Origin of the sequence: Kitasatospora sp. NBC_01300 (genome assembly GCF_041435235.1) — a bacterium.
Classification (GTDB): domain Bacteria; phylum Actinomycetota; class Actinomycetes; order Streptomycetales; family Streptomycetaceae; genus Kitasatospora.
Genome location: NZ_CP108408.1, coordinates 2587501 through 2702843, shown reverse-complemented (window position 1 = coordinate 2702843; position 115343 = coordinate 2587501). Strand labels below are relative to the sequence as shown.

At 72.6% G+C, this 115343-nt stretch carries 99 protein-coding genes, 5 tRNA genes and 1 pseudogene (2 of these 105 only partly in view); 81 read left to right on the top strand and 24 right to left on the bottom strand.

Annotated features, from left to right (window positions below; all coding sequences use genetic code 11):
* Nucleotides 1-1128 carry the 3' end of a S8 family serine peptidase gene (locus tag OG556_RS11990; RefSeq protein ID WP_371517059.1) on the top strand. The gene continues 2208 nt to the left of window position 1, outside the view, so only the last 1128 of its 3336 coding nucleotides appear in the window; its start codon lies beyond the left edge, outside the window; the stop codon is at nucleotides 1126-1128.
* Between the two features lie 104 nt (nucleotides 1129-1232).
* Here the strand turns inward: OG556_RS11990 and OG556_RS11985 are convergent, their stop codons facing one another.
* Nucleotides 1233-3725: a YfhO family protein gene (locus OG556_RS11985; RefSeq protein WP_371517058.1), complete on the bottom strand. Its 2493-nt coding sequence runs from the start codon at nucleotides 3723-3725 to the stop codon at nucleotides 1233-1235.
* A 161-nt stretch (nucleotides 3726-3886) separates the two neighbouring features.
* Between OG556_RS11985 and OG556_RS11980 the strand changes: the two genes are divergently transcribed.
* The 4 genes from OG556_RS11980 to cimA all read left to right on the top strand — a co-directional run bounded on the left by OG556_RS11980 (nucleotide 3887) and on the right by cimA (nucleotide 8889).
* Nucleotides 3887-4450: a Uma2 family endonuclease gene (locus OG556_RS11980; protein ID WP_371517057.1), complete on the top strand. Its 564-nt coding sequence runs from the start codon at nucleotides 3887-3889 to the stop codon at nucleotides 4448-4450.
* A gap of 59 nt (nucleotides 4451-4509) precedes the next feature.
* Nucleotides 4510-5547 (top strand): 3-isopropylmalate dehydrogenase, encoded by a 1038-nt coding sequence (locus OG556_RS11975; protein WP_371517056.1) that lies wholly within the window; start codon nucleotides 4510-4512, stop codon nucleotides 5545-5547.
* A 246-nt stretch (nucleotides 5548-5793) separates the two neighbouring features.
* Entirely contained in the window at nucleotides 5794-6906 is a 1113-nt protein-coding gene (locus tag OG556_RS11970) for a branched-chain amino acid aminotransferase (RefSeq protein WP_371517055.1), read from the top strand.
* 378 nt (nucleotides 6907-7284) lie between these two features.
* Nucleotides 7285-8889 (top strand): citramalate synthase, encoded by a 1605-nt coding sequence (gene cimA / locus OG556_RS11965; protein WP_371517054.1) that lies wholly within the window; start codon nucleotides 7285-7287, stop codon nucleotides 8887-8889.
* A gap of 91 nt (nucleotides 8890-8980) precedes the next feature.
* Here cimA and OG556_RS11960 read toward each other — a convergent pair whose 3' ends face one another.
* The 8 genes from OG556_RS11960 to OG556_RS11925 form a co-directional block, all read right to left on the bottom strand.
* Complete coding sequence (locus tag OG556_RS11960; RefSeq protein ID WP_371517053.1) at nucleotides 8981-9565, bottom strand: ATP/GTP-binding protein; 585 nt, start codon at nucleotides 9563-9565, stop codon at nucleotides 8981-8983.
* The gene (locus OG556_RS11955; RefSeq protein WP_371517052.1) at nucleotides 9546-10229 is read right to left on the bottom strand and encodes a DUF742 domain-containing protein; all 684 of its coding nucleotides are present in this window, start codon (nucleotides 10227-10229) and stop codon (nucleotides 9546-9548) included. Before OG556_RS11955 ends, OG556_RS11960 begins: the two co-directional genes overlap by 20 nt.
* A gap of 161 nt (nucleotides 10230-10390) precedes the next feature.
* Complete coding sequence (locus OG556_RS11950) at nucleotides 10391-10804, bottom strand: roadblock/LC7 domain-containing protein (protein WP_030057391.1); 414 nt, start codon at nucleotides 10802-10804, stop codon at nucleotides 10391-10393.
* A gap of 10 nt (nucleotides 10805-10814) precedes the next feature.
* Entirely contained in the window at nucleotides 10815-14153 is a 3339-nt protein-coding gene (locus OG556_RS11945) for a nitrate- and nitrite sensing domain-containing protein (RefSeq protein ID WP_371517051.1), read from the bottom strand.
* Nucleotides 14154-14546: 393 nt separating this feature from the next.
* Nucleotides 14547-15131 carry an ATP/GTP-binding protein gene (locus tag OG556_RS11940; RefSeq protein ID WP_371517050.1) on the bottom strand — a complete coding sequence of 195 codons (585 nt, stop codon included), beginning with the start codon at nucleotides 15129-15131 and terminating at the stop codon, nucleotides 14547-14549.
* Nucleotides 15112-15537 (bottom strand): DUF742 domain-containing protein, encoded by a 426-nt coding sequence (locus tag OG556_RS11935; protein WP_063347718.1) that lies wholly within the window; start codon nucleotides 15535-15537, stop codon nucleotides 15112-15114. The genes OG556_RS11940 and OG556_RS11935 overlap by 20 nt, the downstream gene beginning before the upstream one ends.
* 165 nt (nucleotides 15538-15702) lie before the next feature.
* Entirely contained in the window at nucleotides 15703-16116 is a 414-nt protein-coding gene (locus OG556_RS11930) for a roadblock/LC7 domain-containing protein (RefSeq protein WP_097236138.1), read from the bottom strand.
* Nucleotides 16117-16126: 10 nt separating this feature from the next.
* Nucleotides 16127-19960 carry a nitrate- and nitrite sensing domain-containing protein gene (locus OG556_RS11925; protein ID WP_371517049.1) on the bottom strand — a complete coding sequence of 1278 codons (3834 nt, stop codon included), beginning with the start codon at nucleotides 19958-19960 and terminating at the stop codon, nucleotides 16127-16129.
* 590 nt (nucleotides 19961-20550) lie between these two features.
* On the opposite strand from OG556_RS11925, the gene OG556_RS11920 reads away from it, so the two are divergent.
* The 8 genes from OG556_RS11920 to OG556_RS11885 all read left to right on the top strand — a co-directional run bounded on the left by OG556_RS11920 (nucleotide 20551) and on the right by OG556_RS11885 (nucleotide 24128).
* Nucleotides 20551-20823, top strand: a complete 273-nt coding sequence (locus OG556_RS11920; RefSeq protein ID WP_371517048.1) for a hypothetical protein — start codon at nucleotides 20551-20553, stop codon at nucleotides 20821-20823.
* A 245-nt stretch (nucleotides 20824-21068) separates the two neighbouring features.
* Nucleotides 21069-21869, top strand: a complete 801-nt coding sequence (locus OG556_RS11915) for a fumarylacetoacetate hydrolase family protein (protein WP_063347716.1) — start codon at nucleotides 21069-21071, stop codon at nucleotides 21867-21869.
* A complete protein-coding gene (gltX, locus tag OG556_RS11910) occupies nucleotides 21862-23385 on the top strand; it encodes a glutamate--tRNA ligase (RefSeq protein WP_371517047.1) in 1524 nt (507 codons plus the stop codon). The genes OG556_RS11915 and gltX overlap by 8 nt, the downstream gene beginning before the upstream one ends.
* Before the next feature lie 238 nt (nucleotides 23386-23623).
* Nucleotides 23624-23695: transfer RNA gene (locus OG556_RS11905), tRNA-Gln, on the top strand.
* A gap of 37 nt (nucleotides 23696-23732) precedes the next feature.
* Nucleotides 23733-23805, top strand: a tRNA-Glu gene (locus OG556_RS11900).
* A gap of 27 nt (nucleotides 23806-23832) precedes the next feature.
* Nucleotides 23833-23905 (top strand) — tRNA-Glu (locus OG556_RS11895).
* A gap of 26 nt (nucleotides 23906-23931) precedes the next feature.
* Nucleotides 23932-24004: transfer RNA gene (locus tag OG556_RS11890), tRNA-Glu, on the top strand.
* Between the two features lie 49 nt (nucleotides 24005-24053).
* Nucleotides 24054-24128, top strand: a tRNA-Gln gene (locus OG556_RS11885).
* 104 nt (nucleotides 24129-24232) lie between these two features.
* On the opposite strand, the gene OG556_RS11880 is transcribed toward OG556_RS11885, so the two are convergent.
* Nucleotides 24233-24946, bottom strand: a complete 714-nt coding sequence (locus tag OG556_RS11880) for an IclR family transcriptional regulator (protein WP_063347714.1) — start codon at nucleotides 24944-24946, stop codon at nucleotides 24233-24235.
* Between the two features lie 232 nt (nucleotides 24947-25178).
* On the opposite strand from OG556_RS11880, the gene leuC reads away from it, so the two are divergent.
* The 4 genes from leuC (at nucleotide 25179) to OG556_RS11860 (ending at nucleotide 28593) form a co-directional block, all read left to right on the top strand.
* The gene (leuC, locus tag OG556_RS11875) at nucleotides 25179-26615 is read left to right on the top strand and encodes a 3-isopropylmalate dehydratase large subunit (RefSeq protein WP_371517046.1); all 1437 of its coding nucleotides are present in this window, start codon (nucleotides 25179-25181) and stop codon (nucleotides 26613-26615) included.
* Between the two features lie 5 nt (nucleotides 26616-26620).
* Nucleotides 26621-27217, top strand: coding sequence for a 3-isopropylmalate dehydratase small subunit (gene leuD, locus OG556_RS11870; RefSeq protein ID WP_363585716.1), 597 nt, complete (start codon nucleotides 26621-26623; stop codon nucleotides 27215-27217).
* A 181-nt stretch (nucleotides 27218-27398) separates the two neighbouring features.
* Nucleotides 27399-27746: a hypothetical protein gene (locus OG556_RS11865; RefSeq protein WP_371517045.1), complete on the top strand. Its 348-nt coding sequence runs from the start codon at nucleotides 27399-27401 to the stop codon at nucleotides 27744-27746.
* Between the two features lie 133 nt (nucleotides 27747-27879).
* Nucleotides 27880-28593 (top strand): HU family DNA-binding protein, encoded by a 714-nt coding sequence (locus tag OG556_RS11860; protein WP_350882962.1) that lies wholly within the window; start codon nucleotides 27880-27882, stop codon nucleotides 28591-28593.
* A gap of 208 nt (nucleotides 28594-28801) precedes the next feature.
* Here the strand turns inward: OG556_RS11860 and OG556_RS11855 are convergent, their stop codons facing one another.
* The gene (locus tag OG556_RS11855) at nucleotides 28802-29023 is read right to left on the bottom strand and encodes a hypothetical protein (RefSeq protein ID WP_371517044.1); all 222 of its coding nucleotides are present in this window, start codon (nucleotides 29021-29023) and stop codon (nucleotides 28802-28804) included.
* A gap of 56 nt (nucleotides 29024-29079) precedes the next feature.
* Complete coding sequence (cofC, locus tag OG556_RS11850) at nucleotides 29080-29763, bottom strand: 2-phospho-L-lactate guanylyltransferase (protein WP_371517043.1); 684 nt, start codon at nucleotides 29761-29763, stop codon at nucleotides 29080-29082.
* Between the two features lie 232 nt (nucleotides 29764-29995).
* On the opposite strand from cofC, the gene OG556_RS11845 reads away from it, so the two are divergent.
* The 3 genes from OG556_RS11845 to OG556_RS11835 all read left to right on the top strand — a co-directional run bounded on the left by OG556_RS11845 (nucleotide 29996) and on the right by OG556_RS11835 (nucleotide 33089).
* Complete coding sequence (locus tag OG556_RS11845; RefSeq protein WP_350882958.1) at nucleotides 29996-30820, top strand: lysophospholipid acyltransferase family protein; 825 nt, start codon at nucleotides 29996-29998, stop codon at nucleotides 30818-30820.
* A 14-nt stretch (nucleotides 30821-30834) separates the two neighbouring features.
* Nucleotides 30835-31818, top strand: a complete 984-nt coding sequence (locus OG556_RS11840; protein ID WP_371522666.1) for an NAD(P)H-dependent glycerol-3-phosphate dehydrogenase — start codon at nucleotides 30835-30837, stop codon at nucleotides 31816-31818.
* 125 nt (nucleotides 31819-31943) lie between these two features.
* On the top strand, nucleotides 31944-33089 hold the full coding sequence (locus tag OG556_RS11835) for a D-alanine--D-alanine ligase family protein (protein ID WP_371517042.1): 1146 nt from the start codon (nucleotides 31944-31946) through the stop codon (nucleotides 33087-33089).
* 67 nt (nucleotides 33090-33156) lie between these two features.
* Here the strand turns inward: OG556_RS11835 and OG556_RS11830 are convergent, their stop codons facing one another.
* Together OG556_RS11830 and OG556_RS11825 are read right to left on the bottom strand one after the other, a co-directional pair.
* Nucleotides 33157-33675: a DUF3515 domain-containing protein gene (locus OG556_RS11830; RefSeq protein ID WP_371517041.1), complete on the bottom strand. Its 519-nt coding sequence runs from the start codon at nucleotides 33673-33675 to the stop codon at nucleotides 33157-33159.
* A gap of 20 nt (nucleotides 33676-33695) precedes the next feature.
* Nucleotides 33696-33929: an Lrp/AsnC ligand binding domain-containing protein gene (locus tag OG556_RS11825; protein ID WP_363375953.1), complete on the bottom strand. Its 234-nt coding sequence runs from the start codon at nucleotides 33927-33929 to the stop codon at nucleotides 33696-33698.
* 205 nt (nucleotides 33930-34134) lie between these two features.
* On the opposite strand from OG556_RS11825, the gene OG556_RS11820 reads away from it, so the two are divergent.
* The 3 genes from OG556_RS11820 (at nucleotide 34135) to thiD (ending at nucleotide 37191) form a co-directional block, all read left to right on the top strand.
* Complete coding sequence (locus tag OG556_RS11820) at nucleotides 34135-35100, top strand: thiamine-phosphate kinase (protein WP_371517040.1); 966 nt, start codon at nucleotides 34135-34137, stop codon at nucleotides 35098-35100.
* A gap of 196 nt (nucleotides 35101-35296) precedes the next feature.
* Nucleotides 35297-36322, top strand: a complete 1026-nt coding sequence (locus OG556_RS11815; protein ID WP_063347703.1) for a 6-phosphofructokinase — start codon at nucleotides 35297-35299, stop codon at nucleotides 36320-36322.
* A 23-nt stretch (nucleotides 36323-36345) separates the two neighbouring features.
* Complete coding sequence (gene thiD / locus OG556_RS11810) at nucleotides 36346-37191, top strand: bifunctional hydroxymethylpyrimidine kinase/phosphomethylpyrimidine kinase (RefSeq protein WP_371517039.1); 846 nt, start codon at nucleotides 36346-36348, stop codon at nucleotides 37189-37191.
* A gap of 177 nt (nucleotides 37192-37368) precedes the next feature.
* On the opposite strand, the gene rpmB is transcribed toward thiD, so the two are convergent.
* Nucleotides 37369-37554: a 50S ribosomal protein L28 gene (rpmB, locus tag OG556_RS11805; protein WP_014138233.1), complete on the bottom strand. Its 186-nt coding sequence runs from the start codon at nucleotides 37552-37554 to the stop codon at nucleotides 37369-37371.
* 299 nt (nucleotides 37555-37853) lie between these two features.
* Between rpmB and OG556_RS11800 the strand changes: the two genes are divergently transcribed.
* The 10 genes from OG556_RS11800 (at nucleotide 37854) to mutM (ending at nucleotide 47820) form a co-directional block, all read left to right on the top strand.
* Nucleotides 37854-39485 (top strand): DAK2 domain-containing protein, encoded by a 1632-nt coding sequence (locus OG556_RS11800; protein ID WP_371517038.1) that lies wholly within the window; start codon nucleotides 37854-37856, stop codon nucleotides 39483-39485.
* Between the two features lie 51 nt (nucleotides 39486-39536).
* Entirely contained in the window at nucleotides 39537-41753 is a 2217-nt protein-coding gene (gene recG, locus OG556_RS11795; RefSeq protein WP_371517037.1) for an ATP-dependent DNA helicase RecG, read from the top strand.
* Between the two features lie 125 nt (nucleotides 41754-41878).
* Nucleotides 41879-42412, top strand: coding sequence for a hypothetical protein (locus OG556_RS11790; protein ID WP_371517036.1), 534 nt, complete (start codon nucleotides 41879-41881; stop codon nucleotides 42410-42412).
* Between the two features lie 132 nt (nucleotides 42413-42544).
* Entirely contained in the window at nucleotides 42545-43129 is a 585-nt protein-coding gene (rsmD, locus tag OG556_RS11785) for a 16S rRNA (guanine(966)-N(2))-methyltransferase RsmD (protein WP_371517035.1), read from the top strand.
* Nucleotides 43130-43178: 49 nt separating this feature from the next.
* Nucleotides 43179-43670, top strand: coding sequence for a pantetheine-phosphate adenylyltransferase (gene coaD, locus OG556_RS11780; protein ID WP_371517034.1), 492 nt, complete (start codon nucleotides 43179-43181; stop codon nucleotides 43668-43670).
* A 206-nt stretch (nucleotides 43671-43876) separates the two neighbouring features.
* Nucleotides 43877-45085 (top strand): cell division initiation protein, encoded by a 1209-nt coding sequence (locus OG556_RS11775; RefSeq protein WP_371517033.1) that lies wholly within the window; start codon nucleotides 43877-43879, stop codon nucleotides 45083-45085.
* Nucleotides 45086-45257: 172 nt separating this feature from the next.
* Entirely contained in the window at nucleotides 45258-45902 is a 645-nt protein-coding gene (locus OG556_RS11770) for a DUF177 domain-containing protein (protein ID WP_063347695.1), read from the top strand.
* 2 nt (nucleotides 45903-45904) lie between these two features.
* Nucleotides 45905-46078, top strand: a complete 174-nt coding sequence (gene rpmF, locus OG556_RS11765) for a 50S ribosomal protein L32 (RefSeq protein ID WP_030056747.1) — start codon at nucleotides 45905-45907, stop codon at nucleotides 46076-46078.
* Nucleotides 46079-46098: 20 nt separating this feature from the next.
* On the top strand, nucleotides 46099-46890 hold the full coding sequence (rnc, locus tag OG556_RS11760; protein WP_350882931.1) for a ribonuclease III: 792 nt from the start codon (nucleotides 46099-46101) through the stop codon (nucleotides 46888-46890).
* A gap of 51 nt (nucleotides 46891-46941) precedes the next feature.
* Nucleotides 46942-47820, top strand: coding sequence for a bifunctional DNA-formamidopyrimidine glycosylase/DNA-(apurinic or apyrimidinic site) lyase (gene mutM / locus OG556_RS11755; RefSeq protein WP_371517032.1), 879 nt, complete (start codon nucleotides 46942-46944; stop codon nucleotides 47818-47820).
* Between the two features lie 31 nt (nucleotides 47821-47851).
* On the opposite strand, the gene OG556_RS11750 is transcribed toward mutM, so the two are convergent.
* Nucleotides 47852-48772, bottom strand: coding sequence for a hypothetical protein (locus OG556_RS11750; RefSeq protein ID WP_371517031.1), 921 nt, complete (start codon nucleotides 48770-48772; stop codon nucleotides 47852-47854).
* A gap of 293 nt (nucleotides 48773-49065) precedes the next feature.
* Between OG556_RS11750 and OG556_RS11745 the strand changes: the two genes are divergently transcribed.
* The 5 genes from OG556_RS11745 (at nucleotide 49066) to ftsY (ending at nucleotide 56813) form a co-directional block, all read left to right on the top strand.
* Nucleotides 49066-50424 (top strand): hypothetical protein, encoded by a 1359-nt coding sequence (locus tag OG556_RS11745; protein WP_371517030.1) that lies wholly within the window; start codon nucleotides 49066-49068, stop codon nucleotides 50422-50424.
* A 122-nt stretch (nucleotides 50425-50546) separates the two neighbouring features.
* Entirely contained in the window at nucleotides 50547-50846 is a 300-nt protein-coding gene (locus OG556_RS11740; protein WP_063347690.1) for an acylphosphatase, read from the top strand.
* A 402-nt stretch (nucleotides 50847-51248) separates the two neighbouring features.
* Nucleotides 51249-51452, top strand: a complete 204-nt coding sequence (locus tag OG556_RS11735; protein WP_063347689.1) for a hypothetical protein — start codon at nucleotides 51249-51251, stop codon at nucleotides 51450-51452.
* Nucleotides 51453-51642: 190 nt separating this feature from the next.
* Complete coding sequence (smc, locus tag OG556_RS11730; protein ID WP_371517029.1) at nucleotides 51643-55323, top strand: chromosome segregation protein SMC; 3681 nt, start codon at nucleotides 51643-51645, stop codon at nucleotides 55321-55323.
* A gap of 239 nt (nucleotides 55324-55562) precedes the next feature.
* Nucleotides 55563-56813, top strand: coding sequence for a signal recognition particle-docking protein FtsY (gene ftsY / locus OG556_RS11725; protein WP_371517028.1), 1251 nt, complete (start codon nucleotides 55563-55565; stop codon nucleotides 56811-56813).
* 160 nt (nucleotides 56814-56973) lie between these two features.
* Here the strand turns inward: ftsY and OG556_RS11720 are convergent, their stop codons facing one another.
* Nucleotides 56974-57651: a bifunctional DNA primase/polymerase gene (locus OG556_RS11720; protein ID WP_371517027.1), complete on the bottom strand. Its 678-nt coding sequence runs from the start codon at nucleotides 57649-57651 to the stop codon at nucleotides 56974-56976.
* Between the two features lie 604 nt (nucleotides 57652-58255).
* On the opposite strand from OG556_RS11720, the gene OG556_RS11715 reads away from it, so the two are divergent.
* The 7 genes from OG556_RS11715 to ftsH all read left to right on the top strand — a co-directional run bounded on the left by OG556_RS11715 (nucleotide 58256) and on the right by ftsH (nucleotide 68892).
* Nucleotides 58256-59710, top strand: coding sequence for a hypothetical protein (locus tag OG556_RS11715; RefSeq protein WP_350882914.1), 1455 nt, complete (start codon nucleotides 58256-58258; stop codon nucleotides 59708-59710).
* 309 nt (nucleotides 59711-60019) lie between these two features.
* Nucleotides 60020-61441, top strand: coding sequence for an ammonium transporter (locus tag OG556_RS11710; protein ID WP_371517026.1), 1422 nt, complete (start codon nucleotides 60020-60022; stop codon nucleotides 61439-61441).
* Nucleotides 61438-61776, top strand: a complete 339-nt coding sequence (locus tag OG556_RS11705) for a P-II family nitrogen regulator (protein WP_063347683.1) — start codon at nucleotides 61438-61440, stop codon at nucleotides 61774-61776. The genes OG556_RS11710 and OG556_RS11705 overlap by 4 nt, the downstream gene beginning before the upstream one ends.
* A 219-nt stretch (nucleotides 61777-61995) precedes the next feature.
* On the top strand, nucleotides 61996-64419 hold the full coding sequence (locus OG556_RS11700) for a [protein-PII] uridylyltransferase (RefSeq protein ID WP_371517025.1): 2424 nt from the start codon (nucleotides 61996-61998) through the stop codon (nucleotides 64417-64419).
* A 166-nt stretch (nucleotides 64420-64585) separates the two neighbouring features.
* Nucleotides 64586-66151, top strand: a complete 1566-nt coding sequence (ffh, locus tag OG556_RS11695) for a signal recognition particle protein (RefSeq protein WP_350882982.1) — start codon at nucleotides 64586-64588, stop codon at nucleotides 66149-66151.
* A gap of 59 nt (nucleotides 66152-66210) precedes the next feature.
* Nucleotides 66211-66753, top strand: a complete 543-nt coding sequence (locus tag OG556_RS11690; protein ID WP_363375916.1) for a GNAT family protein — start codon at nucleotides 66211-66213, stop codon at nucleotides 66751-66753.
* Between the two features lie 195 nt (nucleotides 66754-66948).
* A complete protein-coding gene (ftsH, locus tag OG556_RS11685; protein ID WP_371517024.1) occupies nucleotides 66949-68892 on the top strand; it encodes an ATP-dependent zinc metalloprotease FtsH in 1944 nt (647 codons plus the stop codon).
* A 187-nt stretch (nucleotides 68893-69079) separates the two neighbouring features.
* On the opposite strand, the gene OG556_RS11680 is transcribed toward ftsH, so the two are convergent.
* Nucleotides 69080-69904, bottom strand: coding sequence for a class I SAM-dependent methyltransferase (locus OG556_RS11680; protein ID WP_371517023.1), 825 nt, complete (start codon nucleotides 69902-69904; stop codon nucleotides 69080-69082).
* A 274-nt stretch (nucleotides 69905-70178) separates the two neighbouring features.
* On the opposite strand from OG556_RS11680, the gene proS reads away from it, so the two are divergent.
* The 18 genes and pseudogenes from proS (at nucleotide 70179) to OG556_RS11590 (ending at nucleotide 86958) form a co-directional block, all read left to right on the top strand.
* Complete coding sequence (gene proS / locus OG556_RS11675) at nucleotides 70179-71591, top strand: proline--tRNA ligase (protein WP_371517022.1); 1413 nt, start codon at nucleotides 70179-70181, stop codon at nucleotides 71589-71591.
* A 398-nt stretch (nucleotides 71592-71989) separates the two neighbouring features.
* On the top strand, nucleotides 71990-72568 hold the full coding sequence (locus tag OG556_RS11670; RefSeq protein ID WP_063347677.1) for a hypothetical protein: 579 nt from the start codon (nucleotides 71990-71992) through the stop codon (nucleotides 72566-72568).
* Between the two features lie 507 nt (nucleotides 72569-73075).
* Nucleotides 73076-73504 carry a 30S ribosomal protein S16 gene (rpsP, locus tag OG556_RS11665; RefSeq protein WP_063347676.1) on the top strand — a complete coding sequence of 143 codons (429 nt, stop codon included), beginning with the start codon at nucleotides 73076-73078 and terminating at the stop codon, nucleotides 73502-73504.
* 2 nt (nucleotides 73505-73506) lie between these two features.
* Entirely contained in the window at nucleotides 73507-73746 is a 240-nt protein-coding gene (locus OG556_RS11660; protein WP_030056773.1) for an RNA-binding protein, read from the top strand.
* 130 nt (nucleotides 73747-73876) lie between these two features.
* Nucleotides 73877-74500, top strand: coding sequence for a ribosome maturation factor RimM (gene rimM / locus OG556_RS11655; protein ID WP_371517021.1), 624 nt, complete (start codon nucleotides 73877-73879; stop codon nucleotides 74498-74500).
* 35 nt (nucleotides 74501-74535) lie between these two features.
* Nucleotides 74536-75354: a tRNA (guanosine(37)-N1)-methyltransferase TrmD gene (gene trmD, locus OG556_RS11650; protein WP_063351119.1), complete on the top strand. Its 819-nt coding sequence runs from the start codon at nucleotides 74536-74538 to the stop codon at nucleotides 75352-75354.
* Between the two features lie 154 nt (nucleotides 75355-75508).
* Nucleotides 75509-75859, top strand: coding sequence for a 50S ribosomal protein L19 (gene rplS / locus OG556_RS11645; protein WP_063347674.1), 351 nt, complete (start codon nucleotides 75509-75511; stop codon nucleotides 75857-75859).
* A 380-nt stretch (nucleotides 75860-76239) separates the two neighbouring features.
* Nucleotides 76240-76893 carry a signal peptidase I gene (lepB, locus tag OG556_RS11640; protein WP_371517020.1) on the top strand — a complete coding sequence of 218 codons (654 nt, stop codon included), beginning with the start codon at nucleotides 76240-76242 and terminating at the stop codon, nucleotides 76891-76893.
* Between the two features lie 133 nt (nucleotides 76894-77026).
* The gene (gene lepB, locus OG556_RS11635) at nucleotides 77027-77884 is read left to right on the top strand and encodes a signal peptidase I (protein ID WP_371517019.1); all 858 of its coding nucleotides are present in this window, start codon (nucleotides 77027-77029) and stop codon (nucleotides 77882-77884) included.
* Nucleotides 77885-78124: 240 nt separating this feature from the next.
* Nucleotides 78125-79141 carry a signal peptidase I gene (gene lepB / locus OG556_RS11630; RefSeq protein WP_371517017.1) on the top strand — a complete coding sequence of 339 codons (1017 nt, stop codon included), beginning with the start codon at nucleotides 78125-78127 and terminating at the stop codon, nucleotides 79139-79141.
* A gap of 145 nt (nucleotides 79142-79286) precedes the next feature.
* Nucleotides 79287-80042 (top strand): signal peptidase I, encoded by a 756-nt coding sequence (gene lepB, locus OG556_RS11625; RefSeq protein ID WP_371517016.1) that lies wholly within the window; start codon nucleotides 79287-79289, stop codon nucleotides 80040-80042.
* Nucleotides 80043-80154: 112 nt separating this feature from the next.
* Nucleotides 80155-80628: an NUDIX hydrolase gene (locus tag OG556_RS11620; RefSeq protein ID WP_371517015.1), complete on the top strand. Its 474-nt coding sequence runs from the start codon at nucleotides 80155-80157 to the stop codon at nucleotides 80626-80628.
* Nucleotides 80629-80683: 55 nt separating this feature from the next.
* On the top strand, nucleotides 80684-81010 hold the full coding sequence (locus OG556_RS11615) for a DUF2469 domain-containing protein (RefSeq protein WP_030056781.1): 327 nt from the start codon (nucleotides 80684-80686) through the stop codon (nucleotides 81008-81010).
* A 252-nt stretch (nucleotides 81011-81262) separates the two neighbouring features.
* Nucleotides 81263-81757 carry a YraN family protein gene (locus OG556_RS11610; RefSeq protein ID WP_371522663.1) on the top strand — a complete coding sequence of 165 codons (495 nt, stop codon included), beginning with the start codon at nucleotides 81263-81265 and terminating at the stop codon, nucleotides 81755-81757.
* 1 nt (nucleotide 81758) lies between these two features.
* Nucleotides 81759-83351 (top strand): annotated as a pseudogene (locus OG556_RS11605) (YifB family Mg chelatase-like AAA ATPase); the annotation flags it as partial.
* 299 nt (nucleotides 83352-83650) lie between these two features.
* Complete coding sequence (gene dprA, locus OG556_RS11600; RefSeq protein WP_371517014.1) at nucleotides 83651-84817, top strand: DNA-processing protein DprA; 1167 nt, start codon at nucleotides 83651-83653, stop codon at nucleotides 84815-84817.
* Nucleotides 84818-85156: 339 nt separating this feature from the next.
* Nucleotides 85157-86101 carry an RNA polymerase sigma factor WhiG gene (gene whiG / locus OG556_RS11595; protein ID WP_371522662.1) on the top strand — a complete coding sequence of 315 codons (945 nt, stop codon included), beginning with the start codon at nucleotides 85157-85159 and terminating at the stop codon, nucleotides 86099-86101.
* Between the two features lie 272 nt (nucleotides 86102-86373).
* Entirely contained in the window at nucleotides 86374-86958 is a 585-nt protein-coding gene (locus tag OG556_RS11590) for a TetR/AcrR family transcriptional regulator (RefSeq protein ID WP_371522660.1), read from the top strand.
* Nucleotides 86959-87006: 48 nt separating this feature from the next.
* On the opposite strand, the gene OG556_RS11585 is transcribed toward OG556_RS11590, so the two are convergent.
* On the bottom strand, nucleotides 87007-87354 hold the full coding sequence (locus tag OG556_RS11585) for a peptidoglycan DD-metalloendopeptidase family protein (RefSeq protein WP_371517013.1): 348 nt from the start codon (nucleotides 87352-87354) through the stop codon (nucleotides 87007-87009).
* Between the two features lie 958 nt (nucleotides 87355-88312).
* Between OG556_RS11585 and rpsB the strand changes: the two genes are divergently transcribed.
* The 6 genes from rpsB (at nucleotide 88313) to rlmN (ending at nucleotide 94571) form a co-directional block, all read left to right on the top strand.
* On the top strand, nucleotides 88313-89215 hold the full coding sequence (gene rpsB, locus OG556_RS11580; protein ID WP_371517012.1) for a 30S ribosomal protein S2: 903 nt from the start codon (nucleotides 88313-88315) through the stop codon (nucleotides 89213-89215).
* Between the two features lie 129 nt (nucleotides 89216-89344).
* Complete coding sequence (tsf, locus tag OG556_RS11575; protein WP_371517011.1) at nucleotides 89345-90184, top strand: translation elongation factor Ts; 840 nt, start codon at nucleotides 89345-89347, stop codon at nucleotides 90182-90184.
* A 261-nt stretch (nucleotides 90185-90445) separates the two neighbouring features.
* On the top strand, nucleotides 90446-91210 hold the full coding sequence (gene pyrH / locus OG556_RS11570) for a UMP kinase (RefSeq protein WP_030056790.1): 765 nt from the start codon (nucleotides 90446-90448) through the stop codon (nucleotides 91208-91210).
* Between the two features lie 98 nt (nucleotides 91211-91308).
* The gene (gene frr, locus OG556_RS11565) at nucleotides 91309-91866 is read left to right on the top strand and encodes a ribosome recycling factor (RefSeq protein ID WP_063347665.1); all 558 of its coding nucleotides are present in this window, start codon (nucleotides 91309-91311) and stop codon (nucleotides 91864-91866) included.
* Entirely contained in the window at nucleotides 91866-93338 is a 1473-nt protein-coding gene (locus tag OG556_RS11560) for a phosphatidate cytidylyltransferase (RefSeq protein ID WP_371517010.1), read from the top strand. The genes frr and OG556_RS11560 overlap by 1 nt, the downstream gene beginning before the upstream one ends.
* A 132-nt stretch (nucleotides 93339-93470) precedes the next feature.
* Nucleotides 93471-94571, top strand: a complete 1101-nt coding sequence (gene rlmN, locus OG556_RS11555; protein ID WP_371517009.1) for a 23S rRNA (adenine(2503)-C(2))-methyltransferase RlmN — start codon at nucleotides 93471-93473, stop codon at nucleotides 94569-94571.
* Nucleotides 94572-94598: 27 nt separating this feature from the next.
* Here the strand turns inward: rlmN and OG556_RS11550 are convergent, their stop codons facing one another.
* The 4 genes from OG556_RS11550 to OG556_RS11535 form a co-directional block, all read right to left on the bottom strand.
* Nucleotides 94599-95750, bottom strand: a complete 1152-nt coding sequence (locus OG556_RS11550; protein WP_371517008.1) for a hypothetical protein — start codon at nucleotides 95748-95750, stop codon at nucleotides 94599-94601.
* Between the two features lie 27 nt (nucleotides 95751-95777).
* Nucleotides 95778-96533: an ATP-binding cassette domain-containing protein gene (locus OG556_RS11545; protein ID WP_363631467.1), complete on the bottom strand. Its 756-nt coding sequence runs from the start codon at nucleotides 96531-96533 to the stop codon at nucleotides 95778-95780.
* Nucleotides 96534-96745: 212 nt separating this feature from the next.
* Entirely contained in the window at nucleotides 96746-98140 is a 1395-nt protein-coding gene (locus OG556_RS11540) for an aspartate aminotransferase family protein (protein WP_350882875.1), read from the bottom strand.
* Nucleotides 98137-98610 (bottom strand): Lrp/AsnC family transcriptional regulator, encoded by a 474-nt coding sequence (locus OG556_RS11535; RefSeq protein WP_030243538.1) that lies wholly within the window; start codon nucleotides 98608-98610, stop codon nucleotides 98137-98139. Before OG556_RS11535 ends, OG556_RS11540 begins: the two co-directional genes overlap by 4 nt.
* A 301-nt stretch (nucleotides 98611-98911) precedes the next feature.
* Here OG556_RS11535 and OG556_RS11530 point away from each other — a divergent pair, with 301 nt between their 5' ends.
* The 3 genes from OG556_RS11530 to OG556_RS11520 all read left to right on the top strand — a co-directional run bounded on the left by OG556_RS11530 (nucleotide 98912) and on the right by OG556_RS11520 (nucleotide 103205).
* Complete coding sequence (locus tag OG556_RS11530) at nucleotides 98912-100357, top strand: gamma-aminobutyraldehyde dehydrogenase (RefSeq protein WP_371517007.1); 1446 nt, start codon at nucleotides 98912-98914, stop codon at nucleotides 100355-100357.
* A gap of 221 nt (nucleotides 100358-100578) precedes the next feature.
* Nucleotides 100579-101937, top strand: a complete 1359-nt coding sequence (locus OG556_RS11525) for an aspartate aminotransferase family protein (RefSeq protein ID WP_371517006.1) — start codon at nucleotides 100579-100581, stop codon at nucleotides 101935-101937.
* A gap of 68 nt (nucleotides 101938-102005) precedes the next feature.
* Nucleotides 102006-103205, top strand: a complete 1200-nt coding sequence (locus tag OG556_RS11520; RefSeq protein ID WP_063347658.1) for a spermidine/putrescine ABC transporter substrate-binding protein — start codon at nucleotides 102006-102008, stop codon at nucleotides 103203-103205.
* Between the two features lie 18 nt (nucleotides 103206-103223).
* Here OG556_RS11520 and OG556_RS11515 read toward each other — a convergent pair whose 3' ends face one another.
* On the bottom strand, nucleotides 103224-104879 hold the full coding sequence (locus tag OG556_RS11515; RefSeq protein ID WP_371517005.1) for a PucR family transcriptional regulator: 1656 nt from the start codon (nucleotides 104877-104879) through the stop codon (nucleotides 103224-103226).
* 356 nt (nucleotides 104880-105235) lie between these two features.
* Between OG556_RS11515 and OG556_RS11510 the strand changes: the two genes are divergently transcribed.
* The 9 genes from OG556_RS11510 to OG556_RS11470 form a co-directional block, all read left to right on the top strand.
* Entirely contained in the window at nucleotides 105236-106747 is a 1512-nt protein-coding gene (locus OG556_RS11510) for a gamma-aminobutyraldehyde dehydrogenase (protein ID WP_371517004.1), read from the top strand.
* A gap of 67 nt (nucleotides 106748-106814) precedes the next feature.
* Complete coding sequence (locus tag OG556_RS11505; RefSeq protein ID WP_371517003.1) at nucleotides 106815-108065, top strand: PotD/PotF family extracellular solute-binding protein; 1251 nt, start codon at nucleotides 106815-106817, stop codon at nucleotides 108063-108065.
* Nucleotides 108066-108111: 46 nt separating this feature from the next.
* Complete coding sequence (locus tag OG556_RS11500) at nucleotides 108112-109254, top strand: ABC transporter ATP-binding protein (RefSeq protein ID WP_371517002.1); 1143 nt, start codon at nucleotides 108112-108114, stop codon at nucleotides 109252-109254.
* Nucleotides 109251-110180, top strand: coding sequence for an ABC transporter permease (locus OG556_RS11495; protein WP_350882859.1), 930 nt, complete (start codon nucleotides 109251-109253; stop codon nucleotides 110178-110180). Before OG556_RS11500 ends, OG556_RS11495 begins: the two co-directional genes overlap by 4 nt.
* Nucleotides 110180-110983, top strand: coding sequence for an ABC transporter permease (locus tag OG556_RS11490; protein WP_371517000.1), 804 nt, complete (start codon nucleotides 110180-110182; stop codon nucleotides 110981-110983). Before OG556_RS11495 ends, OG556_RS11490 begins: the two co-directional genes overlap by 1 nt.
* Nucleotides 110984-111046: 63 nt before the next feature.
* Nucleotides 111047-112441 (top strand): NAD(P)/FAD-dependent oxidoreductase, encoded by a 1395-nt coding sequence (locus tag OG556_RS11485; RefSeq protein ID WP_371516999.1) that lies wholly within the window; start codon nucleotides 111047-111049, stop codon nucleotides 112439-112441.
* A 170-nt stretch (nucleotides 112442-112611) separates the two neighbouring features.
* Entirely contained in the window at nucleotides 112612-113043 is a 432-nt protein-coding gene (locus tag OG556_RS11480) for a hypothetical protein (protein WP_371516998.1), read from the top strand.
* A gap of 70 nt (nucleotides 113044-113113) precedes the next feature.
* The gene (locus tag OG556_RS11475; RefSeq protein ID WP_371516997.1) at nucleotides 113114-113914 is read left to right on the top strand and encodes a nucleotidyl transferase AbiEii/AbiGii toxin family protein; all 801 of its coding nucleotides are present in this window, start codon (nucleotides 113114-113116) and stop codon (nucleotides 113912-113914) included.
* Nucleotides 113915-114191: 277 nt separating this feature from the next.
* Nucleotides 114192-115343 carry the 5' portion of a CoA-acylating methylmalonate-semialdehyde dehydrogenase gene (locus OG556_RS11470; protein ID WP_371516996.1) on the top strand. It continues 372 nt past the right edge of the window, so only the first 1152 of its 1524 coding nucleotides appear in the window; it begins with the start codon at nucleotides 114192-114194; its stop codon lies beyond the right edge, outside the window.

Sequence of the window (115343 nt, the reverse complement as noted above, 5' to 3'; positions counted from 1 at the left end):
ACCTTCGAGGTGACGCCGGGCCAGGTCGACGTCCCGGCCGGCGGCACCGCGCGGGTGCACGTCACCCTCGCCGTCCCCGGGGAGCTGGGCCGGGCCCCCGACCCCACCATCGACACCGTGCAGGACGGCAAGGCCCGCAGCTACCGCGCCGAACTCTCCGGCCGCGTCCTGCTCACCCCCGTCACCGACCCGGACCTGCCCCAACTGCGCGTCCCCGTCCTCGCCGCCCCGCGCCCGGCCACCGACCTCACCGCCACCGCCGCCGCCCGCACCACCCGGGACGGCACCGTCCTGATGCTCGGCGGCAGCGCCGCCCCCGGCAACCGGCCCGGACTCGTCACCGCCCTCACCCTCGGCGGCGAAGGCACCCGCTGGGCCGACTGCCCGCCGGACAGCGAAGCCGCCGTCGGGCCCGGGGCCGGCATCCGGCCCGACGACGGCACCGAGCCGACCGACCCCCCGCAGGACGTCTGCGTCCAGCAGCCCGGCGACCGGGCCGCCAACCTGCGGGTCGTCGGTGCCGCCACCAGCTCCGACCTGCTCTACGTGGGCGCCCAGCTCTGGGCCCCGGCCGCCACCCCGGTCGGGCTCTACGGCGTCCGGGTCTCCCTGGACACCGACGGCGACGGCACCACCGACGTCATCCTCGAAGCCGACCGGCTGCGCGGCAGCGACGTCCTCGTCTCCCGCGCCCTCGACGCCCGAACCGGCGCCGAACTCGACGTCCAGCCGCTCAACGGCCACTGGGGCGACACCGACACCGCCCTGCTGGACGGCGACGCCCTCGTCCTCCCCGTCCGACTGAGCGCTCTCCCGGGCGTCCGGGAAGGCCACAGCACCGTCCACTACGGCGTCTGGACCAGCACCGTCGCCCCCGGCACACCCGACCCGGCCGAGTCCTACTCCGCCATCGGCCTGCGCGGCACCCGCCCCGTCCTGGCCCTCGACGTCCTGCACCCCGCCGTCGACATCCGGGCCGGCCTCGGCGGCCCCGCGGCCCTCGCCACCCCGGTCCGGCCCGGGACCGTCCTCGACATCCACCGCACGCCCGGCGACACCTCCCGCCTGCTCCTGCTCCACCACCTCAACCCCGCCGCCCGCCGGAGCCAGGTGATCACCCTTCCCTGACCGCACCTGCCCGAGGGGCGGCCCGCCGACCTGGCGGGCCGCCCCTCGCGCGTTGCGGCCCGCCTCGCCGCGGTGCCGACGGCCGTTGGCCGTGCCCGGCCGCCTCAGCCCCGGTTAGTGGTCTGAGCGGCCTGGGCGGCGAGCCGGCGGGTGCGGCGGGGGGCGCGGGCCGGGCGGCGGGAGAAGCGGGTGAAGACGGCGACCAGGGCGAGGGCGGCGGCGGTGGCGGAGCTGACGGTGAGGCCCTCGGTGAGACCGGGCGGCCGGAAGGAGCAGGCGATGCGGTCGGCGCCGGCGCCGAGCGGTACGCCGATCATGCCCAGGACGGGCGTCGGCGGGACGTACCGGCCGCCGCCGGCCGCGCAGGTCCAGCCCTCGGCGGCCGGGACGGACAGCAGCGCGGTGCCGGTGGAGCCGGCCGGGAGGGTCGCGGCGAGGCTGTGCCCGCCGGCCGCCACGCCGGTCGCGCCGGTGGCGGTGAGACGGGCGACGGCGTCGTCCAGGGCGCCGGGCCGCAGGCAGCCGATCGGGCGGGCCGGGATCTGGCCGACCGTGTCGGAGCGCAGGGTCACCCGGACCGTCCCGTCGGCCGGGACCGGCCCCAGCCGGTGGATCGCGACGGCGGTGGTGGGCTGTTCGCCGTCGCTGCGGTAGGTGGTGCCGAGACCGCTGACCGTGCCCCGGTACCAGACGCCGTGGAAGTAGGCCGTGCCGCCGGGGGTGCAGGCCGCGGTGAGGACGGTGCCCTCGGCGCCGCCGGGCAGCGACCAGCCGCTGGTGCCGTGCAGGGTGGGCGCCGGGCCGCCGGCCGGGACGGGCAGCGGGGCCTCGTACACCCGGCTGCCGAGCAGCGACTCCTGCCGGGACCAGACCGAGGAGGTGTCCGGCCGGGCGCCGGGCGGCAGCACGGTGACCAGCGGCGGTGCGGCGGCCCGTCCGGGGGTGAAGCCGTCCGGGGGCGGCCCGTCGTCGAGGTGGGCGCGGACGGCGAACAGGGCCTGCCCGACCGGATCGGTGACGCTGGCGGTCTGCCGCCCGCCCGCCGTCCAGCCCGCGCCGAGGTCGTGCAGCAGCAGGGCGGCGACGGTCGGCAGGTAGCCGCTGAAGTAGCCGCCGCCCTGGCCGTCGAGCAGCAGCGGATCGTTGGTGGTGAAGGCGTGCGGACCGGGGTCGCTGCGGCCCCGGGGCCACGCGGCGCCGTCGCGCACCGCCGCGTACCCGGCCCGGACGGCGGTGGCGGAGGCGGTGCCGGCCGGGGCGGCGGCGAGCGCCGCGTACCCGGACCAGACGGCGTTGCCGAGCACCGTGCCGGCCAGCACCCAGGTCGCCAGGGCGGTGGCCCGGCGGTCGGTGTGCCGGCGGTCGAGGGTCCAGAGCGCGGCGAGCAGGACGACCCCGCCGACGGCCAGCAGTGCCCAGGTGGAGGCGCGGACCGAGTGCCGGCCCGCCGCCAGTGCGGCGATCACGGCGACCACGGCGGCGCCGCCCAGCAGGGTGAGCCGGTCCGGCCGGTGCGCCAGCGACACCCAGCCGGCCAGCACCAGCAGGCCGCTGAGCACGAACGCGACCCGGTACGGCCCGCCGGCCGGGATCGCCAGACCGTGCCAGACCAGCACGGTCGGGGTCCAGACGAAGCTGAGCACCACCAGCACCAGCGCCCCGCACCAGACCGCCCGCTCCCGGACCCGCACCCGCCGGTTGAACGGCAGCCCGCACACCAGCAGCAGCCCCAGCAGGCCGATCGCGACGTCCGGCAGCGGCCGCCCGCCGTGGGTGGCGGGCAGCAGCTGCGCGAGGTGCCCGCCGAGCCCGGACGGGCCGAGCGGCTGCACCGGGGACTCCGGCTGGGCGCCGTGCGCGGCCCGGACGGCGACGAACAGCACGGGCGAGGCGAGCAGGACGCCGGTGGTGGCCATCGTGAAGGCCCGCCCGGTGACCCGGACCCGGTGGCGCAACGGCCGGGGGGCGGCGAACAGGCGGACGGCCAGCAGCAGCCCGGCCATCAGGGTGGCCAGCGCGGCGGTGTACAGGTTGCCGGTCCAGGCGAGGGTGACGCACAGCGAGCCGGCCACCCAGCGCCGCTCGCGCAGGCACCAGTCGGCGGCCAGGCCGAGCAGCGGCAGCGAGACCAGGCCCCAGAGCCACATCGGCGCCGCCCCGCCGACGTCGAGCACCCAGGCGCAGAGCCCGTACCCGACGGCGGCGAGCGCCCGCAGCCAGTGCGGGCCGGCGTGCAGCCGGCCGAGCAGGTGGGCCATCAGGGCGGTGCCGAGGCCGATGGTGGCGAGGGTGACCAGGAGGAGCGCGAGCCGGCCCTGGTCGCGGGGGAGGAGGGCGGTCGCCCAGGAGAACGGGTTCATCAGGTAGGCGAAGAAGTCGGCGAGGAACGGGACGCCGTAGCCGCTGTTCCAGTTGAACAGGAGGTCCCCGGCCGCCCGCCCGTGCAGCAGGTCCCACAGGTGGGCGTGGTACGGCAGGGCGGCCCCGCCCGCCCCCGTCGGCCACGCCCCGCGCAGCCCCACCGCGAGCGCGTACCCGCCCACCGCCAGCCCGGCCGCGCTCCCGCAGACCAGCACCTCCCGCCGCCGCACGCCCATTGCTGCTCGACCCCGTTTCCGCGAGGAACTGCCGGACCCCGCCACCCTAAGCGCGCCCCCCGCGCGGACCCGGCCCCCAGCGCTCCCTCGAAGGGGTGGCGTCCGAGGAGGCTTTGCCGAGTAGCCTGAGAGGGCCGCCAGGATGCCGTATGGGAGGAACCATGAGCATCGCGCCGTACCCCGACTGGATTCGGCCTCCTGCTGGTGGCTACACCGCAGAGGACCTCGACCGGCTGCCTGATCTCCCGCCGCACACAGAGCTGATCGACGGGGGCCTGATCTTCGTGAGTCCGCAGACGAAGTTCCACGTGCGGGCGAAGCGCCTGCTGGAACGAGGGCTGGAGAGCGCGGTTCCCGAGGGCTGGGAGGTGTGGCCGGAGATGACGGTCACGTTGGACCGGCGAAACCGCCCGGAGCCCGACCTGCTCGTGGTGGACGAGGAGTCGGACACCGGCTACCTCCAGACGGGGTTCTCCGCCGAGCACGTGTTGCTCGCGATCGAGGTCGTCTCGGAGGAATCCCGCGAGCGTGACCGCGAGGTCAAGCCGCGAAAGTACGCGGCCGCCGGCATCCGTCACTTCTGGCGCGTCGAGTGCGATGAGGGGCGCCCGGTGGTGCACGTCTACGAGCTGGACCCGGCGACCAGGTCGTACGGACTGGCCGGGATCCACCACAAGCAGTTGAAGGTCGATCGGCCGTTCCCCGTCGGGATCGACCTGACCTGACCCGTCCGGATGGTGGACGCCTGGTGTCAGCCCCTGGGACACCGGAGTAGGGTCCGAGCATGTCTCGCACGATTCGTCTCGCAGTTGTCCCGGGTGACGGCATCGGCCAGGAAGTGGTGGCCGAAGGTCTCAAGGTCCTGGGTGCCGTGCTTCCCGCCGACGTGAAGCTGGAGACCACCGAGTACGACCTCGGCGCCCGGCGCTACCACCGGACCGGGGAGACCCTGCCGGACAGCGTGCTGGCCGAGCTGAAGTCGCACGACGCGATCCTCCTGGGCGCCATCGGCGACCCGAGCGTGCCGTCGGGCGTGCTGGAGCGGGGGCTGCTGCTGAAGCTGCGGTTCGCCTTCGACCACCACATCAACCTGCGTCCGGGCCGCCTGTTCCCCGGGGTGAAGTCCCCGCTGGCCGGTGAGCCGGCCATCGACTTCGTGGTGGTCCGCGAGGGCACCGAGGGCCCGTACGTCGGCAACGGCGGCTCGCTGCGCACCGGGACGCCGCAGGAGGTGGCCACCGAGGTCAGCCTGAACACCGCGTTCGGCATCGAGCGCGTGGTGCGCGACGCCTACCGCCGGGCCCAGGCGCGTCCGCGCAAGAAACTGACGCTGGTGCACAAGAACAACGTGCTGGTGCACGCCGGGCACCTGTGGTCGCGGATCTTCGCGGAGGTCGGCCGGGAGTTCCCGGAGGTCACCACCGACTACCTGCACGTCGACGCGGCGACGATCTTCTTCGTCACCCAGCCGGAGCGTTTCGACGTCATCGTCACCGACAACCTGTTCGGCGACATCCTGACCGACCTGGCCGCCGCCGTCACCGGCGGGATCGGCCTGGCCGCGAGCGGCAACATCAACCCGGGCGGCGAGTTCCCGTCGATGTTCGAGCCGGTGCACGGTTCGGCGCCGGACATCGCGGGCCAGGGCAAGGCCGACCCGACGGCCACCGTGCTGTCGGTCGCCATGCTGCTGGAGCACCTGGGCTTCGCCGCCGAGGCCGCCCGGGTGGAGGCCGCCGTCGCGGCGGACCTGGCCGAGCGCACCGGCACCCGCAGCACCTCCGAGGTCGGCGACGCGCTGGTCACCCGAGTAGCCGGCTGACGGGCCGGATCCGCTTGACGGACTCCGGCCCACGGGCCGGGGCCGACAACGGTCGCGGCCCGGCGGGCCGCACCACATAACCGCAGCTTGCAGCTCCCCAAGGAGCGGGCAGCTGTTCGGCACGGCCCTCTGGATGCGAGTATCGACAGTGGGTCGTGCCGTTGTGCGTTCGTTCCGGTGCTGGTTGGCCGGGGCGGGCACCCGGCGGTGGCGGCCCGGACCTACCCCACGGTGAAGGAAACAGCCATGAGCACGCCCACCCAGGCGCCCATCACGTTCGACCTCAAGCCTTCCGCCCACCCGCTGCCCACCGCGGAGCGCGAGGCCCGGCTGATCAACCCCGGCTTCGGCCGGGTCTTCACCGACCACATGGTCACCATCCGCTGGACCGAGGGCGTGGGCTGGCACGACGCCCAGCTGGCGCCGTACGCGCCGCTGGAGGTCGACCCGGCGAACATGACCCTGCACTACGGCCAGTCGATCTTCGAGGGCCTCAAGGCCTACCGCCAGGCCGACGGCTCCATCGCGACCTTCCGCCCGGAGGCCAACGCGGCCCGCTTCCAGGCCTCGGCCCGCCGCCTGGCGATGCCGGAGCTGCCGGTGGAGACCTTCGTCGAGGCCGTCGAGCTGCTGGTCCAGCAGGACCAGGCGTGGGTGCCGGACGAGCCCGAGCAGAGCCTGTACCTGCGTCCGTTCATGTTCGCCACCGAGGTCGGTCTGGGTGTCCGCCCGGCGAACTCCTACCTGTTCATGATCATCGCCTCGCCGGCCGGCGCCTACTTCCCGGGCGGCGTCAAGCCGGTCTCGGTGTGGCTGTCCAAGGAGTACGTCCGGGCCGCGCCCGGCGGCACCGGCGCCGCCAAGTGCGCCGGCAACTACGCCGCTTCGCTGATCGCCCAGGCCCAGGCCGCCGAGAAGGGCTGCGACCAGGTCGTCTGGCTCGACGCCGCCGAGCACCGGTGGATCGAGGAGATGGGCGGCATGAACCTGTACTTCGTCTTCGGCGAGGGCAAGGACGCGAAGATCGTCACCCCCGAGCTGTCCGGCGCCCTGCTGCCCGGCATCACCCGCGACTCGCTGCTCCAGCTCGCCACCGACCTCGGCTACGCCGTCGAGGAGCGGAAGATCTCCACCGACGAGTGGCAGCAGGGCAACGCGGACGGCACCCTCACCGAGGTGTTCGCCTGCGGCACCGCCGCCGTCATCACCCCGGTCGGCTCGGTCAAGTCGGCCGCCGCCGACTGGACGGTCGGCACCGGCGAGCCCGGCCCGACCACCATGGAGCTGCGCCGGGCCCTGCTGGCCATCCAGGGCGGCCAGACCCCCGACACCCACGGCTGGCTGCACAAGATCGTCTGAGGCGGCACCCGCTCCGGCCTGCTCCGTTTCGCATCGCGAGACGGGCGGGCCGGATGCCGGGACGTGTGCCAGACTGCGAACGTGTCCTCGCTGTCGCTGATTATTAACAGCAGGCGCGCCGGTCCGCAGTGACCGCTCCCGCAGGACCCGATGCGGAGCGACCACCAGCGTCCAGACCCGCGCGCAGACCTCTCGCACCCGCGAGGGGTTTTTTCGTTTTTCGGGCACCGCCCCGATCAACACAGCCTCCGGACCGGCCGGGAGCCCCCACAAGGGGCTCGGGGACACCGGAGCCGCGCGCGGGATGCTGGACAGTGGAGCCGGGACTCACAATCCGGCAGAGCAGTACGAACCTCCCCGAACGGAGAACCAGGGGTCATGACCGAGGTCAGCCGTACCGACGACAGTTTCCACGTGTTCGACACCACCCTGCGCGACGGCGCGCAGCGGGAGGGCATCAACCTGACGGTGGCGGACAAGCTGGCCATCGCGCGGTACCTGGACGAGTTCGGGGTGGGCTTCATCGAGGGCGGTTGGCCGGGGGCCAACCCGCGCGACACCGAGTTCTTCGCCCGGGCCGCCGCCGAACTGGACCTCCGGCACGCCCGGCTGGTCGCCTTCGGCGCCACCCGCCGGGCCGGCGGCAAGGCCGCGGAGGACCCGCAGCTGGCCGCGCTGGTCGCCTCGGGCGCCCCGGTCGTCACCCTCGTCGCCAAGGCGCACGACCGGCACGTGGAGCTGGCGCTGCGCACCACCCTGGACGAGAACCTGGAGATGGTCCGGGACAGCGTCGAGTTCCTGCGCGCGCAGGGGCGGCGGGTGTTCATCGACTGCGAGCACTTCTTCGACGGCTACCGGGCGAACCGCGAGTACGCGCTGGCCGTGGTCCGCACCGCGCACCAGGCGGGCGCGGACGTGGTGGTGCTGTGCGACACCAACGGCGGGATGCTGCCGGCCGGCGTGCGGGAGACCGTCGCCGACGTCCTCGCCGTCACCGGCGCCCGGCTGGGCATCCACGCCCAGGACGACACCGGCTGCGCGGTGGCCAACACGCTGGCCGCGGTGGACGCCGGCGCCACCCACGTCCAGTGCACCGCCAACGGCTACGGCGAGCGGGTCGGCAACGCCAACCTGTTCCCGGTGGTCGGCGCGCTGGAGATCAAGTACGACCGGCGGGTGCTCCCCGAGGGTCGGCTCGCCGAGATGACCAGGCTGTCGCACGCGATCGCCGAGGTGGTCAACCTGACCCCCTCCACCCACCAGCCGTACGTCGGCTACTCGGCCTTCGCGCACAAGGCGGGCCTGCACGCCTCCGCGATCAAAGTCGACCCGGACCTGTACCAGCACATCGACCCGGAGCGGGTCGGCAACACCATGCGGATGCTGGTCTCCGACATGGCGGGCCGTGCCTCGGTCGAGCTCAAGGGCAAGGAGCTCGGCTACGACCTGTCCACCGACCGGGACCTGGCCGGCCGGGTGGTGGCCAAGGTGAAGGAGCAGGAGAACCTCGGCTACACCTACGAGTCCGCCGACGCCTCCTTCGAGCTGCTGCTGCGCGACGAGGTGCGCGGCGGCCGGGAGCGCTTCTACACCCTGGAGTCCTGGCGGACCATCAGCGAGCAGGGCCCGAACGGCTTCACCGGCAACGAGGCGACGGTGAAGCTGTGGGCGAAGGGGGAGCGCCGGATCGCCACCGGCGAGGGCAACGGCCCGGTGAACGCGCTGGACCAGGCGCTGCGCACCGCGCTGGAGGGGATCTATCCGCCGCTGGCCCGGTTCGAGTTGGTGGACTACAAGGTCCGCATCCTGGAGGGCCAGCACGGCACCGGCTCCAAGACCCGGGTGCTGATCGAGTCCACCGACGGCACGTCCACCTGGTCGACCGTCGGGGTGGCCGACAACGTGGTGGCCGCCTCCTGGCTGGCGCTGGAGGACGCCTACACCTACGGGCTGATCCGGGCCGGCCTGGAGCCCACCGAGTAGCCCGCCGAGCAACTCACCGGGCAGCCCGCCGCGGCCGCGGCCCGCGGACCTCCGAACGAAGGTCCGTGGGCCGCGGCCGCAGCCGTGTCCGTCATCGGAGTCGGGCGAGGAGGGCGTGCTCGACGAGGGTGATGAGGGCGCTCTTGGCGCTGTCGCGGCGGCGCGCGTCGAGCGTGATGACGGGGGTCTCGGCGCTGAGCTGGAGCGCTTCGCGGACCTCGTCGGCGGTGTGGGGCTGGTGTCCGTCGAAGCCGTTGAGGGCGACGACGAAGGGCAGTCCGCTGTTCTCGAAGTAGTCGAGGGCGGGGAAGCAGTCGGCGAGGCGGCGGGTGTCGACGAGGACGACGGCGCCGATGGCGCCGCGGACGAGGTCGTCCCACATGAACCAGAAGCGGTCCTGTCCGGGGGTGCCGAAGAGGTAGAGGATGAGGTCTTCGTCGAGGGTGATGCGGCCGAAGTCCATGGCGACGGTGGTGGTGGTCTTGCCGGAGACGTGGCTGAGGTCGTCGATGCCGGCGGAGGCCGAGGTCATGACGGCTTCGGTGCGCAGGGGGTTGATCTCGGAGACGGCGCCGACGAGCGTGGTCTTGCCGACGCCGAAGCCGCCCGCGACGACGATCTTCGCGGAGGTGGTGGCGCGGGTGGGGGCGGCCGCGTTAGAGCTTGCGAAGTCCACTGAGGACCCTTTCGAGCAGCGTGACGTCGGGCTGGTTTCCGGATTCGCCGCCGGAAGCGGGCTGGTGGATGGCGACGAGGCCGGCCTCGGCCAGGTCGGCCACGAGGATGCGGGCCACTCCCAGGGGAAGGGAGAGCAGCGCCGACACCTCCGCGACGGATTTGACCTCCCTGCACAGGGTGCAGATCCGCTGGTGCTCGGGAAGCAGGGTGGCCAGGCGCTGCGGGTCGACGTCGGCGGAGACGAGGGCCTCCAGCGCGAGCTCGTAGCGCGGCCGGGTGCGTCCACCGGTCATCGCGAACGGCCGGATCAGCGGGCCGGAGTCGGGCTCGTCCTCGAACTCCTCGACGTGCCCGGGCTCGTGGGCCGGCCGGTGGTCGGGGGCGGGCGCCGGGTAGCCGGGCGGCGGCGTGTCGAAGGCGGGCTGCGGCTGTCGGTACCGGCCGGACCGGCCCTGCTGGTCGTACTGCTCCTGCTGCGGCTGCCCGTACGGGTGCTGGGGCTGCCCGTACTGGTGCTGGCCGTACTGCTGTCCGTGCTGCTGGCCGTGCTGAGGCTGGCCGTACTGCTGACCGTGGCCGACGCCGGGTGCTCCGAAGGCGTCATGGCCTGTGCCAGGGTACGGAACGCCGTACTGGCCGCTGCGGTCGTCGGGCGGTGTCACGGTTCCTCTCCTCACAGGGTGCGGCGGTGCGGTGCGAGCTTCGGCGCAGGTCCGGAGCCGGTGGTGCGAAGGCCGTACAACGTCCGAACCCGAGCCCGCCGAAGCGGGCCCGGGAAGGACGCGGAGGTACTTCGAATACCTGGACGGTATCCGACGGACCGTCAGTGCAGGAGACTGCCCTGGAGTTCCGCGCGGAGTGCGGGGGTGAGGACGGCGCCGGCGCGGTCGACGAGGAGGGCCATCTCGTAGCCGACGAGGCCGATGTCGGAGTCGGGGGAGGCGAGTACGGCGAGGGCGGAGCCGTCGCTGACGGCCATGAGGAAGAGGAAGCCTCGTTCCATCTCGACGACGGTCTGGTTGACCTCGCCTCCTTCGAAGATCCGGCTGGCGCCGGAGGTGAGGGAGGTGAGGCCGGAGGCGACGGCTGCGAGCTGGTCGGCGCGGTCGCGGGGGAAGCCCTCGGACATGCACAGCAGGAGGCCGTCGGCGGAGACCACCACGGTGTGGGACACCCCGGGGGTGTTGTCCACGAAATTGGTGATCAGCCAGTTCAGGTTCTGTGCGGCCTGGCTCATCTGAGTCAACTCAACGCTCCTGGTGGTTCGAGCCGCCGAAGAGATCGGTGCTTCGGTTCTGTCCGTTGCCGGACGGGTCTACCTGATCGGGGTCGATCCGGAAGCTTCCGGTGTTGCCGGCACTGCGGCCCTGCTCCACGCCGCGGCGCAGGTTGGTGAGCCGGCCGCGGACCTCCTCGGGGCTGCGGGAGACCTGCGGCCCTTCCTGCGGAGTGGGCTTGGCGTTCCCGGCCACCAGGTTCTGCTTGGGCACGCGCCGCGGCAGGCCTGCCCCGGTGGTGCCGCCGGAGGCGGGCTCGCGGGTCTGCTCGGCCTGCTGCCAGGCGCCGTCGTTGGGCGACTGCCAGGGCGAGTTGGTCGGGCCGGTCGGGCCGTAGCCGCCCAGCGCCGACACGTCGTGGCCGCGCGGCTCGTCGACCGCCGAGGTGTCCTTGGCGCCGGCGAACCAGTTCGGGGTCTCGCCGCCGGAGCCGCCGTCCGCCGGAGCGGTCGGGGCGCCGAAGCCGCCGCCCGCCAGCTGCTGGCCGGGGCGGCGCTGCGGCAGCCCGGACGGCAGGGTGGGGGTGGGCTCGGCGGCGGGCAGCGCGGGCGGCTCCGGGGTGTACGGGTGGCCGGCCGGGGCCTCCTCGGCCTGCTGGCCGTACTGGTCGGCGTAGCCGTCCTGGTAGCCCTGGTAGCCGTCGCCCTGGTAGTCCTGGCGGCCGTACTGGTCGTCGGCGTAGCCGGACTGGTCGTAGCCCTGCTGCGGGTACTGGCCGTACTGGTCCTGGCCGTACTCGTCCTGCTGGTAGCCGTACTGGTCGTCGGCGTAGCCGGGCTGCTGCTCGTAGCCCTGGGGGGCGTACTGGTCGTAGCCCTGCTGGTACTCCTCCTCGACCTCGGCGTCCAGCACCGGCGGCTCGCCGTCGTGCGGGCCGCTCTCCAGGGCCGCGCGGCGGACCTGGTCGAGGCGCTGCGAGCGCTGGACGGCCTCCAGGGCCGGGCTGAAGCCGCTGGATCCGGCGTTGCCGGTGCCGGTGAGGTGGTCGTCGAAGCCCAGCTCGGCGGCGCTGCGCGGCTGGCCGTTGGGCGCCCACTGGGAGGTCGGCTCCTGCTCGGCGAAGATCCGGGAGACGGTGAACTGCTCCTCGGGCTCCGGCGCGGCGCCCGACCGGGTGATGAACGGCGGGATCATGACCAGCGAGGTGGTGCCCGCGGACTCGCCGGAGGGGCGGAGCTGGACGCGGACGTCGTGCCGCTGGGACAGCCGGCCGACCACGAACAGGCCCATGCGGCGGGAGATGGTGGCGTCGACGGTGGGCGGCTCGGCCAGCTTCTCGTTGATCTCGGCGAAGTCGTCGGCGGTGAGGCCGATGCCCTTGTCGTGGATCTCGACCAGCACCCGGCCGTCCGGCAGGCGGGTCGCGTTGACCAGGACCCGGGTCTGCGGGCTGGAGAACGAGGTGGCGTTCTCCAGCAGCTCGGCGAGCAGGTGGACGAGGTCGGTCACGGCGGCGCCGACGACCTCGACCTCCGGGATGCCGGACAGCTCGACGCGCTCGTACTGCTCCACCTCGGAGGAGGCGGCGCGGAGCACGTCGACCAGCGGGACCGGGGTGTTCCAGCGGCGGCCGGCCTCCTCGCCCGCGAGGACGAGCAGGTTCTCACCGTTGCGGCGCATACGGGTCGCGAGGTGGTCCAGCTTGAAGAGGTTCTCCAGCTGGTCCGGGTCGGCCTCGTTGTTCTCCAGGTCGGTGATCAGCGCCAGCTGGCGCTGGATCAGGCCCTGGCTGCGACGCGACAGGTTGGTGAAGATCGCGTTGACGTTCCCTCGCAGCAGGGCCTGCTCGGCGGCGAGCGCCACGGCCTGCTGGTGGACCTGGTCGAACGCCCGGGCGACCTCGCCGATCTCGTCCTTGCCGTGCAACGGGATCGGGGTGACGGAGGTGTCGACCCGGTCGGGGTCGGTCTTGGAGAGCTTCTCGACCAGGTCCGGCAGGCGGTGGTCGGCGATCTCCAGGGCGGCGCTGCGCAGGGTGCGCATGCCGAGGATCATCGAGCGGGCGACGTAGCCGGTGAGCAGACCGGCCAGGATGAGCGCCGCGACGACGATGATCGTGTTGAGGATGGCGTCGTAGAGCGCGTTGTCCTTGAGGCCGCGGGAGTCCGTGAGGACGTCGTCCAGCAGCTGGACCTCGGTGTCACGCAGGGCCTGGATGTGGGTGTTGGCGGCCTGGTTCCAGTTCTCCGGGGTGAGACCGGAGTCCTTGGCCTCCTTGTAGGCCTGGTCGGCGGCGGCCTTGCCCTTGCTCTGGCCCTCGGCGGCGGCCTGGCTGTAGGCGGCGCCGAGGGAGAGCAGGGTCTGCATGGAGGGCGCGGTGCCGTTCGGCATCTTGTAGGCCGAGCGCTCCTGCGCGGCGGCCTGGGCGACCTGCGCGTTGGCGTACTTGCGGGCGTCCTCGGGGGCGCTGCCGGTGTTGAACTCGGTCAGCGAGACCTGCTCCAGCCGCTCCGCCACCAGGATCTGCTGGATCACGTCGGCGTTCTCGAACCGGGTGGTGGCGTTCTGGGAGATGCCGACCAGCAGGTGCAGCATGAGCGCGCGCTGGGTCGAGGCGGAGGCCTTGGCGAGGGACATCGCGTAGATCGCGCGGCCCTTGCTGGCGGCGTTGCTGGAGCCGATGCCGACCGAGTTGTCGTAGGACAGCAGCGGGGCGAACATCACCGAGTAGGCGTTGACGGTGGCGCCGGCGAACAGCTCGGCGCCGTACGCGCTGGACCGCAGGTGCGGCAGGTCGACCACCAGGGCCTGGAAGGCCTCGTGGCGGCGCGGCAGTTCGCCGGACTTGTCGGAGGCCGCGTAGGCCGCCTCGTACGCCTTCAGCGCGGCGTCCGTGCTGGCGCGGATCTTGGCGACCTTGCCGTCCGGGTCCTGCTTGGTGAGCAGGGGTATCAGCGTGGTGTCGCGCTCGATCTCCAGCGCTTCGGCGAGCTCGGTGGCCGCCTTGGCGAGTTCGGCGGTCTTCTCGGCGCGGGAGGCCTTGATGTAGCCGTCGACCGAGGTGTTCACGCGGAGGCCGCCGAAGACGAGACTGATGATCACGGGGATCAGCAGGATCGCGATCAGACGGGTCGGCACGCGCCAGTTGCGCGGGCGGAGGAAGTCGTACCGCTTGGAGGCGTCGCCGTCCGGACCGCCGCTGCGGGGTTCCGTGGACGCGGCCGGGGGCTGCGGGGCCGGGGAGGCCTGCGAGCGCTCCTCGGTGGGGGTGAAAGCGGAGAATCCGGCCGGGTCCGCTGCGGTACCGTTCGGCTCGCTCCGGCGGGGCTCGGAGCGCCGCTGCGGGGCGGGTTGCTGCTTACGCCTCACTCGACAACTACCTCTCGGCCGACTGTCGGCCATGGATCAATCCAGCGCTACCCCCGGGCCCTGGCCCGTCACCGGTGGGCCGGCGCGAGGGTTTCAGGGGTAGCTGGAATTTCAGCACGTGCAGGGATGGGGGACAAACAGCCGCAGGATGGCCCCCGCGTCGGTGCAATAGGGACATTCACCGACATGACGGAGCAAAACCGTGGTCTTCTGGCGCTGAGTGACGCTAGTTCACCACGCAGAGTCACTGTTGATCACAAAATGCCTACCGAACTGTTATCCGCTGCTTATACAGCGGGTCTTGCGCGATGCCCCTGGAGGACATCGGCCGGTAGCGGCTCCGCCCCGGGGGCCGTCACGCCGACGGCCCCCGGAGCCCGGAAGTCCGGCCCGTCATCGGAGTCGGGCGAGGAGGGCGTGCTCGACGAGGGTGATGAGGGCGCTCTTGGCGCTGTCGCGGCGGCGCGCGTCGAGCGTGACGACCGGGGTCTCGGCGCTGAGCTGGAGCGCTTCGCGGACCTCGTCGGCGGTGTGGGGCTGGTGTCCGTCGAAGCCGTTGAGGGCGACGACGAAGGGCAGTCCGCTGTTCTCGAAGTAGTCGAGGGCGGGGAAGCAGTCGGCGAGGCGGCGGGTGTCGACGAGGACGACGGCGCCGATGGCGCCGCGGACGAGGTCGTCCCACATGAACCAGAAGCGGTCCTGTCCGGGGGTGCCGAAGAGGTAGAGGATGAGGTCTTCGTCGAGGGTGATGCGGCCGAAGTCCATGGCGACGGTGGTGGTCGTCTTGCCGGAGACGTGGCTGAGGTCGTCGATGCCGGCGGAGGCCGAGGTCATGACGGCTTCGGTGCGCAGGGGGTTGATCTCGGAGACGGCGCCGACGAGCGTGGTCTTGCCGACGCCGAAGCCGCCCGCGACGACGATCTTCGCGGAGGTGGTGGCGCGGGAGGGCGCGGCCGCGTTAGAGCTTGCGAAGTCCACTGAGGACCCTTTCGAGCAGCGTGACATCGGGCGTTCCGCCCGACTCGCCCGCGGCGGCGGGCTGGTGGATGGCGACGAGGCCGGCCTCGGCCAGGTCTGCGACGAGGATGCGGGCCACACCGAGCGGGACACCGGCCAGTGCGGAGATCTCCGCGATGGACTTGACCTCACGGCAGAGGTTCACGATCCGGGCGTGCTCGGGCAGCAGGCCGCCGGTCCGCTCGGCGTTGCCGGTGGTCGAGATCAGGGCCTCGATGGCGAGCTGGTACCGGGGCCGGGTGCGGCCACCGGTCATCGCGTACGGGCGGACCAGCGGCTGCTGCTCGTAGCCGTCGGACTGCTGCCCGCCGTAGCCGCTGCCGTACCCGTTGCCGTACGAGCCGGCGGGTGTCGAGGGCGGGGTCATGGGTCCTCCTTGTGCTGCAGCCTTGGGCAGCCGGTTCCAGCTGGGGCGGTGCCAGCTGAGGCGGGATCAGCTGCCTGAGGGTAGCTGAGGGTGAGACGCCGGGGCCGGTCGGGTCGGACCCGGCGGGGGAGGTGGGACGGTGGACGGATCCCGCTCGGACTCCGGTCAGTGCAGGAGACTGCCCTGGAGTTCCGCGCGGAGTGCGGGGGTGAGGACGGCGCCGGCGCGGTCGACGAGGAGGGCCATCTCGTAGCCGACGAGGCCGATGTCGGAGTCGGGGGAGGCGAGTACGGCGAGGGCGGAGCCGTCGCTGATGGCCATGAGGAAGAGGAAGCCTCGTTCCATCTCGACGACGGTCTGGTTGACCTCGCCTCCTTCGAAGATCCGGCTGGCGCCGGAGGTGAGGGAGGTGAGGCCGGAGGCGACGGCTGCGAGCTGGTCGGCGCGGTCGCGGGGGAAGCCCTCGGACATGCACAGCAGGAGGCCGTCGGCGGAGACCACCACGGTGTGGGACACCCCGGGGGTGTTGTCCACGAAATTGGTGATCAGCCAGTTCAGGTTCTGTGCGGCCTGGCTCATCTGATTCAACTCAACGCTCCTGGTGATCTGCGCCGTTGCCGTCGGTCCGGCCACCGAAACTATCGAATCCGGGCTGCTGGGCACCATGCTGGGAGCCCGGCTGGTTGGCCTGTTCGGCTCCGGCCCGGCGGCCCTGCTGGATGCCGCGGCGCAGGTTGGTCAGCCGGCCGCGGACCTCCTCGGGGGCCCGGGAGACCTGCGGACCGGTCAGCGGCGAGGCCTCGGCGGTGCCGGAGACCAGGTTGGCCTGCGGGGTCCGCCGGGGGAGACCGGACATCGTGACGCCGTTGGTCGAGGGCTCGCGGACCTGCTCGGCACGGCGCCAGCGCTCGTCGTTCGCGGACGGGCGCCACGGGGCGTCCCCGGTGCCGGGCTGCGGCTGCTGGCCCTGCTGCGGCTGCTGCTGACCCTGCTGCGGGGCCTGGGGCTGCGGGGCCTGGGGGGCCTGAGCCTGCGCGGCCTGCTGCGGAGCCTGGGGCTGCGGGGCCTGGGCCGGCCGGCCCTGTCGGCCCTGCGGGTCGGACGGCTGGAACTCCGGCGCCGAAGTGCCGGGCCGGCGCGGCTGGTACGTCCGCGGCCGGGTCTCCTGCCCGCCCTCCTGCGGGTACCACGGCTGCTCGGCCGCACCCCCGGACGGGCCGGTCGGCAGTGCCATCGGCTCCGGCCGGGCCTGCTCCTGGCGCACCGGCTCGGGCCGGGCCTGCTCCTGACGGACCGGCTCCGGACGCGCCGGGTTCGGCACGCTCGGCAGCACCGGCTCCACCAGACCGAGGCCCAGCGGGTCACGCGGGTCGATCTGGCTGGCCTCGAAGCGCGGCCGGGCGAACTGCTGGGTGCTCTCCATCGGCGCCGGCTCGGCCGACGGCAGCGGCTGGGCCTGCTGCTGCGGCGGCAGTTGCGGCTGGCGGTCGCGCTGCGGCGCGTCCGGGCCGGGGCGCTGCGGACGGCGCTGGCCCTGCGGACCGGGCTGGCCCTGCGGGCCGCCCTGACCGGGGCCGCCCTGGCCCTGCGGGGCCGGCCGGCGCTGCGGCAGGCCCTCCTGCGGGCGGTTGCCCGGGCGGGCGCCGCCCTGCTGCTGCGGAGCGCCGCCCGGCCGGCCCGGCCGACTGTGCTGCGGCTGCTCGCCGGTCCGGGGGCCCGGACCGCCGTCGAACTCGCCACCCGGGCGCGGCCGTTCCTGGCCGGGGCGGCCCTGAGCGGGCTGTTGCTGACCGGGCTGCTGCTGACCGGGGCGGCCCTGGTCGGGCTGCTGCTGGCCGCGGCGGGGCAGGCCACCGAGGCCGCCCTGCGCCGGGCCCGGCCGGTTCGGGGCGCGCTGCGGCAGGCCGCCCTGCGGCGACTGCGGCGACTGCGGGGACTGCTGGGCCGGCTTCTGGCCCTGGGGCTGGGGGGTCTGTCGGCCCGGTCCCTGGGGTCCCTGGGGCTGCTGGCCCGGCTGGACGGGGTTCTCGCGCAGCGACTTGCCGACCTGGCGGGTCGGCAGGCCGCCGGCCCGGCCGCCGGGCGCGGCAGGGGCACCCGGGCCGGCCGGAGCACCCGGAGCACCCGGAGCGTTCGGGCCGGTCGGAGCACCGGGGCCGGTCGGGCCGGTCGGAGCGGTCGGGCCGCCCTGGCCGAGCTGCGGGCGGCCGCCCTGCGGGGCACCGCCGGCCGGGCCCTGGCCGAGCGCGGCCGGGCCGCCCTGGCCGGGCGGCACCTGGCGCTGCTGGCGCGGCGTCGGGGCGACCCCGCGCTGCTGCTTGGCCTGGGCGGGGCCGGGCCGGGCCGGGCCGCGGCGGTCGGCGGAGTTGGTGACGTCCACCGGGAGCATGACCAGCGCGGTGGTGCCGCCGGAGTCGCTGGGGCGCAGCTGGATGCGGATGCCGTGTCGCAGGGACAGGCGGCCGACCACGAAGAGGCCCATGCGGCGGGAGACCGAGACGTCCACCGTCGGCGGGTTGGCGAGGCGCTCGTTGATCTCGGCGAGGTCGTCGGGGCTCAGGCCGATGCCGGTGTCGTGGATCTCGACCAGGACGCGGCCGTCGGGCAGCGCGTGGCCGGTGACCCGGACGCGGGTCTGCGGGCTGGAGAACGAGGTGGCGTTCTCCAGCAGCTCGGCGAGCAGGTGGACGAGGTCGTTGACGACGCGGCCGGCGACCTCGGCCGACGGCACGGCGGCGAGTTCGATGCGCTCGTACTGCTCCACCTCGGAGGCGGCGGCGCGGAGCACGTCGACCAGCGGGACGGGCCTGGTCCAGCGGCGGCCCGGGTCCTCACCGGCGAGGACGAGGAGGTTCTCGCCGTTGCGGCGCATGCGGGTCGCGAGGTGGTCCAGCTTGAAGAGGTTGGCCAGCTGGTCCGGGTCGGCCTCGCGGCTCTCCAGTTCGGAGATGAGCGACAGCTGGCGCTGGATGAGGCCCTGGCTGCGGCGCGAGAGGTTGGTGAACATCGCGTTGATGTTGCCGCGCAGGAGGGCCTGCTCGGCGGCGAGGCGGACGGCCTCGCTGTGCACCATGTCGAAGGCGTGCGCCACGTGGCCGATCTCGTCGGTGGAGTCGACGGCCACCGGTTCGACCGTCGTGTCGACGTCGTGCGGGTCGCTCTCGGAGAGGGTCTTGACCAGCTCGGGCAGGCGGCGCTCGGCGACGTCCTCGGCCGCGGCCTGCAGACGGGTCAGCGAGCGCACCATCGAGCGGGCGATCAGACCGGCGCCACCGAGGGCGACGAGCAGCACCAGGGCGATGGCGGCACCGATGATGATGGCCTCGGTGTCGGCCTGGGACTGGAGGTCCTGGGCCTTGCCGTCGAGGTCCTCGATGAGCTTGGACTCGATCCGGCGCTCGGCGGTGATCTTGGCGCTGGCCTTCTCGTACCAGTCCTTGTAGGTCACCGGGTCGGTCTGGTGGATGCCGCTCGGCTGGAGGATCGAGCGCGCGTACCGGTCGGCGTCGGCGATCACCGAGTTGTAGCTGAGCTGGCCGCGCAGGTTGTCCAGGTCGTGCGCGGTGTAGATGTTGTTGAAGCTGGTGAGCGAGTTGTCGTACGAGGTGCGCAGGCGGATGCCGAAGGACTCGTCGCTGGGGCTGAGGTCGGGGCCCTTGGGGTTGGCGAGTGCGGCGCCGATCAGGGCGCGCTGCTGCGAGGTGGCGTTCTTGGCCAGCGAGAACTGCTGCAGCGAGCGGGTCGCGACGAGCAGGTCCTTGTTGTTCGACGCGAGCGCGATGTCCTGGGTGATGGCCAGCAGGTCGCGGATGATCACGTCGTAGGCGGTGATCGTCGACTGGATGTTCTGGTTGTTCTGGTACGGCGTGTTGCGCGCGTCCGAGATCGAGTTCAGGTCCCTGCGGATCTGGAACAGCAGCGCCTTCCCGCCCGAGAGTTCGAGGTTCTCGAACTTGTCCGAGGACGCGGTGAAGGTGCGGCTCAGGTCGTCGGTGGCCCTGCGGGCGGTGACGATGTCGTCGTCGAGCGGGTCGTTGGGGCGCGCGGTGATGTAGCCGGCGCTGATGTCGCGCTCGGTCTGCAGGGCGTCCGCGAGGTTGGTCGCCTTCTTGGCCAGGTCGGACAGGTTGGCCATCTGGGAGAGCTGCTGCGAGTTCTGCATCGAGGCCTGGATCCGCAGGCCACCGAGGACCAGGGAGACCAGGACGGGCAGGGCGAGCAGGGCGATCAGTCGGGTCCGGATGCGCCAGTTGCGCATCGCGAGCCGGCTCAGACCGGTGGCCCGCCGCCTGGTCAGGGTGGTCCGGAGCTTGTCCCGGGTGGACTTCCGTTCCTGGCCGTCGTCCTCCGCGTGGCCGGGGGCCTCGGGGAGCACCGGCTCGGGCGGGCCGCCGGGGGCCGCCGCCTGCTGGGGGGCTGCCACGGGCTCGTGCGACTCCGGGTTACCCGCGGCGCCGCTACCCCTTTTGAAACGTCCCTGCACTGGCGTCGCAACCTCTGGACCGGGCGTCCCGCCGCGTCGCCGCGGACCGGACGGTGTCGAGTTTCCTTCCGCTCCCCGGCTGGTCCGGGTGAGCGCGTCGCCGGGGTGGACTTCTCCCTACCCACGGTCCGTGGCATTCCAGCACAGCCGGGGAATCCCAACAAGGGCCGCCAGGACACGCCGCGCGGCGCTACCGAACGCGTGCGTGACTTCACTGACTGTGCCGTAACAGGACCGGAATACCGCATTTTTCGGACACTCGCCGGATACATGCCAACCCGGCCCGAGATCGAGAAGAGTCACAGACCTTCCGGAATGACCGTTATCGGAGATATGCCAGAAAATCCCGTTGCGGCGATATGTCGGATATCTGCAATTCGCTCATGAATTTGTGAGCAAAATCACAGTCTAATGTGTAGCTTTGGTCACGGTCCCTGTGGAATGAGATCTCGTAACCTGGCTGTCTCCGGAGCACGGCCCCGATCAGCCTGCCCAGAACCCCTCCGAATCATTCGGAATCACTCAGGTCGGTGACGATCCGCCGCGATCCGCCCGGCCGCGACCACGAGGTGCTCTCGATGTCCCAGGCGAAGAAGGCCGCCACCAAGTCCACGCTGCCCTGCCGCTCCACGGCGAACCCGCGCCGGACGACGCTGGCCTCGGTCGCGGACTTCAGCGCGATCCCGGGTGCCCGCAAGCCCGAGGAGGCCGTCACCTACGGCACCGAGCTGCCGGCCAGCACCGCCAACCCGCGCCGCACCCAGCTGATGGTCGCCCCGGCGCCCGTCGTCGTGCAGGACTGACCCGACCCCCGCTCCGACAGGGCGTCGCGGCCGCGCCACCGAGGGCGGCCGCGGCGCCCTGCGGCGTTCCCGGGCGGCTGCCGGGGCTCGCGGCCCAACCGCGCTGAACAGGGGCAAAGCGGTCAGCCGGGGCCCCACGCGATAGCCTGGACGACGATTGACGGGGCCGCGCCCACCGTGGGCGAGGCGCCCACCAGCGCCCGGGCGCGCCCCGGGCGGTCGACGAAGCGAGGGGTATCCCAGCCGTGCGCATTGCCAGGTTTTCCGTCCGGGAAGGGAGCCCTGCCGCCGGCAGCGTCTCCTTCGGCGTGGTGGAGGGCGACCCTTCCCAGCCCGACTCGCTGGTCGTCCACGCGCTGGCCGGCCACCCGTTCGGCCAGCCCCAGCCGACCGGCGAGAGTTACCGCTTCCAGGACGTCCGGCTGCTCAGCCCGATGCTCCCCAACAAGATCGTGGCGGTCGGCCGCAACTTCGCGGCGCACGCCGCCGAGCTGGGCAACGACGTCCCGGACGTGCCGCTCACCTTCTTCAAGCCGTCCACCTCGGTGATCGGCCCGACCGAGAACATCGCGTACCCGCCGTTCTCCTCGGACGTCCAGCACGAGGCCGAACTCGCCGTGGTGATCGGCCGGATGTGCCGCGAGGTGCCGCTGGACCGGGTGCCCGAGGTGATCCTCGGCTACACCTGCGCCAACGACGTCACCGCCCGGGACGTGCAGAAGCGCGAGGGCCAGTGGGCCCGGGCCAAGGGCTTCGACACCTCCTGCCCGCTGGGCCCGTGGATCGAGACCGACCTGGACCCGGCCGACCTCGCCGTCACCTGCACGGTCAACGGCGAGCTCCGGCAGGCCGGCCGCACCTCCCAGATGGTCCGCTCGGTCGCCGAGCTGATCGTCCACATCTCCGAGGCCATGACGCTGCTGCCCGGCGACGTCATCCTCACCGGCACGCCCGCAGGGGTGGGCCCGCTCAACGTCGGCGACGAGGTCGCCGTCTCCATCGAAGGCATCGGCACTCTCACCAACAAGGTGATCAAGCGTGGCTAGTGAAAAGCTCAGCGGCTCCGCCGCGGGCAACCCGGCCGTCCGGGTTCGTTTCTGTCCGTCCCCGACCGGGAACCCGCACGTGGGCCTGGTCCGCACGGCCCTCTTCAACTGGGCCTACGCCCGCCACAACGGCGGCACGCTGGTCTTCCGGATCGAGGACACCGACTCGGCCCGCGACTCGGAGGAGTCGTACGACCAGCTGCTCGACGCGATGCGCTGGCTCGGCTTCGACTGGGACGAGGGCCCGGAGGTCGGCGGCCCGCACGAGCCGTACCGCCAGTCCCAGCGGATGGACATCTACGCCGACGTCGCCCGCCGCCTGCACGAGGCCGGCCACGCCTACCACTGCTACTGCAGCACCGAGGAGCTGGACGCCCGCCGCGAGGCCGCCCGCGCGGCCGGCAAGCCCTCCGGCTACGACGGCCACTGCCGCGAGCTGACGGACGAGCAGGTCGCCGTCTACAAGCTGGAGAAGCGCGAGCCGATCCTGCGCTTCCGGATGCCCGACCGCACCCTCAGCTTCGACGACCTGGTGCGCGGCACGCTCACCTTCGAGCCGGAGAACGTGCCGGACTACGGCATCGTCCGGGCCAACGGCGCCCCGCTGTACACCCTGGTCAACCCGGTGGACGACGCCCTGATGGGCATCACCCACGTGCTGCGCGGCGAGGACCTGCTCTCCTCCACCCCGCGGCAGATCGCGCTGTACGCCGCGCTCGCCGAGATCGGCGTCGGCGACGGCACCACCCCGCGCTTCGGCCACCTGCCGTACGTGATGGGCGAGGGCAACAAGAAGCTCTCCAAGCGCGACCCGCAGGCCTCGCTCAACCTGTACCGCGAGCGCGGCTTCATCCCCGAGGGCCTGCTCAACTACCTGTCCCTGCTGGGCTGGTCGCTGGCCGACGACCGCGACCTGTTCGGCATCGACGAGATGGTCGCCGCCTTCGACATCGCGAAGGTGAACGCCAACCCGGCCCGCTTCGACCTGAAGAAGTGCGAGGCGATCAACGCCGAGCACGTCCGCAAGCTGGCCCCGGAGGACTTCGTCCGCCGCCTGGTGCCGTACCTCCAGGCCCCCGGGCTGCTGCCGGCCGAGCCGACCGCCGAGCAGCTGGACCTGCTCGCGAAGATCGCGCCGCTCACCCAGGAGCGGATGGTCGTGCTGAGCGAGATCGTGAACATGGCCGGCTTCCTGTTCGTCGACCCGGCCGACTTCACCGTCGACCCGGACGACGCCGCCAAGGCGCTGACCGCCGACTCCCGCCCGGTGCTGGAGGCCAGCGTCAAGGCGCTGGAGGCGCTCGCGGACTTCAGCCCGGAGCCGATCCAGGCCGCGCTGCGCGAGGCGCTGGTGGACGGTCTTGGCATCAAGCCCAAGTTCGCGTTCACGCCGCTGCGGGTGGCCGTCACCGGCCGCCGGGTCTCGCCGCCGCTGTTCGAGTCGATGGAGCTGCTCGGGCGCCCCGAGACGCTGCGCCGGCTGAACTCGGCCCTGGAGGCCCTGCCGGCCGCCTGAACGGGCCGCTGAGCGGACTGCGGGCCCGGCCTCGTGCCGGGCCCGCGGCGCGCCCGGACGTCACCGCCAGGTCGCCCGGCCGCTGCCTGGGGTTATCGATTTTGGAGCCGGGGCCGGCGTCGGGTAATGTTCTTTCTGCGCCGCCCGGGAGGGAACGGACGAGGGAGCGAAACCCTCCGCCCGGTCCCGAACGAGAGGCGCAACGCCTGAGAAGGCCCCGACAGGGGTTCAACTCTGGTGGGGTATGGTGTAATTGGCAGCACGAGTGATTCTGGTTCATTTAGTCTAGGTTCGAGTCCTGGTACCCCAGCGCAGTACGCAAGTCCAGCAGTACAAGTGAAGAACAAGCCCCCGTTGTGTAGCGGCCTAGCACGCTGCCCTCTCACGGCAGTAGCGCCGGTTCGAATCCGGTCGGGGGTACTGATCCCGCAAGGGATCACCTGGAATGCCCCCGTTGTGTAGCGGCCTAGCACGCTGCCCTCTCACGGCAGTAGCGCCGGTTCGAATCCGGTCGGGGGTACTGATCCCGCAAGGGATCGCCAGGAAGCCCCCGTTGTGTAGCGGCCTAGCACGCTGCCCTCTCACGGCAGTAGCGCCGGTTCGAATCCGGTCGGGGGTACTCCAGAGCATGAAGCCGGTGGGTTATCCCACCGGCGCTTGCTTTGTGTTGGGGTATGGTGTAATTGGCAGCACGAGTGATTCTGGTTCATTTAGTCTAGGTTCGAGTCCTGGTACCCCAGCCAGAAATTCAAGGCCCCGGTTTCCGGGGTCTTTTTTTGCATTCCCGGAGCATTCCGAAGGGCCCCGCGCGGTGGTGCTGCGCGGGGCCCTTTCCGGATGGCGGCGGTCAGCCGCGGCGGAGGGCCTCGGTGAGCCGGTTCGCGGCCTCGATGATGGCCTGGGCGTGCAGGCGGCCCGGGTGGCGGGTCAGCCGCTCGATCGGGCCGGAGACGGAGACGGAGGCCACCACGCGGTTGGAGGGGCCGCGCACGGGAGCGGAGACGGACGCGACGCCCGGCTCGCGCTCGCCGATCGACTGGGCCCAGCCGCGGCGGCGGACGCCGCTGAGCGCGGTGGCGGTGAAACGGGCGCCCTGCAGGCCTCGGTGCAGCCGCTCGGGCTCCTCCCAGGCCAGCAGGACCTGGGCCGCCGAGCCGGCCTTCATCGGCAGGGTGCTGCCGACCGGGACGGTGTCCCGCAGACCGGAGAGCCGCTCGGCGGCGGCTACGCAGATCCGCATCTCGCCCTGGCGGCGGTAGAGCTGTGCGCTCTCGCCGGTGACGTCGCGCAGGTGGGTCAGGACCGGGCCCGCGGTGGCGAGCAGCCGGTCCTCGCCCGCCGCGGCGGAGAGTTCGGAGAGACGGGGGCCGAGGATGAATCGCCCCTGCATGTCCCTGGTGACCAGACGGTGGTGTTCGAGTGCGACGGCGAGCCGGTGGGCCGTGGGGCGCGCCAGACCGGTGGCGGCGACCAGCCCCGCCAACGTGGCGGGGCCCGACTCCAGTGCGCTCAGCACCAGAGCGGCCTTGTCGAGAACGCCGACGCCGCTAGAGTTGTCCATGCGCTAAGACTGCAGTCTCAGTCCGCGAGACGCAAGTTCAATCTTCCGGGAAAAGCGCCACCCTGGATGCAGCAGCCCGGGAGACATCCAGGATGCGACCTCACCAGAGTGTCCGCATCGTGGACAGCGATCCGGCGTGCAGGTCGCGCGAACGCGCCCGCCACAGGGCGGCGGGAGCTCCGACCTCGACGACACGAGAAGGCCGGCAACGCGGCCGGCTGGAGGGAATCCGATGGGACGGACACTCGCAGAGAAGGTCTGGGACGACCACGTCGTGCGGCGCGCGGAGGGAGAGCCCGACCTGCTCTTCATCGACCTCCACCTGCTCCACGAGGTGACCAGCCCGCAGGCCTTCGACGGGCTGCGGCTGGCCGGCCGGACGGTCCGCCGCACCGATCTGACGATCGCCACCGAGGACCACAACACCCCCACCGTGGACATCGACAAGCCGATCGCCGACCCGGTGTCCAAGGTGCAGTTGGAGACGCTGCGCCGCAACGCCGCCGAGTTCGGCGTCCGGATCCACTCGCTCGGCGACATCGAGCAGGGCGTCGTGCACGTGGTCGGCCCGCAGCTGGGCCTGACCCAGCCCGGCATGACCGTGGTCTGCGGCGACTCCCACACCTCGACCCACGGCGCCTTCGGCGCACTGGCGTTCGGCATCGGCACCAGCCAGGTCGAGCACGTGCTGGCCACCCAGACGCTGCCGCTGGCGCCGTTCCGGACCATGGCCGTCACGGTCGAGGGCGAGCTGCCCGAGGGCGTCACCGCCAAGGACCTGATCCTGGCCGTGATCACCAAGATCGGCACCGGCGGCGGCCAGGGCTACGTCCTGGAGTACCGCGGTTCGGCGATCCGGGGCCTGTCCATGGAGGCCCGGATGACCATCTGCAACATGTCCATCGAGGCCGGCGCCCGGGCGGGCATGATCGCCCCGGACGAGACCACCTTCGACTACCTCAAGGGCCGTCCGCACGCCCCGCAGGGCGAGGACTGGGACGCCGCCGTCGCGTACTGGTCGACCCTGGGCACCGACGAGGACGCGGTCTTCGACCACGAGATCTTCATCGACGCGACCGCGCTGACCCCGTTCGTCACCTGGGGCACCAACCCCGGCCAGGGCGCCCCGCTGGGCTCCGACGTGCCGGACCCGGCCTCCTTCGCCGACCCGCAGGAGCGCGCGGCCGCCGAGAACGCCCTCGCCTACATGGGCCTGGAGGCCGGCACCCCGCTGCGCGAGGTCACCGTCGACGCCGTCTTCGTCGGCTCCTGCACCAACGGCCGGATCGAGGACCTGCGCGCGGCCGCCGCCGTCGTGGAGGGCCGCCGGATCGCCGACGGCGTACGGATGCTGGTCGTCCCCGGCTCCGTCCGGGTCGCCCTGCAGGCCGTGGAGGAGGGCCTGGACAAGGTGTTCACCGCGGCCGGCGCCGAGTGGCGCCACGCGGGCTGCTCGATGTGCCTGGGCATGAACCCCGACCAGCTCGCCCCCGGGGAGCGCTGCGCCTCCACCTCGAACCGCAACTTCGAGGGCCGGCAGGGCAAGGGTGGCCGGACCCACCTGGTGTCCCCGCAGGTCGCCGCCGCGACCGCCGTCCTGGGCCGTCTGGCCGCACCGTCCGATCTGCCCTCCGACCTGGCGGACACCAACGTGGCTGTGGAGGCCTGAGAACCATGGAGAAGTTCACCACCCACACCGGCCGGGCCGTTCCGCTGCGGCGCTCGAACGTGGACACCGACCAGATCATCCCGGCCCACTGGCTCAAGAAGGTCACCCGTTCCGGTTTCGAGGGCGGCCTTTTCGAGGCCTGGCGCAAGGACGAGTCGTTCATCCTCAACCAGCCCGAGCGGCAGGGTGCCACGGTCCTGGTGGCCGGTCCGGAGTTCGGCACCGGCTCCTCCCGAGAGCACGCCGTCTGGGCGCTGCAGAACTACGGCTTCCACGCGGTCATCTCGTCGCGCTTCGCGGACATCTTCCGTGGGAATTCCCTGAAGAACGGACTGCTGACGGTCGTCCTGCCGCAAGAGACCGTGGAACAGCTCTGGGCGCTCACCGAGAGTAACCCTTCGGCCGAGATCACCGTTGATCTGGAAGCCCGCGAAGTCCGGGCCGAGGGCGTCACCGCGTCTTTCGAACTGGACGACAACGTCCGGTGGCGGCTGCTCAACGGGCTGGACGACATCAGCATCACCCTGCGGAACGAGGCCGACATCGCGGCCTTCGAAGCGACCCGTCCGACCTTCAAGCCCCGTACTCTGCCGGTTGCCTGAGATCCCCTCAGAACAAGCATTCTGGCGATCCACCGGATGGCCCGCCTCCCCTTCGGGGGGGCGGGCCATCCGCCGTTCCGGAGCACGAGTTAGCGCCGCGGCCCACCCCGGATTGCCCATTTGGCTTTGCCGGAGAGGGCCCCGCGCAAGTACAACTGCGGGTAGATGGCACAATCAGTACATGCACCGGCACCATGAACCTCCGTACGCGGGCGGCGAACCCGCGGCTCCGGAGTCCGTGGGCCGGGGATCCGAACGCCGAATTGACGATCGGCCGGACGTCGCCTCCGCACCAGCTGAGGGGCCGGACGACCAGGAAGTCGCAGCGCTCTACGCGCTTGTGGCCGAGCGGTTGAAGCAAGCTCACGCCCGCGTGCATGCGCTGAACGTGTCTGCCGATGCAAAGACCGCTCTCTCCCGTCAACTCCTCATCGTCACCGAGACCGCCAAGCGCGATCTTCCGGAGGCGGCAAGGCGGTTGAGTCGCTTTGTACATGACCTCGACGAGGGGCGCCCGCCCGTCGCCTGAGGTCGCCGACGCGCAAATCCATTGCGACACTAGGGTGATTCGCGCGTTTGGTAATTGAAAGTCCGCAGATACATACCTAACGTGCGAAAAGAACGGATGGAATCATCCGGCGCCCGTTTCCGAAGGGGAAGACGTGAACAAGGCTCAGCTTGTCGAAGCGGTGGCCGAGCAGCTGGGCGGTCGCAAGGCTGCCGCAGAGGCCGTCGACGCAGTGCTCGACACCATGGTCCGTGCCGTTGTGGCCGGTGACCGGGTTTCGGTCACTGGTTTCGGCACCTTCGAGAAGGTGGAGCGCTCCGCGCGCTTCGCCCGCAACCCGCAGACCGGCGAGAAGGTCAAGGTCAAGAAGACCTCGGTGCCCCGCTTCCGTCCCGGCCAGGGCTTCAAGGACCTGGTCAGCGGCAGCAAGAAGCTGCCGAAGGAAGGCCCCTCGGTGAAGAAGGCCCCCAAGGGCTCCCTCACCCCGGGCAAGAGCGGCGTCGCCGCCACCCCGGCCGCCAAGCGCGCCGCCACCAAGCGTGCCGCCACGGCCGCCGCCGCCGCTCCGGCCAAGAAGGCCGCCGCCAAGAAGACGGCGACCACGGCCGCGGCCAAGAAGGCGACCACCACCGCCGCCGCGAAGAAGGCGACCGCCACCAAGAAGGCGACCACCACCGCCGCCGCGAAGAAGACCACCGCGACCGCGACCAAGAAGACGGCCGCCGCCGCCAAGAAGGCGACCACCACCGCCGCCGCCAAGAAGACCACCGCGACCGCCAAGAAGGCGACCGCGACGGCCAAGAAGACGGCTCCGGCGAAGAAGACCGCCACCCGCAAGACCACCGCGCGCAAGACCTCTGCCAAGTAGTCCCGCGCAGCGGTCCTCGGACGGCCTTCGGCAGAGAGCCGCGGCACCCCCCCTCCGTGAATTGCGGAGACCGGGTCGCCGCGGCTCTTTCGATTTCCGGGCGCTTAGTCAGGATTCCGCGACCGACGGTGACCAGGCACGGAACGCGGTGGCGGGCACGCCGACGGCGGGGGAGGAGGACCGGCGGCGGGTGGTCAGCGCGGGACGGTCAGCCCGCGGCCGGGTCGGGGAAGGTCTGCAGCGTCACGAAGACCACCCGGCGGGCCTCGCCGGTGCCCTCGGTGCGGATCCGCACCCGCTGGCCCGGCCGCAGCAGCCGCAGACCGCCGGCGTCGAAGGCGGCCGCGTCGAACGGCACCGGGGTCCCGTCGTCGAGCAGCACGGAGCCGGCCCGGGTGGCGGGGTCGAAGGTGAACGCGGTGGCCTGCATGGCAGCAGCATAGCGAGCGGCCCCGGTCGGCCGGGCGGCGTCCCGCCGGGCGCCGGTCAGGCCCGCGCCAGCCGGGCGAACAGGGCGCCGGTGTACGGGCCGAGGCCGAGCGCCGCGGCCTCGCCGAGGTCCGCGCCGGTGTCGACGTCCCGGCGCACCGACTCCACGTCCGCCAGGCGAAGTTCGAGTGCTCCGCCGGCCGCGTGCCGGGCCCGCGAGCCGTCCCCGAAGGCGGGCGAGAGCGGGCGGCCGGGGGTGCAGGCGAGCAGCGTGGTGCCGAGGCCGGGGGAGTCCGGCAGGAAGGCCCGGCCGTCCGGTGGCACGGCGCCCAGCACCTGGGCCAGTTCGACCGGGCGCAGGGCCGGCAGGTCCGCCGAGAGGGCGGCCAGCGGCGAGCGGGGGGCGAGCGCCAGGGCGGCCGCCGCGCCGTGCACCAGCGCCTCGTTGAGGCCCTCGCCGGGTTCGTCGGCGATCACCACCGCGCCCAGTGCCGCCAGTCGGGCGCCGGCCGCCGCGTCCCGGGTGACCACCAGGACCCGGGCGACGCCCGGGGTGGCCAGTGCGGCGGTGGCGGTGTCGAGCGCGAAGGCCAGCGCGAGGTCCGCCCGGTGCGGCCCGGCGTACGGGGCCAGTCGGCTCTTCGCGAGGGCGAGCGGCTTGAGCGGGAGCACCAGCGACCAGTCGGTGGTGGGTGCGGGGGGCGCGACGGGCCCGTTGGGGCGTACGGTGTCCTGGGTCATCGGCGTCATTGTGACGCCGGTCCCGGAGCCCTCGCCAGGCCGTCCGATCTGTGCGGACGTGCGTTTGATCACGCCTGCCGGGCGGGTTGGCGCGGTCGCTCGACAGCCGGTGAGCAGCCGGGCGAGACTGTTCCGCGCCCGTCACCCGGGCACCGGTCCCGTACCGGTGCGCGGCACCGGGAGGTTATGACCGCGGCACCCCACGTGCCGCTTCGGATGAGGAGGACCTGGGGTGGCCCGCCGCTCGTACGCCAAGTTCGGCAACGCCGACTACGGCATCTGGTACCGCTTCGCGGCCGTGCTGGTGAAGCCGGTGACGACCGCGCTGGTGAAGCCCGACTGGCGGGGCTGGGAGCACCTTCCGAAGGAAGGCGGCTTCATCGCCGCGGTGAACCACAATTCGATCATCGACCCGGTGATCTACGCGCACTGGCAGTACAACAGCGGCCGTCCGCCGCGCATTCTCGGCAAGTCCTCGCTGTTCTCGATTCCCTTCATCGGATTCATGCTGCGCAAGACCGGCCAGATTCCGGTGTTCCGCGAGTCCACCGATGCCGCGCAGGCTTTCCGGGCCGCTATCGACGCCGTCAACGGCGGCCAGTGCGTGCAGTTCTACCCGGAGGGCACGCTCACCCGGGACCCGGACCTGTGGCCGATGACCGGCAAGAGCGGCGTCGCCCGGGTCGCGCTGATGACCGGCGCGCCGGTCATCCCGGTCGCGCACTGGGGAGCGCACGAGATCATCCCGCCGTACGGCCGTCCGGGCTTCGGGAAGGGCAAGTTCAACCTCTTCCCGCGCCACCGGGTCACCGTGGCGGCGGGGCCCGCGGTGGACCTCAGCAAGTACCGGGGCCAGGAGCTCACCGCCCAGGTGCTCAACGACGCCACCGAGGACATCATGACGGCGATCACCGCCGTGCTGGCCGACGTCCGCGGCGAGGAGCCGCCGGCCGAGCGCTACGACATGCGCAAGGCGGCCCGCAACCGCGCCGCCGCGGCCGCCGCCGAACGCCGGCGCGCCAAGGGCGGCAACGACGACGAGGAGGGCGGCCGGTGACCCGCTGCGCAGTGATGGGGACGGGCTCGTGGGGCACCGCCTTCGCGATGGTGCTGGCCGACGCGGGCAGTGACGTCGTCCTGTGGGCCCGCCGCCAGGAACTCGTCGACGCCATCAACACCACGCACGAGAACCCGGACTACCTGCCGGGCGTGCCGCTGCCGGGCTCCGTCCGGGCCACCACCGACGCCGCCGAGGCGCTGGCCGGCGCCGACTTCGCCGTCCTGGTGGTGCCCTCGCAGACGCTGCGCGACAACCTGGCCGCCTGGACGCCGCTGATCGAGCCGCAGACCGTGCTGGTGAGCCTGATGAAGGGCATCGAACTCGGCACCGCCAAGCGGATGAGCGAGGTGATCGACGAGGTCACCAAGGTCGGCCCGGAGCGCGTCGCGGTGGTCAGCGGGCCCAACCTGGCCCGGGAGATCGCCAACCGGCAGCCCGCCGCCAGCGTCGTCGCCTGCGCGGACGAGGCGGTCGCCAAGCGGCTCCAGGCGGCCTGCCACACGCCGTACTTCCGCCCGTACACCAACACCGACGTGCTGGGCTGCGAGCTCGGCGGCGCGGTCAAGAACGTGATCGGCCTGGCGGTCGGCATGGCGGCCGGCATGGGGCTCGGCGACAACACCAAGGCGACGCTGATCACCCGCGGGCTGGCCGAGACCACCCGGCTCGGCGAGGTGCTCGGCGCCGACCCGCACACCTTCGCCGGGCTCGCCGGGATGGGCGACCTGGTCGCCACCTGCTCCTCGCCGTTGTCGCGCAACAACACCTTCGGCATGAACCTGGGCCGGGGCATGTCGCTCGAGGAGACCATCGCGGCGACCCGGCAGACCGCGGAGGGCGTCAAGTCCTGCGAGTCGGTGCTCGACCTGGCCCGGCGCAACGGCGTCGACATGCCGATCGTCGAGGCGGTGGTGGACGTCGTGCACAACGGGCGGCCCACCCAGGAGGCGCTCCAGGCCCTGATGTCCCGTTCGGCGAAGGCCGAGCGGCGCTGAGCAGGCGCTGAGCAGGCGCTGAGCGGTGCTGACGGCGGGGCGGCGGTCGGGGACGGCGGTCAGGAGCGGTGGGCCGGGGCGGCTGACGCCCCGGAAACCCTTCGCACGGTAGTCTCAAACCCGATATGAGCATCGAACAGTCCTCCCCGAACCCGTCCGCTGCGAAGCCGCGCGTCGCGCTGGTCTTCGGCGGACGCAGCTCCGAGCACGGCGTCTCGGTGGTCACCGCCGGCAGCGTGCTCAAGGCGATCGACCGCGAGAAGTACGAGGTGCTCCCGATTGGGATCACCCCCGAGGGCCGCTGGGCGCTGGTCAGCGACGAGCCCGCCCGGATGGCCATCACCGACGGCCGGATGCCGGACGTCACGGGCGTCGCCGAGTCCGTGGACGGGCAGGTCGCGCTGCCGATCGCCCCGGGCGACCGGGAGGTCGTCCTGAGCGAGCCGGGAAGCACCCCCAAGGCCCTCGGCGAGGTCGACGTGGTGTTCCCGCTGCTGCACGGCCCCTGGGGCGAGGACGGCACCCTGCAAGGCCTGCTGGAGCTGTCCGGCGTGCCCTACGTCGGCAACGGCGTGCTGTCCAGCGCGGTCGGCATGGACAAGGAGTTCACCAAGCGGATCCTGGCCTCGCACGGCCTGGGCGTCGGCCGGTACACCATCGTGCGGCCGCGCGACTGGGAGAGCGAGGCCGGCCGCGCCGCGGTGCGCGAGCGGGCCGCCGAGCTCGGCCTGCCGCTGTTCGTGAAGCCCTGCCGGGCCGGCTCCAGCATGGGCATCACCAAGGTCAAGGACCTCGCCGACCTCGACGCCGCGATCGAGGAGGCCCGCCGGCACGACCCCAAGCTGATCATCGAGGCCGGCGTGAGCGGCCGCGAGATCGAGTGCGGCGTGCTGGAGACCGAGGACGGCCCGAAGGCCAGCCTCCCGGCCGAGGTGCTGGTCGGCGACGGCTTCGACTTCTACGACTTCGAGGCCAAGTACATCGACTCGTCCGAGGTGCAGATCCCGGCGAAGCTCGACGACGAGCAGACCGCCGAGATCCGCCGCCAGGCGGTGGCCGCGTTCGACGCGCTCGGCTGCGAGGGCCTGGCCCGGGTGGACTTCTTCCTGCTGGAGGACGGCACCTGGATGGTCAACGAGATCAACACCATGCCCGGCTTCACCCCGATCTCGGCCTACCCGAAGATGTGGGAGGCCACCGGGCTGTCCTACCCGGAGCTGATCGACCGGCTGCTCCAGGCGGCGCTGCGCCGCTCGACCGGCCTGCGGTAGCCGCACGCGAACGAAGGAGGGCGGGCCGGGAAGCTCCCGGCCCGCCCTCCTCGGCGCCCTCGCGGGCTCAGCCCGGGATGGTGGCCTTCACCGCGCCGGTGAGGGCGGCGGCCGGGTCCAGCGGGCTCGCGTAGACGCCGGCCGGGGAGGTCACCTCGACGTACGCCGCACGCATGGTCGCGACGAAGCGGTAGCCGCCGTCGTCCAGTTTCTGCGACCACCACGTGAGGTCGTCGACCGTCGGCGACATGTCCGCGGCGTGCGGGCCGTTCAGCTCGTCCGGGCGGTCGATCCCGCAGCGCAGCACCGTCCGGGGTTTGGTATCCCACACTGCCACGTACGGCGAGGCGGGCGACGGGTCCCTGCGGGCGTGGCCGAGCAGCTCCTGCGGCAGGGCCGCGGCCAGCGCGCGGCAGTACTCGGCCGCCTTGCCGCCCGGTCGGGGGGCCGCCACCGATTCGTCGGCGGAGCCCCAACTGCCGAGCAGCACGACGACCGTGCAGGTCAGGGCGAGCGGCAGGGCCAGCCAGCGGACGGGCGCCGGCAGTGCCGTCAGCGCCCGGGGGATTCGGAGTTCTCTGGCCACCCGCCGATGGTAGCCGGGTCTTACAGGTGCACCACGGGACAGGTGAGGGTGCGGGTGATGCCCTCGACCTGTTGGACCTTGGCCACCACCAGGCGGCCCAGGTCGTCCACGGTGTCGGCCTCGGCCCGGACGATGACGTCGTACGGGCCGGTGACGTCCTCGGCCTGGAGGACGCCGGGAATCTCGGAGATCGACTGGGCCACGGCGGTGGCCTTGCCGACCTCGGTCTGGATCAGGATGTATGCCTGTACCACGGGGACCTCCGGCGGCCGGTTACGGGGATCGCCGCCGTGATCGCCCGGACGGTCGTCGGGGTGGGAACGGGCTCACCGGCAGTCTGATCACCACGCTACCGCGCGGTGGGCCGGGGAGGGGAGACCCCGACACCCCGGAAGGGCGTACGCTGCGCGCGGGGGCGCGACGGGGACGAGTTCAGATGGACATGCGAGAGGACGGCAGATGCAGGGGACCGTGGGCGAGCTCGGCGAGTTCGGTCTCATCAGGGAGCTGACCGCCCGGGTGCCGCTCACCGACGTGGTGGACCTCGGCCCCGGTGACGACGCCGCGGTGGTGAAGGCCCCGGACGGCCGGGTGGTGGCCACCACGGACGTCCTGATCGAGAACCGGCACTTCCGCCGGGACTGGTCCACCGCCTACGACGTGGGCCGCAAGGCCGCCGCCCAGAACCTCGCCGACGTGGCCGCCATGGGAGCGGTGCCCACCGCGATACTGCTCGGCCTGGTCGCCCCCGCCGACCTGCCCACCACCTGGGCCACCGAGCTGATGGACGGGCTGCGCGACGAGTGCCAGGTGGCCGGGGCGACGGTGGTCGGCGGCGACGTGGTGCGCGGCGACACCGTCACGCTGGCCATCACGGCGCTCGGGGACCTCCAGGGGCGCGCACCGGTGACGCGCGCCGGTGCGCAGGTCGGCGACGTGGTCGCGGTGACCGGCTGGCTCGGCTGGTCGGCCGCCGGACTCACCGTGCTGCAACGCGGCTTCCGCTCCCCGCGTGCCTTCGTCGAGGCGCACCGCCGGCCCGAGCCGCCGTACCACGCGGGCCCGGCCGGCGCCGAGTTGGGCGCGACCTCGATGATCGACGTGAGCGACGGACTGGTCGCCGACCTCGGCCACGTGGCCCGGGCCAGCGCGGTGGACATCGACCTCAAGGCCGCCGACTTCGACGTCCCGGCGCAGATGGCCGACATCGGACAGGCGGTCGGGGTGGACCCGTTGGTCTGGGTGCTGTCCGGCGGCGAGGACCACGCGATCGTGGCGACCTTCCCGCGCGGCGTCCAACTCCCGGCCCGCTGGCGGGTGGTGGGCGAGGTGACCGGCCGCCCCCGGGGCAGCCGCAGCGGCCGGGTGACGGTGGACGGCGCGCCCTGGGACCGGGTCGGCGGCTGGGACCACTTCGCCGAGTGACGGGCGGCCGCGCCGATTGTCGTACGGCACACGGCGGGTGACCCCCGGACACCGGCGCGCGGCGGACGGCGCGTGACCCCAGGACTCGCGGCGCACGGGCTTCGCGGGTCCGTTTTGCGTAGGCTGGCGACAACCGAGCCCGCCCGCCGTCTGGTGTGGGTGGTCTGAACCACTGCGAGCGGGAGCGCACCCAGTCATGCGTATCGGTGTACTGACCAGCGGCGGCGACTGCCCCGGCCTCAACGCGGTGATCCGCTCCGTCGTGCACCGGGGCACGGACGTGCACGGCGACGAGATCGTCGGCATCCTGGACGGCTTCCTCGGCCTGATCGAGGGCCGCACCCGGCCGGTCTCGCACGACGACGTCACCGGCCTGCTCACCCTCGGCGGCACCGTCCTGGGCTCCGCCCGGGTGCAGCGCGAGCGGATCTCCTGGGCGGTGGAGAACGCGAAGACGCTGGCCAGGGACATCGGCATCGACGCGCTCATCGCGATCGGCGGCGAGGGCACGCTGACCGCCGCCAGGCTGTTCAGCGACGCCGGACTGCCGGTCGTCGGGGTGCCCAAGACCATCGACAACGACATCAACGCCACCGACGCCACCTTCGGCTTCGACACCGCGGTGCACGTCGCGACCGAGGCGATCGACCGGCTCAAGACCACCGCGGAATCCCACCAGCGCGTCATGGTCGTCGAGTTGATGGGCCGTCACACCGGCTGGATCACGCTCACCGCGGGCATGGCCGGCGGCGCGCACGGCATCCTCATCCCGGAGAAGCCCTTCGACATCGAGGCGGTGGCCCGGATGGTCGACGACCGCTTCGACCGCGGCAAGAAGTTCGCCATCATCGCCGTCGCGGAGGGCGCCGCCCCGATGCCCGGCACCATGCGCTTCGACCACGGCGAGGTCGACCAGTACGGCCACCGGACCTTCGGCGGGATCGGCAACCGGCTCGCCCACGAACTGGAGAACCTGCTCGGCAAGGAGGCCCGCCCGGTCATCCTCGGGCACACCCAGCGCGGCGGAACCCCGACCGCCCGGGACCGGGTGCTCGCCACCCGCTTCGGCTGGCACGCCGTCGAGGCCGTCCACCAGGGCGCGTTCGGCCACTTCACCGCGCTGCGCCGGACCGGGATCGAGCTGGTGCCGATCGCCGACGCGGTGACCAGGCTGAAGACGGTGCCGGAGGACCGCTGGGTGGAGTCCGAGGCGGTGCTCTGAACGCACGCGGGTAGGTTGACCTCATGGCCCACCCGTCTCCCACCCCCGCCCTTGGCCGACGCGCTGCGCGCGGCCCCTCTACTGCACCCCCCCGCGTGCTCACCGTCGCCGGCTCCGACTCCGGCGGTGGCGCCGGCATCCAGGCCGACCTCAAGGCGATGCTCGCCCTCGGCGTCCACGGCATGAGCGTGATCACCGCCGTCACCGCGCAGAACTCGCTCGGCGTCCAGGGCTACTGGGAACTGCCCGCCGAGGCCGTCCGGGCGCAGTTCCGCAGCGTGGTCGACGACATCGGGGTGCAGGCCGTGAAGACCGGCATGCTCGCCTCGATCGAACTGGTCGAGACCGTCTCCGAGCTGCTGGCCGGGGTGGACGCCCCGGTGGTCGTCGACCCGGTCGGCGTCTCCAAGCACGGGGACGCCCTGCTGGCCGCCGAGGCCGTCGCCACCGTCCGCGAGCGGCTGCTGCCGGTCGCCACCCTGGCCACCCCCAACCTGCACGAAGTGACCCAGCTCACCGGCCGGACGGTCGAGGGCGAGGGGCAGATGCTGGACGCCGCCAAGGCGTTGGTCGATCTCGGGCCGCGCTGGGCGCTGGTCAAGGGCGGCCACCTGGAGGGCGAGGCCGCGGACCTGCTCTACGGCGGGCCCGGCGAGGTGCACTGGTACCGGGCGCCGCGCTACGACAACCGGCACACCCACGGCACCGGTTGCACCCTGGCCAGCGCGATCGCGGCCGGGCTGGCCAAGGGCGAGTCGCTGCCGGAGGCGGTCGGCTCGGCCAAGGAGTACATCACCGGCGCGATCGCCGGCGGCTTCGCGCTCGGCTCCGGGATCGGCCCGGTCGACCACGCCTGGCGCTGGCGCTGACCCGGCCGGTGGGCGGGCCCCCGGGCCCGCCCACCACCTCGGGTGTGGCGGGGAACACGGGTGCGGCGGGCGGTCGGCGGGAAATCAGCGGCCGGAAAGCGCGGCGGAAAAACAGTGAAGCCGGTTCATCCGAGGATGAACCGGCTTCACTGGAGGACCGGCATGCCGGTCTGCGCGTCAGCGCGAGACCTTACCGGCCTTGATGCACGAGGTGCAGACGTTGAGCCGCTTCGGCGTCCGCCCAATCACAGCGCGCACCGTCTGAATGTTGGGGTTCCAACGACGGGGGGTACGGCGGTGCGAGTGGGAGATGCTGTTGCCGAAGCCCGGCCCCTTGCCGCAGACGTCGCAGTTGGCAGCCACAGGAGTCACTCCAAGACTTCAGATCATTTACGTTCGAAAACCCCGCTGGACCAGCGGAGCACTCGCGTGAACCTGACCGGACCGAGGGGTGAGCCTGGATTGTTCCAGGCAACCGGAAGAGCATACAACGCCTCTTCCGGTTCAACGAAACTACCATGTCCGGCAGGGTGATCGCTCCGGTCGCCGGTCCGGGCGACCCTCCCCGGCCCCCGATAACCTGCCGGTATCACCCCTCGCCGCGGCCTTGGCCGTGCTGCTGCCCCGCAGGCCGTCGCGGCGTCCCACCCGGAGGAGACCTGGTGCTGCACACGCTCGACGCCCCGGCCGTGCGCACCTGGTGCCAGCTCGCCCTGCGTGCGCTCGGCCAGGCCCGCGAGGAGATCGACGCGCTCAACGTCTATCCCGTCCCGGACGGCGACACCGGCACCAACCTCTACCTGACCGTCGAGTCCGCCGCCGCCGAGGTGGAGAGCCGCTTCGCCGACCCCGCCGCCGACCCGGCCCCCGGCCTGGCCGACACCGCACGGGCGATGGCCCGCGGCGCGCTGGTCGGCGCCCGCGGCAACTCCGGGGTGATCCTCGCCCAGTGGCTGCGCGGCACCGCCGAGACGCTCGCCGAGGGCGGCGGCGCCGACCAGCTGCGGGCCGCCCTGCAACGGGCCGCCGACTCCGCCTACCAGGCCGTCGCGGAGCCCGTCGAGGGAACTCTGCTGACGGTCGCCCGGGTCGCCGCCCGGGAGGCCGTCCGGGCCGGGGACGGGCTCGCGCAGGTCGCCGACACCGCCTACCGGGCCGCCCGGGACGCGCTGCGGCACACTCCCGAACAGCTCGCCGTGCTGGCCGAGAACGGGGTCGTGGACGCCGGCGGGCGCGGCCTGGTCGCCGTGCTCGGGGCGCTCGCCGACGCCGTCGCCGGGCAGCAGCCGATGGGCCCGGTCGCGCTGCGCGGGGACGTCCGGGAGGTCGAGAGCTGCGCGGTGCACCTGAGGCCGCCGGGCCCCGGCCACCCCGCGTTCGAGGTGATCTACCTGCTCGACGCGCCCGACGAGGCCCTGCCCGCGCTGCGCGAGCGGCTCGGCGGGCTCGGCGACTCCCTGGTGGTCGGCGGCGGCGACGGCCTGTGGAACGTGCACGTCCACGTGGACGACGCGGGCGCCGCCGTCGAGGCCGGGGTCGAGGCCGGGCGGCCGCACCAGATCCGGATCACGCACTTCGCCGAGGCCGCCGCCCGGGCCGGCAGCGCCGCCGAGCGCGGCGAACGCCGGGAACGGGCCCGCGCGGTGCTCTGCGTGGTGTCCGGCGGGGGGCTGGCCGAGTTGTGCGAGCAGGCCGGCGCCGTCGCCCTGCACGCCGACCCGGACCGCCCGCCGGCCAGTGCCGAACTCGCGGCTGCCGTGCGCCGCTCGGCCGCCCGCGAGGTGGTCCTGCTGCTCAACGACCCCGAACTGCGCGCCGCCGCCGGGGCCGCCGCCGACCAGCTGCGCGAGGAGGGCGTGCGGATCGCCGTGCTGCCGACCCGCTCGCCGGTGCAGGGCCTGGCGGCGCTCGCGGTGCACGAGGGCGGCCGCCGCTTCGACGAGGACGTGGTCGCCATGACCTCCGCGGCCGGTGCCACCCGGTACGCCGAACTCGCCGTGGCCGAGGGGGAGTCCTGGACGATGGCCGGGGTCTGCCAGGCCGGGGACGTGCTCGGCCTGATCGACGGCGACGTCGCGGTGATCGGCACCGGGCTGGCCGAGGTCGGGGCGAGCGTGCTGGACCGGATGCTCGGCGCGGGCGGCGAGCTCGTCACCCTGGTCCTCGGCGAGGGCGCCGACGAGGCGCTCGCCGACCGCCTGGTGGCGCACGCCCGGCACCGGCGGCCCGAGGTCGACGCGGTGGTCTTCCACGGCGGCCAGGAGTCCGCGCCGCTGCTCATCGGAGTGGAGTAGGGCACGCCGCGGAGCCCGGAATGTCGGCCCCGTGGTGTAAACAGGGGCCTGATGGGCGCTCTCGATGAACCACTGACCAAACTCGTCGGCGACCGCACCGCGAAGGTGCTCGCCGACAGCCTCAAGCTGCGCACGGTCGGGGACCTGCTGCACCACTATCCGCGCCGCTACGTCGAACGCGGCCAGCTCACCAGCCTGGACGAGCTGGAGATCGACGAGCACGTCACCGTGCTGGCGCGGATCGAGAAGGTCACCCTGATCCCGTTCCGCGGCCGCAAGGGCGACCGGCTGGAGGTCGTCGTCACCGACGGCCGCAGCCGGCTCTCGCTGGTCTTCTTCAACCAGGGCTGGCGGCAGAAGGAGCTCAAGTCCGGCGCCCAGGGCCTGTTCGCGGGCAAGGTCGGCGTCTTCAACCGCAGCCGCCAGCTGGTCTCGCCGGACTACCAGCTGCTCGACGAGGAGGCCGGGTCGGACGCCGCCCGGCAGTTCGCCGGCCGGCTGATCCCGGTCTACGGCGCCAGCGCGCAGATGCCCAGCTGGAAGCTGTCGATCTGCATCGAGACGGCCCTCACCAAGCACCTGGGCGACGTCGGCGAGCCACTGCCCGCCGAACTGCGCGAGCGGCACGGGCTGATCCCGCTGCCCGAGGCGCTGGAGCTGATCCACCGCCCGCGCGGCCAGGCCGACCGCGAGCTCGCCCAGAGCCGGCTGCGCTGGGACGAGGCCTTCGTCCTCCAGGTCGCCCTGGCCCAGCGCCGGGCCGCCGAGTCCGCGCTGCCCGCCGTCCCGCGCAGGGCCCGCGCGGGCGGCCTGCTGGACGCCTTCGACGCCCGGCTGCCGTTCACCCTCACCGAGGGCCAGCAGAAGGTGTCCGCCGAGATCGCCGCCGACCTCGCGAGCGAGCACCCGATGCACCGGCTGCTGCAGGGCGAGGTCGGCTCCGGCAAGACCCTGGTCGCTCTGCGCGCCATGCTCGCCGTGGTCGACGCCGGAGGCCAGGCCGTGCTGCTCGCGCCCACCGAGGTGCTGGCCCAGCAGCACCACCGCTCGATCGTCGAGATGATGGGCGACCTGGCGCAGGGCGGCATGCTCGGCGGCTCCGACCTCGGCACCCGGGTGGTGCTGCTGACCGGCTCCATGGGCGTCCCGGCCCGCCGCCAGGCGCTGCTCGACATGGCCTGCGGCGACGCGGGCATCGCCATCGGCACCCACGCGCTGATCGAGGACAAGGTCCAGTTCCAGGACCTCGGCCTGGTCGTGGTCGACGAGCAGCACCGCTTCGGCGTCGAACAGCGGGACGCCCTGCGCGCCAAGGGCGAACAGCCGCCGCACCTGCTGGTGATGACCGCCACCCCGATCCCGCGCACCGTCGCGATGACCGTCTTCGGGGACTTGGAGACCTCCGTCCTCGACCAGCTGCCGGCCGGCCGCTCGCCGATCTCCACCCACGTCGTCCCCGCGCTGGAGAAGCCCAACTTCCTCACCCGGGCCTGGGAGCGCGTGCGCGAGGAGGTCGCCAAGGGCCACCAGGCGTACGTGGTCTGCCCCCGGATCGGGGACGAGGAGCCCGCCGCCGAGCTGAAGAAGAAGCGGAAGGCGGCCGAGGAGGACCTGGAGGACGTCGCCGACGCCGGTGCCGGGAGCGACGAACGGCGCCCCCCGCTCTCGGTGGTGGAGACCGCCGGGAAGCTGGTCGGGGGGCCGTTGCAGGGCCTGCGGGTGGAGATCCTGCACGGCCGGCTGGCCCCGGAGGCCAAGGACGAGGTGATGCGCCGGTTCACGGCCGGCGAGGTGGACGTGCTGGTCGCCACCACCGTCATCGAGGTCGGCGTCAACGTCCCCAACTCCACCGCGATGGTCATCATGGACGCCGACCGCTTCGGCGTCTCCCAGCTGCACCAGCTGCGCGGCCGGGTCGGCCGGGGCAGCGCCGCGGGCCTGTGCCTGCTGGTCAGCGACATGCCCGCGGGCAGCGCCGCCCGGGCCAGGCTGGACGCGGTGGCCGGCACCCTGGACGGCTTCGAGCTGTCCCGGATCGACCTCGAACAGCGCCGCGAGGGCGACGTGCTGGGCCAGGCGCAGTCCGGGGTGAAGTCCTCGCTCAAGGTGCTCTCGGTGCTGGAGGACGAGGAGGTCATCCTCACCGCCCGGACGGAGGCGACCAGGCTGGTCGCCGAGGACCGCGAGCTGGCCGCCCACCCGGAGCTGCGCACCGCGCTGGAGAGCCTGCTCGACGAGGACCGCGCGGCCTACATGGAGAAGGGCTGAGCGACATGGAGAAGGGCTGAGCGGCCGCCGCCGGCCCCGGAATTGTCAGACCCCCGCGAGAGAATGAAGGTGTTCAGGGCGCACCCCCAAGGTGCGTACCTGGCACGACATTTGGGGGTCCTGCCATGGCATTCCGTCATCTCAACGAGCTCCCGCTGGGCGACAAGGTCTTCCGGATCGAACTCGCCAGCGACGACGACCGCGAGGTCACCCTCACCCTGACCGGCTGGCGCGAGGGGGCGGCCGCCCAGCCGCTCGCCTCGGGCAAGCTCCGCCTGCCGGTCGAGGACGTCGCCTCGCTGCGGATCGCGCTCAACCGCGCGCTGCGGGCGCTGGCGATCGTCGCCGACGTCTCCGAGCCCATCCCCGACCGCGACGTGCTGCGCGAGCTGTACCCCGGCCACGGCGCCCCCTGGGTCCCGCAGCACGAGGAGGAGCTGGTCCGGCGCTTCCACGACGGCGAGACCGTCGCCCGGATCGCCGCCCGCTTCGGCCGCACCCCCGACTCCGTCCGCACCAAGCTGCGCGAGCTCGGGCACGACCCGCGCCGCCCCGAGTTCTGCCCGCCCGACGGCTGCCTGTCCTGGTCCCGCTACGCCTCGCCGGCGCTGCTCGGCGCGGCCGCCCCGGCCCCGGCGGCGGGCTCCGAGGCGAGCTGAGACGTGCCCCGGGGCCGGCTGAGGCGGGCTCCGGGGCGGTCTGAGCCGTGACCCGGAGGCCCCACCGATCCGTCGGTGGGGCCTCGACCCGTATAGCGTGGTCGGGCAGCGACGAAAGGACCTTTCCCCACCATGACCCGCGTGATCGCCGGGCTGGCCGGCGGCCGCCGGCTGGCCGTACCGCCAGGCCGGGGCACCCGCCCGACCTCCGACAAGGCCCGTGAGGCGATGTTCTCCACCCTGGAGGCGCTGCGCGGCACCCTGCACGGGGCCCGGATGCTCGACCTGTTCGGCGGATCGGGCGCGGTCGGCCTGGAGGCGCTGTCGCGCGGCGCCGAGCACGTCCTGCTGGTCGAGGCGGACGGGCAGGCGGCCCGGGTGATCCGGGAGAACGTCCGCACGATCGGCCTGCCGGGCGTGGAGGTGAAGGCCGCCAGGGCCGAGCAGGTGCTCGCGGGCCCGCCCCCGCAGACCCCGTACGACCTGGTCTTCCTCGACCCGCCGTACGCCGTGACCGACGACGAGCTGCGCGAGATGCTGATCACACTCCTGGCTGGGGGCTGGCTCGGGGAGGACGCACTCGTCACCGTGGAGCGCAGCACCCGTGGCGGCGAGTTCGGCTGGCCCGAGGGCTTCGAGGTGCTGCGCTCGCGCCGCTACGGCGAGGGCACGCTCTGGTACGGTCGCGCCGCCGCCGAGACCAGCCAGCACGAGTAGCGGGCCGAGGCCCGCAGCAGCCGTCACCCCACGAGGGAGCACCCACGCCATGCGCCGCGCCGTCTGTCCCGGTTCGTTCGACCCGATCACCAACGGTCATCTCGACATCATCGGGCGGGCCTCGAAGCTGTACGACGTCGTGCACGTCACGGTCCTGATCAACCGCAACAAGCAGGGCATGTTCAGCGTCGAGGAGCGGATGGCCCTGATCGAGGAGGTCACCGCGGACTTCGGGAACGTGGTGGTCGAGTCGTACCACGGCCTGCTGGTGGACTTCTGCCGGGAGCGCGGGATCCCCGCGATCATCAAGGGCCTGCGCGCGGTCAGCGACTTCGACTACGAGTTGCAGATGGCCCAGATGAACCACGGCCTGTCCGGGGTGGAGACGCTGTTCGTGCCGACCTCGCCGACGTACAGCTTCCTCTCCTCGACGCTGGTCAAGGAGGTCGCCTCGTACGGCGGGGACGTCTCCCACCTGCTGCCGGAGACGGTGCACCGGCGGCTGGTCGAGCGGATCGCGGAGCGCAGGGCCCAGCAGTAGGCGGGAGCGTCGGCGTCGCGGGGCGGGCGTCCGTTTCTGCCGGTTCGTCATGACTTGTCCGATGCCCGGTCGACCGGTTCGGCTCGGGCGTTGTGACCTCGCCGTGCGGTGGCCGTACAGTCTGTATTCCTGCCCCTGCGGTGAGGTTCACCGCGTCGGGCCTGCCTCCGCCGGACCGTCGGCGGCACACGGAAAGACGAAGCCCCGTGGACGTGCAGAACAAGGTCGACGAGATCGTCGCGGCGGTCGAGAACGCCCGCTCGATGCCGATGTCGGCCTCCTGCGTGGTGAACCGGGCCGAACTGATCGGCCTGCTCAACGCCCTCAAGGCGGAGCTGCCCGCCGAACTCGCCCAGGCCCAGTCGATGATGGCCGACCACGAGCAGGTGGTCGCCGGGGCCCAGGCCGAGGCCGACCGGATCATCCAGGGAGCGCACGCCGAGCGCGGCTCGCTGATCTCGGACACCGAGGTGGTCCGCCGGGCCCAGGCCGAGGCCGACCGGATCCTCGCCGAGGCCCGTGGCGAGACCGAGGCCAAGCGTGCCGAGGCCGACGACTACGTGGACAGCAAGCTCGCCAACTTCGAGGTCGTGCTGACCAAGACGCTCGGCGCCGTCGGCCGCGGCCGGACCAAGCTGCGCGGTGACTCCAGCGTCTTCGAGACCGAGTTCGACGGCGAGACGGACGGCGAGGAGTTCCAGCCGCAGCGGATCACCCCCAGCCCCGAGGTCGACGAGTACGTCGACGTGAAGCTCGCCACGCTGGAGAACGTCCTCAGCGCCACCCTGGAGGCCGTCGGCAAGGGCCGCGACAAGCTGCTCGGCAAGCGGCCGATCGACGAGCTGGGCGCCTACCTGGCCGCCGCCGACGAGGCGCAGCAGGCCAAGGAGCGCGCCGAGGCGGTGGCCGCGGGCTTCGCCACCGACGGCGAAGCCAACGGCGACGACATCGCCTGGTACCGCGAGGACGTCCCGCAGCAGCAGACCTGGCCGGAGCAGACCCCGGCCGCGGCGGGCTGGCAGGCCCCCGGCGTCGACCAGTACGCGGCCGCCCAGCAGCAGGGCGGGCAGCAGCAGGGGCAGTACGCCGAGGTGTACGCCGGCGGCTACGACCCGGCCGGCCAGGGCGACCCGTACGGTGCCCAGTGGGGGCACCAGCAGCAGGGCGCCGCGGACGGCTACCCGCAGCAGCAGCACCCGGACTACGCGGCCCAGCAGCAGCACGGGGACTACGGCTATCCGCAACAGCAGCAGCCGGGCTACGGCGCGCAGCAGTACGACGCCTACACCTACCCGCAGCAGCCCGCCGCCCCGCCGGCCGTGCCGCAACAGCAGCAGCCGGGTCTGGACGAGACCAGCTTCTTCGACACCAGCATGATCGACATGACCCGGCTCCGGGAGCTGGGCGGCCGCTGAGCCGGCCCCGCGCGGGCCCGGCGGAAGCTCCTGACGGGAGCGAAGTTGGGCCTGGCGGGAGACTCCGGTAGGCTGACCACTCCGGCCTTTTCGTGTCGGACTGTCGGCTTGCCCGCGCACCGTTGGTGCGGTGGCACCGCGATCGAAGATTCCCCATGGAAGTCAGGACACCTTGAACCGCCTCGACCACCGCGACCCCCTCGTGTTCGACACGCACGAGCTGGGACGTCGCCCGGGCTCGCTGCGCAAGGTGTCCCGCACCCTGGAGGCCCCCGCGGGCCTGGGGATCATCGACGTGATCGGCGTCCCCGAGAAGAGCGAGCTCCGGCTGGAGCTCCGCCTGGAGTCCGTGGTCGAGGGCGTGCTGGTCACCGGCACCGCCGAGGCCCAGGTCGAGGGCGAGTGCGCCCGGTGCCTGGAGCCCGTCGAGGACGACCTCGACGTCGACTTCCAGGAGCTGTACTACTACCCGGAGTCCGACGAGCGTCACCGCGCCCGGACCGCCGGGGCCGAGGACCTCGACGAGGACTCGGAAGAAGATACTTACCGGCTGGAGGGCGACTTCTTCGACCTCCAGCCGGTGCTGCGTGACGCGGTGGTGCTCGCACTGCCGCTGCAGCCGGTGTGCCAGGAAGACTGCCTGGGTCTGTGCTCCGAGTGCGGAGCGCGCCTGAGCGACGACCCGACGCACCACCACGACGCCGCCGACCCCCGGTGGGCGGCTCTGCAGGGACTCTCCGCCGCCCCCGGCGACGAGGGTGACGGGATCAAGAACAGCGACACCCGTGAGGGTCTCGCCGAGAACCAGGAGAAGTAGCCGTGGCTGTTCCGAAGCGGAAGATGTCGCGCAGCAACACGCGCCACCGTCGGTCCAACTGGAAGGCCGTTGTTCCGGCCCTCGTGGCGTGCGACCGCTGCCACGAGCCGAAGCTGGGTCACATCGCGTGCCCGAGCTGCGGCACGTACAACCGTCGCCAGGTCCTCTCGGTCTGATCGGCGGGGTGCACGGATCGATGTCGGACGGTAACTCCACCCGCAAGGCGTCCTCCGCCCCGAAGGGTTCCTCTTCGGGCGGTGGCAAGGCCGGTGGGCCGGCTTCGACCGAATACGACGTCCTGGAAGGGCGCCTCGGGTACACGCTCGAGCGCGCCCTTCTGGTGCGTGCCCTGACCCACCGCTCGTACGCGTACGAGAACGGGGGTCTGCCCACCAACGAGCGCCTGGAGTTCCTCGGCGACTCGGTGCTGGGCCTCGTGGTGACCGACACCCTCTACCGCGTCCACCCGGACGTGCCCGAGGGCACGCTCGCCAAGCTGCGCGCCGCGGTGGTGAACTCCCGCGCGCTCGCGGACGTCGGCCGGGGCCTGGAACTCGGCACGTTCATCCGGCTCGGCAAGGGCGAGGAGGGCACCGGCGGCCGCGACAAGTCGTCGATCCTCGCCGACACGGTCGAGGCCGTGATCGGAGCCGTCTACCTGGACCAGGGTCTGGACGCGGCCACCGAGTTCGTCCACCGGCTGTTCGACCCGCTGATCGAGGAGTCCTCGCAGCTGGGTGCCGGCCTGGACTGGAAGACCAGCCTCCAGGAGCTCACCGCCTCGGTGGGCATCGGGGTGCCCGAGTACGTGGTCATGGAGTCCGGTCCGGACCACGAGAAGACCTTCACCGCGGCGGCCCGGGTGGCCGGCGAGGACTTCGGCAGCGGCGTCGGCCGCTCGAAGAAGGAGGCCGAGCAGAAGGCCGCCGAGAGCGCCTGGCGGGCGATCAAGGAGAAGTACGCCGACCGGCTGCCCGCCGGGGCGTGAGGGAGCAGTAGCCTTCCTCCTGCTGATCCCTTCCGCAGGAGGCGTGTTCCCGTGCCCGAACTTCCCGAGGTCGAGGTCGTCCGCCGCGGTCTGGCGAACTGGGTCGCCGGGCGGACCGTCGCCGACGTCCAGGTGCTGCACCCGCGCGCGGTGCGCCGCCAGACCGCCGGCGCCGCCGACTTCGCCGCCCGGCTGACCGGCACCACCCTCGGCACCGCGCAGCGGCGCGGCAAGTACCTGTGGGTGCCGCTGGCCGGGGCCGGCGCGGGCTTCTCGCTGATCGGCCACCTCGGCATGAGCGGCCAACTCCTCGTCCAGGACCCGTCCGTGCCCGACGAGACGCACCTGCGGGTGCGGCTGCGGTTCACCGACGGCGGGCGCGAACTGCGCTTCGTCGACCAGCGGACCTTCGGCGGCCTCGCGGTCGAGGAGGCCGAGGACGGCGACCCGGAGGGCACGCCGCTCTCCATCGCGCACATCGCCCGCGACCCGCTCGACCCGCGCTTCGACGACGCCGCATTCGCGGCCGCGCTGCGGGCCAAGCGCACCACCGTGAAGCGGGCGCTGCTCGATCAGACGCTGATCAGCGGGGTCGGCAACATCTACGCCGACGAGGCGCTCTGGCGCTCCCGGCTGCACTACGACCGCCCGACCGCGACGCTCACCCGCCCGCAGGCCGCCGAACTGCTGGCGAACGCCCGCGAGGTGATGACGGCGGCGCTCGCCGTCGGCGGCACCAGCTTCGACAGCCTGTACGTCAACGTGAACGGCGAGAGCGGCTACTTCTCCCGCGACCTCGACGCGTACGGCCGCGAGCACGAGCCCTGCCGCCGCTGCGGCACCCCGATCCGGCGGGCCGCCTGGATGAACCGCTCCAGCTACTTCTGCCCCCGCTGCCAGCGCGTGCCGCGGGCCCGCGGCACGGGCTGACGGCGAGGGCCGGGAGCGGGGGCCGGGTAGCTCAGTGCTTGGCGAGTTCCGGCTGGTCGGTGGCCGCCTCGCCCGGGGAGCCGTGGGTGTCCTGGCCGAAGTAGGCGACCCCGACCGCGGACACCACCGCGAGCAGGAAGCCGACCACGCCGAGCCAGCCCAGGCCGGACTTGGAGGAGTCGCCGAGCCAGAGCACGCCGATCGCGCCGGGCAGCACCGTCTCGCCGACCACCAGCGCCGCCGTCGCACCGTTCACCGAGCCGATCTGCAGCGCCACGGTGTGCACGTACATGCCGCCGAGGCCGCCGACCAGGATCGCGTACAGCGCCGGGTCGGAGAGCAGCTTGGCGACGTCGAACGGGTCGATGCCGTTCAGGATGCGCACGCCGACGCCCAGCGCGCCGAAGCCCAGGCCGGAGAGCAGACCGGCGACGATCGCGCCCTTGGAGCCCATCCGCCGCACCAGCAGGCTGCCGCCGACCAGCAGCACGGTGGTGACCAGCAGCAGGCCCCAGTGGAAGGACATCGACGCGTGGTGGCCGCCCTCCGGGCCGGCCGAGACGGCCAGCAGCACCAGCGCCGAGCAGAGCACGCCGATCGAGGCCCACTCCAGCTGCTTGAGCCGGATGCCGAGCAGCTTGATGCTCAGCACCGCGGTGATCACCAGGTTGGCGCTGATGATGGTCTGCGAGAGGAACAGCGGCAGCAGCCGCGCGGCCAGCGCGCCCAGCCCGAAGCCGATCAGGTCGAGCACCGTGCCGACGATGAACTCCCAGGTGACGGCAGCCTTCGCGGTGGAGGACAGGCTCGGCCCGCCGTGCTCGGTGGTGGCACCGGCGGCGCCCTTGGCGGCCTCCTCGCGCGCGGAACGGCGGGATCCGACGGCCTGCAGGACTGAGCCGGTGCCGTAGCAGGCGGATGCCGCCACGGCGGTGACGAGGCCGATGATCACCGGGTGCTCCGATCGGGAGATGGGTCAAGAACAGGTAATGGGACCAGTGGTCCGGGACCACTATGCCCGTCCGCGCGGTACGGTCGGCACACCGCCCGGAACACCCTGGGCCCGCCGGGACGTACGTCCGGGCGCCGGCCGCAGTTCCCGCGCACCGCCCGCATCAGGGGCGAGTGGGGGAAACATCATCCCCGAGGAGGGGTGCGGCCCCGGCGGTCGGCGGGGAATCTTGTCACTACCAGTATGCGAAGGGTATGCCGTGCCTTGACGCCCGTCGGGGTAGCGTCGAGGGCATGAGAACCCTTGCACGACGTTCCCGGGGCGCCGGGCCGCTTGCCCTGGTGGCGGCGCTGCTGGGGCTGCTGCTCCTGCTCGCACCGGCGGCCTCGGCCGCGGGCGGGCTGGACGACGCGGCCTCCACCCTGAAGCAGGGTCGGGTCTACGTCGACCCGGCGATGACCAGCCGATTCAGCCAGAGCCAGGCCGACGCCCTGACCGAGAAGATCAAGAAGGCCGACAAGCCGATCTTCGTCGCGGTCGTCCCGGCCAGCGCCCCCTACGGCGAGCGGACCGTCTTCAACGACCTGCGCACCAAGGTCGGCATCGACGGCGCCTACGCGATCTGGCGCGGTGACCAGTTCGCGGCCAAGGCCGACCGCGGCGCGATGTCGCAGGGCAGCGCCGAGCGGATCGCCGGCGCCGCCTTCCGCTCCCACAACGGCGACATCGACGCCACCCTGAACGAGTTCGTCGACAGCGCCGCCCCGCAGGCCAAGGGCACCGGGGTGAACCACAGCACCTCGATCGCCTGGGTGGTCATCCCGGTCGTGCTGCTCGCGCTGGCCGGCGCCGGCGTCTTCCTCCTCTTCCGCCGCGCCAAGACGCGCAAGGAGGAGCAGGCCCGGGCCGAGCTGGAGCAGCTGCGCCGGGTGGTCGACGAGGACATCACCGCCTTCGGCGAGGAACTGGACCGGCTCGACTTCAACCCGGCCGCGACCGACGCCGACGACACCCAGCGCACCGACTACACCCACGCCCTGGACTCGTACGAGAAGGCCAAGCGGCTGATGGACGAGGCCAAGCGGCCGGACGACGTCAAGCCGGTCACCGAGGCGCTGGAGGACGGCCGCTTCGCGCTGGCCACCCTGGCCGCCCGGCGGGAGAAGCGCCCGGTGCCCGAGCGCCGTCCCCCGTGCTTCTTCGACCCGCGCCACGGCCCCTCGGTCAAGGACGTCGACTGGGCCCCGGCCGACGGCGCCGCCCGCACCGTCCCGGTCTGCCGGTCCGACGCGGACCGGCTGGCCTCCGGCCTCGACCCGGCCATCCGCACCGTCGAGACCGAGCACGGCCCGCAGCCGTACTGGAACGCCGGCCCGGCCTACGCCCCCTGGGCGGGCGGCTACTTCGGCGGGTTCGGCGGCGGCCTGCTGCCGGGCCTGCTGGTCGGCACCATGCTCGGCTCGATGATCAGCAGCCCGGCCTACGCCGCGGCGCCGATGATGGACCAGGGCTACCAGGACCAGCACGAGGGCGGCGACTTCACCGGCGCCGACTTCAACTCCTCCGACTTCAGCGGCGGCTTCGGCGACGGCGGCGGATTCGGTGGCGGGGACTTCGGTGGCGGCGGCGACTTCGGCGGCGGCGACTGGTGACCCGCTGAGCCCCACCGCGACACCCCTTGCGGCCCCGCCGGACCTCCTCCGGCGGGGCCGCTCCGCGTGGTCGACGGCCCCGTGGAGCTGTGACCGTCCGCCGCGTTCGTTAGGGTCGGGGCATGCACGGTCGCGACGCCCACAGTGAGGAACCGGTCCGGGTGACCGCCTGGGTCCGGGGAAAGGTCCAGCAGGTCGGGTTCCGCTGGTGGACCAGGGCACGGGCGCTGGAGACCGGCCTGACCGGCTACGCGAGCAACCTCGGGGACGGCCGGGTGCAGGTGGTCGCCGAGGGCCTGGCCGCCGACTGCGAACTGCTGCTGGACCTGCTGCGCGGCCCGGGCACCCCGGGCGAGGTCAGCGGCGTCACCGAGATCTGGACGGCCGTGGGCCCCGGCTACGAGGGCTTCGAGATCCGCTGAGCCCGGCCACACCCGTACGGGCCGGAACTGATCCGCAACTGCCGGTGTCATGCGGTTGCCATTCGGGCAGACTCGTGGTTGACTCCGCATCGAACGATGATCCACGAGCAGCTGGTGGACCCGGCCCGAGGCCCCCAGGCGTGACGACACCGCCAGGCAGGTGACAGGGTCGCGGTAGCGTGCGGTGATCGTGTTGACCCTTTCCGTCTTTGGTGAGACGCTGGAAACCCGCGCACACGACCGCGTTTTCCCGGCAGGCGCCTGCCCTCGTGAGCCCAGCTCACGATGGTTGTGCCGTAAGTGCCCAGCCAGCACTACCGGTGACGCGCCGCGCGTGCGTCCCCCTTCCCCCTAGACCTGTACCGTTCCGGTTCGGTCACTCAGCGTGGAGGACCATTCATCATGGCAAAGGCGCTTCTCGGGTACGTCGGCGGCCCCGACCCGCGAATGCTCTCCGAGATGCGACGGCTTCAGCAGCGCGTCCAGGACCTTGAATCCGAGCTCCTTCGGATGCAGGCCGAGAACGACGCGCTCGCCGCTGTCGCTGACGGGCACTCGCTGCTCAACAGCATCGATCTGGATCAGCGGGAGCCGGCTCTCACCTGAGTCCCGCCCGGTCCTCGCAGATCGACGCCGCTGTGCACTGAGCCGCTCCGAAAGGGACGCAGCTTGCAAGGGACGCCCGGTTGTGGCGTCCCTTCGTCGTGTCCGGGCCCGGGACGCACGGCCCGCCGGGGATACAGTCGCCGTTGACGACAGGCCCCGGGCCCTGGCGAGCGACGAGGAGACCGGCCGCGTGCACCTGAAGAGTCTGACGCTGCGCGGGTTCAAGTCCTTCGCCTCCAGCACCACCCTGCGCTTCGAGCCCGGCATCACCTGCGTGGTCGGCCCCAACGGCTCCGGCAAGTCGAACGTCGTCGACGCGCTGTCCTGGGTGATGGGGGAGCAGGGCGCCAAGTCGCTGCGCGGCGGCAAGATGGAGGACGTCATCTTCGCCGGGACCAGCGGGCGCGCCCCGCTCGGCCGGGCCGAGGTCAGCCTCACCATCGACAACGCCGACGGCGCCCTGCCGATCGACTACTCCGAGGTGACCATCACCCGGACCATGTTCCGCAACGGCGGCAGCGAGTACGCGCTCAACGGCGAGACCTGCCGCCTGCTCGACATCCAGGAGCTCCTCTCCGACTCCGGCATCGGCCGCGAGATGCACGTCATCGTCGGCCAGGGCCAGCTGGACTCCGTCCTGCACGCCGACCCGATGGGCCGCCGCGCCTTCATCGAGGAGGCGGCCGGCGTCCTCAAGCACCGCAAGCGCAAGGAGAAGGCGCTGCGGAAACTGGACGCGATGCAGGTCAACCTCAACCGCGTCCAGGACCTGGTGGCCGAACTGCGCCGCCAGCTGGGACCGCTCGGCCGACAGGCCAGGATCGCCCGCCGCGCCGCCGGCATCCAGGCCGACCTGCGCGACGCCCGGTTGCGGCTGCTCGCCGACGACCTGCTGACCCTCCGGCAGGCCGTCGAGGCCGAGATCGCCGACGAGCTGGCACTGCGGCTGCGCCGCACCACCGTCGAGCAGGAGCTGGCCGGTGTCGTCCAGCGCGAGGCCGTGCTGGAGGCCCAGGTCCAGCAGCTCGGCCCGAGCCTGGAGGCCGCCCGGCAGACCTGGTACCGGCTCTCCGCGCTCGCCGAACGCACCCGCGGCACCATTGGGCTGGCCGAGGCCCGCGCCCGGCATGCCGCCGCGGGCGGCCAGACCGAGGAGCGGCGCGGCCGCGATCCCGAGGAACTGGAGCGGGAGGCCGCACGGGTCCGCGAGGACGAGGCCGCGCTGGCCGAGGCACTGGAGGAGGCGCAGTACGCGCTGGCCGAGGCGGTCGAACGCAGGAGCGAACTGGAGCGCGGGCTGGCCACCGAGGAGCGTCGCCTGCGGGACGCCGCCCGGGCCATCGCGGACCGCCGGGAGGGCCTGGCCCGGTTGCAGGGGCAGGCCGCCGCCGCCCGCTCCAAGGCGGCCTCCGCCGAAGCCGAGATCGGCCGGCTGACCGAGGCCGGCGGGGAGGCGCTGCTGCGGGCCGAGGCCGCCCAGGCCGAGTACGAGGAGCTCCAGCGGCAGGTCGGCGGCCCCGCCGGAGACGACGAGCGGGCCGAGGCCGCCCACCAGGAGGCCCGGGAGCGGCTCGCCGCCGTCGAACGCGACCTCGCCGCCGCCCGGGAGGTGGCCGGCGCCGCCGAGCGCGAACGCGCCGGGCTCGTCGCGCGGCACGAGGCGCTCTCCCTCGGACTGCGCCGCAAGGACGGCACCGGCGCCCTGCTCGACGCGGGGGAGCGGCTGAGCGGACTGCGCGGCCCCGCGGCCGCGCTGCTGCGGATCGCCCCCGGGTACGAGGTGCCGGTGGCGGCGGCGCTCGGTGCGGCCGCCGACGCGGTCGCCGTCGACTCGCCCGGCACCGCCGCCGAGGCGCTGCGGCTGCTGCGTGCCGAGGACGCCGGCCGGGCGGCGCTGCTGATCGAGGGTGCCGGCGGGGCCGTGCTGCCGGTCGGGGGTGTCGGCGGGGCCGCGCTGTCGGCCGGGGGTGTCGCCGAACCGCTCGCCGGCGTCGGGGAGTTGCCGGACGGAGCCCGCTGGGCCGCCGAACTCGTCGACGGGCCGGCCGGATTGGTCGGCGCCGTGCGGGGCCTGCTGGCCCGGGTGGCGGTCGTCGACACCCTCGACGAGGCGTTGCGGCTGGTCGCCGACCACCCCGGGCTGACCGCCGTCACCGCCGCCGGGGACCGGCTCGGCGCCGACTTCGCGCAGGGCGGTTCCGACGGTGTGCCGAGCCTGCTGGAGACCCGGGCGGCGGTCGAGGAGACCGCCCGGGCGATCGCCGAACTCGACCTCCGTTGCACCGAGTCGGCCGGACGCCTGGCCGAACTCGCCGACCAGCGGCGGGAGTCGGCCGCCGCGGTGGAGCAACTCGCCGAACAGCAGCGGCAGCAGGAGAAGGAGCGCGCCCAGGTGGCGGGCGCGCTCGGCCGCCTCGGCGGGCAGGCCAGGGCCGCCGCCGGCGAGGCCGAGCGGCTGTCCGCCGCCGCCGCGCGGGCCGACCAGGGCCTGGCGGAACTCCTCGCCACCGCGAAGGAGTTGGCCGCACGCCTGGCGGCGGCCGAGGACTCGCAGGACGCCGGAGAGGACGAGCCGGACACCGCCGAGCAGCAGCGGCTGGCCGAGGCCGCCACCGGATCCCGGCAGGCCGAGCTGGAGGCCAGGCTCGCGGTGCGCACCCACGAGGAGCGGGTCCGCGCGCTCGCCGGCCGGGCGGACCAGCTGGACCGGGCCGCCCGCGCCGAGCGCGAGGCGCGCGCCCGGGCCGCCGAGCGCCGCCGACGCGCCGAGCACGACGCCGGGGTGGCGAACGCCGTCGCGGCGGGCGCCCGGCAGCTGCTCGCCTGTCTGGAGGTGTCGCTGTCCCGCGCGGACGCCGGGCGGGCGGCGGTCGAGCAGGCGCGCGCCGAGCGCGAGACCGAACTGCGGGCGCACCGCGAGCACGGCCGCGGCCTCAAGGAGGAACTGGACAAACTGGTCGACGCCGGCCACCGGGACGAGGTGCTGCGGGCCGAGAAGCGGCTGCGGATCGAACAGCTGGAGGCCCGGGCACTGGAGGAGTTCGGCATCGACGGCGGCGAACTGCTCGCCGCCTACGGGCCGGACCAGCCCGTCCCGCCGTCGACCCCGGAAGAAGGACAGGAGCCGGGCGAGCCGCGCCCGTACGACCGGGCCGAGCAGGAGAAGCGGCTCAGGGCAGCCGAGAAGGCGTACCAGCAACTGGGCAAGGTCAACCCGCTGGCGCTGGAGGAGTTCGCGGCACTGGAGGAGCGCCACCAGTTCCTCGGGGAGCAACTGGACGACCTCAAGCGCAGCCGGCGCGACCTGCTGGACATCGTCCGGGAGGTGGACGAGCGGGTCGAGCAGCTGTTCGCCTCGGCGTACCACGACACCGCCGCCCAGTTCGAGGGCGTCTTCGCCCGGCTGTTCCCCGGCGGCGAGGGGCGGCTGGTGCTGACCGACCCCGACCACATGCTCACCACCGGCGTCGAGGTGGAGGCCCGCCCGCCGGGCAAGAAGGTCAAGCGGCTGTCGCTGCTGTCCGGCGGCGAGCGCTCGCTGACCGCGGTGGCCCTGCTGGTGGCGATCTTCAAGGCCAGGCCCAGCCCGTTCTACGTGATGGACGAGGTGGAGGCGGCGCTCGACGAGACCAACCTGCGCCGGCTGGTCGGGATCATGGAGGAGCTGCGGGAGAGCTCCCAGCTGATCGTGATCACCCACCAGAAGCTGACCATGGAGTCCGCGGACGCCCTCTACGGCGTGACCATGAAGGGCGACGGCATCTCGCAGGTGATCAGCCAGCGGCTGCGCGAGGGGCATCGAGAGCGAGGGGCGCGCCCGATGCCTCCTCGGCGGCGCGAGGAGGCCGTTGCCTCCGGGCCGACAGACTGATCCACCGGCCTGGCCCGGGCAGATGCTCCCGGACGCTCCGATCACGGATACTGGAGCGGTTGTGACTCCTCCCCCTCGCTCGCGAGGGGGCTTCTCGTTCAGCCGTTTGACGACCTCGTGACGGCCAAGCCCTGACCGGTGCCGCACGGCACAGCGGTCAGCGTAAGGGAGGCGGCGACGCTCCGTGCGTCGGTGACCGAAGGATCACTCCGTCGTGGGATCCCGAGAAGGAGATTTATGTGGAATACGTGATCCTTGCCGTAGTCATCGCCGTGGTCGCCATCGGCGCGATCGCCGGCCTCGTCGTTTCCGGCAGACGACGCCAGCAACTGCCCCCGAAGTCGCAGTCGCCGGTCATCACGGCGCCGCCGACCACCCCGCGGGAGCCCCAGGTCGGCGAGGAGGCCGCGCCGCCGACCGAGGAGCCCCGCCGCACCGTCGAGGAGGTGCAGCTCCCCGAGACCGAGGCACCGACCGAAGCCTCGACCGGAGCCCCGGCCACGGCCCCGACCGAGGTCGAGGTCGAGGCCGCCGAGGCCGAGACGGCACCCGCCGTCGAGGTCCCCGAGCCCACCGCGGGCCGACTGGTCCGGCTGCGCTCCCGGCTCTCCCGCTCGCAGAACTCGCTCGGCAAGGGCCTGCTCTCGCTGCTCTCCCGCGAGCACCTGGACGAGGACACCTGGGAGGAGATCGAGGAGACCCTGCTGACCGCCGACGTCGGCGTGGCCCCCACCCAGGAGCTGGTCGAGCGGCTGCGCACCCGGGTGAAGGTGCTCGGCACCCGGACGCCCGACGAACTGCGCGCGCTGCTGCGCGAGGAACTCGTCGAGCTGATCGGCAAGGACACCGACCGCACGGTCCGGTCGACCAAGCACGCGGAGGGGCCGGCCGTGGTCCTGGTGGTCGGCGTCAACGGCGTCGGCAAGACCACCACCACCGGCAAGCTCGCCCGCGTCCTGGTCGCCGACGGCCGCAAGGTGGTGCTCGGCGCCGCCGACACCTTCCGCGCCGCCGCCGCCGACCAGCTGCAGACCTGGGGCGAGCGGGTCGGTGCGCGCACCGTGCGCGGCCCGGAGGGCGGTGACCCGGCCTCGATCGCGTTCGACGCGGTCAAGGAGGGCATCGCCGAGGGCGCCGACACCGTGCTGGTGGACACCGCCGGCCGGCTGCACACCAAGACCGGCCTGATGGACGAGCTGGGCAAGGTCAAGCGGGTCGTCGAGAAGCACGGCCCGGTGGACGAGGTGCTGCTGGTGCTGGACGCCACCACCGGCCAGAACGGCCTGATCCAGGCCCGGGTGTTCGCCGAGGTGGTCGACATCACCGGCATCGTGCTGACCAAGCTGGACGGCACCGCCAAGGGCGGCATCGTGGTCGCGGTCCAGCGCGACCTGGGCGTGCCGGTCAAGCTCGTCGGCCTGGGCGAGGGTGCGGACGACCTGGCGCCGTTCGAGCCGGGCGCGTTCGTGGACGCGCTGATCGGGGACTGAGGCCCCGTACGCAGGAAGGGTCCGCTCCGCGAGGGGCGGGCCCTTTCGCGTTGCCGCCCGGGAGCCGACGGGGTGCCCGAGGCCGGAGGGGTGCCCGGGACCGGAGGGGCGTGCCGAGGTGGAGGGGCGCACGCCGAGGCGTGCGAGGGCGCGCGGAGGCCTACGAGGCGAGCCAGGCCGGTTCGGCGGTGCGCTCGCGGCCGCGGTGGCAGGCGTAGGCGAGGGTGCCGAGCAGCAGCCGGGCCTCGGGCGGGCAGCCGGCGTTGTCGCGGGTGGGGCGGCGCAGCCAGCGGACCGGGCCGAGCGTGCCGAGCGCGGTGGGCGGGGCGGCGACGTAGCTGCCCTCGCCGTGGCAGGTGAGGTCGAGCGCGGCGTCGTCCCAGCCCATCCGGTAGAGCAGGTCGGGCAGTCGGCGGGCGGCGCCGGCGGCGACCAGGAACTGCAGCCGGCCGGTGGGCGGGGCGAGCACCGGGCCGACCTGGGTGCCCATCCGCTCCAGCCGGACCAGCGCCTGCAGTCCGGCCTGCTCGGGGACGTCCAGGACGTCGAAGGCGCGGCCGGCGGGGAACAGCACCGAGCCCCCGGCGCCCGTCTCCCGGGACCGGTCCTCGCCGCCCGGTACGGGATGCAGGCCGGGCGCGGCGCAGCGGTCGGAGCCGCAGGGACAGCGGGTCGGGGCGGTGGCGGAGCCGGCCGGGGCGCCGGTGGCGACCGTCCAGCCCCAGCGGCCGGTGTACTCCGCGGCGGCCTGGGACGCGGTGACCTTGGTGCGGCGGCGCGCGCCCAGCGGTGTCAACCGCAGGTGTCCCAGTCGAAGTTCGCCGAACAGGTTGTCCATGCCTCCCCCAACAGGTTCCCGTCGCCGATGGTTACGGGATGGTGACTGTGTGTTGATTGTCCGTTGCGTGGTGCGTTGTGCGGTGGCGGCGTGCAGCGCCCGGTGTGCGCCTGTCGTGGTGGTGCGCCTCGTGCGCCGCCTTGTGGCTGGCGGCACCGGTGCCGGATGGTGGGGTGGGCGAGGCGGCCGCCGATCAGGGTGGGCGTCGAACTCGCCTGTGACTGCGGTGGGTTGCCGGGGCTGCCGGGTTTCGCCGGAGGCCTTGGCGGCCCGCATGTGCCGGGCCGTCGGACTTCCTAGTGAAGCGCGTGGGCCGTGGCTTCGGTTCACTCGTGGGGGTGGCGAAAGGTGGCGTTTCGCCAGGGCCGCTCCCGTGGGCGCCGCGCGGGGCATTACGTTCAGCACACGGACGTCATCGTGGAATCGACTCCGGTCCGCCGGGGCGCGGGAGTTGGGAATCTGACGGTCCGTCCGTAACGATGGCACACCAGTGCGAGAGCGTGGTACGGCAACACCTCAGGCACGGTACGTCTGGCAAGGGCCCGAAACCGTCGGGCGTCACGATCGGGGCCCCGAGGGGGCCGGGCGGGATGGGGACGTTCCCATGGCAGAGAAGCAACCCAACGAGAAGCTGACCACCTGGTTCGCCCGCAGCGGCTGGTCCAAGGGCGAGCTGGCCCGTCAGGTCAACCGCCGGGCCCGCCAGATCGGCGCCCACCACGTGTCCACCGACACCTCGCGGGTGCGCCGATGGCTCGACGGCGAACAGCCCCGCGAGCCGATTCCCAAGATCATGTCGGAGCTCTTCTCCGAGCGCTTCGGCTCGGTGGTCTCGATCGAGGACCTCGGCCTGCGCGCCGCGATCCCGGTCTCCACCGTGGGCGGCGGCGTCGACCTGCCGTGGAGCGCGCCGCAGACCGTCCAGCTGATCAGTGACTACTCCCGCAGCGACCTGATGCTCAACCGCCGGGGCTTCCTCGGCACCTCGCTCGCGCTGACCGCCGGCGCCGCGCTGATCGAGCCGATGCAGCGCTGGCTCACCCCCGGTCCGACCGGCGCCCCCACTCCGATCCTCGCCGCGGCCAACGGCGGCGACCCGTTCACCGGCCGGCTGTCCGAGCCCGAGCTCGAACTGCTGGAGCAGACCACGGTCATGTTCCGGCAGTGGGACGCGCAGAACGGCGGCGGGCTGCGCCGCAAGGCCGTCGTCGGCCAGCTCCACGAGGTCACCGACCTGCTCCAGGAGACGTACAACGAGAACACCACCCGGCGGCTGTTCCGGCTCACCGCCGAACTCGCCCACCTGGCCGGGTGGATGTCGTACGACGTCGGGATGCACCCGAGCGCGCAGAAGTACTACGTGCTGGCCCTGCACGCCGCCAAGGAGGCCGGGGACCGCCCGTTCGGCGCACTCATCCTCACCGACATGAGCCGCCAGATGATCCACCTCAACCGGGGCGAGGACGCCCTGGAGCTGATCCACCTGGCGCAGTACGGCAGCCGGGACACCGCCAGCGCGCGCCAGCAGTCCCTGCTGTACGCGATGGAGGCGCGCGCCTACGCCACCATCGGCGAGGTGAACCGCTGCGCCCGGGCCGTCCGGCTGGCCGAGGACACCTTCACCGACATCCGCGAGGGGGAGGAGGAGCCGGACTGGCTGAAGTTCTTCTCGCCGGCCGAGCTGAACGCCGAGAACGCGCACTCCTTCCGCGACCTCGCGTACCACTCCGACAACGCCCAGCTGTACGCCTCGATGTCCGCGCCGGTGATGGAGCGCGCGGTCGACCTGTTCCGCCAGGACGGCGACCACGTGCGCTCGTACGCCTTCAACCTGATCGGCATGGCCAGCGTCCACCTGCTGCAGCGGGAGGCCGAGCAGGCCGCGGTGATGGCCGAGCAGGCGGTGGACATCGCCACCAAGGTGCGTTCGGAGCGGCTGAACTCCCGGGTCCGCAAGACCACCGAGGCCGCGGCCGCCCGGTTCAAGGGCGTGGACGCGGTGAGCCGGCTCAAGGAGCGCGTCGTCCAGGACATCCCCGAGTACGTCTCGGTGGTCTGAGCACCCCGAGCCCGTGGGCCGCGGACCCGGCCCGAGGACCCCGCCGACCGTGACGGCCGCCGCCGCCACGGTCGGCGGCCGTCGTGCCACCGACCGTCCCGTTCGGCGGCACGGTAACCCGTTCGGCCCTGCGGCACGGCCGTCGTTCACGCAGGTGTAACCCGTGCGTCGTACGCGTCACGGCCGCGAAACAACGGGCCGCACCGGCCGAAACCAGCCTTCGGCACTCTCCTCTTCATCGCCGACACCCCGGGTGGCACGGGACGGGTAATCCGGGTTTGGATCGGCTTCCACGCAGAGGAGACGCCGATGCCGGACGGCTTCAGCGCGGGCGACACCGCCTTCGTGCTCATCAGTGCGGCCCTGGTCATGGTGATGACCCCGGGCCTGGCCTTCTTCTACGGGGGCATGGTCAGGGCCAAGAGCACCCTGAACATGCTGGCGATGAGCTTCCTCTCGCTCGGCATCGTCAGCGTGCTCTGGGTCCTCTACGGGTACTCGCTCAGCTTCGGACCAGACTCCTTCGCCGGCCTCATCGGCAACCTGGACTTCCTCGGGATGCGCGGCATCGGCCTGAACGACCTCACCGGGACCATCCCGGTCACCGCGTTCGCCACCTTCCAGCTGATGTTCGCGATCATCACCCCGGCGCTGATCAGCGGCGCGATCGCGGACCGGGCCAAGTTCGGCGCCTGGGGCCTGTTCATCGCGCTCTGGGTGACCGTCGTCTACTTCCCGGTCGCGCACTGGGTGTTCTTCTTCGACGGCGGCCACGGCGGCTGGCTGGGCGACCGCAACGGCGTGATCGACTTCGCCGGCGGCACGGCCGTGCACATCAACGCGGGCGTGGCCGGCCTCGCGCTCTGCCTGGTGCTGGGCAAGCGGGTCGGCTTCAAGAAGGACCCGATGCGCCCGCACAGCCTGCCGCTGGTGATGCTCGGCTCCGGGCTGCTGTGGTTCGGCTGGTTCGGCTTCAACGCGGGCTCGGCGCTGGCCGCCAACGGCGTCGCCGCGATGGCGATGGTCAACACCCAGGTCGCCACCGGTGCGGCCCTGGTCGGCTGGCTGGTCTACGAGAAGCTCAGGCACGGCGCGTTCACCACGCTGGGCGCCGCCTCCGGCGCGGTGGCCGGCCTGGTCGCGATCACCCCGGCCTGCGGCTCGGTCAGCCCGCTGGGCGCGGTGGCGATCGGCCTGGTCGCCGGCGCGGTCTGCGCCGCCGCGGTCAGCCTCAAGTACCGCCTCGGCTTCGACGACTCGCTCGACGTGGTCGGCGTGCACGCGGTGGGCGGCGCGATCGGCTCGCTGCTGATCGGCCTGTTCGCCACCGGCGGGGTCGGCCAGACCGCCAAGGGCCTGTTCTACGGCGGCGGGCCTGCGCAGCTCGGCAAGCAGGCGATGGGCGTGGCCGTGGTCGCCGCGTACTCCTTCGTCCTCTCCTGGCTGCTGGCGAAGGCGATCGACAGGACGGTCGGCTTCCGGGTCGCCGAGGAGGTCGAGGTGGCCGGCATCGACCAGGCCGAACACGCCGAGTCCGCCTACGATTTCAGCGCGGTGGGCGCGGGCCTGGCGCGGGCCCTGCCGGGCCTGGTCGGCGCCGCGGCGGCCGCGAGGTCCGCGGAGCGGCCCGCCGCCGAGCCCGCTGCCACGGCCGCTGCCACAGCTGCCGGGAAGGCCGCCGACAGGACCACCGCCGAGCCCGCCGAGAAGACCGAGGTCGACGCCCGATGAAGCTCATCACCGCAGTGATCAAGCCGTACCGCCTGGACGAGGTGAAGGCCGCCCTACAGGCCTTCGGGGTGCACGGCCTGACCGTCACCGAGGCCAGCGGCTACGGCCGCCAGCGCGGCCACACCGAGGTCTACCGGGGCGCCGAGTACACCGTGGACCTGGTCCCCAAGGTCAGGATCGAGGTGCTGGTCGAGGACGAGGACGCCGACGAGCTGATCGAGGTCCTGGTGAAGGCCGCCCGGACCGGCAAGATCGGCGACGGCAAGGTCTGGAGCGTCCCGGTCGACACCGCCGTCCGGGTCCGCACCGGAGAGCGCGGGCCGGACGCCCTCTGAGGGCCCTCCTCCGAGGACCCTTCGTCGCGGGACCTTCGTCGAGGGACCTTCGTCGAGGGCCCCGAACCGTAGGACGCGCCGCAGGCGGGCCCGCCGTCCCCGAGGGGTCGCGGGTCCGCCGACGGCGCATCGGTGCCGGGCCGCCCGCGGACCTTCCAGTGGCCGCCCGCAGGCCGTCCGGCGCCGCCCGCTCAACCGCACGACGGACGGGACCACGCCATGACCACCGAGACCAGCCCTCCCGACTACGGCGCCGCCCGGGCCGCGCTGCTCGCCGGCCCCGGCCCGGCCGGGCGGCCCCGCCGCGCGGCTCTCGCCCGGCTCACCGACGACTGGCTGGCCGGTCTGCTCGCCGCCGCCGGCGGCCCGTCCGGCGTCGCGCTGGTCGCGGTCGGTGGCTACGGGCGCGGCGAGCTGTCCCCGCGCAGCGACCTCGACGTCCTGCTGCTGCACGACGGCCGGCTCGACCCCGACCTGCCCGAGCGGATCTGGTACCCGGTCTGGGACGCGGGCGCCGCGCTCGACCACTCGGTGCGCACCGTCGCCGAGGCCCGGGCCGTCGCCGCCGCCGACCTCAAGGCTCAGCTCGGCCTGCTGGACGCCCGCCACCTCGCCGGGGACCAGGCGCTCACCGCCGCCCTGCGCTCCGTCGTGCTCACCGACTGGCGCGCGAGCGCCCCCGCGCGCCTGCCGGAGCTGCGCGACCTCGGGCGGGAGCGGGCCGAGCGGCACGGCGAGCTGTCGTTCCTGCTGGAGCCCGACCTCAAGGAGGCCCGCGGCGGCCTGCGCGACGCCGTCGCGCTCAACGCCGTCGCCGCCACCTGGCTCGCCGACGCCCCCCGGGACGGCCTGGACGCCGCCGCCCTGCGGCTCGCCGACGTCCGCGACGCGCTGCACCTGACCACCGGCCGGGCCACCGAGCGGCTCGGCCTCCAGGACCAGGACCAGGTCGCCGAACGGCTCGGCGTGCTGGACGCCGACACCCTGCTGCGCCAGGTCTACGAGGCCGCCCGCACCGTCGCCTACGCGAGCGACGTCACCTGGCGGGCGGTGGAGCGGGTGCTCGCCGCCCGGTCCGGCCGGGGCCGCCGGTCCGCCCGGCTGGCCTTCCCGTTCACCGGCGCCGGGCGCGGCGCGGGCGCGGTGGCCCGGGGCACGGTCGCGCGCCGGCCGCTCGCCGAGGGCGTGGTCGAGCAGGACGGCGAGGCGGTGCTCGCCCAGGGCGCCCGCCCGGCCGCCGACCCGGTGCTGCCGCTGCGCGCCGCGGCCGCCGCAGCGCAGAACGGGCTCACCGTCTCGTACGCGACGGTGCGCCGGCTGGCCGCCGAGTGCCGCCCGCTGCCGGTGCCCTGGCCGGACGAGGCGCGCGAGCAGCTGGTCACCCTGCTGGGCGCGGGCGAGGCGGCCGTCCCGGTGTGGGAGGCGCTGGAGGCGGAGGGGCTGGTCACCCGGCTGCTGCCGGACTGGGAGCGGGTGCGCTGCCGTCCGCAGCGCAACGCCGTGCACCGCTGGACGGTCGACCGGCACCTGGTGGAGACGGCGGTGCGGGCCGCGGCGATGACCCGCCGGGTGGCCCGGCCGGACCTCCTGCTGGTCGCCGCTCTGCTGCACGACATCGGCAAGGGCTGGCCCGGCGACCACAGCGAGGCCGGCGAGGTCATCGTCCGGGACGTCGCCGCCCGGATGGGCTTCGGCCCCGAGGACACCGAGACCCTGGCGGTGCTGGTGCGCCACCACCTGACCCTGGTCGACACCGCGACCCGACGGGACCCGGACGACCCGGCCACCGTCGAGGCGATCACCAAGGTGGTCGGCACCGCGGCGCAGCTGGAGCTGCTGCACGTGCTCACCGAGGCGGACGCGCTGGCCACCGGCCCGGCCGCGTGGAGCGGCTGGCGGGCCTCGCTGGTGGACGGCCTGGCGGACCGGGTCGCCGCCCGGCTGGCCGGCGCCTGGGCCGCGCCCGTGGAGGCCGCGCCGACCGCCGCGCAGGAGCGGCTCGCGGTGGAGGCCGCCCGGACCGGCGGGCCCGCCCTGTCGCTGCTGGCGCAGTCCGAGGGGGCGGAGCCGGGCGCCGAGCCGATGGGCGTCGAGCTGACCCTGGCCGTCCCGGACCGGCCCGGACTGCTCGGCACCGTCGCCGGGGTGCTCGCGCTGCACCGGCTGGCCGTCCGCTCGGCCGGTCTGCGCGAGCTGGACCCGATCGGCGCCGGCCCGGTGCTGCTGCTGTCCTGGCGGGTGGCCGCCGAGTTCGGCGAACTGCCGGAGGCCGCCCGGCTGCGGGCCGACCTGCGCCGGGCGCTGGACGGCTCGCTGGACGTCGCGCGCCGGCTGGCCGAGCGGGACGCCGCCGCCCCGCGCCGCCGCGGCATCCCCACCCCGCCGCCGGTGGTCGCGGTGGCGCCCGCGGTGGCCTCGGCGACCGCGACCGTCCTGGAGGTCCGCGCGCACGACGCGCCGGGGCTGCTGCACCGGATCGGCCGGGCGCTGGACGGGGCGGGCGTGCGGGTGCGGACGGCGCACGTCTCGACGCTGGGCGCGGAGGCCGTCGACTCCTTCTACCTGACCGACGGGGAGGGGCGGCCGCTCGCCGCCGGGCGGGCGGGGGAGGTGGCGGAGGCGGTCCGGGCGGCGCTGGGCTGAGCCGCGCCGGGGGCCTTCGGGGGGTCGGTCGGCCGGGGCCGCCGGGGCCTGCCGAGGTCCGTTCCGAGGTCGTGGCAACCCGGGTGGAGACCGTACCCGGGGCGGCCGGATACCCTGGGGGGCGACGACCGTACCGATACCGATGCCGCAGAGGACCCGCGACGACGTGTTCGACACTCTTTCCGATCGCCTCGCAGCGACGTTCAAGAACCTCCGGGGCAAGGGCCGCCTGAGCGAGGCGGACATCGACGCCACCGCCCGCGAGATCCGCATCGCGCTGCTGGAGGCGGACGTCGCGCTGCCGGTCGTGCGGGCCTTCATCAAGCAGGTCAAGGAGCGGGCGGCCGGCGCCGAGGTCTCGGGCGCGCTCAACCCCGCGCAGCAGATCATCAAGATCGTCAACGAGGAGCTCATCGCGATCCTCGGTGGCGAGACCCGCCGGGTCCGGTTCGCCAAGAACGGCCCGACGGTGATCATGCTCGCCGGTCTGCAGGGTGCCGGTAAGACCACCCTCGCGGGCAAGCTCGGCCACTGGCTGAAGAGTCAGAAGCACACCCCGCTGCTGGTCGCCTGCGACCTCCAGCGGCCCAACGCCGTCAACCAGCTCCAGGTGGTCGCCGACCGCGCCGGCGTGGCCTTCTACGGCCCGCAGCCGGGCAACGGCGTCGGCGACCCGGTGCAGGTGGCCAAGGACTCGATCGAGTACGCCAAGCAGAAGCAGTACGACGTCGTCGTCGTCGACACCGCCGGACGCCTGGGCATCGACGCCGAGCTGATGCAGCAGGCCGCGGACATCCGCGCCGCGGTCAACCCGGACGAGGTCCTGTTCGTCGTCGACGCGATGATCGGCCAGGACGCGGTCACCACCGCGCAGGCCTTCCTCGACGGCGTCGACTTCACCGGTGTCGTGCTCTCCAAGCTCGACGGCGACGCCCGCGGCGGTGCCGCCCTGTCGGTCGCCCACGTCACCGGCCGGCAGATCATGTTCGCCTCCAACGGCGAGAAGGTCGACGACTTCGACGCCTTCCACCCCGACCGGATGGCCTCGCGCATCCTCGGCATGGGTGACGTCCTCTCGCTGATCGAGAAGGCCGAGCAGACCTTCTCGCAGGAGGAGGCCGAGAAGATCGCCGCCAAGCTGCGCGGCGGTCCGAAGGCGTTCACCCTGGACGACTTCCTGTCGCAGCTGGAGCAGGTCCAGAAGATGGGCTCGATCTCCAAGCTGCTGGGGATGCTGCCCGGGATGGGCCAGATCCGCGACCAGATCAACAACATCGACGACAAGGACGTCAACCGGGTCGGCGCGATCATCAAGTCGATGACGCCGGCCGAGCGCGCCGAGCCGGAGCTGATCAACGGCTCCCGCCGGGCCCGCATCGCCAAGGGCTCGGGTGTCCAGGTCGGCGAGGTGAAGAACCTGGTCGAGCGGTTCTTCGACGCCCGCAAGATGATGTCCGCGATGGCCTCCGGCAAGGGCGTGCCCGGCATGCCGGGGATCCCGGGCATGGGCGGCGGCGCCAAGAAGTCCGGCAAGAAGGCCCCGCAGGCCAAGGGCAAGCGCAAGAGCGGCAACCCGCTCAAGCGGGCGCAGGAGGAGGCCGCGGCCGCCCAGCGCCGTGCGCTCGGCCCGGGCGGCGACCAGGACCCGGCCGGCGGCGGCGCGTTCGGCCTCGGCGCGGGCAAGGGCCCGGCCGACTTCGAGCTGCCCAAGGAGTTCAAGGACCTGCTGTAGAGCGGTCCGTCGTTCGAGCGGCCCGCCGTCCGGGATCCTCCGGGCGGTGGGCCGCTCGCATGCCCGATGATGGTGGTGTGCGAGTGACGATCAGGGCCCCGCGGGCCGAGGACAAGGACGTGTACGCCGAGGCGGTCCGACGGTCCGCCGACCACATCGGGCGGTGGAACCCGGTCGAGCCGGACGGCCTGGCCGAACTGCTGGACCGCCAGGGGCCGGGCCTGCGCACCTTCCTGATCGTCGACCGGGACACCGGCGGGCTGGTCGGCAAGGTGAACGTCGCCAACATCGTGATGGGCCGGTTCTGCAACGGCGCGCTGGGCTACGACGCATACCTGCCGTTCGCCGGCACCGGGCGGATGACGGAGGGGCTGCGGCTGGTCCTGGACCGCTGCTTCGCCCCGCAGTCGGCCGGCGGGCTGGGCCTGCACCGGCTGGAGATCAACGTGCAGCCGGACAACGAGCGGTCGGTCGCGATGGCCAAGCGGCTGGGCTTCCGGCACGAGGGCTTCACCCCCCGGATGCTGTTCCTCCAGGGCGACTGGCGGGACCACGAGCGGTTCGCGCTGACCGCCGAGGAGTGGCCGGGCGCGGAGGCGTAGCCACGGGCGGGGCTCGGCCGCAGCCGCTGACGGGGCGGCGGGGCCTCTGAGCCACGGGCGGGGCTCCGGGCGGCACGGCCACTGACGGGGCACCGGCGTTCAGCCCCGGGCGGGCCCCGTCACGGCTGGTCAGGGGCGTGCTCGGCGCGGCGTTTCGGGTGGCTCGCCCGAGCCCGCGTCCGTATCGTCCGATGGGTGACCGAACCCGTGCCGCCGCGCCAGACCCCCGACCAGCCCTGGCGGTCCGAGGGCGCCCCGCCCCCGCCGCCGCCCCGCCGCCGGATGCCCGGCGGCTGGATGGGACTCGCCCTCACCGCGCTCGTGGTGTTCCTGATCTCCGACCTGCTGCTGTCCTTCTTCGGCAACGCCGGCGCCACCACGATCTCCTACACCGAGTTCAACAACCAGCTGAACAAGGGCAACATCACCAAGATCTACTCCAAGGGCGACGCGATCGAGGGCACCCTCAAGAGCGCCCAGCCCAAACCGGACGGCGGCAAGGGCGACTACACCGACTTCGCCACCCAGCGGCCGTCCTTCGCCAACGACAACCTGTGGACCACGCTGCAGCAGCAGGGCGTCGAGGTCACCGCCACCTCCCCGGTGGTCCAGCAGCGCAGCTTCCTCGCCAACCTGCTGATCTCGCTGGCCCCCATGGTGCTGCTGATCCTGATCTGGGTGCTGCTCGCCCGCCGGATGGCCGGCGGGATGGGCGCCGGCGCGCTCGGCCGCAAGGCCCCGCCCAAGCCGGTCACCGCCGACCAGGGCAAGCGCACCACCTTCGCCGACGTGGCCGGCATCGACGAGGTCGAGGCCGAACTCACCGAGGTGGTCGACTTCCTGAAGAACCCGCAGCAGTACCGCAGGCTCGGCGCCAAGATGCCGCGCGGCGTGCTGCTGAGCGGCCCGCCCGGGACGGGCAAGACCCTGCTCGCCCGGGCCGTCGCCGGCGAGGCGGACGTGCCGTTCTTCTCCGCCTCCGCCTCCGAGTTCATCGAGATGATCGTCGGCGTCGGCGCCAGCCGGGTGCGCGAACTGTTCGCCGAGGCCCGCAAGGTCGCCCCGGCGATCATCTTCATCGACGAGATCGACACCATCGGCCGCCAGCGCGGCGCGGGCGGCGGCATGGGCGGGCACGACGAGCGCGAGCAGACGCTCAACCAGATCCTCACCGAGATGGACGGCTTCACCGGCTCCGAGGGCGTCATCGTGATCGCCGCGACCAACCGCGCGGACGTGCTGGACCCGGCGCTGCTGCGCCCCGGCCGGTTCGACCGGCGGATCACCGTCAGCCCGCCCGACCGGGACGGCCGCGCCGCCATCCTGCGCATCCACACCCGGACCGTCCCGCTGGCCGGCGACGCCGACCTCACCCGGCTGGCCAAGGTCACCCCCGGGATGACCGGCGCCGAACTCGCCAACCTGGTCAACGAGGCCGCCCTGCTGGCCGTCAAGCGCAAGCAGGACGCGGTGAACGAGCGGGACCTCTCGGACGCCCTGGAGAAGGTCCAGCTCGGCGCCGTCCGGCCGCTGGTGATGCCGCAGGAGGAGCGCGAGCGCACGGCCTACCACGAGAGCGGGCACGCGCTGCTGGGCATGCTGCAGCCCGGCGCCGACCCCGTCCGCAAGATCACCATCGTGCCGCGGGGCCGGGCGCTCGGCGTCACCCTGTCCACCCCGGAGAACGACCGCTACTCGTACACCGAGCCCTACCTGCGCGGCCGGATCATCGGCGCGCTCGGCGGGATGGCGGCCGAGCAGGTGGTCTACGGGGTGATCACCACCGGGGCGGAGAGCGACCTGGAGCAGGTCACCAACATCGCCCGCGGGATGGCCGGCCGGTGGGGGATGAGCGAGCGGGTCGGGCGGCTGACCGCGGTGCCCGCCGACCCGCAGGGCGCCTACGGGCTCTCCGCCGCGCCGACCACCCTCGACGCGGTGGACGAGGAGGCCCGGCGGATCGTCGCCGAGTGCTACGAGGACGCGGTGCGGCTGCTGACCGAGCAGCGGGCCCGGCTGGACGCGCTGGCGGCGGCGCTGCTGGAGGCGGAGACGCTGGACGAGGAGCAGGCGTACCGGGCGGCCGGGGTGCCGCGGAAGAGCTCCGGCTCCGACGAGAAGTCGCTCGACCAGGCGTGAACCGGCGGGCCGGGGGCGCTCGCCGCGTTGGCGGGCGCCCCCGGTTTCTTCGCTGCCGGATCTGTTGTCGCCCGGGGCCCGTTCGGATCGCTGCCGGGGTCTCGTTCCCACTGCCGCCGGGGGTCTCGTTCCGGGCGTCGCCGTGGGCCCCGTTCCCGGCGTCGTCGGGGTCGGCCGCCGCCGCCCGCTACCGGGGCCGTTCGGCGATCAGGTAGCGGAAGACGTTCTCCATCCGGACCGAGCCGTCCGCGCGCAGGTACGGCTGCAGCGCCTCCTCCAGCTCCTTGGCCACCAGCGACGCGCCGGAGAATTCCTCGGCCGCCTCGAACAGACCGGTGGAGAGCAGGCCGCGCACCGCGCTGTCCAGGTCCGCGTAGGCGAACGGGCAGCTCACCCGCCCGCTGCCGGCCGGGCGCAGGCCGGCCGGGGCGAGCAGGTCCTCCAGCATGCCGGGCGTGCTCAGCTCGAACGGGTCGCGCGCGGTGGTCCGGCCCGCCCGCCGACGCGCCACGTCCAGCACCGGGGCGCTCTGGCAGCGCTCCGGAGGGCCCCAGGCGGCCAGCACCACGTGCCCGCCCGGGAGGGTCAGCCGGGCGGCCTCGACGACCACCGCGCCCGGCTCGACGCAACCGGGCAACTGCTCGAACACCGTCACCAGCGAATGGGCCGAGCGGGGGACGGCAGCGGTCGGCCGGGCCCCCGCGCACACCCGCAGCCGGCGGCCACGGGCCAGCTCGCGCAGCTCGTCCCGCGGCTCCTGGCCGGTGACCTGGGCACCGCGCCCGGCGGCGAGCAGCAGCGCCAGCCCGGACCGGCAGCCCAGGCCCAGCACGCTGGTCGCCGGGCCCACCTCCAGCCGGTCGTGGACCGCCTCGTAGAGCGGCACGAGCATGCGCTCCTGGATCTCCGCCCAGTCGCGCGCCCGCGCGGGCCGCGCAGCCCCGGGCTGCGGGTGGTGCGGTCGTGCGCCTGTCGGTCGTACGGTCGTGCCGGTCGTCCGAGCTGAAGCCATCGCGGCCTCCCATCCGGTCCTTCGGTGTGCTGCTACGGCTCCCCCAAAGTCCCGCCCCACTCCAGCGAACAGCGGGTCGGGCCCGGCGTCCAGAGGGGTGCAGGGTGGTGCGCGCGTGTCGCGGTCGTGCGCCCCCTGCGGTCGGCGGGTGCCGCCTCCTGCCGCCGGCGGGTGCGCGGTCGTCCGTCCGGCGGGTGCGGCGGTCGTCCGTCCGGCGGCCGCGGGCGTGTTACCGATTCGAAGTCAGGGGGCCGCGCCCCGTACCATTCGGGCCATGGCTAAGGCACCCGTTCTCACCCCTCAGGCGGAAGACTTCCCGCGCTGGTACCAGGACCTCATCAACAAGGCCGAGCTGGCCGACAACGGTCCGGTGCGCGGCACCATGGTCATCCGACCGTACGGCTACGGCCTGTGGGAGCGGATGCAGCAGGAGATGGACGCGCGGATCAAGAAGGCCGGCGCGCAGAACGCCTACTTCCCGATGTTCATCCCGCAGTCCTACCTGACCAGGGAGGCCGAGCACGTCGAGGGCTTCGCCCCCGAGCTCGCGGTGGTCACCCACGGCGGCGGCAAGCAGCTCGACGAGCCGGTCGTCGTCCGGCCCACCTCCGAGACGATCATCAACGAGTACTTCTCGAAGTGGGTGCAGAGCCACCGCGACCTGCCCCTGCTGATCAACCAGTGGGCCAACGTGGTCCGTTGGGAGCTGCGCCCGCGCGTCTTCCTGCGCACCACCGAGTTCCTCTGGCAGGAGGGCCACACCGCCCACGCCACCTACGAGGACGCCCGCGCGTACGCGTCGATGATCCACACCCAGGTCTACGGCGACTTCATGACGAACGTGCTCGGCATCGACGTCGTGCTCGGCCGCAAGACGGCCAAGGAGCGGTTCGCCGGCGCCATCAACACCCTCACCCTCGAGGGCATGATGGGCGACGGCAAGGCGCTGCAGATGGGCACCAGCCACGAGCTGGGCCAGAACTTCGCCAAGGCGTTCAACACGACCTACCAGCTCCAGGGCGCCGAGCGCGAGCACGTCTGGCAGACCTCGTGGGGCGTCTCGACCCGCATGGTCGGCGGCCTGATCATGTCCCACGGCGACGACAACGGCCTGCGGGTGCCCCCGCGACTGGCCGCCGTCCAGGCCGTCGTGCTCGCCATCAAGGGCGACGACGCGGTCATCGCCAAGGTGCGCGAGATCGGCGCCACGCTGGAGGCCGCCGGTGTCCGGGTGGTCGTCGACGACCGCACCGACACCCCGTTCGGCCGCCGCGCGGTGGACTGGGAGCTCAAGGGCGTGCCGCTGCGCATCGAGGTCGGCCCGCGCGACCTCGAGAACGGCACCGCGATGCTGGCCCGCCGGATCCCCGGCGGCAAGGAGCCCGTCTCCATCGACTCCCTGGCCGCGCTGGTCCCGGGCATCCTGGAGGAGGACCAGGCGCTGCTGCTGCGCCAGTCCCGCGAGCGCCGCGAGGCCCGTACCGTCGACGTCAAGACCATCGAGGAGGCCGCCGAGGCCGCCGCGACCGGCTGGGGCCGGATCTCCTGGGCCGACCTCGGCCCGGCGGGCGAGGCCAAGCTGGCCGAGCAGGGCGTTTCGGTGCGCTGCATTGTCGCGGCCGACGGCTCGGTGCCGCTGGCGGACGACCAGGACGGCAATATCGCGATCGTCGCCCGCGCGTACTGATGCCTGTTACCGGCAGGTAATGACCGTTGTCGGCGACATTTGCCCGGAATGCGGATGAGTAAGAATCCGGTAACTGTCCGAGAGGTGCCCCGACCGCGGACATCCCTACTGGCCGGTCAACTGCCGGTATTAACGCAATAGCGGTACGGTGTACGGCCCGTGGCCCTGTCAACTCGACGGGTCCACGGGCCGTACGTCCAGGGGGCGACAGCCCGCTCCCGGACGGAATTCACGAGGCCCGCCGAGCTGCGGCGAGCCGAACCCGGCAGGGGGTTGGTCTTGCGTCAGATCCGGAACGCGCAATTCGCGCGCGACCATGCATTCCTGGGAGTTTCCTGGGAATTCCCGAAGAACGAGAACATGCGGAACATCGGCTCGCACTCCATCGTTGGTCTAGCGTGAGCACGACACAGCCCCTCGTCCTCGCGGCCGAACTGGCCGCCGCCTGGAGTGACATCCAGGCCCACCACCAGGACCTCCCCGACCTGGCCTCGCCCGAGGCCCTGATCGGCGAATCCTCCTCGGCCTGTGGCACCCGGCTCGGTTTCGAGCGGCTCCTCCACGAGGCTGCCCACGGTCTGGCCGCGGCCCGGGACATCCGGGACACCTCGCGAGCCGGCCGCTACCACAACCGGCGCTTCCTGCTGCTCGCCTCCGAGCTCGGCTTGGCGCACCCGGTCGAACCGCACGCGAGCAGCGGCTTCTCCCAGGTGACCATGCTCAAGGAGACCCAGGAGCGCTACGCGGAGACCATCGAGCGACTGGACCGCGCCCTCGGCGCGCACCAGGAGGCGGTGGCCGGCGACGGTACGACGCGGGCCTTCCGCGGCCCGGCCGCCCGGCACGGCTCCTCCGGGGGCGGCGTCCGGGTCAAGGCGGTGTGCGGCTGCGGACGGAACGTCCGGGTCGTGCCGTCGGTGCTCGCCCAGGCGTCCATCGTCTGCGGCGCGTGCCAGCAGCCGTTCAAGATCTCGTGACCGACCGGTCCACCGGACCGGGAGATCGTTAGACCGGAACACCAGAAGACGGGGAAGGGCCGGCGGACGGCTGTGCGGGCAGCGGATCCGGCCGGAGCGAGCGGTACATCGGTGAGTTTGTGGGCGGACCGGGAGCGAGGGCTCCCGGTCGCGCCTTGTGGACGGGCCTGCGGAGGCGGTCGGGGGGCGGCCTCCGGAGGTTCGTGCGCGGTCTGCGGTCTGCGGTCTGGGGACGGCCGGGCGCGGGGCCGGGATGCGGCTGGGTGCGCGGCTCGGGTACGGCTGGGCGCGAGGCCGGGGCGCGGCTGGGATGCAGCCGGAACGCCTCCTGCGGATGGCCGAGCGAAGGCGGTTCGCGCCGGTATGGCAGAATGGACAGCTGAGTACTCGGCAGCCGAGCAGGACCCCTCTCTCCTACGGCTGGCGTGTCCCTTGAACGGCCCACGGCGCAACCCCACGCGACGGCGCGGCCGCTCACCCACGTCAACACCAGGAGAATCCACTCCCGTGGCAGTCAAGATCAAGCTCAAGCGTCTCGGCAAGATTCGCTCCCCGCACTACCGCATCGTCGTCGCCGACTCGCGCACCAAGCGTGACGGCCGCGCGATCGAGGAGATCGGCATCTACCAGCCGACCTACAACCCCTCGAAGATCGAGGTCGACACCGACCGCGCCCAGTACTGGCTGTCCGTCGGCGCCCAGCCGACCGAGCCGGTGCTCGCCATCCTCAAGCTGACCGGCGACTGGCAGAAGTTCAAGGGCCTCCCGGCCCCGGCGCCGCTGCTGGTTGCCGAGCCCAAGGTCGAGGACTTCTCGCACCTGTTCGCGAAGGCCGTCGCCGGCTTCGAGGACGCCACCACCGGTGTTGCCATCACCCCGAAGGCCAAGAAGTCGGACAAGGTCGAGGCTGAGGCCGACGCCGCCGCCGAGGCCTGAGCGTGATCGAGGACGCCCTCGACCACTTGGTGAAGGGCATCGTCGAGCACCCCGACGAGGTGCAGGTGCGCTCGCGCAACCTGCGTCGGGGCAACACCATCGAGGTGCGAGTGCACCCCGATGACCTCGGCAAGGTGATCGGCCGGGGTGGCCGCACGGCGCGCGCACTGCGCACCGTGGTCGGCGCCCTCGGCGGTCGCAACGTCCGGGTCGACCTGGTCGACGTGGACAACATTCGCTGACGCAGCTGCTCGTTCAGCCGTCAGGGCTTGTGAGGCCGACCGGGACGCATGTCGTCCCGGTCGGCCTTTTCGCGTTTCTCGCGCTTCCCGCATTCCGTCCCGCTCTAGGAACTCCAGGAGAACGATCACCGTGCAGCTCGTCGTCGGCAAGATCGGCCGCGCCCACGGCATCAGGGGGGACGTCAGTGTCGAGGTCCGCACCGACGAGCCGGAGCTCCGGCTCGGCCCCGGTGCCGTCCTGTTCACCGACCCCGCGTCGGTGGGCCCGCTGACCATCGAGTCCGGCAAGGTGCACAGCGGCCGGCTGCTGCTGCGCTTCGTCGGCGTCAAGGACCGCAACGCGGCGGAGGCGCTGCGGGGCACGCTGCTCATCGCCGAGGTCGACCCGGAGGAGAGCCCCGAGGACCCGGAGGAGTACTACGACCACCAGCTGATCGGCCTGGACGTGGTGCTGCTCGACGGCACCCTCGTCGGCGAGCTGACCGAGGTCGTCCACCTGCCGTACCAGGACCTGCTCACGGTGGAGAAGGCCGACGGGACGGAGGTGCTGGTGCCCTTCGTCCGCCAGATCGTGCCGACCATCGACCTGGAGAACCAGCGTGCCGTGATCACCCCGCCGGTCGGTCTGATCGAGCCCGAGCAGGCCGAGGTCGCCCGTGGTGCCTCCGCCGAGGGCGAGGACGCCGAGGGCGTCGAGGGTGTCGACGGCGCCGAGGGTGCGGCCGGTGCCAAGGGCGCGGAGGGGTCGAAGTGACGGTGGAGGAGGGCGCCGCGCAGGTCCAGGACGGGATGCGGATCGACGTCGTCTCGATCTTCCCCGAGTACCTGGAACCGCTGAACATCTCGCTGGTCGGCAAGGCCCGCTCCCGCGGCCAGCTGGACGTGCACGTCCACGACCTGCGCGAGTGGACCCACGACGTGCACCGGACCGTGGACGACAGCCCGTACGGTGGCGGCCCCGGCATGGTGATGAAGCCCGAGCCGTGGGGCGAGGCGCTGGACGCGGTGGTCGCCGGCGGGCCCGAGGGCCAGCTGCCGACGCTCGTCGTGCCCACCCCCAGCGGGCGGCCGTTCACGCAGGAACTCGCCCAGGAGCTGGCGAGCCGCCCGTGGCTGGCGTTCACCCCCGCCCGGTACGAGGGCATCGACCGGCGGGTCATCGAGGAGGCGGCCACCCGGATGCCGGTGGTCGAGGCCTCGATCGGCGACTACGTGCTGGCCGGCGGCGAGGTCGCCGTGCTGGTGATGGTCGAGGCGATCGCCCGGCTGCTGCCCGGGGTGCTCGGCAACGCCGAGTCGCACCGGGACGACTCCTTCGCGCCCGGCGCGATGGCCGACCTGCTGGAGGGCCCGGTCTACACCAAGCCCGCCGAGTGGCGCGGCCGGACCGTGCCGGACGTGCTGCTCAGCGGAAACCACGGCCGGATCGCCCGCTGGCGGCGGGAACAGGCCTTCGCCCGGACCCTGGCGAACCGCACCGACCTGGTCGAGCGCTGGCGCTACGGCGCCTTCGACAAGAAGGACCGGGAGGCGCTCAGCATCCTCGGCCTGGCCTGGGACGAGGAGCTCGGCCGATTTCGGTCCGTGGCCGTCGGTGTGGAAGAATAGGCCGCTGCTGTCTGTTGCTGGGCCCCCTTCGTAGGGGCCACGTGGACCGGCGCCCTCGCCACGGGGGGATCGTCGTCAGCCGATGCGGCCCGCAGCAAACCCCATTGTGACGAACTTCCGTGGGCGGCCCGTGGCGCCTGCGATGGAGAGCAACATGAGCAACAAGCTCGCTGCTGTCGACGCGGCCTCGCTGCGTAGCGACATCCCGGCCTTCCGCGCCGGTGACACCCTGAAGGTCCACGTCCGGGTCATCGAGGGCAACCGCTCCCGTGTCCAGGTCTTCCAGGGCGTCGTCATCCGCCGCCACGGCGCCGGCGTCGGTGAGACCTTCACCGTTCGCAAGGTCAGCTTCAACGTCGGCGTGGAGCGCACCTTCCCGGTGCACACCCCGGTCGTCGAGAAGATCGAGGTCGTGACCCGCGGTGCGGTTCGCCGCGCCAAGCTGTACTACCTGCGTGACCTCCGCGGCAAGGCCGCGAAGATCAAGGAGAAGCGCGACCGCTGATCCACCGTCCCCCGGCCTCGCCGGGGGATCGGATCGCTCTGAGGGGCCGGGCCACCGCACGGTAAGCTCAGCCCCCGATGAGCACGCACGAACCACCCGCGGACCGCGACGGCAGTCCCGCACCCACCGGTGCGGACTCGCTGTCGCGGTCCGCGGTCGTTTCCGGGGTCGTCCCGGGAGTCGTCTCGGGGCCCGGTGGGGAGGGATCCGACCCCGGTGGGGAACCGCGGGCGGCCGTCGGGGGTGCGCGGGAGGGCGAAGCCGCGCCCGAGGGCGAAGCCGCACCAGAGGGTGAGAACGCGCCGGAGGGTGAGCGCGCACCGGAAGGTGGGAGCGCGCCGGGGGACGAGGAGTCGGGCCACTCGCGTTTGCGGGACCTGTTGCTGCTCGTGGGGATCTGCCTGCTGGCCCTGCTGCTGGTGAACGCCTTCGTCGCGCGCCCGTTCTCGGTGCCCTCCGGTTCGATGGAGGAGACCCTGCGACCGGGCGACCGGCTGATCGCGAACCAGCTCGCCTACGCCTTCGGCGGCCACCCCCAGCGGGGCGACGTCGTGGTCTTCGACGGGACGGGCTCCTTCCTGCCGGGGTCGGCCGGGCCGACCGGCTTCTGGGACGGGCTGAGCTCGCTCGGCCGGGACCTCGGGCTGGCCCCGGCCGGGAACACGGTCTACGTCAAACGGGTGATCGGCGTCGGTGGGGACCGGGTGACCAGCACCGGCCCGGGCGGGCCGATCACCGTCAACGGGGTGCCGATCGACGAGTCCTCCTACCTGGCCCCGGGGGACCAGCCGTCGAGCGTGGCCTTCGACGTGGTGGTGCCGACCGGCAAGCTCTGGGTGATGGGGGACCACCGCAGCGCCTCCCGTGACTCCCGCGACCACCTCGGCGAGCCCGGCGGCGGCTTCGTGCCCGAGAGCAGGGTGATCGGCCGGGCGGACTGGGTGGTCTACCCGTTCTCGCGCTTGACCGGCCTGGACCGGCCCGCGGCCTTCGCTGCGACTGCGGGGACAGGCGGTCATGGGGAGCAGGGGTAGCAGAGGCAGGGGCCGGCTGGCGGATCGCCCGGCTCCGGAACCAGGCACCGGACCTGCGGATGCCGACCCCGCGAGTGGCGGATCTGACGGCGCCGGACCAGGCGACGCCTCCCCCGGGGGTGCGGGCCCAGCCGTGGTGCTGCCGGTCCGGGGCCGGGCCGATCGCCGCCGCAGCGCCCGACGCGCGGCCCGGTGGCGCAAGCGGTCGCTGCTGCGGGAGTTCCCGCTGATCATCGTGGTGGCGTTGCTGGTCGCGCTGGTGATGAAGACCTTCCTGCTCCAGGTGTTCGTGATCCCCTCCGGCTCGATGGAGCAGACCATCCAGGTGGGGGACCGGGTGCTGGTGGACAAGCTGACCCCCTGGTTCGGCAGCGAGCCGCAGCGCGGCGACGTGGTGGTGTTCAAGGATCCGGGCGGCTGGCTGGAGAGCGACCACAAGCCGTCCGACGACGGTCCGGTGCTGGGGGCGGCCAAGCAGGTCCTCACCTTCGTCGGGCTGCTGCCGTCGGACAGCGAGCAGGACTTGATCAAACGGGTCATCGGCGTCGGCGGGGACACCGTGGAGTGCTGCGACGCGCAGGGGCGGTTGAGCGTCAACGGCACGCCGGTGGACGAGCCGTACCTCGCGCCCGCCAACCCGCCGTCCCGGCAGCCCTTCAAAGTGCGGGTGCCGCAGGGCCGGCTCTGGGTCATGGGCGACCACCGGGACGTGTCCGCCGACTCCCGCTTCCACATGGGGAACCCGGGGCAGGGGACCATCCCGCTGAGCGGTGTGGTCGGCCGGGCCTTCATGAACGTCTGGCCGCTGGACCGCCTCCATCAACTTGACGTGCCGAGTTCACTCTCCTCGTTGGCGCGGGCTCCGCAGGCGCGCGGAACTGCGCCGGAATCCGTGGGCGTTGGGCCGGTTCCGATGGAACCTCCGCTCGTTATGGGTGTGTTGGGCATCCTTCCGGCCGTCGTTCGCCGGTCAGGGCGGCCGCCCGAGTGAGCCGGGCCGGGCGTCTCGCGGCCGGGCCGCGCGCGTGGGACCGCGAGCCGGATGCCTTGGAGTGATAGAGAAGTGCAGGTGCGGCCGGGAGGTCCCGGTCGTGCGTCGAGGCTGTGCTGGTGTCAGGGGAGCCCGCGATGGGCAGTCCCGAAGCGTCCATGGTCGTGGTGAGCGTGGTGCCCGCTGTGCGGCACTGTGAGCGCGGGCGCGCGGGCGTCCGCACAGCAGGGAGGAGACGTTGTGGGGGATGTGGTGATCGGCGCCCGCTCAGGTGCCGGCGAGCCCGAGGGCTCTGGCGGTCGAGCGGCCCGGTCCGCCGAGTCCGGTGCGCCCTCGGCCTCGGTCGAGGACACGGCGGCCCAGACCGCCGACGAGCATGGCGACGGGACGGAGGGCCCGACCGGGGGTTCCTCGGAGTCCCACTGGCCCGACGCCGAGTCGGCGGACCGGTCGGAGTCGCAGGCCCCCGGCAAGCAGCGCAAGCAGCGTTCCTTCTGGAAGGAACTGCCGATCCTGGTCGGTATCGCGCTGGTCCTGGCGCTGGTGATCAAGACCTTCTTCGTCCAGGCCTTCTCCATTCCGTCGGAGTCGATGCAGAACACGTTGCAGGTCGGTGACCGTGTCCTGGTGGACAAGCTGACCCCCTGGTTCGGAGCGGAGCCCGAGCGCGGCGAGGTCGTGGTGTTCCACGACCCGGGCGGCTGGCTGAACGACGAGCCGACCCCGCAGAGCAGCAACTCCTTCGTCCGGGGCGTCCAGGACGTGCTCAGCTTCGTCGGCCTGATGCCGTCGGCCAACGAGAAGGACCTGATCAAGCGGGTCATCGCGGTCGGCGGGGACACCGTCGAGTGCGAGGGCACCGGGCCGGTGAAGGTCAACGGCGTCGCGCTCAACGAGCCGTACGTCTACCAGGGCAACACCCCCTGCGGTGACCACCCGTTCGACCCGGTGAAGGTGCCCAACGGCCGGATCTGGGTGATGGGCGACCACCGCGCCGACTCGCTGGACTCCCGCTTCCACATGGACCAACCGGGCGGCGGCACCGTTCCGGTGGGCAACGTGATCGGGCGGGCCTTCGTCGTGGCCTGGCCGGTCGGCCACTGGTCGACGCTCTCGGTGCCGAACACCTTCGATCAGAAGGGTCTGGCGGCGGCCGCGCCTCTGGCGCCTCCCGTGGCCGGCGCGGTGGGCGCGGTCGTGCTGCTTCCGCTGGTGCGTCGGGTGCAGGAGCGGAGGGACGGCCGGAAGGACTCCTGAGCTCCACCGGGTTCTCCCCAGCCCTTGCGCGGGCCGTGGTACCGACGAGTAATCTGCTCGGACGTGCCACGGCCCGTCGGCTTTTCCGCCGGTGCCCCCGGCGTGCCAGTGGTGTTCTCCGGTCGGCCAGAGGTGGACGGATTCGATGAGCGGTGTCGTTGAGCAGACGGCCGACCACCCGGCTTCGCCCGCCCGTCCGGCCCGTCGGCCCGCGGCGGTGCTGCAGGGCGTCGCGATCGCGCTCGGGCTGGTGCTGATGATCGGCGGCTTCGCCCTGATCGCGATCGACTACCGGCCGTACAGCATCCCGACCGCCTCGATGTCCCCCACGCTTCGGATCGGGGACACCGTGCTCGCCCGGAAGATCGGCGGCGGGGCCGTCGGCCGGGGGGACGTCGTGGTCTTCCGGGACCAGGACTGGGGTGGCGAGCTCATGGTCAAGCGCGTGGTCGCGGTCGGCGGGGACACCGTCGCGGCCACCGGCAACGACCACCGGCTGACGGTCGACGGACAGGCGGTGGAGGAGCCGTACCTCGCGGCGCAGGGCCCGCAGGGTTCCCCGTTCAGCGTCACGGTGCCGCCGGGGCGGCTGTTCCTGCTCGGCGACAACCGGTTGGGCTCGCTCGACTCCCGCACCCACCTGGATGTCGACGGCGGGACCGTCCCGGCCGGCGCGGTGGAGGCCAGGGTCGAGGCCACCCTGATGCCGTTCGGCCGGACGGGCGACCTCGGCCGGACCGCGGCCTTCGACGGGCTTCCCGGACCGAAGGCCGGTGCGCCCGGGCCGCTGCAACCGGCCGCCTTCGCGACCGTTGCGGGTGCGGCGCTGATCCTCGTGACTTCGGCGGTGGGCGGGGTGGCGGGCCTGGCCCGCCGGCTCAGCCGGGGGCGCAGTTCCTGATCGCGGTCGTCGCGGCCAGGGCCGCTCTGCCGAACATCGCCCCGGACGGCGGTGCCGGGTGGCAGGATCGGTAGCGCCACCGACGCGAACGGAAGGAGCGTGGAGCGCTGCCATGACGGCACAACGGCGCAGGGCGGCACGGATCCTGCTGCTGGACGGGCAGGACCGCATCCTTCTCTTCCTGGGCTCCGACCCGGCCACGCCGGGGGAGGCGTGGTGGTTCACGCCCGGCGGCGGCTTGGAGCCAGGGGAGGACGTGCGGGAGGCCGCCACGCGGGAACTCGTGGAGGAGACCGGCCTGCGGGGTGTGGACCTGGGGCCCTTGGTGGCGTACGGCACGGTGTCGTTCTCCTTTCAGGGACGGCGTTACGAGCAGGATCAGTGGTTCCATCTGGCCCGGACCACGGAGACGGGTCTCGACCACTCGGGGATGGGCGAGGAGGAACACGCCCAACTGCTCGCGGCGCGCTGGTGGACGGTCGAGGAGCTGAGGGGGACCGCCGAGACGGTCTACCCGGTCGGATTGGCGGACTTCCTGGAGCGACTGCTGGCCGAGGGCCCGCCGGTCGCCCCGGTACGGCTCTGAGCGTGGGTGCGGTGGTCCACAATGGGTGGACGTGACAAGTTGAGGGGACGCCTGGATGAGTGCCGAAGATCTCGAGAAGTACGAGACCGAGATGGAGCTCAAGCTCTACCGGGAGTACCGGGACGTCGTCGGCCTGTTCAAGTACGTGATCGAGACCGAGCGACGGTTCTACCTCACCAATGACTACGAGTTGCAGGTGCACTCGGTGCAGGGCGAGGTCTTCTTCGAGGTGTCGATGGCGGATGCGTGGGTCTGGGACATGTACCGGCCGGCCCGGTTCGTCCGTAAGGTCCGGGTGCTGACCTTCAAGGACGTGAACATCGAGGAACTCGCGAAGAGCGATCTGGAGCTGCCCTCGGACGAGTCCGGCTTCGGGAACTGACGTTGGACTGCTCGGACCGGCGTTGTCCAGCGGAATTTCGCGCGATCGGGGCGTCTCACTCCTGCGGGTGACAAAAGTTATCCACAGGCCCGAGTTATCCACAGGGAACCGGAAATTCCCGGCCCCGCCGTGCGCGACGGTGCAACCTCCACGGCGGAGGTGGTCACCGTGCAGAACACGATCACGCAGGACCAGGCCGTACCGGGTGCGGCCGTACCGGACCAGGCCGGAGAGGCCACAGCGGCCGCAGCCGTGCGCGACGGCGCGAAAGACGACACGAGGGACGGCACCGGGCCGGGCCCGGGCCGCAGTACCGGCGGTCGCAGTACCAACAACGGGCTCGGCCGCTACGGCGAGCGGGTCGCCGCCCGCCGTCTCACGGAGGCCGGGCTCCGCATCCTGGACCGCAACTGGCGCTGTGTCGAGGGTGAGTTGGACATCGTCGCCCTCGACGGCGACACCGTCGCGGTCTGCGAGGTGAAGACCCGCTCCGAGCGGGGCTTCCAACAACCCAGCGAGGCCATCGGCCAGGCCAAGGCCGCCCGGTTGCAACGCCTGGCGGAGCGCTGGATGGCCGAACGCTGGCCGGGCCACTTCGCACGGCTGGCCGGTCCCGGGTACGACCCCGGGCCCACGGACCCGCACTGGCCGCCCGCTCCGCCCGGGGGCGTGCGGATCGACTTGGTGGCCGTAATCAACCGGGCCCGGGGTGCGGCCCTGGTCGACCACCTGCGGGGAGTGGTCTGAGATGGCCTTCGCCCGTACCTGTTCCGTCGCGCTGGTCGGCGTCGACGGAGTGATCGTCGAGGTCCAGGCCGATCTGGAGCCCGGGGTGGCCGCGTTCACCCTGGTCGGCCTGCCCGACAAGGCGCTGTCCGAGGCCCGCGACCGGGTGCGCGCGGCCGTGGTCAACAGCGGTGAGGCCTGGCCGCAGCGCAAGCTGACCGTCGGGCTCAGTCCGGCCTCGGTGCCCAAGAGCGGCAGTGGCTTCGACCTCGCGGTGGCCTGCGCCGTCCTGGCCGCGGCCGAGCGGCTCGACCCCTCCTCCATCGCCGAACTGCTGATCATCGGCGAACTGGGGCTGGACGGCCGGGTGCGGCCGGTCCGCGGGGTGCTGCCGTCGGTGCTGGCCGCGGCCGATGCGGGATACCAGCGGGTCGTGGTCGCCGAGCAGACCGCGCCCGAGGCCTCGCTCGTCCCGGGCGTGACCGTGATCGGCGTCCGCAGCCTGCGGCAGCTGATCGCCGTCCTGACCGGCGCGCCCGCGCCGGAGGAGCCGCCCGACCCGATCAGCGGGCGGCCGGATCCGCTGATGGCCGGCCTGATGCTGCCCAGCGCCGGCGTCCGGGGACTGGCCGACGACAAGTCGGCGCGCCTCGACCTGGCCGACGTGGCCGGACAGTACGAGGCCCGGCGCGCCCTGGAGATCGCCGCTGCCGGCGGTCACCACCTGTACCTCAAGGGCCCACCGGGCGCGGGCAAGACGATGCTGGCGGAGCGGCTGCCCGCGCTGCTTCCGCCACTGACCCAGAAGGAGGCCCTGGAGGTCACCGCCGTGCACTCGGTGGCCGGGCTGCTCCCGGCCGGGCGCCCGCTCATCGACACGGCGCCGTACTGCGCCCCGCACCACTCCACGACGATGCCGGCGATCGTCGGCGGCGGCAGCGGCCTGCCGAGACCGGGGGCGGTCTCGCTGGCCCACCGGGGTGTGCTGTTCCTGGACGAGGCACCGGAGTTTCCGGTGCGGGTGCTCGACTCACTGCGCCAGCCGCTGGAGTCGGGCGAGGTGGTGATCGCCCGCTCGGCCGGCTCACTCCGGCTCCCGGCCAGGTTCCTGCTCTGTCTGGCTGCCAACCCCTGCCCGTGCGGTCGGCATTCACGGCGGGGCGAGGGCTGCGAGTGCACTCCTGCGATGGTCAGCCGCTACCAGGGGCGGCTCTCCGGGCCGCTGCTGGACCGGGTCGACCTCCAGGTCCAGGTCGCCCCGGTGACGAGGATCGAACTCATGGAACGGGACGCCACGGCGGAGAACACCGAGACCGTCGCGGCCCGGGTGCTGGCCGCGCGGGAACGGGCGGCGGCCCGGCTGGCGAACACCCCGTGGCGGACCAACGCGGAAGTCCCGGGTCACGAACTGCGGACCCGCTGGCAGCTCGTCCCCGGCGCACTGAACGACGTCGCCCGCCAGTTGGAGCGCGGGCTGCTGACCGCCCGGGGCCTGGACCGGGTGCTCCGGGTCGCCTGGACGGTCGCCGACCTCGCCGGTCGGGACCGGCCGGACCAGCGGGACGTCCGCACCGCACTGGTCCTGCGCACCGGCGTCGAGCAGGGGCTGCCGCTGGCCGAGCGGGTCTACGGCCGACTCGGTGGCATCCCGGCCCAGCGCAGCGGGCCGGTCGACGAGCCGCCCGAAGGGCACAGCCGGTCGGGCCGGTTCGAGAAGCCCGATCGTCTCGACTGCCCCGACCCGGAGAGGCCTGACCCGGCGAGTCCTGGTTCGGAGAGGCCTGGTCTGGAAGGTCCTGGTCCGTCGGGCCGCCCCGATGCCCCTGGCCGATCCATCCGGTCCGGCTCCGCCAAGCGGTCCGGGAAACGCGACCAGAATCCGGCGAACGAGGGCGGTGAGGCATGAACCCGATGATGACGCACCTTCAACCTCCCGGCCGGGCAGAGCCCGGGTCCGGTCCCGATCCGGAGCGCCTCGCCCGCGCCGTACTCAGCCGGCTGAGCGAGCCCGGGGACGCGGTGGTCGGCCGGTGGCTCGGCCAGCTCTCCGCAGCCGACGTCGTCCGGGCGATCCGCGACGGGACGGTGCCCGCGCACCCCGGACTGGACGGGCCCCGGCTGGCCGGCTACCAGGCGAGACTCCCCGGTCTGGACCCGGTCGAGGACCTGGAACGGGTACGAGCCGTCGGTGGGCGCTTCATCATTCCGGGGGACACGGAATGGCCCAGTCAACTGGACGATCTGGGCGACGGGCGCCCGATCGGGCTCTGGACGACCGGCACGGGTTCGCTGCGGCTGTTCGCGCTCCGCTCGGTGGCGATGGTCGGCTCCCGGGCCTGCACGGCCTACGGCGCCCACGTCGCGGGGGAGCTGTCGGCCCAACTGGCCGAGCGAGGTTGGGTCGTGGTGTCCGGAGCCGCCTACGGGATCGACGCGGCCTCCCACCGAGGGGCGCTCTCCGTCGGTGGGATGACCATCGCGGTGCTCGCCTGCGGGGTCGACGTGGCCTACCCGAAGGGGAACGCCGAACTGATCCGGCGGATCGGCGCCCAGGGGCTGCTGGTCAGCGAACTCCCGCCCGGGGAGCACCCGAACCGCTTCCGCTTCGTGCTCCGCAACCGGGTCATCGCGGCGCTCACCCGGGGCACGGTGGTGGTCGAGGCGGCGATGCGCAGCGGTGCGCTGAGCACGGCCAGACGGGCACGGGACCTCAACCGCCACACCATGGGCGTCGCCGGCCCGGTGACCTCGGAACTCTCGGCCGGGGTGCACGCCCTGATCCGCAGCGGCGGCGCCACGCTGGTCACCGACTCCGCCGAGATCGCCGAACTGATCGGGGCGATCGGGGACGACCTGGCGCCGCAGCGCAGCGGCCCGGTCCTGCCCAGGGACCTGCTGGAACCGGCGGTGGCCCGGGTGCTGGAGGCCGTCCCGGCGACGGCGGAGGGCGCGCCGATCGAGCGGTTGGCCCGGCAGTCCGGACTCCCGCCGGACGAAGTGCTGCAACGGCTCTACGAGTTGGGCTCGCTCGGTTACGTCGAGCGGCACGGCGCGCACTGGCGCCTGGTGCGGAGGAGGTGACGGTCGGAACGAAGCGCACATCCGTGTCGTGGGGGAGGGGGTGTCGGAATCGCCCGGCTGACCTGCTGATCCGGTTCGTCCGTTCGCGTGCCCGGATCCGGTGACGCGAACGCCACCGGATCGGGGGACGACCGAGTGGCGGTAGCGCATTGCAGCGAGTCGGTCACGCTACGCTCCACATGCCTTCCCTATCAGCACATGACTCGGCAGAACGGCGCAGACCAACGCATGCCCACACACATTCCCGGACACAGAGTGACCGGTGGCGCCCGGTCCTCGGGAGGGCCGCGGACCGAGCGGCGCCCCGTGACTGAGTTCCCGCCCAAGGCGGCGGGGACGATGGGGGGCCTGTCGCGCCAGGGCGGCCGGCCGACGGCGGTGCCGGGCCAGCCCGCCGACGCGGTCGCCGCCGCCACCGGCGACGGCTCGGCCCGTCCGATCGCTGCCGGTGCCCTGCAGCCGGACGGCACCCCCCTGCCAGGCCCGGAGCGGGGGCCGTCCGGTCCGGGCCCCGGAGCCCAGGGGCGCACCGCGCTCGAAGAGCTCTGGCGCTCCTACAAGGAGACCGGCGACCAGCGGCTGCGCGAGCAGCTGATCCTGCACTACTCACCGCTCGTCAAGTACGTGGCGGGGCGGGTCGGGGTCGGCCTGCCTTCCAACGTCGAGCAGGCCGACTTCGTCTCCTCGGGGGTCTTCGGGCTGATCGACGCGATCGAGAAGTTCGACGTCGACCGCGCCATCAAGTTCGAGACCTACGCGATCAGCCGGATCCGCGGCGCGATCATCGACGAACTGCGGGCCCTGGACTGGATCCCGCGCTCGGTGCGGCAGAAGGCGAAGGCCGTCGAGCGGACGTACGCGACGCTGGAGGCCCGGCTGCGCCGTACGCCGCACGAGCCCGAGGTCGCGGCCGAGATGGGCATCGCGATCGAGGACCTGCACGCGATCTTCAGCCAACTGTCCCTGGCCAACGTGGTGGCCCTGGACGAACTGCTGCACCCGGTGGGGGAGGGCGGCGACCGGCTGAGCCTGATGGACACCCTGGTGGACCACGGTGCCGACAACCCGGTCGAGGTGGCCGAGGACCGCGAGCTGCGCAGGCTGCTGGCGCAGGCGGTCAACACCCTCCCCGAGCGGGAGAAGACCGTGGTGACGCTCTACTACTACGAGGGCCTCACCCTCGCTGAGATCGGCCAGGTGTTGGGGGTGACGGAGAGTCGGGTGAGCCAGATCCACACCAAGTCCGTCCTCCAACTGCGCGCCAAGCTGTCGGACATCCGGTAGCGCGGGCCGGGACCGTCCCGTCCCGGCCGACCTCCGGGTCGCGACCTCGACCACGTCGCCGGTCCGCACCCGCCCGGCCGCAATCCTGGGCCGCACCCGCCCGGCCGGAATCCTGGGCCGTTACTCCGGGCCGGATCCCCGGGTCACGCGCCCACTCGCACGCCTCGCCGCGCGCCTGCGCGCCCTCGCTCCCCGCCCAGATGCGCGGCGCCGTACCGGCCGCAGGTAGGGCTCCGTACAGTGGGAGCGTGCCGAAGATCCGAGCGGCCACGGTGGCCGAGCATCGCCAGCTGCAGCGCGCAGCCCTCCTTGACGCTGCCCGCACCCTGCTCACGGAGGGCGGCATGGAGGCGCTGACCTTCCCCGCGCTCGCTGCGCGCACCTCCCTGGCGCGCTCCTCGGTCTACGAGTACTTCCGCTCCCGGGCCGCCGTGGTCGAGGCGCTCTGCGAGGTGGACTTCCCGCTCTGGGCGGCCGAGATCGAGGCCGGGATGGAGAGCTGCGACAGCGCGGCCGACCGGATCGAGGCGTATGTCCGCGGCCAGCTGGCGTTGGCCGCGGACCCGCGCCACCGGGCGGTGGTGGCGATCTCCGCGCTCGAACTCGACGAGGCCGCGCGCGAGCGCATCCGGGCGGCGCACGGCAAGCTGGTCGGCCTGGTCGTCCGGGCCCTGGAGGATCTCGGTCACGCGCAGCCCCGGCTCGCTGCGGCGCTGCTCCAAGGGGTCGTGGAGGCGGCCGTGCGCCGGGCCGAGCAAGTGGCGGCGGGGGGCCGCGCCGGGTGTGCGGCCGAGCGCCCCGAGCTGATCGCGGACGCCGCCGTGGCCATGGCCTTGCACGGCCTCGGTCGGGCCTGAGCCGCTATCCGGCCCGGTGCGTCCGGTTCATTCGGTTCAGCTGATTCATCAGGTGCGCCCTGCGCCGCCCAGCGGCAGCAGCCGCGCCGCTCCTGCGCCGAACAGGGCCAGTGGGTCGAGGTAGCGCCCGCCGCGCAGCAGCCCCCAGTGCAGGCAGTCCCGCGCTGGGCAGTGCCGTCCGTCGGGGGCGAGCCGCCCGATCACCTGCCCGGCGGGTACCTCGGTGCCGACCGGGGCGGTGCCGGTGACGGGCAGGTAGGTGGTCCGCAAGGGAGGTGACCCCGAGCCGGGGTGGGTGACGGTCACCACCGGGCGCCCCGCCACCAGCCCGGAGAAGGTGACCACCCCGGCGGCAGCCGCCCGTACCTCCGCCCCGGGCGCGGCGGCGAGGTCCACTCCCCGGTGTCCGGCGGCCCACGGCGTGGCCGGTGGTTCGAACCGCCCGAGCACCCCGTCGGGCCCGCCCACCGGCCAGGCCCGCGCACCGTCCGAACCGGACCGGCCGGTCTCGCGGCCCCCGCCAGTACCTCCAGCGCCCTCACCCGGACCTGGGCCGATGCCCCCGCTGAGAGCGGCGCCCCGCGCCGCGCCGCCCGAAACCAGCAGCACCAGTGCTGCCAGCACGGCGACCAGCCCCCGCAGCACACCGAACGAGCGCGGCCCCAACCCGTCCGGCCCCAACCGGCCTGGCCTCAACCAATCCGGCCCCAACCGGCCCAGCCTGGAGCGGGCCGGATCGACGGCGGACGGAACCGGGCACCCAGCGCGAGCAGTCATGCCCCGAGGCTTGCTGCGCCGCCGCCCCGGTGCCACCCACTTCCGGACTCCTGTGGACAAACCGCCCTCGTGGCCGGATCCCGTCCCTCCAGTGGGTGTACGGATGCCGCCATCCGGTGTACAAGCACCGCGGCGGCCGCGTTCCCAAGGCCCGGCCGGCCCGCCTCCGTCCCGTCTCTGCCCCGTCTCCGCCCAGCTCCCGTCAGCGCGGATCCGCCCGCCCAGGGCCTCCGCCGGTCGCGGAGTCGCCCGCCCCGCAGCGCTTCCCGTACACTTCACACGCGACCCGGTCCGCCGGGTCGACTTCGCACGCCCCGCCACCGGTGGACGGACGCGGCCCGGCCGCTGCCCCCGCCAGGTGCGAGTGCCGCTCGGTCCGCCGAGCCCGCCTGGTCCCCGGACCGTGCGGGTTCAAGCGGCTCGGCACGTTCGGGGCGTCAGGCGTGGCTGTCACCTGGCTGCCACGGACAAACCGAGCCTGACCCGGCCGGACGCACCGCGCGAGCGGGGAGCGCCACCGCGCGAACCCGCCGTCCGTTGCGCGACCGCCGGGCCGTAACACCTGAGGAGCACGGCTATGGCCGTCGTCACGATGCGGGAGCTGCTGGAGAGCGGCGTCCACTTCGGTCACCAGACCCGCCGTTGGAACCCGAAGATGAAGCGCTTCATCATCACGGAGCGCAACGGCATCTACATCATCGACCTCCTGCAGTCGCTGAACTACATCGACCGCGCCTTCGAGTTCATCAAGGAGACCGTTGCCCACGGCGGCAGCGTCCTCTTCGTCGGCACGAAGAAGCAGGCCCAGGAGGCCATCGCCGAGCAGGCCACCCGCGTGGGCATGCCCTACGTGAACCAGCGCTGGCTCGGCGGCATGCTGACCAACTTCTCGACCGTCTACAAGCGCCTGCAGCGCCTGAAGGAGCTCGGCGAGCTGGACTTCTCGGACGTGGCCGGTTCCGGCCTCACCAAGAAGGAGCTCCTGGTCCTCCAGCGCGAGCACGACAAGCTGGAGAAGACCCTCGGCGGTATCCGCGACATGCAGCGCGTCCCCAGCGCCGTGTGGATCGTGGACACCAAGAAGGAGCACATCGCGGTCGGCGAGGCCCGGAAGCTCAACATCCCGGTCGTCGCCATCCTCGACACCAACTGTGACCCCGACGAGGTCGACTACAAGATCCCGGGCAACGACGACGCGATCCGCTCCGTCACCCTGCTGACCCGCGTGATCGCCGACGCCGTGGCCGAGGGTCTGAAGGCCCGCGCCGGTGTTGCCAAGGGCGACGTCAAGGCCGAGCCGGGTGCCGACCAGCCGCTGGCCGACTGGGAGAAGGACCTCATCGAGGGCGAGAAGAAGGCCGAGGAGGCCCCCGCCGCCGCCGAGGCTCCGGCCGCTGAGGCCCCCGCCGCCGAGGCTCCGGCCGTCGAGGCCCCCGCTGCCGAGGCTGCGGCCACCGAGGCGCCGGCCGAGCAGGCCTGACGTACCAAGGGTGAGGGGCACCCGCCGGTACGACACCGGTAGGTGCCCCTCTCTCCCGCGCCGGGACCGAACCATCGGTCCCGGCGTCTCCCCACGCAGACACGCGAGACGCGAGAAGAGATTCACACCATGGCGAACTTCACCGCCGCGGACGTCAAGAAGCTCCGTGAGCTCACCGGCGCCGGCATGATGGACTGCAAGAAGGCTCTGGACGAGGCTGAGGGCAACGTCGAGAAGGCCGTCGAGCTCCTGCGCATCAAGGGCCAGAAGGGCGTTGCCAAGCGCGAGGGCCGTGACGCCTCCAACGGCGCCGTCGCCGCGCTGATCGCCGAGGACAAGAAGTCCGGCGTTCTGGTCGAGCTGAACTGCGAGACCGACTTCGTCGCCAAGGGTGACAACTTCGTCCAGGTCGCCGACGCGATCGCCGCTCACGTGGCCAAGACCGCCCCGGCCGACCTGGACGCCGCCCTGGCGTCCGAGATCGAGGCCGGCAAGACCGTCCAGCAGTTCGTCGACGAGGCCAACGCGACCCTGGGCGAGAAGATCGTCTTCCGTCGCTTCGCCCAGTTCGACGGTGACGGCTTCGTCGCGGTCTACCTGCACAAGACCAGCCCCGACCTGCCGCCGGCCGTCGGCGTCCTGGTCGAGCTGGACAAGGAGAACGCCGAGGTCGCGAAGGACGTCGCGCAGCACATCGCCGCGTTCGCGCCGAAGTTCCTGTCCCGCGAGGAGATCCCGGCCGAGGACCTCGAGAACGAGCGTCGCGTCGCCGAGGCCACCGCGCGCGAGGAGGGCAAGCCCGAGGCTGCCCTGCCGAAGATCGTCGAGGGTCGCGTCACCGGCTTCGTCAAGGAGAACTCCGTCCTGGAGCAGGCCTTCGCGAAGGACAACAAGAAGACCGTCGCCAAGGTCCTCGAGGAGAACGGCGTCGCCCTCAAGCGCTTCGCCCGCTTCCGCGTCGGCGCCTGAGCCACGTTCCACCTGGTCCCCGGCACCCTTACGCTGGGAACCGCCCCCGCCCGGTGACCGGGGCGGGCGGAACGCCGAACGGGCTCACCCAGTGCCAACCGTCCACGGGCGGGCCGCGTCGGCACCATGAACGACGAGGAGGCCATTGCCGTGCAGGACACCGAACCGGTTCCCGCGGCAGTGGCCTCCTCTCGCGTACGCGCAGGCCGGGCATCCGCACACCCGCGCCTGTGAGCCAGTAGGTGCAAAAAGGAGAAGTCCATGCAGGAGACGCAGGAGACCGCGCAGGACCCCAAGGCCGGCTCGCGCCGCCGGGTGCTGCTCAAGCTGTCCGGTGAAGCCTTTGCCGGTGGTGGCGGACTCGGCGTCGACCCGGACGTCGTGCACGCGATCGCCCGGGAGATCGCCACCGTCGTCCGTGCCGGTACCGAGGTCGCGGTGGTCATCGGCGGCGGCAACTTCTTCCGGGGCGCCGAGCTGCAGGTCCGCGGCATGGACCGGGCGCGCTCCGACTACATGGGCATGCTCGGCACCGTGATGAACTGCCTGGCGCTGCAGGACTTCCTGGTGAAGGAAGGCATCGAGACCCGGGTCCAGACCGCGATCACCATGGGCCAGGTCGCCGAGCCGTACCTGCCGCTGCGGGCCGTCCGGCACCTGGAGAAGGGCCGTGTGGTGATCTTCGGCGCCGGTATGGGCATGCCGTACTTCTCGACCGACACCACCGCCGTCCAGCGGGCCCTGGAGATCCACGCCGACGTCCTGCTGATGGGCAAGAACGGTGTGGACGGCGTCTACGACTCGGACCCCCGGACCAACCCGGACGCGGTGAAGTTCGACGCGCTGGAGTACTCCGAGGTCATCGCGCGCGACCTCAAGGTCGCCGACCTCACCGCGATCACGCTGTGCAAGGACAACAACCTCCCGATGCTGGTCTTCGAGCTGCTGGCGGAGGGCAATATCGCGCGCGCGGTGAAGAGTGAGAAGATCGGCACACTCATCAGCCAGGATTCTGTCCGGGCCTGAGCAGCAATCAGCCGTACGGGACGGCGCCGTCGCCGTGACCGGCCTCGACGCCGACACCGGTCGGGACAATCGCAGATGAACCGGACAGGGAGATCACAGTGATCGAAGAGACCCTCCTCGAAGCCGAGGAGAAGATGGAGAAGGCCGTCGCCGTCGCCAAGGACGACTTCGCCGCCATCCGCACCGGCCGTGCCCACCCGGCGATGTTCGCCAAGATCGTCGCCGAGTACTACGGCACCGTGACGCCGATCAACCAGCTGGCCTCGTTCTCGGTGCCGGAGCCCCGGATGGCGGTCGTCTCGCCGTTCGACAAGACCGCGCTGAAGGCGATCGAGCAGGCGATCCGCGACTCCGACCTGGGCGTCAACCCGTCCAACGACGGCTCCCTCATCCGGGTGGTGCTGCCCGAGCTGACCGAGGAGCGCCGCCGGGAGTTCATCAAGGTGGCCCGGGGCAAGGGCGAGGACGCGAAGGTCTCGATCCGCGCGGTGCGCCGCAAGGCCAAGGACGCCATCGACAAGCTGGTCAAGGACGGCGAGGTCGGCGAGGACGACGGCCGCCGCGCCGAGAAGGAGCTCGACGACACCACGGCCAAGTACGTGGCCGCCGTCGACGAGCTGCTGAAGCACAAGGAAGCCGAGCTGCTCGAAGTCTGATGAACGACGCCCCTGACGCCCCTGGCTACTGGGGCCCGTCCGACCAGCAGTTCCAGCCCTACCGCCCGGCGCCGCAGCCCCGGCCGCAGGCTCCTCTGCAGCAGGCGCACCCGGCGCCGGGGTACGGCGAGTACCCGCCGTCGCAGGCCCAGGGCCACCCCGGTCACCCGGGCGGCGGGGCCGCCCACCCGGGTGCGCCGGGCGGCGCGCCGGGTGACCCCGGCCACCGTTCGGATCACTCGCAGCAGCCTCCGGTGTACTGGGGCGGCGACGCGGAGGAGACTCAGGTCATGCCTCCCGTACCGGCGGGCCCCGGCCCGTTCCCCGGCGTGCCGGACCAGGGCGCGCCGGCGGGCTCCGGCCGACCGGGTGACCCCGCCGCCGGTCAGTCCCGGGAGGCCGGTCGGCTGAGCGGCCCGCTGTTCCGGGACGACCGGTCCGAGGCGGCGGTGCCGGGTGTGACGGAGACGGTCGTGCTGCGCGCGATAACCGATGACGCCACCCCCGGCCGCGGCGCCCCGCCGCGCCCCGGGGCCCCGGTGCCTCCCGCGCCGCCGAGTTACCCGGCGGCCGGGCAGCCCCACTTCGTGCCGTCGTCCCATCCAGGGCAGGAGACACCCGTGGCCGCCCAGTCCGCCCCGCAGCCGCAGCCGCGCAAGCAGCGCGGTGGCCGTAACCTCCAGGCCGCGATAGGTGTGGGGGTCGGTCTCGGTGCGGTGATCATCGCCTCGCTGTTCGTGGTGAAGGCGCTGTTCCTGTTCGTCGTGATGGCCGCGGTGTCGGTCGGCGTCTGGGAGCTGACCAGCCGGCTCGCCGAGCGCAAGCAGATCAAGGCGCCGCTGGTGCCGCTGGTCGTGGGCGGCATCGCCATGATCTCCACCGGCTACTGGGCCGGGGTGCAGTGGGCCGCGGCCTCGCTCGCGCTGACCGGGCTGGCGGTGATGGTCTGGCGGATGGCCGAGCCGCCGGAGGACTACCTGCGGGACATAACGGCCGGGGTGTTCACCGCCTTCTACGTGCCGTTCCTGGCGACCTTCGTGGCGTTGATGCTGGCGGCCGACGACGGCCCCCAGCGGATCGTGCTGTTCCTGATCGTCACGATCTGCAGCGACACGGGCGCCTACGCCGTGGGCTACAAGTTCGGCAAGACCAAGCTCGCCCCGACGATCAGCCCCGGCAAGACCCGTGAGGGCCTGGCCGGCGGCATCGGCCTGTCGATGCTGGCGGGCGCCGTGCTGATGGAGCTGATCATCGACGGCGGCAGCTGGTGGCAGGGCCTGATCCTGGGCGGCTGCGCGGCGGTCACCGCGACCCTGGGCGACCTGGGCGAGTCGATGATCAAGCGCGACCTCGGCATCAAGGACATGGGCACGCTGCTGCCCGGCCACGGCGGCATCATGGACCGGCTGGACTCGCTCCTGCCGACCGCTCCGGTGGTCTGGCTGCTGCTGGCGGCCTTCGTCGGCAGTTAGGGCCTGTCGGCTCTCGGAGAGGCCCTCGACCCGGCCTCCGGCCGCGAGCGGCGGAAGGGCCCCGGACGCCTGTGCGTCCGGGGCCCTCGCACGTCCCGGCCTGCTCCCGGCGTCTGCGACACTGGATGAACCATGCCTAAGCCCGGAGAACTCACCTTTGTCGCGCCGCGCGGCGCCAAGCCCCCGCGACACCTCGCCGACCTGAGCCCCGCCGAGCGCAAGGAGGCCGTCGCCGAGCTGGGCGAGCAGCCGTTCCGTGCCAAGCAGCTCTCCAACCACTACTTCGGCCGGATGTCGAACGACCCGGAGGGCTGGACGGACATCCCCGCCGCCAGCCGGGAGAAGCTGACCGGGAGCCTGCTGCCGGACCTGATGTCGGTCGTGCGGCACGTGTCCTGCGACGACGACACCACCCGCAAGACGCTCTGGAAGCTCTTCGACGGCACGCTCGTCGAGTCGGTGCTGATGCGCTACCCGGACCGGGTCACCATGTGCATCAGCTCGCAGGCGGGCTGCGGCATGAACTGCCCCTTCTGCGCGACCGGCCAGGCCGGGCTGACCCGCAACCTGTCCACCGCCGAGATCGTCGAGCAGATCGCCGCCGGGATGCGCGCGCTCAAGGCCGGCGAGATCCCCGGTGGCGAGGCGCGGCTGTCGAACGTGGTCTTCATGGGCATGGGCGAGCCGCTGGCCAACTACAACCGGGTGCTGGCCGCGATCCGCCGGCTGACCGACCCGGCGCCGGACGGTTTCGGCCTGTCCCAGCGCGGTGTCACGGTCTCCACCGTCGGCCTGGTCCCGGCGATGAACCGGCTGGCCGACGAGGGCCTCAGCTGCCGCCTGGCGCTGTCGCTGCACGCCCCGGACGACGAGCTGCGCGACGAGCTGGTGCCGGTGAACACCCGATGGAAGGTCTCCGAGGTGCTGGACGCCGCGTGGAACTACGCGGAGAAGTCGGGCCGGCGGATCTCCATCGAGTACGCGCTGATCAAGGACATCAACGACCAGGCGTGGCGGGCGGACCTGCTCGGCCGGCTGATCAAGAACCACCGGGTGCACGTCAACCTGATCCCGCTGAACCCGACGCCGGGCTCCAAGTGGACCGCCTCCCGGCCCGAGGACGAGCGCGAGTTCGTCCGCCGGCTCCAGTCGCACGGGGTGCCGACGACCGTCCGCGACACCCGTGGCCAGGAGATCGACGGCGCCTGCGGCCAGCTCGCCGCGGCGGGCTGAGCCGGCGGGTCACCACAGGCCGGGAAGTCAGCGCAGGCCGGCGGCCGCCAGTGCGGCGGTCGCCCCGCCGGTCACCAGCAGCGTGGTGCCCACCGCCAGGGTGCGCAGCGCGACCGCGCCGAACAGCAGCCGGGGCGAGGTGCCGAGGCGCAGCAGCACGTCGGTGACGTCCCGGCGGTCGGTGCGGACCTCGGCCAACCGGGCGGCCACGGCGGCGGCCGCGCAGCCGAGCACCAGGCAGGCCTCGACGGCGGGCAGCACGTCGGCGCTGTCGGGCGTGCCGATCCAGTAGCGGATGGTGGTGAGCACCAGCGCGAGGGCGAGGGTGAGCACGGCCAGCGGCGGGCCGAGGCGTCGGGCCTGGGCGGTGAGTCCGCGGCCGGCCAGCAGCCGCAGCGGGGTGGGCCGGCCGAGCGCGAGCAGCCGCCCCGTCCAGGACAGCAACGGGCCGGTGAGCAGGGCGAGCCCGACCGCGCTGGCGGCCCAGCCGCCGAGTGCGGCGGTGCTGGTGCTGCCGAGCCCGGCGGGCAGGTGGATCGGCCGGCCGTCGGCGGCGGCGCCGGGCCGCAGGGCGATGAGTTCGAGGGCGAGGCCGATCACGGCGAGCCCGACCGGCAGGGCGACCCGCAGCGCGCCGAAGCCGGTGCCCCGGTGGGTGCGGCTGCCGGGCAGGTACTCGGTGGGCGGGACGGCGCAGGCGGCAGCGATCCCGGCGGTGAGCGGGACCAGGGCGAGCAGGGCGACCGGCGCGACGGCCGGCAGCGGCACGCCCATGCCGAGGTCGGCGGCGAGCGCGGGCCCGGCGATGTCGTTGCGCAGGACCAGGAAGACCAGCAGGGTGAGCGCGCTGCCGAGGGTGCAGGCGAGCACGACCTCACCGGCGATCAGGGCGCGGATCCGGCCGGAGCCGGCTCCGGCGGCGCGCAGGCCGGTGATCCGTTCGGGCCGCTGGGCGGGTACGGCGCGGGCGGCGACGGCCGCGAACCAGGCGACGGCGGCGAGCGGGGGCAGGCACCAGAGCAGTCGCACCAGCGCGTCCTCGCCGCCGAGCGGGTCGCTCATCGCCCGGCCGAGGGAGCGCAGCAGGAAGGCGGAGACCACGGCGGCGGCCAGCACGGTGAGCAGCCAGCGGCCGAGGTCGGGCACCCGGTAGCCCCGGGCCAGACGGAGATAGAACACGTCGACTCTTTCAGCGGCTCGGCGTCGTCAGCGGCGGGTGGCCGAGACGGCGGACGCGCCGGCCGCCCCCGGGACGGCGGGGCCGCGCGGGACGGGGGCGGCGGGGGCGGTGAGCCGTCCGTCGACGAGGGCGACGGCGCGGTCCGCGAACCGGACGAGCTCGGGGTCGTGAGTGGCCAGGACGAGGGTGAGCTGGTGCGACCGGGCCGCGCTGGTCAGTATCCGCAGGACCTGGTCGGCGGCCTCGCGGTGGAGCGGGGCGGTGGGGTCGTCGGCGAACACGACGGGCGGCAGCGGGGCGAGGGCGCGGGCGACGGCGATCCGCTGGCGCTGGCTCTGGAGCAGCCGGTCGGGGCGCTGCCGGGCGACCTCGCCGACGTCGAGGCGTTCCAGCCATTCGTCGGCGGCGGTGTAGGCGGCCTTGTTGCCGGCGCCGGCGAGCAGCAGCGGCAGGGCGACGTTCTCCCGGGCGGTCAGCTCGGGCACCAGGTGGGGTTCGGAGCCGACGAAGCCGAAGCGGTCGCGGCGCAGCCGTTCGCGCCCGGCCCGGCCGAGGGTGTGGACGGGCGCGCTGTTGAACCAGACCTCGCCCTCGTCGACGGTGAGGAGGGCGGAGAGGCAGCCGAGGAGGGTGCTCTTGCCGGAGCCGCGGGGGCCGGTGACGGCGAGCACTTCGCCCTCGCGGACGCCGATCGAGATGCCCCGGAGGGCGGGGGTGCCGTGATGGGACTTGACGATCCCCCGGGCCCACAGCACGTCGTTGTCAGGCGGTGCCGCTGACATGAGGTTCCATCCTGGGTGGCCGCAGGGATATGACAGTCGTCAGATTAGAACGACTGGGGCCTGGTGCGGTTGCGGCGCTCTGGTCCATCGCGGGCAAATCACCCGCAATCAGGCATGTTTGATCGGTCGGCAGCGCCGGAAAAACGCCGAAGGGCGGTCCCGGGGGAGTGGGACCGCCCTTCGGCGGAGGGTGGGGAAGGAGGATCAGGGGGTCAGATCTTCGCCCACGCGTCGGTGAGGCTGGTCCGCAGGATCTGCTCGATCTCGTCGAAGGTCGACTGGTTGGAGATCAGCGGCGGGGCCAGCTGGATGACCGGGTCGCCACGGTCGTCGGCGCGGCAGTACAGGCCGTTGTCGAAGAGGGCCTTCGACAGGAAGCCGTAGAGGACGCGCTCGACCTCGTCGTCGTTGAACGACTCCTTGGTGACCTTGTCCTTCACGAGCTCGATGCCGTAGAAGTACCCGTTGCCGCGGACGTCGCCGACGATCGGCAGGTCGCGCAGCTTGTTCAGGGTGCCCAGGAACGCGGCCTCGTTGTCGAGGACGTTCTGGTTCAGGCCCTCGCGCTCGAAGATGTCGAGGTTGGCCAGCGCCACCGCGGAGGAGACCGGGTGGCCGCCGAAGGTGTAGCCGTGCAGGAAGGTGTTGTCGCCCTTGTAGAACGGCTCGGCGAGGCGGTCCGAGATGATCGTGGCGCCGATCGGGGAGTAGCCCGAGGTCATGCCCTTGGCGCAGGTGATCATGTCGGGCTGGTAGCCGAACTTGTCGGCGCCGAACATGGTGCCCAGGCGGCCGAAGGCGCAGATGACCTCGTCCGAGACCAGCAGCACGTCGTGGCGGTCGCAGATCTCGCGCAGGCGCTGGAAGTACCCGGGCGGCGGCGGGAAGCAGCCACCGGCGTTCTGCACCGGCTCGACGAAGACGGCGGCGACGGTCTCGGCGCCCTCGTTGAGGATGGCCACCTCGATCTCGTCGGCGCACCAGCGGCCGTAGGCCTCGGGGTCGACCGTGCCGTCCGGGCCTTCGAGGAAGGCGGGGGCGCGGTAGATGTTGGTGTTCGGGGCCTTGTGGGTGCCCGGCACCAGCGGCTCGAACGGGGCCTTCAGGCCCGGCAGGCCGGTGATCGACAGGGCGCCCTGCGGGGTGCCGTGGTAGGCGACGGCGCGCGAGATGACCTTGTACTTGGTCGGCTTGCCGGTCAGCTTGAAGTACTGCTTGGCGAGCTTCCAGGCGGTCTCGACGGCCTCGCCGCCACCGGTGGAGAAGAAGACCTTGTTCAGGTCGCCCGGGGCGTAGTTGGCCAGGCGCTCGGCCAGCTCGACGGCCTTCGGGTGGGCGTAGCTCCACACCGGGAAGAAGGCGAGCTCCTTGGCCTGCTTGGCGGCGGCCTCGGCCAGCTCCTCGCGGCCGTGGCCGGCCTGGACGACGAACAGGCCGGCGAGGCCGTCGAGGTACTTGCGGCCCTTGTCGTCCCAGACGTAGGTGCCTTCGCCCTTGACGATCGTCGGCACGGGGGAGTTCTCGTACGACGACATGCGGGTGAAGTGCATCCACAGGTGGTCGTAGGCGGTCTTGGAAAGGTCCTTCTGCGCCGGGTCGGCTGTCATCGGGTGCCCCAGGTGTAGGTCTGTTTCCGGAGCTTCAGGTAGACGAAGCTCTCGGTGCTCCGCACGCCGGGAAGCGCGCGGATGCGCTTGTTGATCAGTTCGAGCAGGTGCTCGTCGTCCTCGCAGACCAGTTCGGCCAGGAGATCGAACGAGCCTGCGGTGCAGACGACGTAGTCGACCTCGTCGAGGGCGGCCAGCGCGTCGGCGACGGGCTCGATGTCGCCCTCGACCCGGATGCCGACCATCGCCTGGCGGGTGAAGCCGACGGTGAGCGGGTCCGTGACGGCGACGATCTGCATCACGCCCTGGTCGAGCAGCTTCTGGACGCGCTGGCGCACGGCCGCTTCGGACAGGCCGACGGCCTTGCCGATGGCGGCGTACGGGCGGCGTCCGTCCTCCTGGAGCTGCTCGATGATCGCCTTGGAGGCGGCATCGAGGGGAACGCTCGCGTTCCGGTCGCGGTTGGCCACGCCGCCACTGTGCCTGATCGTTCTCCTGTTCGCAAGCGAGGAATCTGCTGATTTCGTCGTGATCTTGGAATCCGCGTACGGATTTCATCGCCTACATGTACTGCACCTGTCGATACCGGCAGTCATGCGGCTACCCTGGCACGGTACGCGCGCAGCCCCGCAGCGCAGCGCGCGTTCCCCCAAACCAGTGGACCGCGCCGTCCAGGGCCCGGCCACCCGACACCCTTCGTGCGCCGGACCCGCCGACGTACCATGGCGCCGGAAACTGCAACGCCGCAGGCCCAGACCGAGGAGAGACCCCGTGAGCGACCTTCGCACGCTGCGCAACTACATCAACGGTGAGTTCGTCGACGCGGCGGACGGCCGCACGCTCGACATCGTCGACCCCACCACCGGTGAGGTCTACGCGACGTCCCCGCTGTCCGGTGCCTCCGATGTGGACGCCGCCATGGCCTCGGCCGCCGCCGCCTTCCCGGTCTGGCGCGACGCCACCCCGAGCACCCGCCAGAAGCTGCTGCTCAAGATCGCCGACGCGGTCGAGGCCCGGGCCGACGAGCTCGTCGAGGCGGAGGTCCGCAACACGGGCAAGCCGCGCGGGCTGACCCTCTCGGAGGAGATCGGTCCGATGGTGGACCAGATCCGCTTCTTCGCCGGTGCCGCCCGCATGCTGGAGGGCAAGGCCGCCGGGGAGTACATGGACGGGATGACCTCGATCGTCCGCCGCGAGCCGGTCGGCGTCTGTGCCCAGGTCGCGCCGTGGAACTACCCGATGATGATGGCCGTCTGGAAGTTCGCCCCGGCCATCGCCGCGGGCAACACCGTCGTCCTGAAGCCCTCGGACACCACCCCGGCCTCCACCGTCCTGCTCGCCGAGATCATCGGCGGTGTCCTCAAGGACCTGGAGCTGCCGGCCGGCGTCTTCAACGTGATCTGCGGCGACCGCGAGTCCGGCCGGCTGATGGTCGAGCACAAGACCCCGGCGATGGCCTCCATCACCGGTTCGGTCCGGGCCGGCATCCAGGTCGCCGAGTCCGCCTCCAAGGACGTCAAGCGCGTCCACCTGGAGCTGGGCGGCAAGGCCCCGGTCGTGGTCTTCGAGGACGCCGACATCGCCGAGGCCGTCGAGGGCATCTCGGTCGCGGGCTACTTCAACGCCGGCCAGGACTGCACCGCGGCCACCCGCGTGCTGGTACACGAGTCGATCCACGACGCCTTCGTCGAGGCGCTGGCCAAGGCCGCGGCCGAGACCAAGACCGGCGGCGTGGACGACGAGGACGTGCTGTACGGCCCGCTGAACAACGCCAACCAGCTGAAGCAGGTGGCCGGCTTCATCGAGCGGCTGCCCGCCCACGCCAAGGTCGAGGCCGGTGGCCACCAGGTCGGCGAGAAGGGCTACTTCTACGCCCCGACCGTCGTCTCCGGCCTGCAGCAGGATGACGAGATCATCCAGAACGAGGTCTTCGGCCCGGTCATCACCGTGCAGAAGTTCACCGACGAGGACCAGGCCGTCGACTACGCCAACGGCGTCGAGTTCGCGCTGGCCTCCTCGGTGTGGACCAAGGACCACGCCCGCGCCATGCGGATGTCGCGCCGGCTGGACTTCGGCTGCGTCTGGATCAACACCCACATCCCGCTGGTCGCCGAGATGCCGCACGGCGGCTTCAAGAAGTCCGGCTACGGCAAGGACCTCTCCGCGTACGGCTTCGAGGACTACACCCGGGTGAAGCACGTCATGACCGCGATCTAGCGGGTCGTGACGGTCGGGCGCTGTATGACCGCGATCCAGCGGGTCGTGGCGGTCGAGCGCCGTATGACCGCGCTCTGATCGCACGTCCATCGTGTGAACGGACAATGGGCCCGGGTCCTTTCGACCCGGGCCCGGTGTCTTTGCATCCTGTCGGCCGTTCGCGTGACCGGCTGACAAGATGAAACTGCACTTCGGGGCCGCGACTCCCTAGCCTTACCGGCATGAGCATCCCCACCGCTGACTCAGCCGCCGGCCAGGCGGTCAAGGCCGCCGACCGCGCGCACGTCTTCCACTCGTGGTCCGCCCAGGCGCTGATCGACCCCCTCGCGGTGGCCGGCGCCGAGGGCTCGTACTTCTGGGACTACGACGGCAACCGCTACCTCGACTTCTCCTCGCAGCTGGTCAACACCAACATCGGTCACCAGCACCCGAAGGTGGTCGCCGCGATCCAGGAGCAGGCGGCGAAGCTCTGCACCATCGCCCCCGGTTTCGCGGTCGAGGCGCGCAGCGAGGCCGCCCGGCTGATCGCCGAGCGCACCCCCGGCGACCTCGACAAGATCTTCTTCACCAACGGCGGCGCCGAGGCGGTCGAGAACGCCGTCCGGCTGGCCCGGCTGCACACCGGCCGGCAGAAGGTCATGTCCGCCTACCGCTCATACCACGGCGCCACCGCCAACGCGATCGCCCTCACCGGCGACCCGCGCCGCTGGGCCAACGAGACCGGCGTCTCCGGCATGGTGCACTTCTGGGGCCCGTACGCCTACCGCTCGAACTTCCACGCCGAGAACGAGGCGCAGGAGTGCGAGCGCGCGCTGGAGCACCTGGAGCAGGTGATCGCCTTCGAGGGCCCCGGGACGATCGCGGCGATCATCCTGGAGACCGTGGTCGGCACCGCGGGCATCCTGATCCCGCCGGCGGGCTACCTGGCCGGGGTGCGGGAGATCTGCGACCGCTTCGGCATCGTGTTCATCCTCGACGAGGTGATGGCGGGCTTCGGCCGGACCGGCGAGTGGTTCGCCGCCGACCACTGGGGTGTCACCCCGGACCTGCTGACCTTCGCCAAGGGCGTCAACTCGGGCTACGTCCCGCTGGGCGGCGTGGCGATCAACGCCGAGATCGCCGCCACCTTCGCCGAGCGGGCGTTCCCGGGCGGGCTCACCTACTCCGGCCACCCGCTGGCCTGCGCCTCGGCCGTCGCCACCATCACCGCCATGGCGGAGGAGGGCATCGTCGAGAACGCCAAGCACATCGGCGAGACCGTGCTCGGCCCCGGCCTGCGGGAGCTGGCCGAGCGGCACCCCTCGATCGGCGAGGTCCGCGGCCTCGGCGTGTTCTGGGCGCTCGACCTGGTGAAGGACCGCGGGACCCGCGAGCCGCTGGTCCCGTACAACGCGGCCGGCGCCGCCAACGCGCCGATGGCCGAGCTGGCCGCCGCCTGCAAGCAGCGCGGGCTCTGGCCGTTCGTCAACATGAACCGCCTCCACGTCGTCCCGCCGTGCACCGTCACCGAGGAGGAGGCCAAGACCGGTCTCGCGGTGCTCGACGAGGTGCTGTCGCTCGCCGACGCGCACACCGTCTGACGTACCGACCGGACGGCCCCGGGCGTCGCGCACGCCCGGGGCCGTCCCACGCTCCGGAGGCCTCCCCCATGCCCAGCAGCACCACCCCGACCCGCCCCCACAACTCCCGTACGATCCGCCGGCGTTCGGTGCTCGGCGGGGCCGCGCTGCTCGGCGCCGGCACGCTGACCGGCTGCGGCATCCCGTCCGCGTACGTCGCCGAGGACCGCCGCTCGGTCCAGGACCGCTCGGACCGCGAGCAGCGGCTCGCCTTCTCCAACTGGACCCAGTACATCGACACCGACGACCAGGGTCACCGGCCGACCCTGGACGCCTTCACCGAGCGGACCGGCATCGCGGTCACCTACACCGAGGACATCAACGACAACGACGAGTTCTTCGGCAAGATCAGCCCGGTGCTCACCCAGGGCGCCGACCCCGGCCGGGACCTCATGGTGGTCAGCGACTGGATGGCCGGCCGGTACGTCTCGCTCGGCTGGGTGCAGGCCATGGACCGGGCCAACCTGCCCAACGTCACCGCCAACCTGGACCCGCAGCTCGCCGACCCGGCCTTCGACCCCGGGCGCCGGCGCAGCGTGCCCTGGCAGTCCGGGATCACCGGCATCGCGTACAACCGCAAGGCGCTCGGCCGGGAGCTGAAGTCGACCGCCGACCTCTGGGCGCCCGACCTCAAGGGCCGGGTCACCCTGTTCGCCGGGCTGGACGAGGCGCTCGGGCTGCTGATGCTCGCCCAGGGCGCGGACGTCTCCCGGTTCGGCGAGGACGACGCGCACCGGGCGATGGACACCGTGCAGAAGATGGTCGACACCGGCCACATCCGCCGCTTCACCGGCAACGACTACACCAGCGACCTCGCCTCCGGCGCCGCCGTCGCCTGCCAGGCCTACTCCGGCGACGCCGTCCAACTGACCGCCCAGAACCCGGACATCGAGTTCGTGGTGCCGCAGGAGGGCGGCGAGCTGTGGGCGGAGAGCCTGATGATCCCCAACCGGGCCCGGCACAAGCGCAACGCCGAGCTGCTGATCGACCACTACTACCAGCCCGAGGTGGCCGCCGAACTCGCCGCGTTCGTCCAGTACATCTGCCCGGTGCCGGCCGCCCGCGAGGTGCTGGCGGCCAGTGGCGACAAGGACAAGGCCGAACTGGCGGAGAACCCGCTGCTCTTCCCGACCGACGAGATGCGCGCCCGGCTGCACACCATGCGCGACGTCACCTCGGCGGAGCGGCCCGAACTGCACAAGGTCTGGGGGCGCATCACCGGCGTGTAGGCCGCCGGCGTGCGGCGGTCAGCGGCGGACGGCGTCCAGGGCGAGCAGTGCCACGTGCAGGGAGAGACAGGACTCCACCTGGTCGAGGTCGACGCCGAGGATCCGCTCGACCTTGTGCAGGCGGTCGTAGAAGGACGGCCGGGACAGGTGCGCGGCGTCGGCCGCCGCCGACTTGTTCCGGCCCTGCTCCAGGTAGATCCGCAGCATCTGCACCAACTGGCCGTTGTGCTCGGCGTCGTGGGCCAGCAGGGGCCCGAGCTCCCGTTCCACGTAGGTCTGCAGCCGGGCGTCGTCGCGCAGCAGGTGGAGCAGGCCGCGCAGCCGGACGTCCGGCAGCCGGTAGTACGAGGCGGCCCGGCCGCCGGGCGCGTCGTGCAGGGCCGCGTCGGCGACCTGGGTGGCCTCCAGCAGGGTGCGCCGGGCGTCCCGGACGGAGCCGACCGAGGAGCCGACCGCGACCACGGGGGCCGGTGCGGCGGCGGCGTCGTCCCGGCCGGCCTCGGCCGACATCCGGCGCAGCGTGGCCGAGAAGGCGTCCAGGGCGGCGTGCTCGTCCTGCTGGGTGCCGAGCGTGATCAGCACGCCGACGCCCTCGTCGTCCAGCGCGCCGACCAGGGCGGAGAGCCGGCAGGCCCGGACGGCCCCCGCGGCGAGCTCGGTGAAGTCGCGCAGCCGGGCCTGCGCCTCCAGGGCGGCCGGGATCGGGCCGCGCCGCTGCCGCAGCACCACCCCGACCAGCCGGCGGCCCTCCAGCGGGACGCCGAGCGCCTGGGCGCGCAGGGCCACCTCGGAGACGGTCAGCGCGTGGGTGAGGATGCCGGACAGCAGGGTGCGGTGGGTCTGCCGCTCCAGGCTCTCCCGGTCGCGCACCACCAGCCGGTTGAGCGCCAGCGCGGAGGCGCCGCGCTCCAGCAGCATGGTGTGCGGGTGGGCCTCGTTCTCGGGCAGCGGGCCCGGATCCTGCACCAGGACCAGCCGGCCCCAGTCCTGGCCGCGGGCGCCGACCGTGGTCACCAGCCAGCCGCTGCGCGGGTCGTGCCCGGTGCGGCCGGGCGGGCGGACCCCGCGGGAGCGGCGCTCCCAGTCCTCCAGCAGTTCGACCTCCGGGCGGCCGGCGGTGTCGTGGGCGAGCACCTGGTGCGCGAGGTTCTCCAGGACGACCGGCGCGCCCGCCATCCGGGCCACCTGGCGGATCACCTCGGGCGGCTCGGCGCCCTCCACCACCAGCTCGTTGAACACCTGGTGGACGGCCTCGGAGGTGCGCAGCTGCTCCAGCTGGGCGTTGACCACCAGCGCGTGCACGGCCTCGGTGACGGCGACGAAGCGCAGCTCGCGGCGGAGCGTGATCAGCGGCAGGCCGCGTTGTTCGGCGGCGTGCACCAGGGCGCGGGGCAGCGAGTCGAAGTAGCGCCGGCCGTACTCGACGACCAGGCCGGCGACCCCCACCTCGTCCAGTTCGCGGACGTAGCGGGCCAGGCCCTCGCGGTCGTCGGGCAGCGCGATGCCGGTGGTGAGCACCAGTTCGCCGCCCTGGAGCATCCCGGCGACGTCGGGCAGTTCGCTCACGTGGACCCAGCGGACGGGCCGCTCCAGGTGGTCGGCGCCGGCGACGACCTGGGGCAGGCCGCGCCGCATCACCTCCAGGTCGAGCACGCGGGCGACGGTGGGGAGCATCGCGGGCCTCCAGGGCCTTGAGGGACCAGAGTGTCAGGTAAATCATCCATCGCGGCGACGACCTGTCGCCCTCGGTGAACCCTTGCACCCTGTAAGGCCCTACCCGCCGAGGTTGTCGCAGTGACCCTTGTCACGCCGGGGCGGCAGCGGGCATGGTCAGCGGGTCGGCTGTGGCGAAAAACAGACCTCACGCCGGAATCCATCGCGTTGCCGGAATGCAACAGCGGAATCCCTTGTCCGGAGTCCGCCGGACTGCCAGGATCGCGCAACCCCGGTGATCAGCCGGTCGGATTTCCCCACCGCACAACCGTGAGAATCGCGGTGGCAGTCGACCCACCGGCACTTGGAGGAACCAGATGGACCTGACCGACTTCGGCGCGGGCGCGCAGTACATCGCGGGCCGTCAGACCCGGGGGAGCGGCGAGCCCTTCCAGGTCGTCAACCCCGCGGACGGCAGCGTGGTCGAGCAGGTCGCCCTGGCCACCACCGGCGACGTCGACGCGGCCGTGGCCGCCGCGAAGGCGGCCCTGCCCGGCTGGTCCCGCGCCACCCCCGGTGCCCGCTCCGAGGCGCTGACCGCACTGGCCGCCGTCCTGGCCTCGGCGAGCGCCGACCTCGCCCGGGTGGAGACCGCGCAGACCGGCAAGCCGGTCAAGCTGGCCACCGAGTTCGACGTCCCCGGCACCATCGACAACGTGGCGTTCTTCGCCGGCGCCGCCCGCAACCTGGAGGGCAAGGCGGCCGGCGAGTACTCCGGCGACCACACCTCCTACGTGCGCCGCGAGGCGATCGGCGTGGTCGGCTCGATCTCGCCGTGGAACTACCCGCTGCAGATGGCCGCCTGGAAGGTCCTGCCGGCGATCGCGGCGGGCAACACCATCGTGCTCAAGCCGTCCGAGCTGACCCCGCTCACCTCGCTGATGTTCGCCCGGGCCTGCACCGAGGCGGGTATCCCGGACGGCGTGGTCAACGTGGTCACCGGCGCCGGACGCACCACCGGCGAGCACCTGGTCGCGCACCCGGACGTCGCCATGGTGTCCTTCACCGGCTCCACCCCGGTCGGCCGCAGGGTCGCCGAACTCGCCACCGCGAGCGTCAAGCGCACCCACCTGGAGCTCGGCGGCAAGGCCCCGTTCGTGGTCTTCGACGACGCCGACCTCGACGCCGCCGTGCACGGCGCGGTCGCCGCCTCGCTGATCAACGGCGGCCAGGACTGCACCGCCGCCACCCGCGCGTACGTCCAGCGCCCGCTGTACGACGCGTTCGTGGCCGGCGTGGCCGAGCTGTACGCCGCGATCCGGATCGGCGACCCGCTCAACCCGCACACCGACCTCGGCCCGCTGGTCTCGTACACCCACCGGGACCGGGTGGCCGGCTTCGTCGAACGCGCCCGCTCCTACGCCACCGTGGTCACCGGCGGCCGCGCGCCGGAGAAGGGCCACGACGGCACCGACCTCACCCGCGGCGCGTACTACGCGCCCACCCTGATCACCGGCGCCGCCCAGGACAGCGAGGTGGTCCAGGGCGAGATCTTCGGCCCGGTGCTGGTCGTGCTGCCCTTCGACACCGACGACGAGGGCCTGCGGCTGGCCAACGACACCCCCTACGGCCTGGCCGCCTCCGCCTGGACGGGCAACGTGCACCGCTCGCTGCGCGCCACCCGGGAGATCGCGGCCGGGTGCGTCTGGGTCAACGACCACATCCCGATCATCAGCGAGATGCCGCACGGCGGCTACAAGGCGTCCGGCTACGGCAAGGACATGTCCCAGTACTCGCTGGACGAGTACACCCAGGTCAAGCACGTCATGTTCGACACCACCGCGGTCGCCCGCAAGGACTGGCACCGCACCGTCTTCGGAGACAGATAACCCCTGCCCAGGGGCGCCGCCCCCAGGGCGCCCCGATTCGACCTCTTACCCCCAGGAGGCCCGTTCCATGGCGTTCAACGAGTTCACCGACGGTCTGCCCGAACCGGTCCGCAAGGCCTGGGAACGCAGCCTGACCAGCGGCCGGGCCGCGATCGGCCGCCGCACCCTGCTGCGGGCCGCCGCGCTGAGCGCCGGTGCGGGCACGCTGGCCGCCTGCGGGATCCCGGCGGCCAGGACCGCCGGCGGCGACTCGACCGCCAACGCCGCCAAGGACCTCTCGGACACCGAGAAGGTGGTCAACTTCTCCAACTGGCCGCTGTACATCGACACCGACGAGAAGGACAAGCAGAAGCACGGGACCCTGGACGCCTTCACCGCGGCCACCGGCGTCAAGGTCAGGTACAACGAGGACGTCAACGACAACGTCGAGTTCTTCGGCAAGGTCAAGCCGCAGCTCGCGGCCGGCCAGGACACCGGCCGCGACCTGATGGTCCTCACCGACTGGATGGCCGCCCGGCTGATCCGGCTCGGCTGGGCGCAGAAGCTCAACCCGGCGAACGTCACCACCGCGATCACCACCATCGACTCCCGCTTCCGCGCCCCCGACTGGGACCCGGGCCGGCTGTACTCCTACCCGTGGGCCGGCATCCAGGTCGTCATCGCCTACAACAAGAAGGCGACCAAGGGGAAGGAGGTCACCAGCGTCTCCCAACTGCTGGACGACCCCGACCTCAAGGGCCGGGTCACCTTCCTCTCCGAGATGCGCGACAGCATCGGGATCACCCTGCTGGACCTGGGCAAGGACCCGGCGAAGTTCACCGCCGACGACTACGACGCCGCCGTCGCCCGGCTGCAGAAGGGCGTCGACAGCAAGCAGATCCGCCGCTTCACCGGCAACGACTACGGCCAGGAGCTGTCCTCCGGCGACATCGCGGCCTGCGTCGCCTGGGGCGGCGACCTGATCCAACTGCGCGCCGACAACCCGGACATCGAGTTCGTCATCCCGGAGAAGGGCTACGTCTCCTCGACGGACAACATGCTGGTCCCAGCCCGGGCGCAGCACAAGGCGAACGCGGAAAAGCTGATCGACTTCTACTATCAGCCGAAGATCGCGGCGCAGCTGGTCGCGGGCATCGGCTTCGTCTCCGCCGTGACCGGGATGAAGGACGAGCTCGCCACCCTCGCCCCGGACAGCGCGGCCAACCCGCTGGTCGTACCCACCCCAGAGATGGCGGCCAAGTCGCACGTGTTCCGCACCCTCACCGAGACCGAGGAGAGCGACTTCGAGCAGAAGTTCTCCAAGCTCATCGGCGCCTGACCCCCACGCGCGGCCCACTCCCGGCAGAGAACCCAGGAAGACACCCATGACAGACCAGCAGCGCGACGCGGCCGCCGGCGGCGACGTCCGCCTCAGCGGCATCGGCAAGACCTACGGCGCCTTCACCGCCGTCCACCCGCTCGACCTCACCGTCCCGCAGGGCTCCTTCTTCGCCCTGCTCGGCGCCTCCGGCTGCGGCAAGACCACCACCCTGCGCATGATCGCGGGCCTGGAGGAGCCCACCAGCGGCACCGTCCTGATCGGCGGCCAGGACGTCACCGCCCTGCCCCCGTACAAGCGGCCGGTGAACACCGTCTTCCAGAGCTACGCGCTCTTCCCGCACCTCGACATCTTCGAGAACGTCGCCTTCGGCCTGCGCCGCCGCGGCCGCAAGGACGTCAAGAAGCAGGTCGAGGAGATGCTGGAGCTGGTCGAACTCGGCCAGTACGCCCGGCGCAAGCCGCACCAGCTCTCCGGCGGCCAGCAGCAGCGCGTCGCCGTCGCCCGCGCCCTGATCAACCACCCCCAGGTGCTGCTCCTCGACGAGCCGCTCGGCGCGCTCGACCTCAAGCTCCGCCGCCAGATGCAGCTGGAGCTCAAGCGGATCCAGACCGAGGTCGGCATCACCTTCGTGCACGTCACCCACGACCAGGAGGAGGCCATGACGATGGCCGACACCATCGCGGTGATGAACGGCGGCCGGGTCGAGCAACTGGGCGCCCCCGCCGAGCTGTACGAGAACCCCGCCACCACCTTCGTGGCCAACTTCCTCGGCCAGTCCAACCTGCTGCCCGCCGAGGTCACCGGCAGCGACGGCGGCGACCTGCTGCTCAGCGCGGCCGGCGTCCGCCTCGCCGTGCCCAAGGCGCGCTGCGCCACCGAGGCCAGGCAGGTCCACCTGGGCGTGCGCCCGGAGAAGATCACCATCGCGCACGCCTCCGCCGAGGTCGCCGACGGCCGCAACCGGCTGGCCGGCACCGTCCTCGACTCCAGCTTCATCGGCGTCTCCACCCAGTACGTGGTGCGCACCGACGGCGGCCAGGAGGTCACCGTCTTCGAGCAGAACATGGAGCGCGACGCCCGGATCGTCCCCGGCGCGCCCGTCCTGCTGCACTGGAACCCGGCGCACTCCTTCGCCCTGGACGCCGCGCAGGCGATCGACGCGGGCACCGCGGAGGAGGCCGCATGACCACCACCACCCCGGCCGCCCCGTCACAGGTCATACCGCTCGCGGAACCGGCGCGGAAGCCGAAGCGCAAGCTCACCGCGTACTGGCTGCTGCTGCCCGGCATCGCCTGGCTCGTCGTCTTCTTCGCCGTCCCGATGGTCTACCAGGCGTCCACCTCGCTGCAGACCGGCTCGCTCGAGGCGGGCTTCAAGGTCACCTGGCACCTCGCGACCTACTGGGACGCCCTGGTCGAGTACAAGTGGCACTTCGTCCGCTCGTTCTCCTACGCGGGCATCGCCACCGTGCTCTGCCTGGCCGTCGGCTACCCGCTCGCGTACACGATCGCCTTCAAGGCCAGCAAGCGCTGGCGCAACGTCATCCTGATCCTGGTCATCGCGCCGTTCTTCACCAGCTTCCTGATCCGCACGCTGGCCTGGAAGACCATCCTGTCCGACGGCGGGCCGGTGGTCGGAGTGCTCAACACCCTGCACGTCCTGGACGTCACCAACGCGCTCGGCCTCACCTCCGGCGACCGGGTGCTCGCCACGCCGCTCGCCGTGGTCTGCGGTCTCACCTACAACTTCCTGCCGTTCATGATCCTTCCGCTGTACACCTCGCTGGAGCGGATCGACCCCCGCCTGCACGAGGCGGCCGGCGACCTGTACGCCCGGCCGTTCACCACCTTCCGCAAGGTCACCTTCCCGATCTCGCTGCCCGGGGTGGTCGCCGGCACCCTGCTCACCTTCATCCCGGCCTCCGGCGACTACATCAACGCCCAGCTGCTGGGCTCGCCGAGCGAGCAGATGGTCGGCAACGGCATCCAGAAGCAGTTCCTGAACGTGCTCGACTACCCCACGGCTGCCGCACTGAGCTTCATCCTGATGGCCCTGATCCTGGGCATGGTGACGGTCTACATGCGCAAGGCCGGGACGGAGGAACTGGTCTGATGTCCCGGATTACCAAGTGGATACGCGCCCACCTGGTGGTGCTGGCCGGCCTGCTGGCCCTCGCCTACCTGGTGCTGCCCAACCTGGTCGTGCTCGCCTTCTCGTTCAACAAGCCGGTCGGCAAGTTCAACTACGAGTGGAACGAGTTCTCCACCGACGCCTGGACCAACCCCTGCGGCGTGGCCGACATGTGCCAGTCGCTCTCGCTCAGCCTGCAGATCGCGGTGCTCGCCACCATCGGCGCCACCGTGCTCGGCACCATGGTCGCCTTCGCGCTGGCCCGCTACCGCTTCCGCGGCCGCTCGGCCACCACCGCGATGATCTTCCTGCCGATGGCCATGCCCGAGGTGGTCATGGCCGCCTCGCTCGGGACGCTGTTCCTCAACATGCGCATCCCGTTCGGCTTCACCACCATCCTCATCGCGCACATCATGTTCTGCCTCAGCTTCGTGGTGACGGCCGTCAAGGCCCGCGTGATGAGCATGGACCCGAGGCTCGAACAGGCCGCCCAGGACCTCTACGCGACCCCCACCCAGACCTTCCTGCGGGTCACCCTGCCGCTGGCCGCCCCCGGCATCGCGGCGGGAGCGCTGCTCAGCTTCGCGCTCTCCTTCGACGACTTCATCATCACCCAGTTCAACTCGGGCCCGACCACGGTCACCTTCCCGATGTTCGTCTGGGGCGCGTCGCAGCGCGGCATCCCGGTACAGGTGAACGTCATCGGCACCGCGATGTTCATCGCCGCCGTCGCGCTGACCGTCGCCGGCCAGTGGCTGGGCAACCGCCGGAAGGCCACCGCCTGACGTACGGTCGGGTGTGGTGGCCGAACAAACCATCGCCTAAGTACAGAAAGTGGCTGATAATGCATGGACTCCGCCCGCGCACTCAGTGACGCCAGGCCCACCCCCTTCTGGCTGGAGGACCCGGGGCGGCCGGCGGCACTGCCCGCCCTGGTCGGCGACACCACCTGCGACCTGCTGGTCGTCGGCGGCGGCTACTCCGGCCTCTGGACCGCCCTCATCGCCAAGGAACGCGACCCCTCGCTGGACGTCGTGCTGGTCGAGGGCAACGAGGTCGGGTGGGCCGCGTCCGGGCGCAACGGCGGATTCTGCGCGGCCAGCCTCACCCACGGCTTCGGCAACGGCCTGCAACGCTGGCCCGCCGAACTCGCCCAGCTGGAACGCCTCGGTGCCGCCAACCTGGACGGCATCGAGGCCACCCTCAAGCGCTACGGCATCGACGCCGAGTGGGAGCGCACCGGCGAGATCGACGTCGCCACCCAGCCGCACCAGGTCGAGGAACTCCACGAGATCGCCGAGGCCGTCGCCCGGTACGGCTTCGACATCACCGTCCTGGACGCCGACGAGCTGCGCGCCGAGGTCGACTCGCCGACCTTCCTCGGCGGCCTCTGGGACAAGGAGGGCGTGGCGATGGTCCACCCCGCCAAGCTCGCCTGGGGCCTGCGGGACGCCTGCCTCGGCCAGGGCGTGCGGATCTTCGAGCACACCCGGGCCACCGACCTGCGGGAGTACGGCAGCGGCATGGCCGTCCGCACCCCGTACGGACGGGTCTTCGCCCGGCGCGTCGCACTCGGTACCAACGTGTTCCCGTCGCTGGTCAAGAGGGTCCGGCCGTTCGTCGTGCCGGTGTACGACTACGCGCTGATGACCGAGCCGCTCAGCGACGAGCAGCTCGCCGCGATCGGCTGGCGCGGCCGGCAGGGACTCGGCGACAGCGCCAACAAGTTCCACTACTTCCGGCTCTCCGCCGACAACCGGATCCTGTGGGGCGGCTACGACGCCGTCTACCACTACGGCGGCCACGTCCGGCACGAGTACGACCAGCGGCCGGAGACCTTCCGCACGCTGGCGAACCACTTCTTCCGCTGCTTCCCGCAGCTGGAGGGCCTGCGCTTCACCAACGCCTGGGGCGGCGCCATCGACACCTGCAGCCGGTTCTCGGCGTTCTTCGACACCGCCTACCGGGGCAAGGTCGCGTACGCGGCCGGGTACACCGGGCTCGGCGTCGGCGCGACGCGCTTCGGCGCCGAGGTGATGCTCGACCTGCTGTCCGGCGAGCGCACCGAGCGCACCTCGCTGGACATGGTGCGCAGCAAGCCGCTGCCGTTCCCGCCCGAGCCGGTGCGCTGGGCCGGGATCGAGATCACCACCCGCTCGCTGGAGCGCGCGGACCGCAACGGCGGCCACCGCAACCTCTGGCTGCGCACGCTCGACCGCATGGGGCTCGGCTTCGACAGCTGACCTCGTTGTCCGCGGTATCCGCGGTATCCGCGGTATCCGTGTCATCCGTGTTATCCGTGTAAGAGAGACCCGCCGTCCGCCTCTCCTTGGTGACGGCGGGTCTCGGTCTTCCCGCCGCGTCCCGACCAGGACGACCCGACCGGAACCAGCGGCAAGAAGCGGGGACAGACATGGAGAGCACCGGACTGCACTGGCTCGCCCAGGTGGCACCGGACCCGGAGGCCTTCCGGGAGCAATGGGAGCGCACCGGGCTGGGGCTGATGCTGCTACCGGCCGGCCGCCGCTGGGACGTCCTCTCCGTCCCCGGACGGCTCGGGCGCCCGGCCCTGGAGATCCTGGACACCGGCTCCTGCGGCCCCGTCCTCGCCGACTTCGGGGACGAGCACGTCAGCTTCCTGGTCCCCGTCGGCACCGCCGCCCGCTGGATCGGCACCGGCGTGCGCAGCGCGGGGGAGGGCACCTGGATCGTCGTCCCGCACCCCGAGCGCCGCAGCCGCGGGGTGCGCTGGCTGGTCCAGCCCGACGGCTCCGGACGGCTCAACGACCCGGTGCTGCTGGAGCTCGCCCTGCACGAGGCCGCGGCCGGGCTCAGCGGCTGGTGACCCCCCGGTCCGGGCCCCGGCCCCGGCCGGCGGTGGCGCGCGGGGCGGGCGGTCGCGTCAGACTGGAAACGTGACCACCGCCCCGGACGCCGTCGACGCGCCCCTTCGACCGGGCCCGGCCCAGCTGCGCCTCGCCGCACTGGCGGCCCCCGTCTGCGACCGGTACGGGCTCGCCCTGGCCGGCGGGCACGCGCTGCGCGCCCACGGCGTCGCGGCCTGCCCGCAGGACGGACTCACCCTGGTGACCGGCGGGGCCGACCTGCCGGAGGTGGCCGCCGCGCTGGGCGAGGCCTACCGCGCGGCCGGCGGCGGGGTCGCCGAACGCCCGGGCACGCCGCGGCTGGAGCAGCTCACCGTCCGGCTCGCGCTCGGCGGGCGGTCGCACTCGGTGGAGCTGCGGAAGGAGCCGCTGGCCCACCGGCCGGTGCGCTTCGACCTTGCCGTGCCCCCGCCCGGCGAGCCGGCGGCAGTCCTGCCGGTGGCGCTGCCAGTCGTCCTGCCGGTGGTCCTGCCGGTCGTCGCCCTGGAGGACGCCGCCGCGCTCACCACCGCGCTGCTGGTGGACCGCGGCATGCCACGGGACCTGGTCGACGTGCACGCCCTCACCGACTGCTACCGCGAGGGCGAACTCCTCGCGCTGGCAGCCGAATTGGACGCGGACTTCCAGCCTGCGGCGCTCGCCGACCGGCTGGAGACGCTGGCCGAGGCGGCGGACGGCCGGTTCCGGGCCCGGGGTGTCGCGGCACGAGCGGTCGGCGGGCTGAAGCGGTGGGCGCTCGCCTGGGCCCAGGACCTGCGGCTGGACCTGCTGGAGACCCAGGAGGCGGCCGACGGTCTGCACGACCCGTACCTGGAGGACGAGGAGTCCTGAACGCGGGGTGGCGGTGGTTCGCCTTGCGGGTCCGGCTTTACACGTTCGTGGTCTCTCGCACGTTTGTGCTCTCTCACGCGTTCGGCCGAGCAACCGGACGACCTGTAAGGCTGAATCCGTGATCCCCGTCAGCCTGTTCGTTGAGGCCTGGCGCGGCGGCCACCAGACTGGAGACGAACGCGGTAGCCCCGTGAATCCCGTCGCCCGGCCCACTCGCGGGCGGCGCCAGACAGGACCGGCGGCAGGACGCCGCCCGGGACTTCGGAGGCAGACGGACTTGAGCAAGCACATCACTCACTGGATCGGCGGCGAGCCCGTCGCCACCGCCGGCGCGGCGCCCCGCCGCGGTGACATCTTCGACCCGGCCACCGGCCAGGTCGCCGGCCAGGTCGACTTCGCCGGGATCGCCGAGGTCGACCAGGCCGTGGCCGCCGCCGCCTCGGCCTTCGCCGAGTGGCGCACCGCCTCGGTCGCCAAGCGCACCACCGTGCTGTTCGCCTTCCGCGAGCTGCTGAACGCCCGCCGCGACGAGCTGGCCGCGATCATCGTGTCCGAGCACGGCAAGGTCCACTCCGACGCGCTCGGCGAGATCGCCCGCGGCCTGGAGGTCGTCGAGTACGCCTGCGGCATCCCGCAGCTCGTCAAGGGCGGCTTCACCGAGCAGGCCTCCACCGGCGTCGACGTCTACTCGATCCGCCAGCCGCTCGGCCCGGTCGCGATCATCTCGCCGTTCAACTTCCCGGCCATGGTGCCGATGTGGTTCTTCCCGATCGCCATCGCGGCGGGCAACACCGTCGTCCTGAAGCCTTCGGAGAAGGATCCGTCCGCCGCCAACTTCCTCGCCGGGCTGTGGAAGGAGGCCGGCCTGCCGGACGGCGTCTTCAACGTCGTGCACGGCGACAAGGCCGCCGTGGACCGCCTGCTGGAGCACCCGGACGTCAAGTCCGTCAGCTTCGTCGGCTCCACCCCGATCGCCCGCTACGTCTACGAGACCGGTACGCGCTACGGCAAGCGCGTGCAGGCCCTGGGCGGCGCCAAGAACCACATGCTGGTCCTGCCCGACGCCGACCTCGACCTGGCCGCCGACGCCGCCGTCAACGCGGGCTTCGGCGCGGCCGGCGAGCGCTGCATGGCCGTGTCCGTCCTGGTCGCGGTCGACCCGATCGGCGACGAGCTGGTCGACAAGATCAAGCAGCGGATCGCCACCCTGAAGGTCGGCCCCGGCTGCAACGGCGACTCCGAGATGGGCCCGCTGGTCACCGGCCAGCACCGCGACAAGGTCACCTCCTACGTCGAGTCCGGGGTCGCCGACGGCGCCGAGCTCGCCGTGGACGGCCGCAAGCACCCGGTCACCGCCGAGGACGAGAACGGCGCCCCGACCTCGGACGGCTTCTGGCTCGGCCCCACCCTGTTCGACCACGTGAAGCCG

Excerpts from the sequence above, each read along its gene's own strand:
- OG556_RS11705 (WP_063347683.1), top strand. The coding sequence starts at position 61,438 with ATGAAGCTCATCACCGCAGTGATCAAGCCGTACCGCCTGGACGAGGTG.
- OG556_RS11505 (WP_371517003.1), top strand. The coding sequence starts at position 106,815 with ATGGCGTTCAACGAGTTCACCGACGGTCTGCCCGAACCGGTCCGCAAG.
- cofC (WP_371517043.1), bottom strand. The coding sequence starts at position 29,763 with ATGACCCAGGACACCGTACGCCCCAACGGGCCCGTCGCGCCCCCCGCA.
- OG556_RS11500 (WP_371517002.1), top strand. The coding sequence starts at position 108,112 with ATGACAGACCAGCAGCGCGACGCGGCCGCCGGCGGCGACGTCCGCCTC.
- lepB (WP_371517016.1), top strand. The coding sequence starts at position 79,287 with ATGAGCGGTGTCGTTGAGCAGACGGCCGACCACCCGGCTTCGCCCGCC.
- trmD (WP_063351119.1), top strand. The coding sequence starts at position 74,536 with ATGCGGATCGACGTCGTCTCGATCTTCCCCGAGTACCTGGAACCGCTG.
- cimA (WP_371517054.1), top strand. The coding sequence starts at position 7,285 with ATGACCGAGGTCAGCCGTACCGACGACAGTTTCCACGTGTTCGACACC.
- OG556_RS11835 (WP_371517042.1), top strand. The coding sequence starts at position 31,944 with ATGAGCATCGAACAGTCCTCCCCGAACCCGTCCGCTGCGAAGCCGCGC.
- OG556_RS11480 (WP_371516998.1), top strand. The coding sequence starts at position 112,612 with ATGGAGAGCACCGGACTGCACTGGCTCGCCCAGGTGGCACCGGACCCG.
- proS (WP_371517022.1), top strand. The coding sequence starts at position 70,179 with ATGGCTAAGGCACCCGTTCTCACCCCTCAGGCGGAAGACTTCCCGCGC.
- recG (WP_371517037.1), top strand. The coding sequence starts at position 39,537 with ATGGGCGCTCTCGATGAACCACTGACCAAACTCGTCGGCGACCGCACC.
- OG556_RS11970 (WP_371517055.1), top strand. The coding sequence starts at position 5,794 with ATGAGCACGCCCACCCAGGCGCCCATCACGTTCGACCTCAAGCCTTCC.
- whiG (WP_371522662.1), top strand. The coding sequence starts at position 85,157 with ATGGGGGGCCTGTCGCGCCAGGGCGGCCGGCCGACGGCGGTGCCGGGC.
- OG556_RS11490 (WP_371517000.1), top strand. The coding sequence starts at position 110,180 with ATGTCCCGGATTACCAAGTGGATACGCGCCCACCTGGTGGTGCTGGCC.
- tsf (WP_371517011.1), top strand. The coding sequence starts at position 89,345 with ATGGCGAACTTCACCGCCGCGGACGTCAAGAAGCTCCGTGAGCTCACC.
- OG556_RS11740 (WP_063347690.1), top strand. The coding sequence starts at position 50,547 with ATGCACGGTCGCGACGCCCACAGTGAGGAACCGGTCCGGGTGACCGCC.
- OG556_RS11720 (WP_371517027.1), bottom strand. The coding sequence starts at position 57,651 with ATGGACAACCTGTTCGGCGAACTTCGACTGGGACACCTGCGGTTGACA.
- OG556_RS11540 (WP_350882875.1), bottom strand. The coding sequence starts at position 98,140 with ATGACAGCCGACCCGGCGCAGAAGGACCTTTCCAAGACCGCCTACGAC.
- thiD (WP_371517039.1), top strand. The coding sequence starts at position 36,346 with ATGGCCCACCCGTCTCCCACCCCCGCCCTTGGCCGACGCGCTGCGCGC.
- OG556_RS11840 (WP_371522666.1), top strand. The coding sequence starts at position 30,835 with ATGGGGACGGGCTCGTGGGGCACCGCCTTCGCGATGGTGCTGGCCGAC.
- OG556_RS11620 (WP_371517015.1), top strand. The coding sequence starts at position 80,155 with ATGACGGCACAACGGCGCAGGGCGGCACGGATCCTGCTGCTGGACGGG.
- OG556_RS11985 (WP_371517058.1), bottom strand. The coding sequence starts at position 3,725 with ATGGGCGTGCGGCGGCGGGAGGTGCTGGTCTGCGGGAGCGCGGCCGGG.
- OG556_RS11735 (WP_063347689.1), top strand. The coding sequence starts at position 51,249 with ATGGCAAAGGCGCTTCTCGGGTACGTCGGCGGCCCCGACCCGCGAATG.
- OG556_RS11715 (WP_350882914.1), top strand. The coding sequence starts at position 58,256 with ATGGCAGAGAAGCAACCCAACGAGAAGCTGACCACCTGGTTCGCCCGC.
- dprA (WP_371517014.1), top strand. The coding sequence starts at position 83,651 with ATGACGCACCTTCAACCTCCCGGCCGGGCAGAGCCCGGGTCCGGTCCC.
- rnc (WP_350882931.1), top strand. The coding sequence starts at position 46,099 with ATGTCGGACGGTAACTCCACCCGCAAGGCGTCCTCCGCCCCGAAGGGT.
- OG556_RS11930 (WP_097236138.1), bottom strand. The coding sequence starts at position 16,116 with ATGAGCCAGGCCGCACAGAACCTGAACTGGCTGATCACCAATTTCGTG.
- rplS (WP_063347674.1), top strand. The coding sequence starts at position 75,509 with ATGAGCAACAAGCTCGCTGCTGTCGACGCGGCCTCGCTGCGTAGCGAC.
- OG556_RS11510 (WP_371517004.1), top strand. The coding sequence starts at position 105,236 with ATGGACCTGACCGACTTCGGCGCGGGCGCGCAGTACATCGCGGGCCGT.
- OG556_RS11950 (WP_030057391.1), bottom strand. The coding sequence starts at position 10,804 with ATGAGCCAGGCCGCACAGAACCTGAACTGGCTGATCACCAATTTCGTG.
- OG556_RS11790 (WP_371517036.1), top strand. The coding sequence starts at position 41,879 with ATGGCATTCCGTCATCTCAACGAGCTCCCGCTGGGCGACAAGGTCTTC.
- OG556_RS11545 (WP_363631467.1), bottom strand. The coding sequence starts at position 96,533 with ATGTCAGCGGCACCGCCTGACAACGACGTGCTGTGGGCCCGGGGGATC.
- OG556_RS11680 (WP_371517023.1), bottom strand. The coding sequence starts at position 69,904 with ATGGCTTCAGCTCGGACGACCGGCACGACCGTACGACCGACAGGCGCA.
- pyrH (WP_030056790.1), top strand. The coding sequence starts at position 90,446 with ATGCAGGAGACGCAGGAGACCGCGCAGGACCCCAAGGCCGGCTCGCGC.
- OG556_RS11520 (WP_063347658.1), top strand. The coding sequence starts at position 102,006 with ATGCCCAGCAGCACCACCCCGACCCGCCCCCACAACTCCCGTACGATC.
- rsmD (WP_371517035.1), top strand. The coding sequence starts at position 42,545 with ATGACCCGCGTGATCGCCGGGCTGGCCGGCGGCCGCCGGCTGGCCGTA.
- OG556_RS11560 (WP_371517010.1), top strand. The coding sequence starts at position 91,866 with ATGAACGACGCCCCTGACGCCCCTGGCTACTGGGGCCCGTCCGACCAG.
- OG556_RS11865 (WP_371517045.1), top strand. The coding sequence starts at position 27,399 with ATGCACCGGCACCATGAACCTCCGTACGCGGGCGGCGAACCCGCGGCT.
- OG556_RS11980 (WP_371517057.1), top strand. The coding sequence starts at position 3,887 with ATGAGCATCGCGCCGTACCCCGACTGGATTCGGCCTCCTGCTGGTGGC.
- OG556_RS11820 (WP_371517040.1), top strand. The coding sequence starts at position 34,135 with ATGCAGGGGACCGTGGGCGAGCTCGGCGAGTTCGGTCTCATCAGGGAG.
- OG556_RS11855 (WP_371517044.1), bottom strand. The coding sequence starts at position 29,023 with ATGCAGGCCACCGCGTTCACCTTCGACCCCGCCACCCGGGCCGGCTCC.
- OG556_RS11745 (WP_371517030.1), top strand. The coding sequence starts at position 49,066 with ATGAGAACCCTTGCACGACGTTCCCGGGGCGCCGGGCCGCTTGCCCTG.
- OG556_RS11495 (WP_350882859.1), top strand. The coding sequence starts at position 109,251 with ATGACCACCACCACCCCGGCCGCCCCGTCACAGGTCATACCGCTCGCG.
- OG556_RS11485 (WP_371516999.1), top strand. The coding sequence starts at position 111,047 with ATGGACTCCGCCCGCGCACTCAGTGACGCCAGGCCCACCCCCTTCTGG.
- OG556_RS11975 (WP_371517056.1), top strand. The coding sequence starts at position 4,510 with ATGTCTCGCACGATTCGTCTCGCAGTTGTCCCGGGTGACGGCATCGGC.
- rpsB (WP_371517012.1), top strand. The coding sequence starts at position 88,313 with ATGGCCGTCGTCACGATGCGGGAGCTGCTGGAGAGCGGCGTCCACTTC.
- OG556_RS11935 (WP_063347718.1), bottom strand. The coding sequence starts at position 15,537 with ATGACCCCGCCCTCGACACCCGCCGGCTCGTACGGCAACGGGTACGGC.
- OG556_RS11525 (WP_371517006.1), top strand. The coding sequence starts at position 100,579 with ATGAGCATCCCCACCGCTGACTCAGCCGCCGGCCAGGCGGTCAAGGCC.
- leuC (WP_371517046.1), top strand. The coding sequence starts at position 25,179 with ATGGGACGGACACTCGCAGAGAAGGTCTGGGACGACCACGTCGTGCGG.
- OG556_RS11880 (WP_063347714.1), bottom strand. The coding sequence starts at position 24,946 with ATGGACAACTCTAGCGGCGTCGGCGTTCTCGACAAGGCCGCTCTGGTG.
- coaD (WP_371517034.1), top strand. The coding sequence starts at position 43,179 with ATGCGCCGCGCCGTCTGTCCCGGTTCGTTCGACCCGATCACCAACGGT.
- OG556_RS11515 (WP_371517005.1), bottom strand. The coding sequence starts at position 104,879 with ATGCTCCCCACCGTCGCCCGCGTGCTCGACCTGGAGGTGATGCGGCGC.
- OG556_RS11700 (WP_371517025.1), top strand. The coding sequence starts at position 61,996 with ATGACCACCGAGACCAGCCCTCCCGACTACGGCGCCGCCCGGGCCGCG.
- OG556_RS11615 (WP_030056781.1), top strand. The coding sequence starts at position 80,684 with ATGAGTGCCGAAGATCTCGAGAAGTACGAGACCGAGATGGAGCTCAAG.
- rlmN (WP_371517009.1), top strand. The coding sequence starts at position 93,471 with ATGCCTAAGCCCGGAGAACTCACCTTTGTCGCGCCGCGCGGCGCCAAG.
- leuD (WP_363585716.1), top strand. The coding sequence starts at position 26,621 with ATGGAGAAGTTCACCACCCACACCGGCCGGGCCGTTCCGCTGCGGCGC.
- OG556_RS11690 (WP_363375916.1), top strand. The coding sequence starts at position 66,211 with ATGCCCGATGATGGTGGTGTGCGAGTGACGATCAGGGCCCCGCGGGCC.
- OG556_RS11815 (WP_063347703.1), top strand. The coding sequence starts at position 35,297 with ATGCGTATCGGTGTACTGACCAGCGGCGGCGACTGCCCCGGCCTCAAC.
- OG556_RS11710 (WP_371517026.1), top strand. The coding sequence starts at position 60,020 with ATGCCGGACGGCTTCAGCGCGGGCGACACCGCCTTCGTGCTCATCAGT.